Annotated in this window: 98 protein-coding genes and 1 pseudogene (2 of these 99 only partly in view); 42 read left to right on the plus strand and 57 right to left on the minus strand. The window is 57.8% G+C overall.

The window, feature by feature from the left end:
* A protein-coding gene (locus KGD89_RS25330; protein ID WP_025262523.1) for an acyl-CoA dehydrogenase crosses the window boundary here: on the minus strand, window positions 1–623 show its 5' portion. It extends 559 nt beyond the left edge of the window; 623 of the gene's 1182 nt are visible here — the first part of the coding sequence; it begins with the start codon at window positions 621–623; its stop codon lies beyond the left edge, outside the window.
* A 156-nt stretch (window positions 624–779) separates the two neighbouring features.
* Here KGD89_RS25330 and KGD89_RS25335 point away from each other — a divergent pair, with 156 nt between their 5' ends.
* The 10 genes from KGD89_RS25335 (at window position 780) to KGD89_RS25380 (ending at window position 10604) form a co-directional block, all read left to right on the plus strand.
* Window positions 780–1688: a LysR family transcriptional regulator gene (locus tag KGD89_RS25335; RefSeq protein WP_025262524.1), complete on the plus strand. Its 909-nt coding sequence runs from the start codon at window positions 780–782 to the stop codon at window positions 1686–1688.
* Window positions 1689–2121: 433 nt separating this feature from the next.
* The gene (locus tag KGD89_RS25340) at window positions 2122–3243 is read left to right on the plus strand and encodes a Re/Si-specific NAD(P)(+) transhydrogenase subunit alpha (protein ID WP_025262525.1); all 1122 of its coding nucleotides are present in this window, start codon (window positions 2122–2124) and stop codon (window positions 3241–3243) included.
* A gap of 10 nt (window positions 3244–3253) precedes the next feature.
* The gene (locus KGD89_RS25345; protein ID WP_025262526.1) at window positions 3254–3574 is read left to right on the plus strand and encodes an NAD(P) transhydrogenase subunit alpha; all 321 of its coding nucleotides are present in this window, start codon (window positions 3254–3256) and stop codon (window positions 3572–3574) included.
* A complete protein-coding gene (locus KGD89_RS25350; protein WP_025262527.1) occupies window positions 3574–5028 on the plus strand; it encodes an NAD(P)(+) transhydrogenase (Re/Si-specific) subunit beta in 1455 nt (484 codons plus the stop codon). Before KGD89_RS25345 ends, KGD89_RS25350 begins: the two co-directional genes overlap by 1 nt.
* 181 nt (window positions 5029–5209) lie before the next feature.
* Window positions 5210–6703, plus strand: coding sequence for an acetyl-CoA hydrolase/transferase family protein (locus KGD89_RS25355; protein WP_025262528.1), 1494 nt, complete (start codon window positions 5210–5212; stop codon window positions 6701–6703).
* A gap of 320 nt (window positions 6704–7023) precedes the next feature.
* Window positions 7024–7239 carry a DUF1127 domain-containing protein gene (locus tag KGD89_RS25360; RefSeq protein WP_025262529.1) on the plus strand — a complete coding sequence of 72 codons (216 nt, stop codon included), beginning with the start codon at window positions 7024–7026 and terminating at the stop codon, window positions 7237–7239.
* 354 nt (window positions 7240–7593) lie between these two features.
* The gene (locus KGD89_RS25365; protein ID WP_025262530.1) at window positions 7594–7911 is read left to right on the plus strand and encodes a DUF2388 domain-containing protein; all 318 of its coding nucleotides are present in this window, start codon (window positions 7594–7596) and stop codon (window positions 7909–7911) included.
* Between the two features lie 72 nt (window positions 7912–7983).
* Complete coding sequence (locus KGD89_RS25370; protein WP_025262531.1) at window positions 7984–8289, plus strand: DUF2388 domain-containing protein; 306 nt, start codon at window positions 7984–7986, stop codon at window positions 8287–8289.
* 36 nt (window positions 8290–8325) lie between these two features.
* The gene (locus KGD89_RS25375; RefSeq protein WP_025262532.1) at window positions 8326–8646 is read left to right on the plus strand and encodes a DUF2388 domain-containing protein; all 321 of its coding nucleotides are present in this window, start codon (window positions 8326–8328) and stop codon (window positions 8644–8646) included.
* Window positions 8643–10604, plus strand: a complete 1962-nt coding sequence (locus KGD89_RS25380; RefSeq protein WP_025262533.1) for a DUF7844 domain-containing protein — start codon at window positions 8643–8645, stop codon at window positions 10602–10604. The genes KGD89_RS25375 and KGD89_RS25380 overlap by 4 nt, the downstream gene beginning before the upstream one ends.
* Window position 10605: 1 nt before the next feature.
* Here KGD89_RS25380 and KGD89_RS25385 read toward each other — a convergent pair whose 3' ends face one another.
* From KGD89_RS25385 to KGD89_RS25400, 4 genes are all read right to left on the minus strand, one after another.
* Window positions 10606–10983, minus strand: coding sequence for a helicase (locus tag KGD89_RS25385; RefSeq protein ID WP_025262534.1), 378 nt, complete (start codon window positions 10981–10983; stop codon window positions 10606–10608).
* Between the two features lie 216 nt (window positions 10984–11199).
* The gene (locus tag KGD89_RS25390; protein WP_025262535.1) at window positions 11200–11475 is read right to left on the minus strand and encodes an HU family DNA-binding protein; all 276 of its coding nucleotides are present in this window, start codon (window positions 11473–11475) and stop codon (window positions 11200–11202) included.
* 190 nt (window positions 11476–11665) lie between these two features.
* On the minus strand, window positions 11666–12814 hold the full coding sequence (locus KGD89_RS25395; protein WP_025262536.1) for an NAD(P)/FAD-dependent oxidoreductase: 1149 nt from the start codon (window positions 12812–12814) through the stop codon (window positions 11666–11668).
* Window positions 12815–12892: 78 nt separating this feature from the next.
* The gene (locus KGD89_RS25400; RefSeq protein WP_025262537.1) at window positions 12893–13060 is read right to left on the minus strand and encodes a rubredoxin; all 168 of its coding nucleotides are present in this window, start codon (window positions 13058–13060) and stop codon (window positions 12893–12895) included.
* A 213-nt stretch (window positions 13061–13273) separates the two neighbouring features.
* On the opposite strand from KGD89_RS25400, the gene KGD89_RS25405 reads away from it, so the two are divergent.
* From KGD89_RS25405 to KGD89_RS25425, 5 genes are all read left to right on the plus strand, one after another.
* Window positions 13274–13834: a chorismate--pyruvate lyase family protein gene (locus KGD89_RS25405; protein WP_025262538.1), complete on the plus strand. Its 561-nt coding sequence runs from the start codon at window positions 13274–13276 to the stop codon at window positions 13832–13834.
* Complete coding sequence (gene ubiA, locus KGD89_RS25410) at window positions 13834–14724, plus strand: 4-hydroxybenzoate octaprenyltransferase (RefSeq protein ID WP_025262539.1); 891 nt, start codon at window positions 13834–13836, stop codon at window positions 14722–14724. Before KGD89_RS25405 ends, ubiA begins: the two co-directional genes overlap by 1 nt.
* Window positions 14725–14824: 100 nt before the next feature.
* Window positions 14825–15514 (plus strand): phosphate regulon transcriptional regulator PhoB, encoded by a 690-nt coding sequence (phoB, locus tag KGD89_RS25415; protein WP_025262540.1) that lies wholly within the window; start codon window positions 14825–14827, stop codon window positions 15512–15514.
* 99 nt (window positions 15515–15613) lie between these two features.
* On the plus strand, window positions 15614–16900 hold the full coding sequence (gene phoR / locus KGD89_RS25420) for a phosphate regulon sensor histidine kinase PhoR (protein WP_236249438.1): 1287 nt from the start codon (window positions 15614–15616) through the stop codon (window positions 16898–16900).
* 100 nt (window positions 16901–17000) lie between these two features.
* Window positions 17001–18341, plus strand: coding sequence for a hemolysin family protein (locus KGD89_RS25425; protein WP_025262542.1), 1341 nt, complete (start codon window positions 17001–17003; stop codon window positions 18339–18341).
* 39 nt (window positions 18342–18380) lie between these two features.
* Here the strand turns inward: KGD89_RS25425 and KGD89_RS25430 are convergent, their stop codons facing one another.
* The 9 genes from KGD89_RS25430 to KGD89_RS25470 all read right to left on the minus strand — a co-directional run bounded on the left by KGD89_RS25430 (window position 18381) and on the right by KGD89_RS25470 (window position 34238).
* Window positions 18381–19283: a peptidoglycan DD-metalloendopeptidase family protein gene (locus KGD89_RS25430; protein WP_025262543.1), complete on the minus strand. Its 903-nt coding sequence runs from the start codon at window positions 19281–19283 to the stop codon at window positions 18381–18383.
* Window positions 19284–19443: 160 nt separating this feature from the next.
* A complete protein-coding gene (locus KGD89_RS25435) occupies window positions 19444–24663 on the minus strand; it encodes a deaminase domain-containing protein (RefSeq protein ID WP_025262544.1) in 5220 nt (1739 codons plus the stop codon).
* 186 nt (window positions 24664–24849) lie between these two features.
* Window positions 24850–25743 (minus strand): response regulator, encoded by an 894-nt coding sequence (locus KGD89_RS25440; protein ID WP_025262545.1) that lies wholly within the window; start codon window positions 25741–25743, stop codon window positions 24850–24852.
* Window positions 25744–25946: 203 nt separating this feature from the next.
* Complete coding sequence (gene phoU, locus KGD89_RS25445) at window positions 25947–26708, minus strand: phosphate signaling complex protein PhoU (protein ID WP_025262546.1); 762 nt, start codon at window positions 26706–26708, stop codon at window positions 25947–25949.
* Window positions 26709–26778: 70 nt separating this feature from the next.
* Entirely contained in the window at window positions 26779–27612 is an 834-nt protein-coding gene (gene pstB / locus KGD89_RS25450; RefSeq protein WP_025262547.1) for a phosphate ABC transporter ATP-binding protein PstB, read from the minus strand.
* Between the two features lie 67 nt (window positions 27613–27679).
* Window positions 27680–29350, minus strand: a complete 1671-nt coding sequence (gene pstA / locus KGD89_RS25455) for a phosphate ABC transporter permease PstA (protein ID WP_025262548.1) — start codon at window positions 29348–29350, stop codon at window positions 27680–27682.
* A 15-nt stretch (window positions 29351–29365) separates the two neighbouring features.
* Window positions 29366–31399: an ABC transporter permease subunit gene (locus KGD89_RS25460; RefSeq protein ID WP_081741996.1), complete on the minus strand. Its 2034-nt coding sequence runs from the start codon at window positions 31397–31399 to the stop codon at window positions 29366–29368.
* A gap of 390 nt (window positions 31400–31789) precedes the next feature.
* Complete coding sequence (locus KGD89_RS25465; RefSeq protein WP_025262550.1) at window positions 31790–32788, minus strand: phosphate ABC transporter substrate-binding protein PstS family protein; 999 nt, start codon at window positions 32786–32788, stop codon at window positions 31790–31792.
* Between the two features lie 160 nt (window positions 32789–32948).
* The gene (locus KGD89_RS25470; protein WP_025262551.1) at window positions 32949–34238 is read right to left on the minus strand and encodes an MFS transporter; all 1290 of its coding nucleotides are present in this window, start codon (window positions 34236–34238) and stop codon (window positions 32949–32951) included.
* Window positions 34239–34670: 432 nt separating this feature from the next.
* Between KGD89_RS25470 and KGD89_RS25475 the strand changes: the two genes are divergently transcribed.
* Window positions 34671–35072: an acyl-CoA thioesterase gene (locus KGD89_RS25475; RefSeq protein WP_025262552.1), complete on the plus strand. Its 402-nt coding sequence runs from the start codon at window positions 34671–34673 to the stop codon at window positions 35070–35072.
* Window positions 35073–35165: 93 nt separating this feature from the next.
* Window positions 35166–36065: a D-hexose-6-phosphate mutarotase gene (locus KGD89_RS25480; RefSeq protein WP_025262553.1), complete on the plus strand. Its 900-nt coding sequence runs from the start codon at window positions 35166–35168 to the stop codon at window positions 36063–36065.
* A gap of 9 nt (window positions 36066–36074) precedes the next feature.
* Here the strand turns inward: KGD89_RS25480 and KGD89_RS25485 are convergent, their stop codons facing one another.
* From KGD89_RS25485 to purE, 4 genes are all read right to left on the minus strand, one after another.
* The gene (locus KGD89_RS25485) at window positions 36075–36608 is read right to left on the minus strand and encodes a DUF3299 domain-containing protein (protein ID WP_025262554.1); all 534 of its coding nucleotides are present in this window, start codon (window positions 36606–36608) and stop codon (window positions 36075–36077) included.
* A 72-nt stretch (window positions 36609–36680) separates the two neighbouring features.
* Window positions 36681–36929 (minus strand): GlsB/YeaQ/YmgE family stress response membrane protein, encoded by a 249-nt coding sequence (locus tag KGD89_RS25490; protein WP_025262555.1) that lies wholly within the window; start codon window positions 36927–36929, stop codon window positions 36681–36683.
* 128 nt (window positions 36930–37057) lie between these two features.
* The gene (locus KGD89_RS25495) at window positions 37058–38140 is read right to left on the minus strand and encodes a 5-(carboxyamino)imidazole ribonucleotide synthase (RefSeq protein WP_025262556.1); all 1083 of its coding nucleotides are present in this window, start codon (window positions 38138–38140) and stop codon (window positions 37058–37060) included.
* 9 nt (window positions 38141–38149) lie between these two features.
* On the minus strand, window positions 38150–38641 hold the full coding sequence (gene purE, locus KGD89_RS25500) for a 5-(carboxyamino)imidazole ribonucleotide mutase (RefSeq protein WP_025262557.1): 492 nt from the start codon (window positions 38639–38641) through the stop codon (window positions 38150–38152).
* Window positions 38642–39077: 436 nt separating this feature from the next.
* Here purE and KGD89_RS25505 point away from each other — a divergent pair, with 436 nt between their 5' ends.
* Entirely contained in the window at window positions 39078–39719 is a 642-nt protein-coding gene (locus KGD89_RS25505; RefSeq protein WP_038400107.1) for a hypothetical protein, read from the plus strand.
* A 31-nt stretch (window positions 39720–39750) separates the two neighbouring features.
* On the opposite strand, the gene KGD89_RS25510 is transcribed toward KGD89_RS25505, so the two are convergent.
* The gene (locus KGD89_RS25510; RefSeq protein WP_025262559.1) at window positions 39751–40653 is read right to left on the minus strand and encodes a LysR substrate-binding domain-containing protein; all 903 of its coding nucleotides are present in this window, start codon (window positions 40651–40653) and stop codon (window positions 39751–39753) included.
* A gap of 414 nt (window positions 40654–41067) precedes the next feature.
* Between KGD89_RS25510 and aspA the strand changes: the two genes are divergently transcribed.
* The 3 genes from aspA to KGD89_RS25525 all read left to right on the plus strand — a co-directional run bounded on the left by aspA (window position 41068) and on the right by KGD89_RS25525 (window position 45257).
* Complete coding sequence (gene aspA / locus KGD89_RS25515; RefSeq protein WP_025262560.1) at window positions 41068–42492, plus strand: aspartate ammonia-lyase; 1425 nt, start codon at window positions 41068–41070, stop codon at window positions 42490–42492.
* 282 nt (window positions 42493–42774) lie between these two features.
* Complete coding sequence (locus KGD89_RS25520; RefSeq protein WP_025262561.1) at window positions 42775–44226, plus strand: alanine/glycine:cation symporter family protein; 1452 nt, start codon at window positions 42775–42777, stop codon at window positions 44224–44226.
* A gap of 26 nt (window positions 44227–44252) precedes the next feature.
* Window positions 44253–45257, plus strand: a complete 1005-nt coding sequence (locus tag KGD89_RS25525) for an asparaginase (RefSeq protein ID WP_025262562.1) — start codon at window positions 44253–44255, stop codon at window positions 45255–45257.
* Window positions 45258–45293: 36 nt separating this feature from the next.
* On the opposite strand, the gene KGD89_RS25530 is transcribed toward KGD89_RS25525, so the two are convergent.
* On the minus strand, window positions 45294–46898 hold the full coding sequence (locus tag KGD89_RS25530) for a glucan 1,4-alpha-maltotetraohydrolase domain-containing protein (protein WP_025262563.1): 1605 nt from the start codon (window positions 46896–46898) through the stop codon (window positions 45294–45296).
* Between the two features lie 600 nt (window positions 46899–47498).
* Between KGD89_RS25530 and KGD89_RS25535 the strand changes: the two genes are divergently transcribed.
* The 4 genes from KGD89_RS25535 (at window position 47499) to speC (ending at window position 52568) form a co-directional block, all read left to right on the plus strand.
* Window positions 47499–48914, plus strand: coding sequence for a radical SAM protein (locus tag KGD89_RS25535; RefSeq protein ID WP_025262564.1), 1416 nt, complete (start codon window positions 47499–47501; stop codon window positions 48912–48914).
* A gap of 38 nt (window positions 48915–48952) precedes the next feature.
* Window positions 48953–49345: an adenosylmethionine decarboxylase gene (speD, locus tag KGD89_RS25540; RefSeq protein WP_025262565.1), complete on the plus strand. Its 393-nt coding sequence runs from the start codon at window positions 48953–48955 to the stop codon at window positions 49343–49345.
* A gap of 123 nt (window positions 49346–49468) precedes the next feature.
* Window positions 49469–50719: an MFS transporter gene (locus KGD89_RS26110; protein WP_025262566.1), complete on the plus strand. Its 1251-nt coding sequence runs from the start codon at window positions 49469–49471 to the stop codon at window positions 50717–50719.
* Window positions 50670–52568 (plus strand): ornithine decarboxylase, encoded by a 1899-nt coding sequence (gene speC, locus KGD89_RS25545; RefSeq protein WP_275896342.1) that lies wholly within the window; start codon window positions 50670–50672, stop codon window positions 52566–52568. The genes KGD89_RS26110 and speC overlap by 50 nt, the downstream gene beginning before the upstream one ends.
* A gap of 123 nt (window positions 52569–52691) precedes the next feature.
* Here speC and KGD89_RS25550 read toward each other — a convergent pair whose 3' ends face one another.
* The 3 genes from KGD89_RS25550 to pdxR all read right to left on the minus strand — a co-directional run bounded on the left by KGD89_RS25550 (window position 52692) and on the right by pdxR (window position 56569).
* Complete coding sequence (locus tag KGD89_RS25550; RefSeq protein ID WP_038400109.1) at window positions 52692–53570, minus strand: bestrophin family protein; 879 nt, start codon at window positions 53568–53570, stop codon at window positions 52692–52694.
* Window positions 53571–53707: 137 nt separating this feature from the next.
* On the minus strand, window positions 53708–54919 hold the full coding sequence (locus tag KGD89_RS25555) for a YeeE/YedE family protein (protein ID WP_025262569.1): 1212 nt from the start codon (window positions 54917–54919) through the stop codon (window positions 53708–53710).
* A 93-nt stretch (window positions 54920–55012) separates the two neighbouring features.
* Window positions 55013–56569 (minus strand): MocR-like pyridoxine biosynthesis transcription factor PdxR, encoded by a 1557-nt coding sequence (gene pdxR / locus KGD89_RS25560; protein ID WP_025262570.1) that lies wholly within the window; start codon window positions 56567–56569, stop codon window positions 55013–55015.
* Between the two features lie 89 nt (window positions 56570–56658).
* Between pdxR and KGD89_RS25565 the strand changes: the two genes are divergently transcribed.
* The 3 genes from KGD89_RS25565 to KGD89_RS25575 are packed head-to-tail and all read left to right on the plus strand — an operon-like array spanning window position 56659 to window position 58428.
* On the plus strand, window positions 56659–57282 hold the full coding sequence (locus KGD89_RS25565) for an FMN-binding negative transcriptional regulator (RefSeq protein WP_038400110.1): 624 nt from the start codon (window positions 56659–56661) through the stop codon (window positions 57280–57282).
* A gap of 11 nt (window positions 57283–57293) precedes the next feature.
* Window positions 57294–57740, plus strand: a complete 447-nt coding sequence (locus KGD89_RS25570) for a GNAT family N-acetyltransferase (RefSeq protein ID WP_025262571.1) — start codon at window positions 57294–57296, stop codon at window positions 57738–57740.
* 16 nt (window positions 57741–57756) lie between these two features.
* Window positions 57757–58428, plus strand: a complete 672-nt coding sequence (locus tag KGD89_RS25575) for a GNAT family N-acetyltransferase (protein WP_025262572.1) — start codon at window positions 57757–57759, stop codon at window positions 58426–58428.
* 100 nt (window positions 58429–58528) lie between these two features.
* On the opposite strand, the gene oadA is transcribed toward KGD89_RS25575, so the two are convergent.
* Both oadA and KGD89_RS25585 read right to left on the minus strand, forming a co-directional pair.
* On the minus strand, window positions 58529–60334 hold the full coding sequence (gene oadA / locus KGD89_RS25580; RefSeq protein WP_025262573.1) for a sodium-extruding oxaloacetate decarboxylase subunit alpha: 1806 nt from the start codon (window positions 60332–60334) through the stop codon (window positions 58529–58531).
* Between the two features lie 103 nt (window positions 60335–60437).
* Window positions 60438–61853: an acetyl-CoA carboxylase biotin carboxylase subunit gene (locus KGD89_RS25585; RefSeq protein WP_025262574.1), complete on the minus strand. Its 1416-nt coding sequence runs from the start codon at window positions 61851–61853 to the stop codon at window positions 60438–60440.
* Window positions 61854–62076: 223 nt separating this feature from the next.
* On the opposite strand from KGD89_RS25585, the gene KGD89_RS25590 reads away from it, so the two are divergent.
* The gene (locus tag KGD89_RS25590; RefSeq protein WP_025262575.1) at window positions 62077–63030 is read left to right on the plus strand and encodes a LysR family transcriptional regulator; all 954 of its coding nucleotides are present in this window, start codon (window positions 62077–62079) and stop codon (window positions 63028–63030) included.
* On the opposite strand, the gene KGD89_RS25595 is transcribed toward KGD89_RS25590, so the two are convergent.
* The 3 genes from KGD89_RS25595 to KGD89_RS25605 form a co-directional block, all read right to left on the minus strand.
* Window positions 62981–63202, minus strand: coding sequence for a PA3496 family putative envelope integrity protein (locus tag KGD89_RS25595; protein WP_074569067.1), 222 nt, complete (start codon window positions 63200–63202; stop codon window positions 62981–62983). The genes KGD89_RS25590 and KGD89_RS25595 overlap by 50 nt on opposite strands.
* Window positions 63203–63296: 94 nt before the next feature.
* A complete protein-coding gene (gene hexR, locus KGD89_RS25600; RefSeq protein WP_025262576.1) occupies window positions 63297–64163 on the minus strand; it encodes a transcriptional regulator HexR in 867 nt (288 codons plus the stop codon).
* A gap of 167 nt (window positions 64164–64330) precedes the next feature.
* Window positions 64331–66826, minus strand: a complete 2496-nt coding sequence (locus tag KGD89_RS25605) for a putative bifunctional diguanylate cyclase/phosphodiesterase (protein WP_025262577.1) — start codon at window positions 66824–66826, stop codon at window positions 64331–64333.
* A 235-nt stretch (window positions 66827–67061) separates the two neighbouring features.
* On the opposite strand from KGD89_RS25605, the gene uvrD reads away from it, so the two are divergent.
* The 3 genes from uvrD (at window position 67062) to KGD89_RS25620 (ending at window position 70929) form a co-directional block, all read left to right on the plus strand.
* Entirely contained in the window at window positions 67062–69245 is a 2184-nt protein-coding gene (gene uvrD / locus KGD89_RS25610; RefSeq protein ID WP_025262578.1) for a DNA helicase II, read from the plus strand.
* Between the two features lie 206 nt (window positions 69246–69451).
* Window positions 69452–70294 carry a Tim44 domain-containing protein gene (locus tag KGD89_RS25615; protein WP_025262579.1) on the plus strand — a complete coding sequence of 281 codons (843 nt, stop codon included), beginning with the start codon at window positions 69452–69454 and terminating at the stop codon, window positions 70292–70294.
* Window positions 70295–70521: 227 nt separating this feature from the next.
* The gene (locus KGD89_RS25620; protein ID WP_025262580.1) at window positions 70522–70929 is read left to right on the plus strand and encodes an SMI1/KNR4 family protein; all 408 of its coding nucleotides are present in this window, start codon (window positions 70522–70524) and stop codon (window positions 70927–70929) included.
* A gap of 28 nt (window positions 70930–70957) precedes the next feature.
* On the opposite strand, the gene KGD89_RS25625 is transcribed toward KGD89_RS25620, so the two are convergent.
* Complete coding sequence (locus KGD89_RS25625; RefSeq protein ID WP_025262581.1) at window positions 70958–72724, minus strand: cation:proton antiporter; 1767 nt, start codon at window positions 72722–72724, stop codon at window positions 70958–70960.
* A gap of 309 nt (window positions 72725–73033) precedes the next feature.
* Between KGD89_RS25625 and KGD89_RS25630 the strand changes: the two genes are divergently transcribed.
* The gene (locus KGD89_RS25630; RefSeq protein ID WP_025262582.1) at window positions 73034–73519 is read left to right on the plus strand and encodes an acyl-CoA thioesterase; all 486 of its coding nucleotides are present in this window, start codon (window positions 73034–73036) and stop codon (window positions 73517–73519) included.
* A 54-nt stretch (window positions 73520–73573) separates the two neighbouring features.
* Here the strand turns inward: KGD89_RS25630 and pdxY are convergent, their stop codons facing one another.
* On the minus strand, window positions 73574–74440 hold the full coding sequence (pdxY, locus tag KGD89_RS25635) for a pyridoxal kinase PdxY (protein WP_025262583.1): 867 nt from the start codon (window positions 74438–74440) through the stop codon (window positions 73574–73576).
* A gap of 114 nt (window positions 74441–74554) precedes the next feature.
* Here pdxY and KGD89_RS25640 point away from each other — a divergent pair, with 114 nt between their 5' ends.
* Window positions 74555–74947: a DUF3301 domain-containing protein gene (locus tag KGD89_RS25640; protein ID WP_025262584.1), complete on the plus strand. Its 393-nt coding sequence runs from the start codon at window positions 74555–74557 to the stop codon at window positions 74945–74947.
* Here the strand turns inward: KGD89_RS25640 and KGD89_RS25645 are convergent.
* The gene (locus tag KGD89_RS25645; RefSeq protein ID WP_025262585.1) at window positions 74929–75903 is read right to left on the minus strand and encodes a CobW family GTP-binding protein; all 975 of its coding nucleotides are present in this window, start codon (window positions 75901–75903) and stop codon (window positions 74929–74931) included. The two genes, KGD89_RS25640 and KGD89_RS25645, sit on opposite strands and share 19 nt — an antisense overlap.
* Before the next feature lie 54 nt (window positions 75904–75957).
* Between KGD89_RS25645 and KGD89_RS25650 the strand changes: the two genes are divergently transcribed.
* Window positions 75958–76332 (plus strand): hypothetical protein, encoded by a 375-nt coding sequence (locus tag KGD89_RS25650; protein WP_025262586.1) that lies wholly within the window; start codon window positions 75958–75960, stop codon window positions 76330–76332.
* Here KGD89_RS25650 and KGD89_RS25655 read toward each other — a convergent pair.
* Both KGD89_RS25655 and zigA read right to left on the minus strand, forming a co-directional pair.
* A complete protein-coding gene (locus tag KGD89_RS25655; RefSeq protein ID WP_025262587.1) occupies window positions 76329–76979 on the minus strand; it encodes a DUF1826 domain-containing protein in 651 nt (216 codons plus the stop codon). The genes KGD89_RS25650 and KGD89_RS25655 overlap by 4 nt on opposite strands.
* Window positions 76979–78187, minus strand: a complete 1209-nt coding sequence (gene zigA / locus KGD89_RS25660) for a zinc metallochaperone GTPase ZigA (protein WP_025262588.1) — start codon at window positions 78185–78187, stop codon at window positions 76979–76981. The genes KGD89_RS25655 and zigA overlap by 1 nt, the downstream gene beginning before the upstream one ends.
* A gap of 210 nt (window positions 78188–78397) precedes the next feature.
* On the opposite strand from zigA, the gene KGD89_RS25665 reads away from it, so the two are divergent.
* Window positions 78398–78730, plus strand: a complete 333-nt coding sequence (locus tag KGD89_RS25665) for a glutamine synthetase (RefSeq protein ID WP_236249439.1) — start codon at window positions 78398–78400, stop codon at window positions 78728–78730.
* Between the two features lie 6 nt (window positions 78731–78736).
* On the opposite strand, the gene KGD89_RS25670 is transcribed toward KGD89_RS25665, so the two are convergent.
* Both KGD89_RS25670 and KGD89_RS25675 read right to left on the minus strand, forming a co-directional pair.
* The gene (locus KGD89_RS25670) at window positions 78737–79966 is read right to left on the minus strand and encodes an N-acetylmuramoyl-L-alanine amidase (protein WP_025262590.1); all 1230 of its coding nucleotides are present in this window, start codon (window positions 79964–79966) and stop codon (window positions 78737–78739) included.
* Window positions 79967–80152: 186 nt separating this feature from the next.
* Window positions 80153–80674, minus strand: a complete 522-nt coding sequence (locus KGD89_RS25675; protein WP_025262591.1) for a DUF3617 domain-containing protein — start codon at window positions 80672–80674, stop codon at window positions 80153–80155.
* 158 nt (window positions 80675–80832) lie between these two features.
* Here KGD89_RS25675 and cls point away from each other — a divergent pair, with 158 nt between their 5' ends.
* On the plus strand, window positions 80833–82272 hold the full coding sequence (gene cls / locus KGD89_RS25680) for a cardiolipin synthase (protein ID WP_025262592.1): 1440 nt from the start codon (window positions 80833–80835) through the stop codon (window positions 82270–82272).
* 2 nt (window positions 82273–82274) lie between these two features.
* Here the strand turns inward: cls and cfaB are convergent, their stop codons facing one another.
* The 6 genes from cfaB to KGD89_RS25710 form a co-directional block, all read right to left on the minus strand.
* Window positions 82275–83459, minus strand: a complete 1185-nt coding sequence (gene cfaB, locus KGD89_RS25685) for a C17 cyclopropane fatty acid synthase CfaB (protein WP_025262593.1) — start codon at window positions 83457–83459, stop codon at window positions 82275–82277.
* 199 nt (window positions 83460–83658) lie between these two features.
* The gene (locus KGD89_RS25690) at window positions 83659–85572 is read right to left on the minus strand and encodes a cation-translocating P-type ATPase (protein ID WP_025262594.1); all 1914 of its coding nucleotides are present in this window, start codon (window positions 85570–85572) and stop codon (window positions 83659–83661) included.
* Window positions 85569–86606, minus strand: a complete 1038-nt coding sequence (hflK, locus tag KGD89_RS25695; protein ID WP_025262595.1) for a protease modulator HflK — start codon at window positions 86604–86606, stop codon at window positions 85569–85571. The genes KGD89_RS25690 and hflK (KGD89_RS25695) overlap by 4 nt, the downstream gene beginning before the upstream one ends.
* Window positions 86603–87628, minus strand: a complete 1026-nt coding sequence (gene hflC / locus KGD89_RS25700; RefSeq protein WP_025262596.1) for a protease modulator HflC — start codon at window positions 87626–87628, stop codon at window positions 86603–86605. Before hflC ends, hflK (KGD89_RS25695) begins: the two co-directional genes overlap by 4 nt.
* 11 nt (window positions 87629–87639) lie before the next feature.
* On the minus strand, window positions 87640–89589 hold the full coding sequence (gene hflK / locus KGD89_RS25705) for a protease modulator HflK (protein ID WP_025262597.1): 1950 nt from the start codon (window positions 89587–89589) through the stop codon (window positions 87640–87642).
* A 95-nt stretch (window positions 89590–89684) separates the two neighbouring features.
* Entirely contained in the window at window positions 89685–90302 is a 618-nt protein-coding gene (locus KGD89_RS25710) for a TetR/AcrR family transcriptional regulator (RefSeq protein ID WP_038400113.1), read from the minus strand.
* Between the two features lie 267 nt (window positions 90303–90569).
* Here KGD89_RS25710 and KGD89_RS25715 point away from each other — a divergent pair, with 267 nt between their 5' ends.
* From KGD89_RS25715 to KGD89_RS25735, 5 genes are all read left to right on the plus strand, one after another.
* Entirely contained in the window at window positions 90570–91316 is a 747-nt protein-coding gene (locus KGD89_RS25715; RefSeq protein WP_025262599.1) for a YkgJ family cysteine cluster protein, read from the plus strand.
* Window positions 91317–91400: 84 nt separating this feature from the next.
* Complete coding sequence (locus KGD89_RS25720; protein ID WP_143008715.1) at window positions 91401–91649, plus strand: hypothetical protein; 249 nt, start codon at window positions 91401–91403, stop codon at window positions 91647–91649.
* A 77-nt stretch (window positions 91650–91726) separates the two neighbouring features.
* Window positions 91727–93346, plus strand: coding sequence for a glucan biosynthesis protein D (locus tag KGD89_RS25725; protein WP_025262601.1), 1620 nt, complete (start codon window positions 91727–91729; stop codon window positions 93344–93346).
* A 277-nt stretch (window positions 93347–93623) separates the two neighbouring features.
* Window positions 93624–94931: a membrane protein gene (locus KGD89_RS25730; protein ID WP_025262602.1), complete on the plus strand. Its 1308-nt coding sequence runs from the start codon at window positions 93624–93626 to the stop codon at window positions 94929–94931.
* Between the two features lie 9 nt (window positions 94932–94940).
* A complete protein-coding gene (locus KGD89_RS25735) occupies window positions 94941–96227 on the plus strand; it encodes a glycoside hydrolase 5 family protein (RefSeq protein WP_025262603.1) in 1287 nt (428 codons plus the stop codon).
* Here the strand turns inward: KGD89_RS25735 and KGD89_RS25740 are convergent.
* From KGD89_RS25740 to KGD89_RS25810, 16 genes and pseudogenes are all read right to left on the minus strand, one after another.
* On the minus strand, window positions 96221–96874 hold the full coding sequence (locus KGD89_RS25740) for a response regulator transcription factor (RefSeq protein ID WP_025262604.1): 654 nt from the start codon (window positions 96872–96874) through the stop codon (window positions 96221–96223). The genes KGD89_RS25735 and KGD89_RS25740 overlap by 7 nt on opposite strands.
* Complete coding sequence (locus tag KGD89_RS25745; protein ID WP_025262605.1) at window positions 96874–97938, minus strand: sensor histidine kinase; 1065 nt, start codon at window positions 97936–97938, stop codon at window positions 96874–96876. Before KGD89_RS25745 ends, KGD89_RS25740 begins: the two co-directional genes overlap by 1 nt.
* Before the next feature lie 54 nt (window positions 97939–97992).
* Window positions 97993–99294, minus strand: a complete 1302-nt coding sequence (locus KGD89_RS25750; protein ID WP_025262606.1) for an ABC transporter ATP-binding protein — start codon at window positions 99292–99294, stop codon at window positions 97993–97995.
* A gap of 12 nt (window positions 99295–99306) precedes the next feature.
* The gene (locus KGD89_RS25755) at window positions 99307–101061 is read right to left on the minus strand and encodes an ABC transporter permease (RefSeq protein ID WP_025262607.1); all 1755 of its coding nucleotides are present in this window, start codon (window positions 101059–101061) and stop codon (window positions 99307–99309) included.
* 265 nt (window positions 101062–101326) lie between these two features.
* Complete coding sequence (locus KGD89_RS26545; protein WP_404940698.1) at window positions 101327–102190, minus strand: methyl-accepting chemotaxis protein; 864 nt, start codon at window positions 102188–102190, stop codon at window positions 101327–101329.
* A 39-nt stretch (window positions 102191–102229) separates the two neighbouring features.
* Window positions 102230–103249, minus strand: a pseudogene (locus tag KGD89_RS26550) (methyl-accepting chemotaxis protein); the annotation flags it as partial.
* A 277-nt stretch (window positions 103250–103526) separates the two neighbouring features.
* Complete coding sequence (locus KGD89_RS25765) at window positions 103527–105203, minus strand: sensor domain-containing diguanylate cyclase (protein ID WP_025262609.1); 1677 nt, start codon at window positions 105201–105203, stop codon at window positions 103527–103529.
* 589 nt (window positions 105204–105792) lie between these two features.
* Window positions 105793–107628: a glutamine--fructose-6-phosphate transaminase (isomerizing) gene (gene glmS / locus KGD89_RS25770; protein WP_025262610.1), complete on the minus strand. Its 1836-nt coding sequence runs from the start codon at window positions 107626–107628 to the stop codon at window positions 105793–105795.
* A 9-nt stretch (window positions 107629–107637) separates the two neighbouring features.
* The gene (locus KGD89_RS25775) at window positions 107638–108405 is read right to left on the minus strand and encodes a DeoR/GlpR family DNA-binding transcription regulator (protein ID WP_025262611.1); all 768 of its coding nucleotides are present in this window, start codon (window positions 108403–108405) and stop codon (window positions 107638–107640) included.
* Window positions 108406–108538: 133 nt separating this feature from the next.
* Window positions 108539–109906: a bifunctional UDP-N-acetylglucosamine diphosphorylase/glucosamine-1-phosphate N-acetyltransferase GlmU gene (glmU, locus tag KGD89_RS25780; protein WP_025262612.1), complete on the minus strand. Its 1368-nt coding sequence runs from the start codon at window positions 109904–109906 to the stop codon at window positions 108539–108541.
* A 109-nt stretch (window positions 109907–110015) separates the two neighbouring features.
* A complete protein-coding gene (locus KGD89_RS25785; protein WP_025262613.1) occupies window positions 110016–110441 on the minus strand; it encodes a F0F1 ATP synthase subunit epsilon in 426 nt (141 codons plus the stop codon).
* A 44-nt stretch (window positions 110442–110485) separates the two neighbouring features.
* On the minus strand, window positions 110486–111862 hold the full coding sequence (gene atpD, locus KGD89_RS25790) for a F0F1 ATP synthase subunit beta (protein ID WP_025262614.1): 1377 nt from the start codon (window positions 111860–111862) through the stop codon (window positions 110486–110488).
* A gap of 27 nt (window positions 111863–111889) precedes the next feature.
* Entirely contained in the window at window positions 111890–112750 is an 861-nt protein-coding gene (gene atpG, locus KGD89_RS25795; protein ID WP_025262615.1) for a F0F1 ATP synthase subunit gamma, read from the minus strand.
* 50 nt (window positions 112751–112800) lie between these two features.
* Window positions 112801–114345, minus strand: a complete 1545-nt coding sequence (gene atpA / locus KGD89_RS25800) for a F0F1 ATP synthase subunit alpha (RefSeq protein WP_025262616.1) — start codon at window positions 114343–114345, stop codon at window positions 112801–112803.
* Window positions 114346–114366: 21 nt separating this feature from the next.
* Window positions 114367–114903 carry a F0F1 ATP synthase subunit delta gene (locus tag KGD89_RS25805; RefSeq protein ID WP_025262617.1) on the minus strand — a complete coding sequence of 179 codons (537 nt, stop codon included), beginning with the start codon at window positions 114901–114903 and terminating at the stop codon, window positions 114367–114369.
* Window positions 114904–114915: 12 nt separating this feature from the next.
* Window positions 114916–115343, minus strand: partial view of a F0F1 ATP synthase subunit B gene (locus KGD89_RS25810; RefSeq protein WP_025262618.1) — the 3' portion only. It continues 43 nt past the right edge of the window; 428 of the gene's 471 nt are visible here — the last part of the coding sequence; its start codon lies beyond the right edge, outside the window; the stop codon is at window positions 114916–114918.

Here is a 115343-nt window from a genome sequence, read left to right on the forward strand (position 1 = left end):
ATCGCTGGAGCACTCAGCCCGGCCCAGCCTTTCTCCAGGACGAAGCCGCGAATGTCGCCCTCGTCATCCTTGCCCCAGACCACAAACACATCCGCGATAGGGCTATTGGTGATCCACATCTTGCTGCCGCTCAGGCGATACCCACCCTCGACCTTGCGCGCCCGGGTGATCATCGCACCCGGATCGGAACCGTGATCAGGCTCGGTGAGGCCGAAACAGCCGATCCACTCGCCGGACGCCAGTTTTGGCAGGTACTTCTGCTTCTGGGCCAGGGTGCCGAACTCATTGATCGGCACCATCACCAGAGAAGACTGAACACTCATCATTGAGCGATAGCCCGAATCGACGCGCTCCACTTCCCGCGCAATCAGTCCGTAGCTCACGTAATTCAGGCCGCTGCCGCCGAACTCTTCCGCAATGGTCGCACCCAGCAAGCCGACCTCGCCCATTTCACGAAAAATGGCAGGATCGGTCTGCTCATGACGAAAGGCTTCAAGCACCCGGGGAGCGAGCTTGCTTTGGGCGAACTGTTCAGCACTGCGCATCACCATGCGCTCTTCTTCTGTGAGCTGTTGATCCAGCAGCAGCGGATCAATCCAGTTGAAGCTTGCTTTACCACCCATGACTCACTCCTCGCGTCGCTCGCAAATGTTGTGAAGTGATCCTAGACCCGCTTTCACAAGGCGACAAACGACGATTACTCAAGCTCTTGTGCTAATTTCTCACTCCGTGATTCGTATAAACGCCAGATCTATCAACGACGAGTGAGGCCAGCGTACATGCGGCGAAAAATACCCAGCACAGCCGCACTCGTCAGCTTCGAGTCCGCCGCTCGCCACGAGAGCTTTACCAAGGCGGCACACGAACTGTCGCTGACCCAGAGCGCCATCTGCCGGCAGATCGGCAGCCTGGAAGAATTCCTGGGCATCGAACTGTTCCGACGCTCCAGGCGTGGCGTGAAGCTGACCGAAGCCGGCCTTTCCTATAGCCGTCGCGTTGCCGCGCAATTGGATGCGGTGGAGCGCGACACGCTGTCGATCATGGGTCAGCAAGGCGCCAGTGTGATTGAACTGGCGGTCGTGCCCACCTTCGGCACGCAATGGCTGCTGCCACGGCTCAAGGATTTCCAGCAGCGCCACCCTGAAGTCACGGTCAACCTCACCAACCGGACTCGCCCCTTCCTGTTTGCCGATACGGATTTCGACGCCGCAATCTACTTTGGCGATGCCGACTGGCCGGGCACCGAGGCCCATCGCCTCATGAGCGAGAACCCCATGCCGATCTGCAGCCCGGCTCTCATGCAAGGACGGCACAGCCTGGATACCAGGCAAATCGCCGAGATGCCACTGCTGCAACAGACCACGCGGCCTTACGCCTGGCGACAGTGGTTCAACGCGCAGCACCTGAATATCCCTCGCGACATGACAGGCCCTCGGTACGAGCTATTCTCCATGCTTGCCCAGGCAGCCATGCACGAGATGGGAATTGCCCTGATTCCTCCCTTTCTGATTCAACGCGAGTTACAGGAAAAGCGACTGGTCATTGCCAACACCCATGCACTCTCCAGCATCAAGGCCTATCACTTGATGATTCCGGAGCGAAAAGTCGAATCAGCGTCTCTGCGCGCATTCCGGGATTGGCTGATCGATCAGGCAAAAGACTACAGGCTGCCACCAGCAAGGGATTGAGCACCGAAACCAGAAAGTAGTGATGCCTTATAAACACCTACAAATATAAGGTTTTGTCGCTTGAGGACAATCTTTCACCATGACGCAAAAATTGACTGATGCTCTTTATTTACGGGGTCTTTGGCTGTTTTTGAAGCGTTTCGGGCAAATCCCTGAAAAATTCCTCTTTTCCACAATTTTCAGATGGAATCTCCTGATAGGCCTATAAATAAAGGCTTACAGCCATCACTTGCGACAATAGGTCACAGGATGACTTGTAGTTAATTTATAGTCTCGTTACAGAATGTGTTGAAGCGCCCAGACTTCAATTGCAGAATGCTCCGCCCCCAAGGCTTTCAAGGCCTGGGGGCATGCTGATCGGCCACCCCAGATGCACCAGCCGTAGTGCGCTGGCCTATTTATGAAGATAAAAAGATCACGCAGGAGATTTGACGTGCACATTGGTGTTCCTCTTGAAACCCAAACGGGTGAAACACGGGTTGCTGCCACCCCGGAAACCATCAAAAAGCTGATCAGCCAAGGCCATAGAATCACTGTGCAAAGCGGAGCGGGCATCCATGCCAGCGTGCCAGACAGTGCCTATGAAGCGGCGGGCGCCACCATCGGTGGAGCAAGCGAAGCCTTCGCAGGTGAGCTTATCCTCAAGGTCACAGCCCCCAACGACAGCGAACTGGCTCTGATAAAGAGCGGCACGATCGTCATCGGGATGCTTAACCCGTTCAATAACGAAACCATCGCCAGGCTGGCCGAACGCGGCATCACCGCTTTCGCCCTGGAAGCGGCGCCGCGCACCTCCCGTGCGCAAAGCCTCGATGTGCTTTCGTCCCAGGCCAATATCGCCGGCTACAAGTCCGTACTGCTGGCAGCCCATCACTACCCGCGCTTCATGCCGATGCTGATGACTGCTGCAGGCACCGTGAAAGCCGCTCGGGTTCTGGTGCTCGGTGCCGGTGTTGCCGGGTTGCAGGCCATTGCCACGGCCAAGCGACTGGGCGCTGTAGTAGAGGCTTCCGACGTGCGACCTGCTGTCAAAGAGCAGATCGAGTCTCTGGGTGCCAAATTCATCGACGTACCGTACGAAACCGATGAAGAGCGCGAGTGCGCCGAAGGGGTTGGCGGTTACGCACGTCCAATGCCTGCGAGCTGGATGCAGCGTCAGGCCGTCGCCGTGCATGAGCGCGCCAAGCTGTCTGACATTGTGATCACGACCGCACTGATCCCAGGCCGCAAGGCACCGGTGCTGCTCAGTGCCGAAACCGTGGCACAGATGAAGCCCGGCTCGGTAGTCATCGATCTGGCCGCGGCACAAGGCGGCAATTGCCCGCTGACAGTGGCCGATCAGGTGGTGGTGGAGCACGGCGTGACCCTCGTCGGCCATACCAACCTGCCCGCCCTGGTCGCGGCTGACGCCTCGGCGCTGTACGCACGCAACCTGCTGGACTTCATGAAGCTGCTGTTCGACAAGGACGGCCAGTTGCAGATCAATCTCGAAGACGACATCGTCGCCGCGTGCCTGATGTGCCGCGACGGCCAAGTCATTCGCAAGAACGGCTGAGGACAAGACAATGGAAGAGTTGATCTCCCCTGGTATCTATAACCTGATCATTTTTGTACTGGCGATCTATATCGGTTACCACGTGGTCTGGAACGTGACGCCTGCCCTGCATACGCCGCTGATGGCCGTGACCAACGCCATTTCCGCCATCGTGATTGTCGGCGCAATGCTCGCTGCCGCCCTGACGGTCACGCCGCTGGGCAAGATCATGGGCACGCTTGCCGTGGCCCTGGCTGCCGTGAATGTGTTCGGCGGTTTTCTGGTCACCCGGCGCATGCTGGAAATGTTCAAGAAAAAAGCACCCAAGGCAAAAGACGAGGTGCAGAAGTAATGAGCATGAATCTGGTCACCCTGCTGTACCTGGTCGCTTCGATCTGCTTCATTCAGGCGCTTAAAGGACTCTCGCACCCTACAACTTCCCGTCGCGGCAACCTGTTCGGCATGCTGGGCATGGGCCTGGCCGTGATCACCACCGTCGGCCTGGTCTTCAAGCTGGCGGCCCTTTCGACCGTCGAAGGCACCAGCGCGGGCATTGGCTATATCGTGGTCGGCCTGCTGGTCGGTGGCACGGCGGGGTCGATCATGGCCAAGCGTGTCGAGATGACCAAAATGCCGGAGCTGGTCGCCTTCATGCACAGCATGATCGGTCTTGCAGCGGTGTTCATTGCGATTGCCGCCGTCGTGGAGCCACAATCGCTGGGCATCGTGCGCAACCTTGGCGATGCGATACCCACCGGTAACCGCCTGGAGCTGTTCCTCGGCGCCGCCATCGGGGCAATCACCTTTTCCGGATCGGTGATCGCCTTCGGCAAGCTGTCGGGCAAGTACAAATTCCGTCTGTTCCAGGGCACACCGGTACAGTTTGCCGGGCAGCACAAGCTGAACCTGATTCTCGGGCTGGCCACGCTGTTCTTTGGCCTGACGTTCACGTTCACCGGCAACCTGACCGCCTTCGCAATCATGCTGGCCCTGGCCTTCGTGATCGGCGTGCTGCTGATCATCCCGATTGGCGGCGCGGACATGCCCGTGGTGGTGTCGATGCTCAACAGCTATTCGGGCTGGGCAGCGGCAGGTATCGGCTTTTCGCTGAACAACTCGATGCTGATCATTGCCGGCTCGCTGGTGGGCTCTTCGGGTGCGATTCTGTCCTACATCATGTGCAAAGCCATGAACCGCTCATTCTTTAACGTGATCGGTGGCGGCTTCGGCGGCGCAACCGAAGCCGGTGGCCCGGCGAATGCCAAGGAAGCGCGTCCGGTCAAATCCGGTTCGGCCGACGATGCTACTTTCCTGCTGACCAACGCCGACACCGTGATCATCGTCCCGGGCTACGGCCTGGCAGTCGCACGGGCGCAGCATGCACTCAAAGAACTGACTGAGAAGCTGACCCATCACGGCGTCACCGTGAAATACGCCATCCACCCGGTAGCAGGCCGTATGCCTGGGCATATGAACGTGCTGCTGGCCGAGGCCGAAGTGCCTTATGACCAGGTGTTCGAGATGGAAGACATCAACTCCGAGTTCGGTCAGGCCGATGTGGTGCTGGTGCTGGGCGCCAACGACGTGGTCAACCCGGCAGCCCGCAACGACCCCAAATCGCCGATTGCCGGGATGCCGATTCTCGAAGCCTTCAAGGCCAAGACGATCATCGTCAACAAGCGCTCCATGGCCAGCGGTTATGCCGGTCTGGACAACGAACTGTTCTATATGGATAAAACCATGATGGTGTTCGGAGACGCCAAAAAGGTGATCGAGGACATGGTTAAGGCTGTGGAAAACGCTTAGCCTCAATTCGCTTCAGAAAAGCCCCAGTGCGTTCTGCGCCTGGGGCTTTTTTACATTCCGCGTAACAGTGTTTTGCCTTGAAAGGCCCTGATTAGAGGCCTCCAATGCGACCTTGGTCGCGGGACGGAAAATCCCTGAATCTCTAGACTTGACCCTCGCTTCCACCTTCGAGACAGAATCCATGTACCGCGACCGTATCCGCTTGCCTTCTTTGATGAGCAAGGTAATGAGTGCAGCAGATGCCGCTGCCTTGATTGAAGATGGCATGACCGTCGGCATGAGCGGCTTCACCCGCGCCGGTGAAGCCAAGGCCGTTCCCCACGCATTGGCCGAACGCGCCAGAGTGTCGCCACTCAAGATCAGCCTGATGACCGGCGCCAGCCTGGGCAACGATCTGGACAAGCAGTTGACCGAAGCCGGCGTGCTGTCTCGTCGCATGCCCTTCCAGGTCGACAATACGCTGCGCAAAGCCATCAATAACGGTACGGTCATGTTCATAGACCAGCACCTGTCCGATACCGTTGAACAGTTGCGCAACCGCCAGATCAAGGCAGTGGATCTGGCCGTCATCGAATGCGTGGCGATTACCGAAGAAGGCCATCTGGTGCTGAGCACTTCGGTCGGCAACTCGGCCAGCTTCGCGATCCTGGCCAAGCAGGTGATCGTGGAGATCAACCTGTCACAGCCGCTGGAGCTGGAAGGCCTGCACGACATCTATATCCCCAGCTATCGGCCGACCCGCCTGCCGATTCCGGTCCTGGATGCCGACTCACGCATTGGCAGCAGCGCCGTGAAGATCGACCCGGCAAAGATCGTCGGTATTGTCATCAGCGATCAGGGCGACTCACCTTCAACTTTACTGCCGCCGGATGCCGAGACCCAGGCCATCGCCAACCATCTGGTGGAGTTCTTCAAGAAGGAAGTGCGCGAAGACCGGCTGACCAACCAGTTGATGCCGTTGCAGGCCGGGATCGGCACCATCGCCAATGCCGTGATGCACGGCCTGCTGGATTCGCCGTTCCATGACATGACCATGTATTCCGAAGTGCTGCAGGACTCGACTTTCGACCTGTTCGATGCCGGCAAACTGAGCTTCGCATCCGGCAGCTCCATGACCCTGTCCGCCGCCAAGCACGAGCAAGTGTTCTCGGATTTCAATCGCTACAAGTCACGCCTGGTGCTGCGCCCCCAAGAGATCTCCAACCACCCTGAAGTCATTCGCCGCCTGGGCATTATCGGCATCAACACGGCACTGGAATTCGACCTGTACGGCAACGTGAACTCGACCCACGTCTGCGGTACCCGGATGATGAACGGCATCGGCGGCTCCGGCGACTTCTCGCGCAATGCCCACCTGGCCATCTTCGTCACCAAATCCATCGCCAAGGGCGGTTCGATTTCCAGCGTGGTGCCGATGGTGAGCCATGTCGACCACACCGAGCACGATGTAGACATCCTCGTGACCGAGCAGGGCCTGGCCGATCTGCGCGGCCTGGCACCTCGCGAACGCGCACGGATCATCATCGACAATTGTGTGCATCCAGACTATCGCGAGGCTCTGAATCAATACTTTGCGGCCGCCTGCGCCATCGGCGGACACACCCCGCACATCCTGCGCGAAGCACTGAGTTGGCACATCAACCTGGAAGAGACTGGTCGCATGCTGCCGACCTGAGGAACACAGTTGCAAGTGAGCAAGAGGTTTCTTGGCTCACTTTCCAGTGTCACTCAACCTATCTTAAAAAAACTGTACTTCTGTACCGGTCAAAAAACGGCTAAAAACAGCAAAACCCACCACGCCCGACCACAAAATGCACCATATAAGTGCTCACCGGTACAGTTGCCCCATTTATGAACAAAACAGTGCCTATAAACAGTTAACTGAACCATCACAATACAAATGAACTGTGTCTATAGATACTGGCCGACTGAGAGGAAGATAGGCACCAGTCAAGTCATTCTCTAAACCCGCCACAAGCGGAAGGAAGTCACACCATGGAACGTACAGTCAGTTCCGACCTGTTCAACGAAAGCACCGTCAACACCGCTCAAGCTGCATGGCCTCTGCGCGTACTCGCCAACCTGATGCTCTGGCAGCGTCGTCTCTCCAGCCGCCACCAACTGGCTCGCCTGGATGCACGTCTGCTCGCCGACGCAGGTATCAGCGAAGCACAGCGTTACGAAGAGCTGAGCAAGCCGTTCTGGCGCTAACTCAAGCGCCCGCTGGTCCAGACCTCACAGGTCTCTCACCAGCACCCCAAATTGTTTAACACAAGGCCCGTCTCAGACAACCGAGACGGGCCTTGTCGTTTGTGGACTGAAATATCCCGGAACAGGTACAGTTTTACCAACAGGAATAAATACCTGTACAGTTTGGCGCACGGCGGCTGACACCCGGGAAGCCTCATTCGCTACCAGCAGAGATGCAGAGAATGTACGGGGGCTCTTCCCGGATAAATCCGGTTCCACGTAAACCATTCGCCTACCGGCCTGCACCCTGCAATGACAATCTCATGACGGCTGCGATAGGCTAATGCCCACTCCGTCACACTTTGGAATTCCACCATGACTCTGTTCCGTATCCTCGCTGCAGCCGCACTGCTGACAGCGGCTGCCAGTGCAAGCGCCACCAGCTTCATCGTCACTACCGATGCAGTCGTGGGCGCAGTGGCAGCTTCCAGCGAAGCCACTTCCGATGCCTCTTCTTCCTTGAGAGACGACAAGATCGTCCGTGCCGCCCGTGACGAAGCTGCCAGCTTCGTGGCCAGCGAAGGCGACATCCGCGGTGCTCAACTGGAAGGCGCGTTCCAGCACATTCGCCAGCAATACCCGAACCTGAGCGCAACAGATACACAACTGGCCCAGGCCATTCTGGCCATCTAAGCCAGTCCTGGGGTAGCTCCAGGGCTGGCATTGCGCTAGCCTTGGACCTCGTTTTTCCAGCCATTGAAAGCCATGCGTTTATTACCTCTTCTGTTTGCAGCTCCAGTCGCCAGCCTGATCTGGGTCAGCCCGGCTCAGGCCTTTGATACGACGACACAGAGCCTGGTCATTACCGGATACGTCACCACTCAGGTCACCACTGCGCCTTTCGACAGAAAACTGATCCTGGCCGCTCAGGATGATGCAGCGGCGTTCGTTGCCACTGACGGCCAGATCCGCGGTGTCCGACTGGAGTCAGCATTGCGCAACCTGCGAAACACCCAGTCAAAACTTCATGCCAGCGACCTTGAACTGGCAGAAACAATCCTCGTCCAATAGTCACTTTCGACCTCTTTGCGTAACTGGAGACGTTACATGCGTACCCCGCTGATTGCCGCTACCCTTGGCCTGCTAGTAATGGCAGACATTGCCCAGGCCCAGACCGTCGTGGCCACGAGCAATATCATCGTTCGCGCTTTCGGTCGTTCCATCGACTTCACCTCGGACACCACGACCTCCATTCGCGACTCCAAGGTCGTTATCCAGGCCAAAGACGACGCCGCCAGCTATGTCGCCAGCGACGGTGACATCCACGGCGCGCAACTCGATGCCGCTTTCGATACCCTGCGCACCCGCGTGCCTGAAGCACGTGATGCCAGTGACCGGACACTGGCCGAAGCCATTCTCGCTCTGTGAGACGACTTGGCGCCTGGCTGCTTGCCGGCGCATTGTCGCTGGTCGCACCCCATGCTCTTGCCAGCCTGACGCTTGAGCTGCAGACCGACGACCTGACCCCAGCCCAACAACATGCGAGCCAGACACTCCTTGATGAAGCCATGCGCGCCCTGCCGCCAAGCTTCATCAAGGATCTGGACCGGCGTGTTGAAGTGCGCTGGTCCGGCGATATGCCTGAAAACGCCTATGGCCAGGCTGCCGGTCCCTACCAGCTTTATCTCAATACAAAACTGCTGGCGCCGTTGACCGACGGCTCGGCAGCCACCACCCAGACCGGACGCCCTCACGGCACGGTCCGGCGTGAAATGCTCGCCACGGTTCTGCACGAGCTGACCCACGTCTACGATCGCGCCCGCCTGTGGTCTTCAACGCAGCGCGCCCTGATTTTCCGCTGCTCACGCCAGAACAGTTCAGCAGGTAACATTGGCCTGCCTGACAGTTGCCGTGGCGAAACCGAGCGACGCTTCACCCTGAGCGATGATCCGCGCCTGCTGGACCTGGCAGGCTGGCCGCAATATGTCGGCCGACGCGGCGAGCGGGAGGAACACAACGGGCAGGTCGCACGCAGCCCGGACATCTACGAAACCACCAGCCCGCTGGAATTCGTGGCCGTGAACATGGAGTACTTCCTGCTCGACCCGGCCTACGCCTGCCGCCGTCCGGCCCTGTACGCCTACTACAAGGAACATTTCGGCTGGGCTCCGCCGCAGAAAGACGAGTGCCCGTCCTTCTTCCCGTACCTGAATGCGGGGAGCGATTTCGGACGCGAACCTCTGGGCAAGCTTGATCCGGAGCGGGTCTATGAAGTCGACTACCTGCTGGCTGAAGCCAACCAGAACTGGGTAAGCCGCTGGGGCCACAGCATGTTGCGCCTGGTGATCTGCAAGCCGGGACGACCACGCGGGCCTGATTGCCGCCTGGACCTGGATCAACATCTGGTCCTGTCTTACCGTGCATTCGTGGGCGATGTGCAACTGTCCAGCTGGGACGGCCTGATGGGAGCTTATCCGTCGCGACTGTTTGTGCTGCCGCTGGCCCAGGTCATCGACGAATACACCAAGACCGAACTGCGCAGCCTCGCCTCCGTGCCGATCAAACTGTCCCGCCCGGAAATCGAAGGGCTGGTGCAACATGCGGCCGAGATGCACTGGAGTTACGACGGCAACTATTACTTCCTGTCCAACAACTGTGCTGTGGAAAACCTCAAGCTGCTACGCAGCGGCACCCACAACCCCAAACTTGTCGGCCTGGACAGCATCCTGCCCAACGGTTTGCTGGAAGTGCTCAAAGGCCGCGGTCTTGCCGACACCAGCGTGCTGGACGATCCAAAGGAAGCGCTGCGCATGGGTTATCGCTTCGACTCCTATCGCGACCGCTATCAGGCGATGTTCGAGGTCTTGAAGAAGCATCTGCCCATCCCGCAGACCACCGTCGAAGACTGGCTGCTGCTGTCAGCCAAAGAACGCAGCCAGTGGTTCGATAAAGCCGATCTGCGCACCAGTGCCGCCATTCTGCTGCTGGAACAGGCAAGCCTGCGCCGGCAATTGCTGCTGGCCCAGGACGAAGTGAAACAACGCTATCTCGGAGCAAGGGAACAGAAAGACGGCAGCGTCTCCCAGGCGTCAAAGACGCTGCAAGAGATTCTCGCCAGCAGCGGCTTTCTCAGCCGTCCAGCCGAATTGCTGGGCAGCAGCGGTTATGGATTGCCACAGGCGGGCGAGTGGCAGCGACTTGAAGCAGAGAGCAGCCAGCGCCAGAAGCAATTGAAGCGTCTGACCGGCGATCTCGACAAGGAAGTACGTGCCTTGCTTGAGCCGGAACGCGCCACTGAAATCGCGGCCAACGAAGCCAATCTCAAACAGATGGGTGAACATTTGCGCGAGCTTCACAAAGCCGCAGGCGGGTTGCAGCTGCCTTGAATCAGTTGGCCTTCTTTTTCGGTTTCAGGTATTTGGTCAGGCCCTGAAACCACATCACCAGCGAAGTATTGCCCTTGATCTGGATGTCCTTGTCCTGAATCCCCTTCATGAACGCCAGTTGCTTGTTACTGGCCTGCATCGTGGCAAACCCGAAGGCCGCGTCGCGAAAGACAATGGCGAATGCAGGTTCGGCAACCACGCCACCGGCACTGCGGATGCGCTGGCCACTGACGATGAAATGACGAGCGACCTTGCCATCGGCAGTCTGCAACTGAAAGGTCAGCTCCTTGTCGGCAAGCTGCTGCTGAAACGCAGGATTGGTACGGCTGGCCCGAGCCATCAGAAGGCCCAGCATCCAGAGCAGGAAACGAAACTTCATACACATTGCCTCAGCAGAAAGTCAGCCCGGTCAGAGCGATTGGTGAGGCAGTGTAGCGGGTTATTGGCGGCAATCCTGTAGGACAATCGTGTTTTTCGGCGAAGATCGAATCATTTCTTATAAACGCAATCCTGAGCAATAAAAAACGGGCACCCCATCCAATGGGTGTGCCCGTTTCAATGACTGCTCGCCTCCCGCCAAGGCGCGCAGTGAATGTTATGGATTGACGCTGTCTTTCAGAGCCTTGCCAGGCTTGAAGGCAACGGTATTGCTGGCTTTGATTTTCACCGGTTCACCCGTTTGCGGGTTCTTGCCGGTGCGGGCACCGCGATGGCGTTGCAGGAAGGTACCGAAGCCCACCAGGGTCACGCTGTCCTTGCGGTGCAGTGCGCCGGTGATTTCTTCAAGAATGGCGTTGAGAACGCGATTGGACTGTTCTTTGGTGAGATCCGCTTTTTCAGCAATAGCGGCTGCAATATCTGGTTTACGCATGTATGAAGCCTCTTTACGGTTTTTTGTTTTTATGTCCCGTACTGCCTGGGTAAAGCAGCGACAAGGTGCCGCGACGGCTCTACGTAGCGGCAGACGTAACCGAGGATGGCATGCCGTTGAGGCACGCGCCAGTACATGCTTAACGTTTATAGGACGAAAAAAGCGACATATCCGACAAAACGCCCCATATTCAGGGCAATAGAGGGGGTAACGTCTTGTTCAGGGCCAGTTTCTCCGACACTGAGGCTCCCGTCAGGGCGTAGCCCAGCAACTGGCCTTCGGCGTCATGACACACGGCCTTGATGTCCGCGCCCTCGCCTTCGACACTCCAGCTTCCTTCGGTCCCGCGAGGAGGTGGCGAAACCACCAGAGGGCAAACCGGCGTCTTTACGGTGATAGGCATCGGGCCATATTTCACTGCCGTCGGCGTACCGGCGAGTGTCTGCGCCAAGGCACGGGCACAGCTCATCAACGGCATGACGTACAACAGGTTCAGACCATCGACCTCAGCACAATCGCCCAAGGCATAGATGTTGGCGTGCGAGGTCTGCAGGTGCCGATCAACCACGACACCGCGCCCGGTGAGTAAACCGGCAGCAGCAGCCAGATCGACTCGTGGACGCAGGCCGATGGCCGAGACGACCAGATCGCAGGCAATCACCTGCCCGTCGGACAGGTGCGCTTCAAGTGTCTGTTCATTGCGCTGAAGACGGCTAAGGATCGGCCCCAGATGGAAACGGGCGCCAATACCTTCGAGCCCCGCCTGCACCGCAGCCGCAGCAGCGGGAGGCAACAGGGTCGGCATGACCTGCTCGCAGGGCGCGACCAGATCGACCTCATAGCCGCCAAGGATCAGGTCGTTGGCAAACTCACAACCAATCAGGCCTGCGCCCAGGATCAGAACCCGCTTTTTGCCTGCCGCCGCCTCGCGGAAGCGGGCGTAATCTTCAAGATCGTTGATGGGGAAAATGGCGTCCTGCGCATCCCCTTCCACAGGAACCCGAATGGTTTCCGCGCCCCATGCCAGCACCAGATCGCGGTAGTACACCGCCTCTTCGCCGATCCACAGTCGCTTGTGGCCGGGATCGATGCCGCTGATGCGGGTATGGGTGCGAACGTGCGCCTTGAGCTGATCTGCCATGGCGCCGGGTTGTGCCATGCTCAGTTCGTCGGCTTGCTTGTTCTTGCCAAAGCCGGTGGACAGCATGGGCTTGGAGTAGGAGCGGCCATCATCGGCCGTAATGAGCAACAGCGGTGTTTCGCCGTCCAGTTTGCGAAACTCACGGGCGAGGTTGTAGCCCGCAAGGCCGGTACCGATGATGACGACAGGTGCGCTCATTACTTCTCTCATCAAAAAAGTGTGGGAAGCCGCTTGCTGGCGAAAAAGGCCAGTGAAGCCGGCAGATATTCTGCTGGATCAGCCGATTTCAATCATTTCAAAGTCGATCTTGCCGACACCGCAATCCGGGCAAAGCCAGTCTTCGGGTACATCTTCCCAGCGAGTGCCGGGCGCAATACCGTCATCGGGCCAGCCATCGGCTTCGTTGTAGATAAGGCCACAGACAATGCATTGCCACTTTTTCATGGTTCGGGTCCCTCGATGATCAGGCTAAATACTGGCGCAGCGGTCTATTGCCACTGGCTCGTGTTTCTGGAGTCAAATCCCCGCGAGGGTTGTACTGTCCACAGCACTCATATGCAAGCCTGTTTGTGATACCAGGTGCACGACCAATCGTCGGTCAGCCCCGGCAATCATGCTAAGCTCCCACTTCTTGTTGACTGCCGATAATCGCTTACCGTGTCCCAGCAAAACCCCGCATTGCCTGCCCCCGTATGGCTTGAACACGAGCAACTGGCCAATGTGCCGGGGCCCTTGATTCTCGACTGGCTGTTCAATCAGGACTCCCTGACCCGACGCCTGACGCGCCTGTCGTCAGACGGCTTCAGCGTCACGCTGCTGTTTGAAGGCTGGCAGCCGTTGCGCCCCGACGAATGCACCGCTCTTGAGCTACCCGAGGCCAGTCTGGGCTGGGTGCGTGAAGTGTATTTGCGCGGTCGCGGCGAAAAGTGGGTATTCGCCCGCAGCGTCGCGGCCCGCAGTGCCTTGCTCGAAGGCGGCTTGAACATGGATGAACTGGGCACACGCTCGCTGGGCGAGTTACTGTTCAGCGACAAGGCCTTCGAGCGCGGCCCGCTGCAAGTCTGCCGCTACCCTGAGGCCTGGCTGCCCGAAGCGGATGCCACCAGCGATCTGTGGGCTCGCCGTTCGTGCTTCAGCCGTGGCCCGCTGAGCGTGCTGGTTGCCGAGATTTTTCTGCCCAGTTTCTGGAACGCCCTCAAGAACGAGGAACACTCCTGATGTACCTGTCGTTGCTCAAATCCCTCAATCGCCTGAACCCTCGCGCCTGGGACTTCATCCAGCTGACCCGCATCGACAGGCCGATTGGCGTCTACCTGCTGCTATGGCCAACGCTCTGGGCCTTGTGGATTGCCGGTGAGGGCTCACCCTCGCTGGCCAATGTGCTGATTTTCGTGACCGGCGTGTTTCTGATGCGTGCCGCCGGCTGCGTCATCAACGACTTCGCTGACCGCAAGGTGGATGGCCATGTAAAACGCACCGAGCAGCGCCCGCTGGTCAGCGGCAAGGTCAGTTCGCGGGAAGCACTGGCGCTGTTCGCCATTCTGGTGACCCTGAGCTTCCTGCTGGTGCTGCTGACCAATTCGACGACTGTCTGGCTGTCGTTCGGCGGGCTGGCGCTGGCTGCCTGTTATCCGTTCATGAAACGTTATACCTATTACCCGCAAGTGGTACTGGGTGCTGCATTCTCGTGGGGAATGCCCATGGCCTTCACCGCAGAAACAGGCGCATTGCCTGCCGCCGCCTGGCTGCTTTACATCGCCAACCTGTTGTGGACCGTGGCCTACGACACTTACTACGCCATGGTGGACCGCGACGACGATCTGAAAATCGGCGTGAAATCCACTGCCGTGCTGTTCGGGGATGCCGACCGCATCATCATCCTGACGCTGCAAGGCCTGGCACTGGGTTGCCTGATACTCGCTGGCATTCGCTTCGAGCTGGGCGCCTTTTTCTACACAGGCCTGCTGGTGGCCGCCGGCTGTTTTGCCTGGGAGTACTGGAGCACCCGCCTCAAGGACCGGGACGCCTGTTTCAAGGCTTTCCTGCATAACCACTGGGCCGGACTGGCCATCTTCCTGGGGATTGTGGCGGACTACGCACTGCGCTGATTTCGGCCCTCGTGCTAGCCTCATCTCAAGATGTCACACGACTGCAATATTTCCGTTATCTAATGCGCCCCAAGACAGTTAAATGACAAGAGGTTCGAGCATGGCTGGCAGGAGCATCCTGATCGTTGACGACGAAGCCCCCATTCGTGAAATGATCGCCGTCGCACTGGAAATGGCTGGCTATGACTGCATGGAGGCGGAAAACTCCCAGCAGGCCCACGCAATCATCGTCGACCGCAAGCCAGACCTCATCCTGCTGGACTGGATGCTGCCCGGCACATCCGGTATCGAGCTGGCGCGACGCCTCAAGCGCGACGAACTGACCGGTGACATCCCGATCATCATGCTGACGGCCAAGGGCGAAGAGGACAACAAGATCCAGGGCCTGGAAGTCGGCGCCGACGATTACATCACCAAGCCGTTCTCCCCACGGGAGCTGGTTGCCCGCCTGAAAGCCGTGCTGCGCCGTGCAGGCCCGAGCGATGGCGAAGCGCCGATAGAAGTCGGCGGCCTGCTGCTCGACCCGGTCAGCCACCGCGTGACCATCGATGGCAAGCCTGCGGAAATGGGCCCTACCGAATACCGTCTGCTGCAGTTCTTCATGACCCACCAGGAACGTGCCTACACTCGCGGCCAATTGCTGGATCAAGTATGGGGAGGCAACGTGTATGTCGAAGAGCGTACCGTGGACGTCCACATCCGGCGCCTGCGCAAAGCCCTGGGTGATGCTTACGAGAATCTGGTACAAACCGTGCGCGGCACCGGTTATCGCTTTTCCACCAAAAGCTGAGAGCCGTTTGCGTAGAGACACAAGGCAGCGGCCAATGTGTACCCGTCAAGGATGTACCTTTAATTGAATCGAAACTGGCACGGCACGCTGATACGCCACATGTTGCTGCTGGTCACCGCCTGCCTCGTGGTCGGCCTGATCAGTGGCGAGTACGGCTGGAGCCTGGCTATCGGGCTGGGGCTTTACCTGGCCTGGACCCTCAAGCAACTGCTGCGCCTGCATGAATGGCTGAGCAACCACAGCACTGACGAGCCGCCACCTGACGGCTATGGCCTGTGGGGCGAAGTCTTCGACAGCATCTATCACCTGCAACGCCGGGATCAGCGCGTACGGGGTCGCCTGCAGGCGGTCATCGACCGGGTCCAGGAATCCACCGCAGCCTTGCGCGATGCGGTCATCATGCTCGACAGCGAGGGCAACCTGGAATGGTGGAACCGCGCTGCCGAAACGCTTCTGGGCCTCAAGACGCCTCAAGACAGCGGCCAGCCGGTCACCAACCTGGTACGCCATCCACGCTTCAAGGAATACTTCGCGCTGGGCAACTACAGCGAGCCGCTGGAAATCCCCTCGCCAACCAAGGACCACCTGCGCATCCAGTTGCTGATCACCCGCTACGGCAACAACGAGCACCTGATGCTGGTGCGCGATGTCACGCGGATCCATCAACTGGAACAGATGCGCAAAGATTTCGTCGCCAACGTTTCCCACGAGCTGCGCACGCCGCTGACAGTGATCTTCGGCTATCTGGAAACGCTGCTCGACAACGTCGAAGAGGTCAATCCGCGCTGGGTGCGGGCCTTGCAGCAGATGCACCAGCAAGGCGGGCGCATGCAGACGCTGCTCAACGACTTGCTGCTGCTGGCCAAGCTCGAAGCCACTGACTACCCCTCGGACAACCATCCGGTCGCCGTGGTGACACTGCTCAAGACCATCAAGGCCGACGCCAAGGCGTTGTCAGCCAGCAAGAATCACCAGATCACCCTCGATGTGGAAAGCGACATGCAGCTCAAGGGCAGCGAAACCGAGCTGCGCAGCGCATTTTCCAACCTGATCTTCAATGCCGTGAAATACACGCCAGCGGAAGGCAATATCCGTATTCGCTGGTGGACCGATGACCGCGGCGCACACCTGAGCGTGCACGACTCGGGCATCGGCATCGAAACCAAGCACCTGCCGCGTCTGACCGAGCGTTTCTATCGCGTCGACACCAGCCGCGCCTCCAATACCGGCGGTACCGGCCTGGGCCTGGCGATCGTGAAGCATGTGTTGCTGCGCCATCGCGGCACACTTGAAATCAACAGCGTAATGGGCAAAGGCAGCGTATTTACCTGCCATTTCGCCGCCATTCAGTTGGCAAAACCCGGAGATGTGGATCCAGACTACTAGGCAAGCTCGCTGCGAGCCGCTACATTGCCTCGTTCATGGCGCCATTTCCTGTGCCGCACGCCCTTATCTTTGAATACAACGGATTCCGCAAAACCCCACCATGGACCCATCCCCTAGTTTCACGACGGCTTCACTCTTCGCCGATTTCGGCATGATTCTTTTTGCACTGTTCCTGGTCCTGCTCAACGGCTTCTTCGTTGCAGCAGAGTTCGCCATGGTCAAACTGCGCTCGACCCGCGTCGAGGCCATCGCCAAGAAAAACGGCTGGAGCGGCCACATCCTGCGCACGGTTCACGGGCAACTGGATGCCTACCTGTCGGCCTGCCAGTTGGGTATTACCCTCGCGTCTCTCGGCCTGGGCTGGGTCGGTGAACCTGCCTTCGCCCACTTGCTGGAACCGCTGCTCAGTGCGATGGGCGTGGAATCCGCAGAAGTGATCAGAGGCGTGTCGTTCTTCACCGCATTCTTCATCATTTCCTACCTGCATATCGTGATCGGTGAACTGGCGCCCAAATCCTGGGCCATTCGCAAGCCCGAGCTGCTGTCGCTGTGGACCGCCGTGCCGCTGTATCTGTTCTACTGGCTGATGTACCCGGCCATCTACCTGCTCAACGCCAGCGCTAACGCTATCCTGCGCATTGCCGGTCAGGGCGAGCCCGGCCCGCATCATGAACACAGCTACAGCCGCGACGAGCTGAAACTGATCCTGCACTCCAGCCGTGGCCAGGACCCCAGCGATCAGGGCATGCGCGTGCTGGCTTCGGCCGTGGAAATGGGCGAGCTGGAAGTGGTCGACTGGGCCAACTCCCGCGAAGACCTGGTTTCCCTGGATTGCAACGCACCGCTCAAGGAAATCCTGGCCCAGTTCCGTCGTCACAAATTCAGCCGTTATCCGGTCTACGATGCCGAGAACAACGAGTTCGTCGGCCTGCTTCACATCAAGGATCTGCTGCTGGAACTGGCGGCACTGGACCATATTCCGGAATCCTTCAACCTCTCCGAACTGATCCGCCCGCTGGAGCGCGTCTCACGGCACATGCCGCTGTCGCAACTGCTGGAGCAGTTCCGCAAGGGTGGCGCGCATTTCGCGCTGGTGGAAGAAGCTGACGGCAAGATCATCGGCTACCTGACCATGGAAGACGTGCTGGAAGTGCTGGTCGGCGACATCCAGGACGAGCACCGCAAGGTCGAACGCGGCATCCTCGCCTACCAGCCGGGCAAGCTGCTGGTACGGGGCGATACCCCGCTCTTCAAGGTCGAACGCCTGCTGGGCATCGATCTGGACCACATCGAGGCCGAAACCCTGGCCGGCCTGATCTACGAAACCCTGAAACGGGTGCCGGAAGAGGAAGAGCAGATGGAAGTCGAAGGCCTGCGCATCATCATCAAGAAGATGAAAGGTCCGAAGATCGTGCTGGCCAAGGTGCTGAAGATCGACTGATAGCGTTCGCTCCGTGGGAGCGAATTTATTCGCGAAGCCCTAATTCCCGCCCACGGCGAAATTGGGCAGGCTCTGGACCGGCGAGGCGAATTCATAGGGAATGGATTCCAGCGCCTGACCCGTATTGCGCTGGATGACAAAGTGCAAATGCGGGCCGGTGCTGTTGCCGGTATTGCCAGAGCGCGCCAGCGGGCTGCCGACGCGCACTTGCTGGCCTTCCCTGACACTCACCGAGCCACGCATCAGGTGCAGATAGACGCCCATAGTGCCGTCATTGTGCAGGATTCGCACGAAATTGCCTGACGGGTTCGAGCCTCGGCCAGTCTGATTGTTCTCGACCTTCACTACCGTGCCTGCACGCGCCGCGATGATGGGCGTGCCTTCCGGCATGGCGATGTCCATCGCGTAACGCCCCTTCGGGCCGTAATGGCTGTATTTGCCGCCAGGCCCCTGAGTCAGTCGGAACGGCCCGCCCACCCACGGCAAAGGATACTTGTAGGCCTGCGTAGCCCGCTTAGAGTCTCCCAGAGTGGAAGTCAGTATCGAGGCGTAGTTCATGGCCTTGCCCGTCTGTTTGGGGCTCAGCACGATCATGCGTTCGTTACTGCGCGCAGGCACGGTGCGGCGAATGGTTGACGACGATCCCGTCACCCCGAGCACGTTGCTCAGCCCGGAAAGCTTGAGCTCAACCTCGACCGGCGCATACAGATCGTTGCGCACATAAAGGCTGTGGACACCGCCTTCCTTCTTGACGCTCAGATGCACCTGCTTCTCGAAATGCTCGACCATCCGGTCCCTGAACACCACGACAGAAGCACCGGGTGCAGGACGGTCGGAAAACGAAACGACGCCATCTGCATCGACGGTTTTATAAATCGTGACCGCACCCGCCGTTTGTACGGCCAGCGTCAGGGCAGTCAGGATCAGCAGGCGTTCAAGCATCAGAAATGTTCTGGGTCACGGACAAGAGCGGCCAAGCCTAGCAGCGTTGAGCGCAGAAATGGACACCGCGATATCAATCGATAATCGTAGAGGCGTCAAGAAACACACGCCATGGTGCCGCTGTGCGGTGCTCCCGGCACACCGCACAGGTCAGGGTCCGTTACGAAAAGGTGTAATTTTTCAGGTAGGTCACGGAAAACAGGGCGTCAGGAAAATCCAGTTTCAAGCGAGGCAGCACGAATCCGCCACAGGATCGACAGGTATCGAGCACGGTAAAGAATCTGATATGGGTCAAGCGCGTCGTCGCCATATCCTCTTTCAACACGGTTGCGATCAATCGCTCTGCATCGAGGTCGCGGCTGAAATCCCGAATTACCGTGCGGGCAGCATCCCTGACCACCGGCAGGCTGGTAAACCGGGGATCGGGCTCGCGGCTTGCCATTCGGGCACGGGCATCGCGGAATATGACCCCGTCCAGGATCTGCTCGGTCGTTTCGGCAGAATCGATCCGTAATTTAAGGCCCCTGGCTTTCTCCCCCCCCGAAAGCGCGTAATACACGACCCGCTCCCCGGACTCGGTATAAACCTGGGCAAAGGAAAGGTTGGCACCCTTGATCTGGCTCAGAATCGCGTTGGTAGCCTTGGAGGTAATAATGCTCTGCATATTCAGCTCTACCCATTTTCCTTTTGAGCCCGCTACCGGCAAAAGCCTGTTGAGAACTTCCAGGATATGCTGCTTTTCGGGCACGCTTCTCTGAGCAATCTTCTTGAAGTCAGGAATGCACTGCTTGGCAAGCTCCACGAATTTCTTCTGGATTTCTTCACCCGCCAGAATTTCACTGGCAAATCTCAGAAGTGAATTTTCCTCCCCATTGGTAATACACCACCGCGCATAGTCATCATAAGAAGTGATCTGCGGGGTCAAGGAAACTTTCCACGCATCCCGTTCGGCATCATCGAGCATATCAAAGAGCAAACGTGCGATATTTTCCCGATCTGTCTCTATATTCGGACGCTCCCGCACCAATCGGTATTTCTCCGATACCCGAATGAATTCATTGATCTCGTCAACCTCAGTGACGCGAGAAAACTTCAACTCAATGCGATTACTTTCAGGCACTCGGGCCTTATAGAACGCACCCGTGTCAGGCTCGACGAAAATCCAGTCTGTGTTCACAAATTGAAGGCGCATGCCGCGCAGGGTTCGAGTATCACTGACCCCTTGGGCTATGGCCCCGAATTCGATAACCGGGGCAAATTCATAAACGAAAGCGGTATCTTGAGGCGTAAAGTTGGGCGGTACACCCAATTTGCCCTCAGCCGACAAGATCCCATCCAGCTCCGGCAAGTAAACCGGTGTTTCGGGCAACGAAAAAAGCTCCCGTTCTTCCTGTGAAAGAGGCACGACCATTTTCCCTGTCGAGGCCTGTGCCGAAGTCGATGGCGTCACTTCAGTCGATTCGGCCCATTTGCAGAACTTTCCTTCATAGACAAAGACATCGAGACGTTGCGAAGTCTCTCCAGCGCCTGTCGTCAGGGTGGCCAGCGTGAACTCACGGGCATCAATGGCATGACTCGGGTATTTGCCGGTTCGCTTGGGGGAAAGCGATCCAGGCTTCACGGGCTCAGGCGTCGGCGTGACCAGTTTTACACCTGTCGCGCAGGGCACCGACTCCAGGTTGCGACGAAACCTGCACAGGTTCTCGGTTTCCTCCAGCCAGCCAGCCCGGGAAGAAACCTTGCTGGCCGATAGCTTACGCATGGCAGCACCCGGCGTGCCAGCATCCAGATGATAGACCTCGCCATCCACAAGGATATCGAACACACCTTCCTCTCTTTCGATGACCTGCACGACACAGCTGTCGGCGATACGAATTTCAGTAAAGCCCTCCACTTTCGAGACCACCGGTAAAACCACCGGATAGTGACCACGAACAATGCCGTCGGCGGCGGACGACATTGAGAACTCCCGCGGCCTGCTGCCTGAAACAGATGTCAGCTGTTTTCCGAACACTGCATCGGACTCAGGATCAAGCAACCTGAAATCCGGCTCTTGCGCTGTACCGATATTGCGCACGACCACATCGGATCGGCCATCGACAATCACCCGCTTATCCAGCGCTTTAACCTTGGGGCGCCAAGGGTGCTCCACACTGTCGGAGATCCGGTACATGCCCTTGTCGAGGCTGATGCCGCCGTCCAGAAAGACTTGCGAAGCAAAGATTTTTTTCAGCGAAGGCACTTGTTCCAGCAACCGCGACCAGCCAAGCCTGCCAACATTCAGCGCGGACTTTCCTGCGTCACGCACAATAAACAGTGCGCTTTGCTCTGCAAGCCCTGCGATCAGACGAGCCACCGCTTTACCAGTCAGCTTAAATACCGACAGAACGCTCATTTCACCGGCCTTGATGACAATCCGCGCCGTGGAACCGGCAAATTGCCCGGCCGGAATCAACGCAAAGGCCACCTCCATCACACAGCCGATGACGACACCGGCAGAGTGCTCTCCATGGGCCAGATCCGTGATACAGCCATAAAAAGGGATCAGCAAGCATGCGGCGATATCGGCATATTCGCGCTCTTTGGCCCAAAGTTGCTCCCATTGAGTCGCATGCTCATGTTCGGCCCTGCTCCTTTCCAGAAAGCTGGTAAACAAGTGACCCGCCGCAACCTGCACAAAAGCTTCAAGCCTGGCCTGCTCACTGCCGTCAGGCAGGTAAATCAGTTCGGCGCAAGGAATCAACACGCCTTGACGTGGCTGGTGATAGGCCACCGAAGAGCGTGATGCGGTCCCTTTCAGGTACGCATCGCCATCAAATGGCAACAATGGCGTCACCCGGGCCTTGGCGACATTTGCGGCATTGCGCTCTCTCTTCTCGACGGTTTCCAAGATATTTCCGCTAAAACCGGTGTCGGGCTCGACCTGGTAGTGGAAGCGTTGAGCGACTTTTCGGACCACACCGCCAGCAGGAATCAACTCATAGAAAATCTCAGCGGCCGTGTGATCGTGAAAGTCCGCTTGATGATCGCCCGGCTGGCAACGAATGAAGAGCCCGTGAACACCCTCTTCGGCACCGAAAGCCACCCGACTCACTTCGCTGGTCGAGTTCAGCAACGCTGTGCGATCGGCTGCCTGCATCTCGGCCAGCAACCGGGTCATGACCCTGGCTTCAGCGCGGATCAACGCTTGCTGGAATGCGTCGAACGCGCTGGCGTAGGCTTCGGGAATCGTCGGTTTTCCCGGTATGTACGCCTCTCCCATCATCACCAGTTCCAGCACACTGGCTTGCGGACGTCCGACAGCCAGCAGACGATCAATGGAGTAGGAGTCTGCGATGGTGAAGCCGTGCTCCTGCAGGATTGGCCAGCCGTGAAGCTTGATGGAGAGTTCCCAGATCCGGCGATCAACATGGGCATCGGTCAGCATTTGCTCGGCAAGACGCTTGCGATCCGGCGGCTTGATGCTCAGTAAATCATTCAGCTCTGAGGCATGAAGCGCCTGTTGTTGCTGGAGGTAACTCAAGGCCTGACTGATTTGCGCGGCGCTTGCCTGATCAATGTTGTCAGAGCCAGACCATTCAATACCGCCATGGGCAATGGCATAGCGCAAAGCCGGAATGGCCAGCGTCCTTGCCCACAAGGCATGGACATTGGCATCACTTGATTGGGTCAGTTCGGAGCTGATCCCGATCAGGTCATCAAACTGAGGGGCCTGGGAATGGCCCGGCCGCATGCTTTCAACCAGAGCAACGCCATGCAACAAGGCCACGCTTTGCAGCGATCGCCCATATTGCAGGTGATCGGGGACACCTTCCACCAGCAGTTCAGGCATGGCTTCACGCGCAAACAGGTAATAAAGCATGTCGAGCGTCGATGACGATACCGTGGGCTGACGCGCCTTGATATCCGCCCGCACCCTGGCGCAAAGCTGCACATGGCTGTACTCACAGACCCACGTGCAGCGAAGCGTCTTTTCCAGTGGCTCGGCAAAAGTCCGGGTTGCGCCAAGGAAGTAATCGACAATGGCGCGCCCCGCCAACGCCTGAGTGATAACCGGCGAAGCCTGTTCGTGTGCCAGTGCTCCGTACCACTGCATGCTGTTGAGCAACGGGGCAAACATGGATCTGAAGCGTGCAGTCTGGATCAGCGCATGCCAGGTTTGCGAAGGCCTCCAACGCAAGACACTCGCATCGCCATCAGCCCGGCACAGCAAACCGATGCCCAATTGCTGGAACAGAACATCGGCATCACGCACGGGGCTCCAGGAGTCCAGCGGCGGGACATGGACATTCAACCCAAGGCCGGTTGGCAGCGAATGGCTCAACTCGGGGCTCGATTGCAGCTGCGACGTCAGCAACAGAGTGGCCAACGCAATAGCTGAATCGAACACCAGGCCTGAATGCGTGAAACGCAGCTCAGTCCCCAGCGAGAGCGCACGCATGCCGGGAGCACCCTTTGCATTGGCGATGGCCAGGGGCAACCAGGATTCGTCATCGGGGTTCACGGCATACGCTGCTACCTTGCGATAAAACTCGGTCCGGCTGACGACAGGTATCGGCGTCAGGAAATCGATCTGCAAGCCCTCGCAAGGCGAGGCTATCTGCGAACCCGCTTTCAGATAGAACTCGAACAGCCACCAGGTCGCAATTGCTGCCAGCTTCTGATCGAGGGCATCCGATAAGGATTTGTCGCGATACTCGCCGGGCGGCAACATTTCGGCAATGGCATCACACAACACACTCAACGGGCGTCGGGCTTGCTCGTCTCTGGATGCAGCGATGCCGTTATAAAGCGAACGCCCTGAGCTGCGCGCGATCCATTCACCGATTGGCATCAAGCGGGCACCACGTTTGAATTGCACCATCCACAGGCGCAGGTCTTGCGGGACAGCCATCAATAACCCGCGCAGTTCGGGATAGTCCTTGGGGTCCAGCACAACATCCGCTCCCCGATAAGGGCGAAGCCCGTACAGGTAAGCGCTTAGCTGCGCTCTGGCCGTTTCAGTGGTGACAGCCGATTCATCGAGCCAGGCAAGTCGTGCGAAAAACTGATGCACCATCCAGGGTGTCACCTCTGCCAGAGGTGTTTCCATTGCATCGGCGTACAGCTTCCAGGCTTTTTCGCTTTGGTAAATCAGGAACAGCTTCTGGCCCTGAAGCGACTTCGGGTGTACAGGGTTCGTGTTCGAGAAGCTCGTATCCTCGCCAAGCAAGTGCTGGAGAACGAGCCTGGCCACTCGAAAATGCTCTTCAGGCAAAGCCTGAGCATCGACCATATAGTGTTCGGCAGGATCGACGCCCAGGGCGTGATGGATATTGAAAAACAATCGACAGGAGCTGATGGTTTGAATATTCAGCGGTTGAATTGCGGTAGGCGTCATTTGAGTAGTCTCGTATGCATATGTCATGCGGCGAGACAAACTGAATAGGCAAGAACCAGCCTCCGAAACCGGAAAACCAGCATTTATTGCGCAGGAAAGTTCTGAAACGGGAAATGCCTAAGACATCGTTCGCGGATAAATCCGCTCCTACGACAGGAGCGAATTCATTCGAGAAGAGGTCAGCAATCAGGCGCCAGGAACGAAGTGCTTCTGGGCAGTGCCGCGGGCGATCAGGCGCGACAGGTAGTCCATCTTCTGGGCATCCTGGTCGACGAAGCGGAAGGACACTTGCAACCATTCGCTGTCAGGTTTCTGCTCAAAGGCTGCGACGGAATGCAGGTAGCCGTTCAAACGCGCGACTTCATTGCTCTCGCCCTGCTCAAGATCCAGGACGGCACTGTCGAGAACCTGCGGCAGCGCATCGCTGCGACGTACGAGCAGCGATGCTTCCTTCAGGCTCAAGGCCTTGATCACGCACGGCTGAATACCATTAGGCAGGCGCAACTGTCCTTGCCCGCGACCTGCAGGCTCCGCCGCCTTGGCAACCACAGGCGGCGCCTTGGCAATACCGGCCGATGCCTGGGCAGGCGCGGCACTGCGGACCACTTCGGCCTTGCCACCGGTCAATGCACTCAGGGAGTCATTGAGCGGAGAGTTCATGCGCGCCGGAGCACTGGACATCACCAGATCAAGCTTGCCCACCTTGGCCAGGGCTTTCTTGACCTTGGTCAGCAACTGTTCGTTGGTGAACGGCTTGCCGACGAAATCGGTTACGCCAGCCTGAATGGCCTGAACAACGTTTTCCTTGTCGCCACGGCTGGTCACCATGATGAATGGCACGGTCTTGAGGTAACTGTCTTGCTCACGGCACCAGGCCAACAGCTCCAGGCCCGACATTTCGGGCATTTCCCAGTCGCAGAGAATCAGATCGAAGGTCTCGCGAACCAGCAACGCCTGAGCCTTGCGACCGTTGACCGCATCCTCGGTATGAATACCGGGGAAATAATTGCGCAGCCCTTTTTTTACCAAGTCGCGGATGAAAGTCGCGTCATCCACCACCAATACACTGACTTTACTCATCGACGCTCCTGCGGGCGTGTTCACCTTGAAGGTGAACTGCGGTATGCCAACACGCCCTTTGTTTCGGCAAGCATAGCGTTGGAGGGTAGCCAACTGCCATATTGAATGACTGCGCCAGCACGGAAGTTCGCGGGCGGTTACAAATCTTAATCCCCTGAACGAAAAACGCCCAGCAAGTGCCGGGCGTTTTTTCGCAGGCAATCTTAATTATCGTCAGTCTTACCCGGAACATTAGAGGTTTCGCTCAGGATACCCTGTACTTCTTCTTTCATGCGCTTGAGACCCATGTGGCGCACGTCCGTACCACGTACCAGATAGATCACCAGCTCGGAAATATTACGGGCGTGGTCACCGATACGCTCCAGCGAGCGCAGGACCCAGATCACGTTCAGTACACGGGAGATCGAGCGCGGATCTTCCATCATGTAGGTCGCCAGCTCACGCAGCGCCGTCTTGTATTCGCGGTCGATGATCTTGTCGTACTGGGCGACGGACAGGGCCAGTTCGGCGTCGAAGCGTGCGAACGAGTCCAGCGCATCGCGGACCATGTTGCGGACCTGGTCGCCGATATGACGCACTTCCACATAACCACGCGGCGACTCACCCTCTTCGCACAGCTGGATGGCACGACGGGCGATCTTGGTGGCTTCATCACCGATGCGCTCCAGGTCGATAACCGACTTGGAGATGCTGATGATCAGGCGCAGGTCGGAAGCCGCAGGCTGGCGACGGGCAAGAATGCGCAGGCATTCTTCATCGATGTTGCGCTCCATCTGGTTGATCCGGTCGTCGACTTCCCGGACCCGCTGGGCAAGGCCCGAGTCGGCTTCGATCAGGGCCGTGACGGCATCGTTGACCTGCTTCTCGACCAGGCCACCCATTTCGAGCAAGTGGCTGCGAACTTCTTCGAGTTCGGCGTTGAACTGTTGCGAGATGTGATGTGTATGGCTGTCTTTGTGGATCATGCTGGGTGTCCTTGGAACGTCCGGTTAATTGCGAAAACGCAGCGGTGGTTCAGGGCTGACGGAGCACGTCCTAGCCGTAACGACCGGTGATGTAGTCTTCTGTCTGCTTTTTGGTCGGGTTGGTGAACAAGGTATCCGTATCACCGAACTCGACGAGTTTGCCCATGTGCATAAAAGCGGTGTAATCAGAAACCCGTGCCGCCTGCTGCATGTTGTGGGTAACGATCACAATGGTGTATTTGGATTTCAGTTCGTAGATCAGCTCTTCAACTTTCAGCGTCGAAATCGGATCGAGCGCCGAACAGGGCTCGTCGAGCAGCAGGACTTCCGGCTCCACGGCGATAGTGCGGGCAATCACCAGACGCTGCTGCTGACCGCCGGACAGGCCAAGCGCCGACTCATGCAGCCGGTCCTTGACCTCATCCCACAAGGCCGCACCTTTGAGTGCCCACTCGACAGCTTCATCGAGTACGCGCTTCTTGTTGATCCCTTGAAGACGCAGGCCGTAGACCACGTTCTCGTAGATCGTTTTGGGGAACGGGTTCGGCTTCTGGAACACCATGCCGACGCGACGGCGCAGCTCGGCGACTTCCTCGCCCTTGCTGTAGATGTTGTGGCCGTAGAGGTTGATGGCGCCTTCCACACGACAGCCATCGACCAGATCGTTCATGCGATTGAAGGTGCGCAGCAGCGTCGACTTGCCGCAACCGGACGGGCCAATGAACGACGTCACCTTCTGCTTGGGAATATTCAGGCTGACATCGAACAGCGCCTGCTTTTCACCGTAGAACAGATTCAGGCCCGGCACTTCGATTGCCACGATTTCATCGGCCAGATGCAAACCTGACTTGTTGCGCCCCAGGGCCGACAGATTGACGCCGTGGTTTGAGCCTTCGTGTTGCATGGATTGCTCCTGTGCGAACTTTTCGCATCATCGAACCGCCCTGCCAGTGCGGGGCGGGACTTTCGGATCAGTTGTCGAGCGCCTTGTACTTCTCGCGCAAATGGTTACGAATGGCGACCGCCGACAGGTTGAGCAAGGCGATCACCAGCACCAGCAGCAAGGCCGTGGCATACACCAGCGGACGTGCGGCCTCGACATTGGGGCTCTGGAAGCCCACGTCATAAATATGGAAACCCAGGTGCATGATCTTCTGATCCAGATGCAGGTAGGGGTAGTTGCCATCCAGCGGCAGAGACGGTGCCAGCTTGACCACACCCACCAGCATCAAGGGCGCAACCTCGCCTGCAGCACGGGCCACCGCCAGGATCAGACCGGTCATCATTGCCGGGCTGGCCATGGGCAGGACGATTTTCCACAGGGTCTCGGCCTTGGTTGCACCCAGCGCCAGCGAACCTTCACGCAGGCTCAACGGGATACGCGCCAGACCTTCCTCGGTGGCCACGATCACCACCGGAACCGCCAGCAACGCCAGGGTCAGCGATGCCCACAACAGACCGGGCGTGCCGAAAGTCGGCGCAGGCAGCGCTTCGGGGAAGAACAGGTGGTCCAGAGAACCGCCCAGCACATAGACAAAAAAGCCCAGGCCAAACACGCCATAGACAATGGCCGGCACACCGGCCAGGTTGTTCACGGCAATGCGGATCAGTCGCGTGACCGTGCCCTGGCGTGCGTACTCACGCAGATAGACCGCTGCGAGCACGCCAAACGGGGTGACAATCACAGCCATGATCAGCGTCATCATCACCGTGCCGAAAATGGCCGGGAAAATGCCACCTTCGGTGTTGGCTTCCCGTGGGTCTTCGCTCAGGAATTCCCAGAGTTTCTTGAAGTAGAAACCGATCTTGGTGAAGAACCCCATGGCATTGGGCTGATAGGCATGCACCACTTTGCCCAGACTGATCTCCACCTCTTTACCGTTGGCCTCGCGGACGGTCAGGCTGTCCCGGTCGAACGCCTGATGCAGGCCGCCAAGCCGCTCTTCGATCACTTTATAGCGGGCATCCAGTTCAGCCCGTTCGGCAGCCATGTCCGCCTGGGCCGTCGCATCGAGCCGGCCTTCCAGCTCCAGCTTGCGGGCCTGCAGGCGCAGACGCTCGATACCGTGGTTGATGGCGCCAATGTCTTTCTTTTCCAGGCTGTAAAGCTCGTCGGCCAGCTTCTCGACCCGCTTGATACGCTCTTGCAGGGTCGGCCAGGCCGCTTCGCCTTCAGCCACTACCGTACCGTTTTCCTTGACGTTGACCAGATAGCCGTAGAAGTTGCCCCACTCACGACGCTCAAGGGTCATCAGTTCGGCAGGCAGGCTCTGTTCGGTCAGCCATTCACCGACCACCCAGGTGAAATCGCTGGGGTTCAGGTCGCGGTTGCCGACCTTGAACAGCTCGCGGGTCATGAATTCGGGGCCGCTGTCCGGCACTGGCAAGCCAGCACCCTTGAGGCGCGCAAGCGGAACCTGCTCCTGCTCGACCAGCTCGCCCACCAGCACATGCGGCGGCTGACCGGGCACATCGTATTGCGCATGCACCAGATCCGCTGGCCAGAAATGCCCCAGGCCACGCACGGCAATCACCGCCAGCAGCCCGATGGTCATGATCACCGCGATGGAAACAGCGCCCGCACTCAGCCAGACGCCGGGGGCGCCGCTTTTGAACCAGCTCTTGAGAGAGTCCCGTTTCACTAAGTTCTGCCTTCCTTAAAGCGACGAGTATTTCTTGCGCAGGCGCTGACGAATCAGCTCTGCCAGGGTGTTCATGACAAAAGTGAACACCAGCAGCACCAGCGCCGCCAGGAACAGCACGCGATAGTGACTGCCTCCCACTTCCGACTCGGGCATTTCTACAGCAACGTTGGCCGCCAGGGTGCGCATGCCCTCGAACAGGTTCATGTCCATGATCGGCGTGTTACCGGTGGCCATCAGCACGATCATGGTTTCACCCACGGCACGGCCCATGCCGATCATCAGCGCCGAGAAGATGCCGGGGCTTGCGGTCAGGATCACCACGCGGGTGAGGGTTTGCCAGGGCGTCGCGCCCAGGGCCAGCGAGCCCAGGGTCAGGCTGCGCGGCACGCTGAAGACGGCATCTTCGGCAATCGAGTAGATATTGGGGATGACCGCAAACCCCATGGCGATGCCGACGACCAGTGCATTGCGCTGATCGTAGGTGATGCCCAGGTCATTGCTGATCCACATGCGCATGTCGCCACCGAAGAACCAGTTTTCCAGATGCGGGCTCATACTCAATGAGAACCAGCCCACCAGCACCACCACTGGCAGCAGAATCGCGCTCTCCCAACCGTCAGGCACACGCAGACGAATCGACTCGGGCAGACGGGTCCACAGGAAGCCCGCCAACAGGATGCCGATGGGCGTCAACAGCAGCAGGCTGAAGATGCCGGGCAAATGGCCTTCCAGATACGGCGCCAGGAACAATCCGGCAAAGAAGCCGAGGATCACCGTCGGCATCGCTTCCATCAGCTCGATGACCGGCTTGACCTTGCGGCGCATGCCCGGCGCCATGAAGTAAGCGGTATAGATCGCGGCAGCAATGGCCAGCGGCGCAGCCAGGATCATGGCGTAGAACGCGGCTTTCAACGTGCCATAGGTCAGCGGCGCGAGGCTCAGCTTGGGCTCGAAATCGCTGTTGGACGCCGTGGACTGCCAGACATACTGAGGCGAATCGTAGTTTTCATACCAGACCTTGCCCCACAGCGAACTCCAGGACACTTCCGGGTGCGGGTTATCCAGCGTCATGGGGAGCAGCAGGCCTGAACTCTCGACCAGAATCTGGTTGGCCCGTGGCGACAACGCCAGAATGCCCGAGCCTTCCACCACCTGATCGACCAGCAAGGTGCGATGGGCCGTGCTGTGAAATACGCCCAGCTTGCCCGAAGCATCGAGCGCGATGAAACCCTTGCGACGCTGCTCGGCCCTGATCTGCACGATCGGTGCGTGGCTCATCTTGAAGTCGCGAACGCGCATGAAGCGTTGTTCGCCATCGGTGTCACGGGCCATGAACCACTGGCTCATGCTGCCCTTGGAGTTACCGATGATCAGTGAAATGCCGCCCACCAGTTGAGCGCTGGCGGTGATTTCCGCGTTACCGTCTTCCAGTAGCTTGTAACGACCATTGAGGGTGCGATCCCGCAGGCTGAACACGTCGGCCTGGGCACGACCGTTGATCACATACAGCCATTGCTGGCGAGGATCGATATAGATGGCTTTGACGGCAGCGGACATCTGCGGCAGATCGATACGGCTCTGCTCGCGGGTCATCTCGCCCGTCATCATGTTCTCGGTCTGCTCCAGGGCCAGAACGTGCAACTGGGTGCCGGTTGAACCTGCAACCTTGAGATTGTCGCCACTGGCGCTGACGGTAACGTACTCCACCGGCCGGCCCTGATCGTCCAGCACCAGCGGCGTCTCGCCGTAAGGCCAGGCAATGCTCGGCGTGATGGTTTTCTTGTTGTCCGGATATGTCGTCTGGTAAGCATGCTTGAAGATCAGCACCTGACCATTGGACAGACCCAGAGCAATCAGCGGCGCGCCGGGCTGGTCCTTGCCGATGGACGCAACGCTCACACCGGCTGGCAGCGGCAGGCTGATGCGCTGCAGTTCGCTGCCTTCCCTGATATCAAAGAAGATCACTTCGCCCTTGTCGGAAACCCGCATGCCGATCTGGTTCTGCTCTTCGATGCTAATCATCAGCGGCTTGCCCGCGTCCTGCATCCAGGTAGCGTTCAGCGGCGTCTTGACGCTCAGGCTGGCCCCCTTGAACAACGGCGCGACGACATAGGCGAGGTAGAAAAAGATCAGCGTGATAGCGGCCAGCACGGCAAGACCACCCACGGCGACATACCAGCGGGTCAGGCGGTCCTTGAAAGCACGAACGCGGCGCTTGCGCAGCATCTCGGGCGTATTGAAATCAATGCGCGCTGGAGGTGAACTCTGATTCATTCTCGATTTAGCCAGATCATTCATGCGCGCACACCGTAACGGCCTTATATGACAAAAACATTACAGTAAGGTGACGCAAAAAAGCCCGCCGCCCAGGAAAACCGGCAGCGGACTGTTCAATTGCTTGCGAGGCCAATCCTTCAGCCTCCCCTCATGTTGCTGTTATTTCGAAGCGACACCCGAGGTACCTTGCAGGCCCAGATCGGCCAATGCCTTTTCCACCACGCGGGACGGCAACGGAATGTAGCCGTCCTTCATCACCACTTCCTGGCCCTGTCTGGACAGCACCAGTTTCAGAAATTCGGCTTCCAGCGGCGCCAGAGGCTTGTTTGGCGCCTTGTTCACATACACGTAGAGGAAACGCGACAACGGATAAGTACCGTTCAAGGCGTTGGCTTCATTGTCCTCGACGAACGCTGAGCCTTCCTTCTTGGCCAGCGGTACAGTCTTGACGCTGGAAGTCTTGTAGCCGATACCCGAGTAACCGATGCCGTTCAGCGAACTGCTGATGGCGCTGACCACCGAAGCGGACCCCGGCTGCTCGTTGACGTTGGCCTTGAAGTCACCTTTGCACAGCGCCTCTTCCTTGAAGTAGCCATAGGTGCCGGACACCGAGTTACGGCCAAACAACTGGATCGGCTTGCTCGCCAGGTCGCCGGTCACGCCGACCTCGCCCCAGGTCTTCGCATCGGCCTTGGCACCGCACAGGCGGGTCACGGAAAAAATCGCGTCCACTTGCTGCATGGTCAGGCCCTTGATCGGGTTGTCCTTATGAACGAACACGGCCAAGGCATCCACGGCGACCGGGATGGCGGTCGGTTTGTAGCCGTGCTTCAACTCGAACGCCGACAGCTCGCCGTCCTTCATCTTGCGGCTCATCGGCCCGAGGTTGGCAGTGCCTTCCGTCAGGGCTGGCGGCGCAGTGGACGAGCCGGCGGCCTGAATCTGGATGTTCACGCTTGGGTATTCTTTCTTGTAGGCCTCGGCCCACAGGGTCATCAGGTTTGCCAAGGTATCGGAACCCACACTGGAGAGGTTTCCGGATACACCCGTGGTTTTTGCGTAAGGCTTGATCGCAGGGTCAACAGCAGCGAAGGAATTGGCTGTCGCAACTGCGGCGGCAGCAAATGTCAGTGCGGTCATCCAGCTCTTGAATGTCATGCCTTGCGCTCCTGCAGGGTATGTAGAGGATCTGCGACCTGCCTTCATTGGAGGGTCGTATGAATACTCTATGAATTGATTGTGACAATAAGATGAAAAGGCCGTCCCCCTTTCGGGATGACGGCCTTTATCCAAGACAAAATGCTTCAGCGAGAGGCTATCAGCGCTTCTTGGAGAGCAGATACAGACCCAGCGCCATACCCAGGCCACTCAACGCCGCCACGTACCAGGCCGGAGCCATCGGGCTGGTCTTGAGCATGAGGGTCACGACCATCGGGGTCAGGCCGCCGAAGATGGCATACGCCACGTTGTAGGAGAACGAAAGCCCCGAGAAACGCACCACAGGCGGGAACGCCTTGACCATCACGTACGGCACGGCGCCGATGGTGCCGACGAACAGACCGGTCACGGCATACAGCGGGAACAGCCAGTCCGGATGCGCGGCCAGCACATGGTAGAAAGTCCAGGAGCTGATCAACAGACCCGCGCTGCCCAGCAGCAATACCAGGCCCGCGCCGATACGATCCGCCAGCGCACCCGCACCGATGCAACCCAGACTCAGGAGAACGATTGCCAGGCTGTTGGCCTTCAAGGCAGTGGCTGCCGGGAATTCATACTTGGTCTGCAGCAGGGTCGGTGTCATCAGAATAACGACGATAATCCCGGCCGACAGCAGCCAGGTCAGCAGCATCGACAGCACCACGGCACCGCGATGATCACGCAGTACGCCTTTGAGCGGCAGTTCTTCGGCCAGCGCCTTGCGCTGTTGCAGTTCGGCAAACACTGGGGTTTCGTGCAGTAGACGACGCAGGTAGACCGACATCAGGCCGAACACACCGCCCAGCAGGAAAGGGATGCGCCATGCGTAGTCGGAAACCTCGACCGGCGTATAGATGCTGTTGATCACGGTAGCGACCAGCGAACCGATCAGGATCCCCGCCGTCAGACCGGCCGTCAGCGTGCCACAGGCATAACCGACATAACGGGCCGGAACGTGCTCGGACACGAATACCCAGGCGCCCGGCACTTCACCGCCGATGGCTGCGCCCTGAATGACGCGCATCAACAGCAGCAGGATCGGCGCCCACATGCCGATCTGGGCGTAGGTTGGCAGCAGACCCATGATCAGGGTCGGCACGGCCATCATGAAAATGCTCAGGGTGAACATTTTCTTGCGGCCCAGCAGGTCACCGAAGTGCGCCATGATGATGCCGCCCAGCGGTCTTGCCAGATAACCGGCAGCAAAAATGCCGAAGGTCTGCATCATGCGCAGCCAGTCGGGCATGTCCGCCGGGAAGAACAGCTTCCCGACCACCGCCGCGAAGAAGACGAAAATGATGAAGTCGTAAAACTCCAGCGCCCCACCCAGGGCTGAAAGCGACAGGGTTTTGTAATCGCTGCGGGTCAAAGGCCGCGCGGACTTCGCGGAATCTAAAGGTACGGATGACATGACAAGGCTTCTCTTTGGGCTTTTCTTTGAATGAGCGAACGACAGCTACGCTGGCTGCGACGGGGTGGCGTGCAGAAGCGATTGTCCGGGGCAATTGTGCAGATAGGCACCAAAATTGCGTGTACAGGCAGTCTTGTCACCTGTAGAGGTCAGGCAAGATAGCAAATTGTTTCAAAAAACACCTAGCAGAAGCGGCGCTCGGTAAAAAGAAAGCCCAATGGTCGTGCTGTGACGCAACGCCCGATATACTCGCAGACCGTCACGCGCATCGGGAAACTGCGCAAAAACCTCTTTAGCCAGCGGCTTTCGCAGAGTTTCCCTTTTGGAGCCATAGGTCGGCTGAACGCACAATGTTCATCGACGTAGTTTTGAATGGCACCTGTCAACCGCGGTAGAAAACAATGAGAGTCATGGGTCAGAGGCACCCTAGGCATGATTGAGCTCGAACAAGAAGATCCAACCCCACAAGGCGACCTGGCCTTGCAAATTACGGCCCTGCCCCGTGAGACCAATGGTTTCGGCGATATCTTTGGCGGTTGGCTGGTGTCACAGATGGACCTGGCAGGCACCGCAATGGCCAGCAAGATCGCGGGCGGACGTGTCGCGACCGTTGCGATCGACCGCATGGCATTCCTGGTTCCGGTGGCCGTTGGCGAACAGCTTTCCTTCTATACACGGACCCTGGAAGTCGGCCGTACCTCGATCAAGATGATGGTCGAAGTCTGGAGCGACGACCCGTTGAGCAGCGAATGGCGCAAGGTCACCGAAGCCGTGTTCGTCTTCGTGGCCATCGACAGCAGTGGCCGGACACGTTCGGTCCCGGCACGGCGGTAAATAGTCGTTCGGGCAGAGACTGGCCGGTTAAGGCTAAACTCCTCGACCTTGAAAGCGTCTATTCATGTCACGGTCCTTGAGTGAGAACTTCGCATGCCAACACCGCAGGTTGAATCCGTAAAATACGACGAGCTGAATTGCTGGCGTATCCGTCATGGCGATGCAGAGCTGCTGGTTGCCCAGCAAGGCGCGCATATCCTCAGTTATCAGGTCGCAGGCCAGGAGCCTCTGATCTGGCTGAACGACGGTGCGCTGTTCAAGCAAGGCAAGCCGATTCGTGCCGGCATCCCGGTTTGCTGGCCATGGTTCGGCAGCCTGGAGCGCAACCCGCAAAGCGTGCAGGCGATGCGCCAGAGCAGCGAACCCGCCAAAGCCCACGGGGAAGTCCGCACGCTGGACTGGGAACTGCTGGGGATTGGTGAAGATGGCGATGCGCTGCTGGTGGAGTTCGTCCTGCCGCAGGCTGAAGGCCATCTACCCGGCTGGCCACACAACGTTGCCCTGAAACTCAGCATCCGCCTGGACCATGCACTCAATGTCAGCCTGGTCAGCTACAACAACGGAAGCGAAACCGTAAGCTTCAGCCAGGCGCTGCACACTTACTTCGCAATCAGCGATATTCACCAGATCCACATCGAAGGCCTCGATGGCCTGCGCTATATCGAAACCCTGGAAAACTGGGAAGAACGCCAGCAAAGCGGCGACCTGACGTTCGTCGGCGAAACCGACCGTATCTACAAAGATACGCCGCCATTGCTCAGCATCGTCGATCCAGAGTGGAAGCGCCGGGTTCACATCCAGACCAGCGGCTCGAAATCCGCTGTCCTGTGGAACCCGTGGATCGAAAAAACCAGCAAGCTCGCCGACATGAAGCCCGAGGGCTGGCAGCGCATGGTCTGCGTCGAAACCGCCAACGTGCTGGACGATGTCGTGACCCTGGCCCCGCAGGACATGCATGTCCTGGGGATCAGTATCTGGAGTGAAGCGCTCTAAACCCGGCTATCAAAGGTCCGAGTCGACCACGACGCGGACCTTTGAAGCATCCATCGCATAGGCCGCATCGGCCAGATCGTTACTGACCTTCTCAACTTTCAGCGTACCCACTACCCACAAAGGTGTGTAGATATCATCCAGTTTCAGGCCTTTGGGGTAACGAACCAGCACCAGTTGGTTTGGAGGCGGTGGCGGCACGTGAATGCAAGCGCCCGGATAAGGGACGAGAAAGAATAAAGTGCTATGGCCCTTGGCATCGGTTTCCAGCGGCACCGGATAACCGCCGAGGCGGATCGTCTTGCCATTCATGTCGGCCACAGTCTTGGTCGAATACATGACGGCGGGCAGCCCTTTGCTCTGCTTCAAACCACCCTTGCTGTCGAAGGTCCCCATGGCTTCCGGGGAGTTGTGGTCGATCTCGGGCATGGCTTCGAGGGCTTTCTGGTCCGACTTGGGCATGAGTTCAAGCCAGTCGGTCTCGGGAATCTCGGCATGCACAAGCCCGGATACCAGTAGCAGGGTCATCAATAGAAAACGACGCATCATAAAGCTCGGCAAAGTGGAAAATACTGCCGCGCATTCTAGCCCTCTGCGCACAGAGGGCCAGATGAAAAATCAGCTCTTCTTTTTAATCATGCCGAAGATAAACAACAGGATGATTGCACCGACCAGCGCGCCCAGGAAACCTGCGCCCTCACCCGCCTGATAGATGCCCAGCGCCTGACCGCCATAGGTCGCAGCCAGAGAACCGCCAATGCCCAGCAGAATGGTCATGATCCAGCCCATGCTGTCATCGCCTGGCTTGAGAAAGCGTGCCAGCAGGCCAACGATCAAGCCGATAAAGATGGTTCCGATAATGCCCATGTATTTCCCCTGTCTGTGTTGAACACGCCAAGGCCTGATGGCAGCGTTGGCTTACTGCTATCTGAGAACACGGAGAGAGGATTGGTTCCAGGCCCTTTGAAAACAAAGGACCTGGAATCAGCAGGCAATCAGTTTTGAATCAGTGCCTCGACCTGCTTGACCTGACGGTCCAGGGTCGCACGATCAGCGCTGCGCACGGTGGCATGGCCAACCTTGCGACCGGCCTTGAAGGCTTTGCCGTAGTGATGCAGATGGCAGTCATCGATGGCGATGACCTTGTCCACGGCTGGCACTTCACCGATGAAGTTCAGCATGGCGCTCTCACCGACCTTGGCCGTGGAGCCCAGTGGCAGACCGGCAACCGCCCGCAGGTGGTTCTCGAACTGGCTGCACTCGGCACCTTCGGTGGTCCAGTGTCCGGAGTTGTGGACACGCGGCGCGATTTCGTTGGCTTTCAGGCCGCCATCGACTTCAAAGAATTCGAAGGCCAGCACACCCACGTAATCCAGTTGCTTCAGAACCCGACCGACGTAATCTTCGGCCAGCGCCTGCAACGGGTGATCGGTACTGGCGATGGAAATGCGCAGGATGCCGTTCTCGTGAGTGTTGTGTACCAGCGGATAGAAGCGTGTTTCACCATCGCGGGCACGCACGGCAATCAACGAAACCTCACCGGTGAAAGGTACGAAACCTTCCAGCAGGCAAGGCACGCTGCCCAGCTCGGCAAAGGTATTGACCACATCGGCAGCCGTGCGCAGGACTTTCTGGCCCTTGCCGTCGTAACCCAGGGTGCGGGTTTTCAGCACGGCAGGCAGGCCGATGCTGGCGACAGCAGCGTCCAGGTCCGACTGCGACTGGATATCCGCGAACGCAGGCGTCGGGATGCCCAAGTCCTTGAACATGCTTTTCTCGAACCAGCGATCGCGAGCGATGCGCAAGGCGTCGGCGCTCGGATAGACCGGCACGAACTGTGACAGGAACGCCACGGTTTCGGCTGGCACGCTTTCAAACTCGAACGTCACCAGATCGACTTCATCGGCCAACTGACGCAGGTGATCCAGATCGCCGTAATCGGCACGCAGATGCTCACCCAGCGCAGCAGCGCAAGCATCCGGTGCGGGGTCGAGAAAGGCGAAGTTCATACCCAGCGGCGTACCTGCCAAAGCCAACATGCGGCCTAGCTGGCCGCCACCGATTACACCGATCTTCATGGAAAAACCTCAGGCGTGGCGCGGGTCTGGATTGTCCAGCACGCTGTCTGTCTGCTCAGTGCGGAATTTCTTCAGCACTGCATGGAATTGAGGATGCTTGGCGCCCAGGATACTGGCGGACAACAGGGCGGCGTTGATCGCGCCTGCCTTGCCGATGGCCAGGGTCGCCACAGGAATGCCTGCAGGCATCTGCACGATGGACAGCAGGGAATCGACGCCCGACAGCATCGATGACTGAACCGGAACGCCCAGCACCGGCAAGTGTGTCTTGGCAGCACACATGCCCGGTAAGTGAGCAGCACCGCCAGCACCGGCGATGATCACTTCGATACCACGGCCTTCGGCTTCTTCAGCGTACTGAAAAAGCAGATCCGGCGTCCGGTGGGCAGACACCACTTTGACTTCATACGGGATGCCGAGCTTTTCCAGCATATCGGCGGTGTGGCTAAGGGTGGACCAATCGGACTTGGAGCCCATGATCACGCCAACCAGTGCGCTCATCGTCGTGCCTCTCATCGGGCGCCCGCAGGCGCGTCAAAAAACAACAAGCCACGCGGGAGGACCGGCGTGGCTTGTTGTACGAATAATGGCCGATTCAACCGGCCAAAGGCCGCGCAGTATACCTCAAAGCGCAAGGATGACAGCCCCCCTGACGACCATCTGCACAAGGACCTTGCCGACAGCCCGTAAAGCAGCCCCGTGAATGACAAATCCGCAGCAGAACAGACCATGTGAAAACGCAGCATGACCGAGCGCAGCAGTTTTCACACAGCCTGAGAAATTCCTACAGGCTGCGTCCACCCTCCACTACTTCTCACGAAGTAAAGGCCAACTGACAACCTCTCAAAATTTCCTGTTACCTCTTGATCTCACCCACCCGATGAACGGCATGAGTCGTTCAAATAAACACTGCAACTCTGTTAATGGATTAACTTATATGAAAATGAATTTCAAAAGACTCGCGGTCCTGCTCGGTGCAGTGCTGCTGTTGAACTTCCCGCCGGCCTACGCCAACGAGGTAAAGGAAAAACGCCCGCTGTTCCTGTATGTATTTCTGCATGACGACATACCTGCTTTTGAACGGACCGACCTGAAGCGTGATTACTTTTCATGGATGATCAAGGACCTCGAAAGCTTTACAGGTCGCAGGGTCTATCTCGATATCATCGAGAAAAAGTCAACGCTGAGCGGCTTCGCCTACAAGACCACTGACCTGAAAAGAGGCAAACAGGAATGGGATCATCTCGTGGACCAGTATATTCAGGAGAACAATCTTCCCCGAAACGGAACAACCAAATACCTGCTGTTGACTCGCCACCCCGTCAACAAAAAAATCCTGGGTTATACCCGCGAGAAGCATTATACGGCGATAGCCTCCATGCAGACGTATGCCGCGGCAGCCCATGAAATAGGTCATATGCTGGGCGGCACTCATGAGCACTCGGAAGTGTTATTCCGAGGTGGCTGGTGGTGTGAAACCAACATAACGCCCACTCGGGAAAAGATAAGATCCAATTGTTATGTCTACAGCGACAAGAACAAAAAGATCATCGCCGAACATTTGAATCAATTCCCGTAAACCCGTCTGCAAACTCAACAGGCGCTACGCGTTATTGTGCAGCGCCGCCCTCCAGCTTGCGCCACAGCAACCGGACATTGGCCTTGCGCACCAGGGCGCAGCGATACAGGCGGATTTCCAGCGGGACGTGCCAGTGCGGCCCGCCACAGACGACCAGTTCGCCACGCTCAAGCTCGGCCCGCACGCTCAAATGCGGCACCCAGGCAATCCCCAACCCTTCAAGCGCCATGCCTTTGAGGCTGTCGGCCATTGCCGTTTCATAAACCGTGGTGAAACGCAGGTTGCGCTGACGCAGCAACAGATTCACCGAACGCCCGAGAAAAGCACCGGCGCTGTAGGCCAGCAGCGGCACACTCTGTTCATTCTCCAGATCGAACAGTGGCTGGCCATTGGCATCGGCAGCACAGACCGGCAGCATTTCGGTGTGGCCCAGATGCAGCGAAGGGAATATCTCCGCGTCCATCTGCAAGGCAGCATCCGGATCATAGAACGCAAGCATCAGGTCGCAGCCGCCTTCGCGCAATGCATGCACCGCGTCGCCCACGTTGGTCGCCACCAGCCGGGTCGCGATGTTCAAGCCATCGTTACGCAACTGGGCGATCCAGCGGGGAAAAAAACCGAGCGCCAGGGAGTGCGCAGCCGCTACCTGAATAACCTCACCTTGCCCGCCTTCCAGATGATGCAGGTGACGCACCACTTCACCCAACTGCTCGACGACCGTGCGCGCCGTCACCAGAAACAACTGTCCGGCAGCCGTCAGTTCAATGGGGGTCCGAGAGCGGTTGACCAGCGTCAGCCCAAGGGCCGACTCCAGACTGCGGATGCGGCGGCTGAAGGCTGGCTGCGTCACGAAACGACGCTCGGCCGCCTGGGAAAAACTGCGGGTGGCAGCCAGGGCACTGAAATCTTCCAGCCATTTGCTTTCCAGGTTCATCACGTCCTCCCGGACATTCGGGGCATGAATGAAAGACATTCGGTAGGAGCGAATTTATTCGCGAGAGGCCCGCCTACACGAAGAAGATGCTCGCCTTCAATGACGTCTCGCGGATAAATCCGCTCCCACTGCGCAACGTCCAGACAGGACATGCCCCCTTTAACCGGGACATTCACTTTGCACACGCCCATTCATTCTGCCGCGCAATTTGCCAGATAACGTCGCCTCTGCGACAAAAACAAATACAAGTGCGACATTTTGTCCTGTTTACGAACAAAGAGAAACCCACGTCACATGTGCATTATGCCGTTATTGCATAGGGCAGCGTTTAACAGCATTGGTCAACTTCCAGCTCAAACCCCAACATTCGCGGCGTTCCGGCATTGTTGTGCCTTATTTGAGATAATCTCTATCATGTCCTCGCCTGCATCACTGCGCATCGAAAAAGACCTGCTTGGTGTTCTCGAAGTACCTGCTCACGCTTACTACGGTATCCAGACCCTGCGAGCAGTGAATAACTTCCACCTCTCCGGTGTACCACTTTCGCATTACCCGAAACTGGTCGTTGGACTGGCGATGGTCAAGCAGGCGGCAGCTGATGCAAACCATGCTCTGGGCCACCTCAACGATGCCAAGTACGCAGCCATCAGCGAAGCTTGCGCACGTTTGATCCGCGGCGACTTCCACGACCAGTTCGTGGTCGACATGATTCAGGGCGGCGCTGGCACTTCAACCAACATGAATGCCAACGAAGTCATCGCCAACATCGCGCTTGAAGCCATGGGCTTCGAGAAAGGCGAATACAAGCATCTGCACCCGAACAACGACGTAAACATGGCTCAGTCGACCAACGACGCCTACCCGACGGCAATCCGTCTGGGCCTGCTGTTGGGTCATGACGCCATGCTCGCAAGCCTCGAAAGCCTGATCCAGTCTTTCGCAGCCAAGGGCGAAGAATTCAACCACGTTCTGAAAATGGGCCGTACCCAGTTGCAGGACGCGGTTCCAATGACCCTGGGTCAGGAATTCCGCGCCTTCGCCACCACCTTGACCGAAGACCTGAACCGCCTGCGCACTCTGGCTCCAGAGCTGCTGACCGAAGTGAACCTGGGCGGTACTGCAATCGGTACGGGCATCAACGCCGACCCGGGCTATCAGAAGCTGGCAGTAGAGCGTCTGGCAATCATCAGCGGCCATCCGCTGGTTCCAGCCGCCGACCTGATCGAAGCGACGTCCGACATGGGCGCTTTCGTGCTGTTCTCCGGCATGCTCAAGCGTACCGCCGTCAAACTCTCGAAGATCTGCAACGACCTGCGCCTGCTGTCCAGCGGTCCACGCACCGGCATCAACGAAATCAACCTGCCAGCGCGTCAGCCAGGCAGCTCGATCATGCCAGGCAAGGTCAACCCGGTCATTCCGGAAGCCGTCAACCAGGTAGCCTTTGAAATCATCGGCAACGACCTGGCCCTGACCATGGCAGCCGAAGGCGGCCAGTTGCAGCTCAACGTGATGGAGCCGCTGATCGCCTACAAGATTTTCGATTCGATCCGCCTGCTGCAACGCGCCATGGACATGCTGCGCGAACACTGCATCGTCGGCATCACTGCAAACGAACAGCGCTGCCGTGAACTGGTCGAGCACTCGATCGGTCTGGTCACCGCCCTGAACCCTTACATCGGTTACGAAAACTCGACCCGTATCGCCCGCATTGCCCTGGAAAGTGGCCGCGGTGTACTGGAACTGGTCCGCGAAGAAGGCTTGCTCGACGACGCGATGCTCGATGACATCCTGCGTCCGGAGAACATGATCGCTCCGCGCCTCGCTCCCCTGAAGGCCTGACCGAAAATGCTTTTCGCAACATGCTCACCAGGTTGAGGGCCTAGACACCCCTCACCTTTTGGGGGTCTGGGAGTGATTCTCCAGACCCTTTTTTTTGCCTGCTTGCTGACGACCCAAAGGAGGGCATCAAGCACCTGAAAAGCCCGTTTTTGCTGACGTCCTGGCAAAAACATTCGTTTCGCACCGCAAATGAAGATTCAGTTACACAACAAAGCGGCTACAGACGTAAAAACTTTGCACCGGTATAGTGCGCCCCCTCAAAAGTAGCGAGGAATAACAAAAATGTTGGAAATGATTAACGACTTCCTCTCGGGAAAGGTCCTCATCGTCCTTATCGTAGGCCTTGGTGGTTACTTCACGATCCGCTCGCGTTTCGTTCAGTTTCGTCACTTCTTTCACATGTTCGCGGTTTTTCGCGACAGCTTGCGTAGCAGCTCGGGGCAACTGAGTTCGTTCCAGGCACTGATGCTCAGCCTTGCAGGTCGCGTCGGAGCAGGCAACATCGCAGGTGTCGGCCTTGCCGTGACACTGGGCGGCCCAGGTGCCGTATTCTGGATGTGGGTGACCGCACTGGTCGGCATGTCCAGCAGCTTCATCGAGTGTTCTCTCGCTCAGCTCTACAAACGCAAGGACTCCGAAGGCCAGTTCCGCGGCGGTCCATCGTTCTACATCCAGCACGGCCTGGGCAAGCGCTGGCTGGGCATGGTCATGGCAGTATTACTGATCATGACCTTCGGTCTTTCCTTCAACGGCCTGCAATCCCATGCCGTGACCGACTCGCTCAATAGCGCTTTCGGCGTCGACCACACGACCACCGGTATCTGTCTGGTCGTCCTGCTGGGCCTGGCGTTCATCGGTGGCATCAAGCGTATCGCGGCCATTTCCGACCTGCTGGTACCGGTCAAGACCCTGGCCTACATCGCGGTCACCATCTATGTCATCGCCATTCAGATCGAACACGTTCCAGGCATGCTGCTGACCATCGTCAAAAGCGCCTTCGGTCTTGACCCGGTGTTTGGCGGCCTGATCGGCAGCGCAATCGTGATGGGCGTGAAACGTGGCGTTTTCGCCAACGAAGCCGGTCTGGGTAGCGCCCCGAACGTTGCAGCCGTCGCTCAGGTCGACCACCCGGTTTCCCAAGGCGTGGTTCAGGCGTTCAGCGTATTCCTCGACACCTTCCTGATCTGCACCTGCACCGCCTTGCTGATCCTGCTGTCCGGTATCTATGACGTAGGCTACAGCGGCAACGGTATCGTTCTGGCGCAGAACTCTCTGGCAGCCGTAGTGGGCGACTGGGGCCGGATCTTCATCAGCGTTGCGCTGGCACTGTTCGTATTCACCTCGATCCTCTACAACTACTACCTGGGCGAAAACAGCCTGCGCTTCCTGGTAGGCGAGAAGATCCAGGCCATCGTCGGCTTCCGCATCGTAGTTCTGGCTCTGATCTTCTGGGGCGCAGTGGTTGACCTCAAGACGGTGTTTGCCTTCGCCGACATCGCCATGACCCTGCTGGCCTTCGTCAACCTGATCGCCCTGGCCCTGCTGTTCAAGGTCGCCATGCGCATCCTGCGTGACTACGATGAGCAGCGTAAGGCAGGCATCAAGACGCCGGTCTTCGACTCCAGCAAGTTCCCGGATCTGGATCTGGACCGCAACGCATGGCCAGCCAACCCGACTCAACAGCCTCAGACTGGTGCTGAAGCGGCAGGCAAACCTGCTTCACAAGCTCACTAACCACCGAAATGCCGCAGGAGAGAACCATGGCTCATGATGCACCCCGACCCGCTCAGCGAGTGATGGTTCTTTACACCGGCGGCACCATCGGCATGCAAGCCAGCGCCAATGGCCTGGCTCCAGCGTCCGGTTTCGAGGCAAGGATGGCCGGGCAACTGGCCGACCTTCCTGGACTGGTCGTGCCGCAGTGGCGTTTTCGCGAGATGTCACCTCTGATCGACAGCGCCAACATGACGCCCGATTACTGGTTACGCCTGCGCGAAGCGGTGATCGAAGCCGTGGATGTGGATGGCTGTGACTCAGTGCTGGTGCTGCATGGCACCGACACACTGGCCTACAGCGCTGCCGCAACGAGCTTCCAGTTGCTGGGACTCAATGCGCCAGTGGTGTTCACCGGCTCCATGCTGCCAGCCGGTGTGCCGGACAGCGATGCCTGGGAAAACGTCAACGGTGCCTTGCTTGCCTTGGGCTCTGGTCTGGCATCGGGTGTTCACCTGTACTTCCACGGCGAACTGCTGGCACCGACCCGCTGCGCGAAAATCCGCAGCTTCGGTCGTCATCCGTTCGCACCGCTGCAACGCTCGCGTGGCGGCCAGGCTGCCTCGTCATTGCCTGAGGCGCTGGATTATCGCCAGCCCAAGACGCTGGCAAATGTCGCGGCATTGCCACTGTTTCCCGGTATCGGGGCAGCGCAGATCGATGGCCTGATCGACAGCGGCATCAAAGGTCTGGTGCTTGAATGCTACGGCAGCGGCACCGGCCCGAGCGATAATCCGGCGTTCCTTGCCAGCCTGGAGCGAGCACAACAACAGGGCATTTGCGTGGTTGCGATCACTCAATGCCATGAAGGCGGTGTCGAACTGGACGTCTACGAAGCAGGCAGCCGCCTGCGCGGCGTGGGCGTTCTTTCCGGTGGCGGCATGACCCGCGAAGCAGCGCTTGGCAAACTGCATGCGCTGCTGGGTGCTGGTTTGAAGATTGAAGAAGTCCGGCGTCTGGTGGAGCTGGATCTGTGTGGAGAGCTGCGTTAAGCAGCTCGTCACCACAACAGAACCTAGTAGCAGCATCTAAAAGGTAGCAGCACTGCTACCTTTTTCATTTGCAACAAACACTGTATTCCCTCCTTCCTGCCACTTGATGACCTTGTTCGGGTCAGCCTCGCTGCGCACGATGCATTTCCATTCATAGCGGGTATTGTCGGCAAGCCGGATCTGCCCTTTCCAGACGGGATACTGGCTCACATCACTCAGGCGCACCGCCCGTGCCGGGTTCCACTCACCCAGCTCGAAGCCCGCCCCCACGACATAAACGCCCTCGCCCACCTGGGTTTCGCCCTTGTCGCAACGAAACTGCACATCGACCCCTTTGGCCCGCCAGATTCGTATGGCACCGTTGTCGCCCGCCACCAATGCCTGGCTGAAACTGCCCGGCACACTCTCGCTCTTGAAGTTGGAGCCCAGCGCTACCAGCAGCATCTGGTGCGAGCCTGTCACTTCGGCCACCAACCCTGAATAGTTGTCCATAAAGCTGATCGCGGAATCGGCCTTGATACCCGCAGTGCGGCGTATCTCTATCAACTGGCGCAGCAGTTGGCCACGCGGCCAGTCATACATGTCCGGCCAATACACCGTTGGCGTTCCGGGGCTGCTGAGAATATAGGCGTAGGCCTGGTCGCGAAGATTTTCAGGTAATGACCAGTGATGCTGGCCGCCGTTGGCTCCCGGCGAATAACCGGTGTCGTGGTTATCCACAAAGGTCATGGCAGCGGCACGCCATGCAGGATCGGGATTACCGTTGAGGCCATATCGCCATTCGGCGAGCCCGGCATTCTGCATACGCTCTTTGAGCGCGAAGTCGAATACCGTGCAATGCGACTGATCGGACCAGACTTTCAGACCATCCTGCCAAGTGGCGTTATGTCGCCAGTCGTTGGCGGGATACTCGTTCGGCGCTTTCCAGAGTTCGCCGACACAGAAATGCTGATCGCCGAAGGCCTTCATCCAGTTATCCACCGTCGTCGCACTGTAGCCTTTTACAAAATCGAAACGCAGGCCGTCGGCGGAATAGTGATCGCGCAGGTTCAGGAACTCGTTCTTGAAGAGGTTGAACACTTCAGGCTTTTGCGTATTGAGATCGGCATCACCGCCCATGAACGGATCGCCATCGTCACACTGGTCGCAGCCATCACGCCAATCCGTCTTGTCACTCAGGGATTCCTTGAGCGCAGGCCCGACATGCTGGCGGTCCATATGATTGGGCACCACGTCATAGATCACTTTGACAGTGGCGGCGCTCAAGGCATCGACCGCTTGCCGGAGTTCGGCATCGCTGCCATAAGCACTGTTCTTGTCGAAGTCCTGCCAGAAATACCCCTCGCCACCCCCTGAAGCACCGGTCCCCGGATCGCTCCAGCGCGAAGTATCACGCCAGGGCACCGGCATCCAGACCGAGGTAAAGCCATCGGCGCGGATCTGCGCAGCCATGGTCTTGAGCGTGCTGTACCAACTCCCGGGGCTTGAGCGGCTGGAATTCCAGTGAAACCCCTGCAGCACGATTTCATCATTGCCATCGCTACGAGTGCCCTCGGGGGTATTGCCGCGAAGATCTTCTGCACTGGAGACCTGAGCCACCAGCAGAAGGATTGAAATCGCACCGAGCTTGAAAAGGTTCATGGCGATACTCCTCAGGAAGAAGGAAGTTATCGCCAGAGTAGGCACCGTCTGTGGGCGTGTAACCTGATAGAACTGACAGGGAGTCCTTTCAATTGGTTACGAAAAAGCTATTTCTTATTCCAATAATAGAATTTCTTATCTATGCCTTACCTCTAACGAGTATTTCCTGGACATAACCAACATCCCTTCCACAAAAGTAAATGTAACGTGTCATTTCTAAAAAATAGAATACTTAATCCTACAAAGTCCTACATGAAGATCGTGAAATGACTGCGCAAGTTCAAAAATCACAATAAATCGATGCCCGAACTTTCCTACACTGAGAATTAAAAATAACCAAATTTTGGTCAGTAATCCCACGCGCCCACGAATTCTGGGGGTTGACTGATCAAACGATATTAAGCAAATTCAAGACGGCCTCGGAAAAGAGGACAAACCCAATAAGGAGAAATGCAATGAAAAGCGCTAAATATTTGTTCGTAAAGAACCAAGACTTTGACAAGCCTAAAGAGTTCAGGTCGCAAGCCTGGTGATCGCTAATCACTGATAATCGTGCACTGTCGATTAAGTAATCGTGCAGTGCACGAGCTAGGATCAAACATGAAGATTATTGGGCGAGACTTGCTACCCTTTGACATACAGTACCCGGTCTATAATTTTTTCTACCCGAACTCAGGCATTGCCGTTGAAAAAGCATCGATAGCTAATATCATTGAAAACTCTTCAAAAAACGCTAAATATAGAGCGATTTATATACACATACCTTTCTGTGACACGCTGTGCTCTTTTTGTCCTTTTACTCGAGGAAGAGTAACAGACAGCAATATCATAGAGCTCTATGTTCAAGCACTCATCAATGAGATTCAATGGAAAGCTCAGGAATATAATTTAAGTCAACCACCTATCAATGCAATATTTTTCGGTGGCGGAACGCCCTCTATGATGTCCGCAGAACAAATTGAACGCGTGGGTCATGTGCTGCACAAAAACTTTAATCTTACCCACGTAAAGGAATTTTCTTTTGAAATAGAAGTAAAAAGCCTTACACAGGAAAAAGCTCAAGCCATGCGACAGATTGGTGTAACACACCCAAGGTTCGGCCTACAAAGCTTTTCAAAGAAATGGAGAGATATCTTTACGTTAACTGCAACCTTAGAGCAGATTTATAATAGCTTAAATATTCTGAGCAAGAAATTCGACAACATTTCAGTGGACATACTGTATGGCATGTCGGGACATACAGAAGAAGAATTGATATCCGACTTAAAACACGCTAGTGACACAGGTGTCAGCAATATAGATATTTACCCTATTGATAATATAATGACTCAACCAGCATTGCATAGAACGCTGAAAAAGCTGAACCACCTACCGACATCAGCAACAAGAAAGCTGTCAATGAATGTGCTGGCGGACACTTATCTACGGTCAAGAGGATACATGCCACACAACGGCCATGGCTACCGCAATGTTGGAATTGAAGAGGTTAAAAATGACATTGTAATAGATACCTATAGGTTTGAATATCATGAACACGTATACGGCTATCAAGACCATGACTTGCTTGGATTTGGAGTCAGTGCAATCAGTAGTCTTAATGGTGCCAAACTTATCAACACCAATCAAAGAAGCAAATATATCTCTCAATTCACACAAAATAATAATCCAGAAAACACATTTCATGTCACTCAGCATAGTTCAGAGCTGGACCTATTGAGGCCTCTCGCCCTGCGGCTTCCATATTTTGGCTCGGTCGATAAATCCAGAATGCGCTATGACTCAATACCTGCTGAATCAAAACTTAAAATTGAACAACTAAAAAATGCTGGGCTCATCATCGAAAATAGCCACCAGCTTAACCTGACAAAAACAGGATGGCATAACTATGTCAACCTCATGTATTACCTGCTTCCTGATATCGAACAGCACGCACTGGATAACTTTATTGCAGAACAATTAACAGGATCGGCACGAGATATCACTAAAAATGAAATTCTATTTTCTACCGGGGCATAAACAAGACGTATCCCCCTTATTTAGAGGTTCAACACCTTATGGACACTTCTCATCCAGCATTTTCTGGCACACATATTTTTGGACAGCTCTCGGGATTAGATTTCGAGCTTTTAAATGATCTTCGCTTTTTAGAAGGCAGTTTGCTTGATTCAATATCCATCGGTGGGGCGACTGTATGCGGCTATATTTCCAAAAAATTTGAACCACAAGGTGCCACCACATTAATTCTACTTTCAGAGTCGCATGCCTCAATCCATACATACCCAGAAATAGGCTGCCTGTTTTTCGATATATTTACATGCGGTGACTGTAGCCCTGACTTAATGGTCGACTCGCTGATACTGAAACTAAAACCAACCACAATAAGCAAGTCCTCTATCGTACGTCACTTATGCCCTGACAGCAGCGGCTTACCGCCTGAGCATATCTAAGCGACTATTATAATAGCTTTGCACATCCTGCACATACTTTTGAACCCGCCTACTTTTTTTGAATTCGGCCAGCGCTTCTATTACGAAAACCTATCTATAAAGGTGGGACCATCGAGGTATTAAATGCTAACGATTATTCTTAATAAAAAGCTACTCCCGCTATCCTTATCAAGCCTTATATCAAAAACAGGAGATTATGCATATGAAATAGCTTTTGCGCTGATTGCTTTAGACCTGCTCTCCTTCAATTATCTACACATCGGGCTCGTCTATTTTTTCAGATTTTTGCCTTATCTTTTCACTGGCCCGATAGGGGGATGGTTGGCCGATGGACGGCCTTATAAAACGAACATGATTTTTAGTGATCTATTACGATGTGCCGTCGCTGCCGTTCTATATACCTTATACTACTTTGGATTACTCGAAATTTTCACACTGGTTATTTGCTCAATGATAATGACCATAGGGCGAAGTTTATTTCAACCCAGCTTTCGGTCTTACCTACCAACTATTCTCGATGAAAAAGACTTACCCGCGGGTAATAGTCTAATGCAAATAATAGAGGATATATCCTCTATCCTAGGCCCTGTAATATTTTCACTAATAATAACATTTGGGGACAAAAGCCATATCATTCTCATGTACACGATAGGTTATTTTTTTTCGATAATAGCTTTATCACGACTGCATCTAAACGTCCCCGAATCCAAAAGTGATTTTACATTTTCGACGGTATTGAATGACACCTGTAACGCTCTCACGAAAATGTACGACCACAATCATAACCTACTGATGGTCATTGGCGGAACTTCTGTCTGTGTTTTGTTTACCGCATCGTTGCTACGGTTTGTTCTTCCTGCATCAATTATTGAAATCTATCACGACGAGGTATTAGTAGGTTATTTATTTTCACTTATGTCTGCGGGCACAGTAGTGGGTGGCCTGAGCTATACGGCACTTATAAAAAACACCACACCAACACAATTAATGAATGCCTGGATGATTTATGGCTTGCTCTTCATGCTGGTATCCATAGCTCTAAAATTCAGTTTTATATTTGCTGCCACTCTCATTATATTCTTGGGCTTTTCAGGCGCAATTGTGGATATTTCCATCATCACTAACATTCAATCACTTTCAACTAAAGATGAGTTAGGGAAGAATTATGGAATTCACTCAACTGTTGCCAACGCCTGTGAGGCAGCATCAGGGCTTATATCCGGTGCCTTCACATTATTCATTGGCGGAGCATCATTTCCGATTATTGCATTACTCATTGCAGCTGCAGCCAAATATACAAACTTTAAAATCAAAAGGTCTAACCATGAAAAAAACAAAACCGCAAAACACAGGGTCTTTGAAAGCGCAGACTAATAGTCATCCTTTACCCCCCTTCTTCAACGCTCTTACTCGGTATGTTTCCAAAAACAATGTCACCTTTGCATGCCCAGGCCATCAGGGTATAGACTTTTTCTCGAAGCATCCGGCAGGAAAGACATTCTTGGATTTTTTCGGAGAGAATTTATTCAGAGCGGATGTGCCTCACGCTGACCCTGTACTTGGAGAACTACTAAGCCATGGAGGCCCGCCAGGGAAGGCCGAAGAATATGCAGCCACAGTTTTTAACGCCGATAAAACCTATTTTGTTCTTAACGGAACATCCGCATCTAATAAAGTCGTTGCGAATGCACTACTGACGCCGGGTGACATTGTGCTGTTTGATAGAAACAATCATAAATCCTGCTATCACGGCGCGTTGATTCTGGCAGGAGCGACTCCTGTCTATTTAGAAACCTCCCGCAATGATTTTGGGCTTATTGGCGGAATACCAGAGCATTGTTTTGAAGAGTCCTATCTTCGAGAAAAACTGAAGCTTGTTGCTCCTGAGCAAGCCTTGAAGCCTCGACCATTTAGACTCGCTATTCTCCAACTAGGAACATGGGATGGTACGGTTTACAACGCTAAAGAAGTCATAGCAAAAATAGGACATCTCTGCGAGTACGTGCTTTTTGATTCTGCATGGCTAGGTTACGAGCAGTTTATACCGGTGATGCGTGATTGCTCCCCTCTCCTGCTGAACCTTACTGGCTCCGACCCCGGCGTCATTGTCACCCAATCAGTTCACAAACAGTTAGCAGGCTTTTCACAAGCTTCACAAATCCATAAAAAGGACAATCATATTAAGCAAGCGCCACACTACTGCAACCATGATCGCTTCAATAATTCTTTTATGTTACATGCCTCCACAAGCCCTTTTTACCCTCTATTCGCGTCGCTGGATATCAATGCAAAGATCCACTCAGAAGGCAGCGGGAAGCGCCTCTGGGAAGAATGCGTTCGGTTGGGAGTAGAAGCACGAAAAGCCATATTTTCCTCATGTAAAATGATAAAACCCTTCATCCCCTCTCACATTGAAAATAAATCCTGGCAAAGCTTTGACACTCACACCATTGTGAATGACTTGCGCTTCTTCACATTCGGCAAAGATGAAGCCTGGCACAATTTTTCAGGCTATGGCAACTCTCAATATCTTTTAGATCCTTGCAAGCTTCTGTTAACCACGCCCGGAGTCAATGCAACAACGGGAAACTATGAGGAATTTGGAGTTCCTGCTACCATTCTAGCGCATTATTTGCGTGAAAACGGTATTGTTCCCGAAAAAAGCGACCTTAATTCCATCGTTTTTTTATTAACACCCGCCTTGTCACGCTCAAAAATTGACATCCTCGTTTCCAAACTACGCCAGTTTGAGCTTCACTTGGATAAAAACTCACCTTTAAAAAAGGTTATTCCAAGTACTTATAGAAAACATAAAAATCGATATGCAAACTACACGATATTAGACATTTGCCAAGAAATGCACTCCCTGTATTCCTTATACAATTTTAAAAAACTACAACGCGACATGTTCAGCGAGTCATATTTTCCACATGTGGATATGCATCCTTATAAGGCTAATCTCAAATTAATTCGAGGCGAGGTAGAATTAATTCCTTTGAGATTGGCGGAGGGTAGAGTAGCTGCCGAAGGCGCTGTACCTTATCCACCAGGTATTATCTGCATTGCTCCAGGGGAGCGTTGGGGAGGACCCGTTTTCGATTATATTCTTTCCATTGAACACATCATGAATAGCTTTCCCGCTTTTGGCCCAGATGTCCAAGGTGTACACATACAGATCGGAAACAATAAAAAACAGGAGTTTTATGTCTATGTTGTTAAATAGTCATGTCTCTCCGTGACGAGCGGGCGTTATCGCTACATTAATGGTAACGCCTTTTAAGATCGCGATTCATTCGCGAAGAAGAGTATGCGTTTTAATCTTAAATCCTCTTCGCGAATACAATCATCACTCGGCCCATACGATACTTTCCTTCCGCGCATCCCTGAGCATCGAATCCAGATTACGCTCGATGTTCTCGCACAGCGCGGTCATCTGGATTTCGTGTTCGCTGGCACGAAACGGGCTTTGCAGGTCTGTACCGATCTTTTCGATGGCCAGCAGCATGAAGCCCACGACCGTCGACGCCAGCGGCGTGAACCAGCCGAGGGTTTCCACCAGACCGATAGGCACGATCAGGCAGAACAGGGTGATGAACAACCTGGGGAATGCGACGTAGGGATACGGCAGCGGGGTGTTGGCAATCCGCTCCATGCCGCCCTGGCAGTTGGAGAGATCCACCATCGTCGATTCGAGGCGCGCCAGGCGAATGCTGTCCAGTCGCCCGGCCTTGTATTCGTTGGCAATCAGTGCAGCGCTGGCATTGAGCAGGTCGTTGGGGAAGTTATTGGTGTCCAGACGGCGCTCGAACTCTTCGCGGGGAATCAGGGCCTGTATATCGGCCTTGGTGATGTCACCCTTCAAATGCGCCGCCAGGGCTTTCACGTAAGCCACATGGCGACGCAGTAACAACGCCTTGATCGGATTGATGCCGTCCTCATCATCGATCAGCGTCAATGCCTGACGGGAGAAGCTGCGGGAGCTGTTGACCAGTGCGCCCCACAAGGTTCGGGCTTCCCACCAGCGGTTGTAGGCGCTGGAGTTACGAAAGCTGATCAACACCACCAGGGACGAACCCAGCAGCGTCAACGGCATCGATGGCAGGGTGATCTTGCGCTCCAGGTACAACATGAAGTCGACCGTCACAATCACGTCCCAGATCAGCAGCCAGAAAAGCGACCACCCCACATAACCGATTGTCTTGTTCAGAAACCGGCACTTCTCCATGATCGCCTGACGCAAAGAATCACCTCGTCGATAAAAGTGCGGGACTGCAAATACCCGACCTACTACCGAGGGTTTGAATGCCTTTAGCGCAGATGGTTCGCCATCGACCGCTTTTTATGCCAGACAATCGGACGCACTCAGCAGCCGCTCAAGGCCACTTGAGGGCGTTCCGAAGCGAAAAAGAATGGCCGGAAACGGACACCGACAACGTTGCCGGCATAAGCCGCCATCAGCCACAGCCAGCCATGCAGACTGCCCGAGGCAATACCGCTGAAGTACGCGCCAATGTTGCAGCCATAAGCCAGACGAGAACCGTAACCCAGCAGCAGACCGCCCACCACGGCAGCGATCAGCGAGCGCGCCGGGATATTCAGATTCGGTGCAAAACGCCCCGCCAGCCCGGCAGCCAGCAAGGCCCCGATCATGATGCCGACGTCCATCACGCTGGTAATGTCTTCCCAGACCGGAGCCGCCAGCGCCTTGGCATTAGCAGGCATCTGCCAGAATGCCCAGCTGCCGACATCCACGCCAAGGCTGCCTGCCACTTTGGCACCCCACAGGGCGAAAGCCGACGTGATACCCCAAGGCCGTCCGGCCAGCGCCAGAGTCGCATAGTTCAGCAACGCCAGGGCCACCGCACCCCAGACCAGAATCCAGGGACCGCGCACGAAGCGCTGCAGGCCACGGTGCTCACTGGTGACAGGCGCTTCAAGCTCGCCATGACGGCGTTTTTCCAGGCGTACCGTCAGCCACGCAATGAACGCGAATACCGCCAGGCTCAGGCCAAGAGCGGGTATCACGCCAAAGCTTTTGACGATGGACGTGGCCGGGAAGGATGGCAGCGAGAACCACCAGTCGACATGGTGAGTCGCAATCAGGGAGCCGAGAATGAAGAACAGCAGAGTCACCAGCATCCGCGCATTGCCGCCACCGGCAGTGAACAGTGTTCCCGAGGCACACCCGCCGCCCAGTTGCATCCCGATACCAAAGATGAACGCTCCGAACACCACCGAAACACCTGCCGGTGCGACCAGCCCGTTTACCGGCTGACCAAACAGCGTGCCCGCGCCCAATGCCGGGAAGAACAGCACAACCGCCAACGCCAGCATGACCATCTGGGCACGCAAGCCTGCGCCACGTCGCTCCTTGATGAAGACCCGCCACGCAGATGTGAAACCGAATGCAGCGTGATAAAGCGTAAGGCCCAGTGCAGCACCCACGATCAGCAACAGCACCTGACGCACATTGGTGCTACTGAGCAAAAAAAGCGCAGCGAACAACAGCAGTAGAACAGCGACCAACGTCGCACCGGGCTTGCGCGAAGGCGCAGCCGAAAGGGAAGTACTCATTGGGAAAATCTCAGCAGGGAAAACAGTCCCGCGCAGTATATCCCCTCGTTGTACGCCACTGGGGCTCTGGTCCGATAACCACGGCCCTGTCGATCACCAGACCCGACGCAACCTGGCCAATGCATCGGCAATGGCAGCTTCCGGTACGCCTGCAAATCCGAGGACCAGCCCGGCGCGGTTATCCACAGGATCGGCGGAGTCCGGCAGCCAGTAATCGCTCAAGGCATTGATTTCGACATCGACACTCTCGGCCTTTTCGATCAGTTCGCGCTCACGGGCCAGGCTGTCCACGCGGACCATGACGTGCAAGCCGGCCACGACCCTGGGCATCGCGCCACAGCCCGGAAGATTATCCGGCCAGCCTTCCAGCAGTGCATTGCGACGGCTCAAGGCCGCACGGCGCATACGCCGAATATGACGCTGGAAGTGACCGGTCGCGATAAATTGCGCCATCACCGCCTGGGTGCTGACCTCGGAATGGCGCATGTCCACGCCCCGACGCTGGCTGAACGGCTTGACCAAACCCTGAGGCAAGACCAGATACCCGAGACGCAACGCCGGAAAAACCACTTTGCCGAACGTCCCGACATACAGAACCCGCCCTGCCCCATCCAGCGCCGCCAAGGGTGCCAGCGGCGCGCCGCTGTAGCGGTACTCGCCGTCGTAGTCATCCTCGACGATCCAGCCCTGGTTGTTTTTTGCCCAGGCCAGCAGTTCCAGCCGGCGAGCCAGGCTCATGACCACACCGGTCGGGTATTGATGGGAGGGCGTGACGTAAGCCAGTTTGCAGTCGATCTGTTGCAGATCCGCACAGCGCATGCCGTCTTCATCCACAGCAATACCCTGCAACCTCGCCCCCGCAACAGCAAAGGCATGACCCGCCGCACGATAGCCAGGGTTTTCCACAGCAACCCCGTCGCCAGCCTCCAGCAGCAACTGTGCACAAAGGCTTATGGCCTGTTGTGCGCCATTGGTGATCACTATTTGTTCAGCCGAGCAATGCAACCCGCGAGACGAGCGCAGGTACAAGGCAATCAGCTCTCTAAGTCGCCACTCTCCGGCAGCCTCGCCATAGCCCAGCAGTTGAAGGTCCGGCTTGCGCCAGAAAGCTGCATTCAGCTTGCCCCATATGGCAAAAGGGAAGAGATCGAACGCCGGCACACCCACCCGGAATGCACGTGGCGCGCTCTTGATCGGGGTACTCAAATGATGCTTTTGCAGAAGCTCCATCGCTGGGCTGTGGATAACTTGATCCGGCGCATTTTGAAGATTTTCGGAGGGAAATGTGGATAAACATGTGTATAACCTTGTTGATAAGCCTGTGGATAGTTCAGTGGATAATTTTTTCGCAGGTGAACTTTCAACAACCACTGTTTTATCAGGCAACTGAGCGACATAGGTCCCGTCACCAATACGCCCTTCAATGAAGCCTTCAGCGTAAAGCTGGTCGTAGGCACGCATCACGCTGTTGCGAGAAATCGACAACGACTCGGCCAGGTCACGGCTGGCCGGCAGGCGCGTGCCACTGCCAAGGCCGCCATCGAGAATCCGCTGACGCAAGACCTGATAAAGCTGGCGACTCAAGCCCCTGCGCCTGTCCAGTTCGATACCGGCGAGGTTCAAGGGAAACGCGGGAGAGCCTGAAAGCATGGAATTGGTCCTATGAAATCTATCGTTAATGGCTCTTACAAGGAACCAATAGCTTGCCTAGGATTTAGCCATTAACCAAGGACATTGCCATGTACACGCCCAAAGCCTTCAGTGAGAACGACACGCTGCAGTTGCAGGACTTGATGGAGCAGACACGTCTGGCGATTCTCGTCACTCAGGACGAAGACGGCTTGCAGGCGACGCACCTGCCACTGTTACTGAGCCGCGAACAAGGCCCCAACGGCACGCTCTACGGGCACCTGGCCAAAGCCAATCCTCAATGGCGAGCACTCGAAAAACCGACTGAGGTCATGGTGATATTCCCCGGTGGCGATGCCTATGTGAGCCCGTCCTTTTACCCGAGCAAGGCGGAGCACGAAAAAGTCGTACCGACCTGGAATTACCTGGCCGTTCACGCTTATGGCCAGGCCGAGGTCTTCACTGATCCCGAGCGCCTGCACCAACTGGTCGGCCGTCTCACCGACAAGCATGAATCCCGTCGTGCCCAGCCCTGGTCCATCAATGATGCACCGGCCGAGTACATCGAAAAGATGCTGGGCGCGATTGTCGGCTTTGCCTTGCCCATCGAACGCTTGCAGGGCAAACGCAAACTCAGCCAGAACCGCAGCGCCCCGGATATTAAGGGGGTACGCGATGGCCTGGCTGCCAGCCATGATCCAAAAGACCAGGAAATCGCTCGCTTGATGAGCTGAAGGAGATTGTCATGACCGCAGTTCAAATCCGCCCCGTAACAGCCGACGATCACGGCGCATGGCTGCCGTTGTGGCAGGCCTATCTGCGCTTCTACAAGACCGAACTGGCCGATGGCGTCAGTGATGTCACCTGGCAGCGCATCCTGGACCCCGCCGAAACCACCCACTCGGCATTGGCCTGGCTGGATGGCAAAGCAGTGGGCATGGTGAACTTCATCTACCATCGCTCCAACTGGAGCATCAAGAATGCCTGTTATCTACAGGACTTGATCGTGGCCCCCGAACAACGCGGTACCGGCATCGGCAGGCGGTTGATCGAACATGTCTACGCTACAGCCAAGGCCAACGATTGCGACAAGGTTCACTGGCTGACCCACGAAACCAACACCACGGCCATTCAGCTTTACGAACGCATCGCAGAACGCGGCGGCTACATTCAATTTCGCAAGGCCCTTTAAGGCAGGAAGTCTGCTCATGTCCGATATCCCGCTCCACTGGCAACCCGCAACACTTCCCGGCGGCACGATGCTGGAAGGCCGTTTCATTCGCCTGGAAAAACTCGACCCGCTACGCCATGGCGACGATCTGTGGCTTGCGCTCAATGGTCCGAACTCCGATCCAAAGCTCTGGGATTACCTGCCTTACGGCCCGTTCAACGAACGCGAGGCTTTCGATGCCTGGCTGGAGCGACATGCCAAGGACACTGACCCGTGGTTCTACAGCGTGGTCGATCAGGCCACAGGCATGACCGAAGGTGTGATCAGCCTGATGTCCATCGTCGCCGCCCATGGCCGTATTGAAATAGGCCACGTGACCTTTGGTGCCAGCATGCAACGCACCCCCAAAGGCACAGAAGCCATCTACTTGCTGGCCCGGGAAGCCTTTGCTCTGGGCAACCGCCGACTGGAGTGGAAATGCAACGCCAATAACGCCCGCTCCCGGCGTGCGGCAGATCGCTTCGGCTTCAGCTACGAAGGGCTCTTTCGCCAGCATATGGTGACTAAAGACGTGAACCGCGATACCGCCTGGTATTCGATCATCGACAGCGAATGGCCCGAACTGCAAAAGGCTTTCGAGGCCTGGCTGGCTGTGGATAACTTCAAGGATGGGCAGCAGATTAAGGGACTGGAAGCGTTTCGCGGATGACCGGGAAATAAAAAAGGGGAGCCACATGTGCTCCCCCGAGGAAAATCGTTGATTCGCGAAATGGCCTTTCGCGAATGAATTCGCTCCTACAGCGTTGCTGTCATTCGATCTCGACCAGGATCTCGCCAGGGTTGACCCGGTCGCCTTTGGCAACATGAATGGCAACCACCTTGCCGGCGATGGAGGCCTGGACTTCGGTTTCCATTTTCATCGCTTCAGTGATCAGCACGGCCTGACCGGCCTTGACGGTGTCGCCTTCCTTGACCAGCACGTCGACGATGTTGCCGGGCATGGTGGTGCTGACATGACCCGGTGCATGAGCTTGTTTGCGCTTGCTGGCACCGCCGCCGACGAATTCGTTGAGCGGCTCGAACACCACTTCTTCCGGCATGCCGTCGATGGACAGGTAGAAGTGACGCTTGCCCTCGGCCTTGACACCTACGCCGGTGATATCCACACGGTAGGTTTCGCCGTGAACGTCGATCACGAACTCGGTCGGCACACCTTCGCCGCCCACCTTTGCGACGCTGCCCGCTTCCGGAATCGGCAACAGTTCTTCAGGTTTCAGGGTGCCCGCAGCGCGCTCTTCGAGGAACTTGCGGCCGATGTCCGGGAACATGGCGTAAGTCAGCACGTCTTCTTCGGATTGCGCGAGGTCACCGACTTCGCCACGCAGCTTGGTCATTTCCGGCTTGAGCAGATCGGCCGGGCGCACATCGATCAGGTCTTCGTTGCCGATGGCCTGACGACGCAGCTTGGCGTCCACTTCACCCGGCGCCTTGCCGTAACCGCCTTGCAGGTACAGCTTCACTTCGTTGGTGATGGTTTTGTAACGCTCGCCCGCCAGCACGTTGAAAAACGCCTGGGTGCCAACGATCTGGGAAGTCGGTGTCACCAGCGGCGGATAGCCCAGATCCTTGCGGACACGCGGGATCTCGGCCAGCACTTCGCCCATACGGCTGAGAGCGCCCTGCTCCTTGAGCTGGTTGGCCAGGTTGGAAATCATGCCGCCCGGCACCTGATTGACCTGTACGCGGGTGTCGACTGCGGTGAACTCGCTCTCGAACTGGTGGTACTTCTTGCGCACGGCGTAGAAGCACAAGCCGATTTCCTGCAACAGTTCCAGATCGAGCCCGGTGTCGAACTCGCTGCCCTTGAGAGCCGCGACCATGGATTCGGTGCCTGGATGGCTGGTGCCCCAGGCGAAGCTGGAGATGGCCGTATCGATATGGTCGGCTCCGTTTTCGACAGCCTTGAGCTGACACATGGCCGCCAGACCTGCGGTGTCATGGGAGTGGATAAAGACCGGAAGCGATTGCTCGGCCTTCAATGCCTTGACCAGTTCGCCCGTGGCGTAAGGGGTCAGCAGACCGGCCATGTCCTTGATCGCCACCGAGTCGCAACCCATGGCCTCCATTTGCCTGGCCTGTTCCACGAAGGCGCTGATGGTATGCACCGGGCTGGTGGTGTAAGCGATGGTGCCCTGGGCATGTTTACCCGCCGCTTTCACGGCCTCAATGGCGACTTTCAGGTTACGCACATCGTTCATGGCGTCGAAGATACGGAACACATCGATACCGTTTTCCGCCGCCTTGGCGACAAACGCCTTCACCACGTCATCGCTGTAGTGGCGGTAGCCCAGCAGGTTCTGGCCGCGCAGCAGCATTTGCAGACGGGTGTTGGGCAAGGCCACACGCAACTGGCGCAGGCGCTCCCACGGGTCTTCTTTCAGAAACCGCACACAGGCATCAAAGGTCGCACCGCCCCACACTTCCAGCGACCAGTAGCCGACCTTGTCGAGCTTGTCGCAGATCGGCAGCATGTCTTCGGTACGCATGCGGGTCGCCAGCAACGATTGGTGAGCGTCGCGCAGGATAGTGTCGGTGACAAAGATTTTCTTGGACATGTTCGGAGCTCCTTATGGCGGCAAGCTTCAAGCTATAAGTGGCAAGCAAGAACCCATCGGCTTTTACTTGCAGCTTGTTGCTTAAAGCTTGCCGCTCACACATTCATAGACCTGCATGGGCGGCGATGGCGGCGGCGATGGCCAGGGCCAGCTCTTCGGGTTTGCGCTTGATCGAGTAGTTGGTCAGTTCAGGGTGGCTTTCAACGAAGCTGGTGTTGAACTGGCCGCTGCGGAATTCCGGATTGCGCAGGATTTCCTGGTAATAGGCTGCAGTGGTCTTCACGCCCTGCAGGCGCATGTCGTCCAGCGCACGCAGACCGCGGTCCATCGCCTCTTCCCAGGTCAGCGCCCAGACAATCAGTTTCAGGCACATGGAGTCGTAGAACGGCGGAATCGTGTACCCGGTGTAGATCGCCGTATCGGTCCGCACGCCAGGCCCGCCGGGCGCGTAATAGCGGGTGATCTTGCCGAAGCTGGGCAGGAAGTTGTTCTTCGGGTCTTCGGCATTGATCCGGAATTGCAGGGCAAAACCGCGATGAATGATGTCTTCCTGCTTGATCGACAGCGGCTGGCCGGACGCAATGCGAATCTGCTCGCGCACGATGTCGATGCCGGTGATCTCTTCGGTGATCGTGTGCTCAACCTGAACCCGGGTGTTCATCTCCATGAAATACACCTCGCCATCGGCGAGCAGGAATTCCACGGTCCCGGCATTCTCGTAACCCACCGCCTTGGCGGCACGCACCGACAGGTCGCCGATATAGGCGCGCTGTTCAGGTGTCAGTTGCGGGCTGGGGGCGATTTCGATCAGCTTCTGGTTGCGACGCTGGATGGAGCAATCACGCTCGAACAGATGCACCACATTGCCGAAGCTGTCACCGAGGATCTGCGCCTCGATGTGCTTGGGATTGACGATGCACTTTTCCAGGAAAACTTCCGCCGAGCCGAAAGCCTTGGTGGCTTCGGAAATCACCCGTGGGAAAGCCTGCTCCAGTTCGTCGCGGCTGTTGCAGCGGCGAATGCCACGGCCACCACCACCGGAAGTCGCCTTGAGCATCACCGGATAACCGATACGATCGCCTTCAAGCAAGGCTTCCTGGATATCCGCAACGTTGCCTTCCGTGCCCGGCGTGACTGGCACGCCAGCCTTTATCATGCTGCGGCGCGCTTCGGTCTTGTCGCCCATGCGGCGAATGACTTCTGCGGACGGGCCGATGAACTTCACGCCGCGCTCTGCGCAGATTTCCGCCAGTTCGGCGTTTTCCGAGAGGAAGCCGTAACCGGGATGCAGCGCATCGCATCCAGTTTCCACTGCCAGGTTCACCAGCTTGCGCGGGTTCAGGTAACCGGCGAGAGGTTCAGCGCCAATGCTATAGGCTTCGTCGGCACGTTTGACATGCAAGGCATGCCGGTCGGCGTCCGAAAAGATCGCAACCGAGCGAATGCCCATTTCGGCGCATGCACGCACGATCCGGACAGCAATCTCTCCACGGTTGGCGATCAGGATTTTTGTTATCACTGGCATTTCCTCGACCATAAGGACTATCGAACCGGCAGAGCCGGTCGGCGCAGGGGCCGCATGACGCAGTGTAGTTACTGACTTTTTGTAACTGCGTATGTGACTGAATGACGCAGGGCCACCCTATTCCTGATCATCGATTAATAAAAATGAGTAAAAATTGGGATAGGCATAAGCAAAAGCTTATAGTCAGCACTTCAGCCATTGGCAGGAGTTGTTGAGCATGCGTAAGTCATTGATGCGTATGACATTGCGTCAGTTGCGAATTTTCAATGAAGTGTGCGACCTGCGCTCCTACAGTCGCGCCGCAGAGGAAATGTCCCTCACTCAGCCGGCTGTCAGCCTGCAGATCCGACAGCTTGAAGAGCTGATCGGACAGCCGCTGTTCGAGTATGTCGGCAAAAAACTCTACCTGACCGAAGCCGCCGAAGCGCTGCAACTGGCCAGCCGTGACATCTTCGGCCGCCTGGAAAGCCTGGATATGCAGCTTTCCGACATGCAGGGCTCATTGCAGGGCCAGTTGAAACTGGCCATCGAGTCGAGCTGCAAATATTTCATCCCGCACGTGTTCGCAGCCTTCAAGCGCCAGCACCCGGAAGTCATCCTCAACCTGACCGTGGTCAACCGCGCCATGGTCATCCGGCGCCTGTCGGACAACCGCGACGATCTGGTGGTGATGTCCATGGTGCCTCAGGACATGGGCCTGGAGTTCCTGCCTTTTCTCAACAACCCGATTGTCGCCGTCGCACCGGCGAACCATCCGCTGTGTGATCGGGAACAACTGAGCCTGAAAGACCTGGAGCCCTGGCCGCTGCTGATTCGCGAATCAGGGTCAGGGACACGAAGAGCCTGTGAGGAGTACGTCAAGGAAAAGCGCGTGCATTTCACCCAGACACAGGAAGTGTCATCCAGCGAAGCACAACGCGAATGCGTGGTCGCCGGGCTCGGGCTGGCGCTGCTGACCCGTCACGCCGTCAGCATGGAACTCGCCACCGGCGCCCTCAAGGAACTGCCAGTGGCCGAGTTACCGCTTTACCGAAGCTGGTGCGTGGTACAAGCCAGGGATAAACGCCTGTCTCCCGTCGCTCACGCCTTCCTTGCGTTCATCCGCACCGAACGTGCGCAGATCAGCCAGCTTGTCGAACGCTTCGACGGGCGTCCTCGGACGGCTGGTTAGCCTGCCAGTGGTTGCCGGTCATGCTGTCCATGTAATCGCAGAGGTCCTGATTGAGCTGCCGCGCTTCGCAGTAGCTTTCAATCGCGCGACGAAACTCCATTCGGCGCTGGTCTTCCTGTTGACGACGAGTCTTGACGGTGCTGTTGGGTAAGTCATCGTAATGCCGAGCCATGTCCTGTCTCCCAATACGTTGCGGGAGTACAGAGTGGCGCGAGGGCATGACGATCAGGCGGCGAATGCGTGACAAGTTGATGAAGGTTCGACCCTCAATCCTCGTGGGCCTTCACCGACTTGGGCGAGAGTCGCAGGCTGCGCAGACTGCGTTTGACGCTCTTGAGGTGGTTGACCAGGCTCGGACCGCGAGCCATGGCGACGCCCATTGCCAGCACATCGATCACCACCAGATGCGCGATGCGCGAAGTCAGCGGGGTGTAGATTTCGGTGTCTTCGTGTACATCGATGGCCAGATTGACCGACGACAGCTCGGCCAGAGGTGTCTGGCTCGGGCATAGCGTGATGAGTGTGGCGCCGCTTTCGCGAACCAGGTTCGCCGAAATCAGCAGATCCTTGGAGCGACCGGACTGGGAAATGCACACCGCGACGTCGGTTGGCTTCAAAGTCACTGCCGACATTGCCTGCATGTGCGGGTCCGAGTAGGCCGCAGCGCTCAGCAACAGGCGAAAGAACTTGTGCTGGGCATCGGCCGCCACCGCACCCGACGCACCGAAACCATAGAACTCCACACGATTGGCGCCCGCCATGGCGGTCACGGCCAGTTGCAAGGCATGGGGATCGAGGTTTTCACGCACTTCCATCAAGGTGTGCAGCGTGGTGTCGAAAATCTTCAGGCTGTAATCGGCAACCGAATCGTCTTCGTGAATCGCGAACTGGCCGAAACTCGCTCCGGCGGCAAGGCTCTGCGCCAGCTTGAGCTTGAGGTCCTGAAAGCCCGTGCAACCGATGGCGCGACAGAAGCGCACGATGGTCGGCTCACTGATCCCGACGCTATGGGCCAGGTCAGCCATGGAACTGTGCATCACGGCCGCAGGGTCAAGCAGCACATGGTCGGCTACCTTGAGCTCCGACTTGCGCAGCAGATTACGTGACTGGGCGATGTGTTGCAGCAGATTCAAGAGGCAGACTCGCTAATGATGCGGTGGGCGGGTTGTAGCTTTCTTGTAGTTATACTACATGACCTGCGAGCCGCCCAGTTAAACGAGCCCTGAACGTCATACACAAGCCATTGAATGATAAATCTTCCTTTTTTGTGGGAATAATCCTACATTTTGGAACGCTGCCACTATTGCCGGGCCAGGCTCAACATGCCCTCCATCATTGACGCTTCGAGCGGTCGACTGATCAGATAGCCCTGAACTTCATCGCAACCCTGCGCCTTCAGAAACTCCAGTTGTTTCTCGTTTTCCACACCCTCGGCCACGACCTTGAGCCCCAGGCTGTGAGCCATGGCGATGATCGCCTGGGTGATTGCCGCATCTTCCGTGCCGTCATCGAGGCCACGAATAAACGCCTGATCAATCTTTACGTAGTCCACCGGGAAGCGTTTGAGATAACTCAATGAAGAGTAGCCGGTGCCAAAGTCGTCGATGGCCAGTTTGACGCCCAGCTCACGCAACTGCTGAAAGGTCGCGATGATGTGTTCGACACTGTCGAGCAACTGGCTTTCGGTCAGCTCCAACTCCAGCAAATGCGGCGCCAGCCCCGTCTCGTCCAGGACCTGCCGCACCAGACTGACCAGCTTGCCCTGCCGCAACTGGTGCACTGACAGATTGACCGAAACCCGGATCGGCTCAAAGCCCTGACGCTGCCACTCACAAGCCTGCCAGCAGGCCTGGCGCAGCACGAACTCGCCGATATCGGCAATCAGGCCGGTTTCTTCGGCCAGACCAATGAACTCGCCCGGCGGCACCATGCCCCGTGTCGGATGACGCCAGCGCACCAGTGCTTCGGCCGCATCCAGACGACCATTTTCCAACAGCATCTTGGGTTGATAGAACACTTGTAGCTGGTGATCTTCAATGGCTTTGCGCAGCTGGATTTCCAGTTGCAGGCGCTCCAGGGTGCTGGCCCGCAGGCTTTCGGTGAAGAACTGGAAATTGTTGCCGCCCAGATGCTTGGCATGCCGCATCGCCATATTGGCCTGACTCACCAGTGCCGAGACTTCACGGGCAGAGTCCGGCAGCAGGCTGATACCCACCGAAGCACTGATCACCAGTTCGTTACCCGCCACCGACAGAGGCGTACGCAGCTTGCTCAGCAAGCGGCTGGTGACACGCGCCAGACTGGAAAGGTTGGCATAGGCATCGAACAGCACGGCAAATTCATCGCCGGACAGACGCGCAATGGTGTCCGCCTCCGGCATGGCGCTGATCAGGCGGCGGGCAACATGCTTGAGCAACTGATCGGCGACTTCATGGCCCAGGCTCTCGTTGAGCAGCTTGAAACGATCCAGATTGATATGCAGCAGCGCCAGGCTTCTTCCGCCCTGACGCACCCGCTGATTCGCTTCGCGCAGGCGCTCCTTGAATTGCGAGCGATTGGCCAGACCGGTCAACTCATCGAAATGCGTGAGGTAGCGCATACGCTCTTCAGATTCGCGGTTGGCCGAAAGATCCGTAAAGAAGCCGACAATATGGCTGACATTGCCGGCAATATCGCGCACGACAGTCATTTGCAGCCATTGCGGATACAACTCGCCGTTCTTGCGCGCCTCAACCAGCTCGCCCTGCCAGCTTCCGGTCTGCTCCAGGGCATGGTGAATGGCCTGGAAGTGACGGCGTGCATCGCGACTGCTGGCGATATCCATGACCTGACGCCCCACTACATCCTCAGGCGTGTAACCCGTGAGCCGGGAAAAAGCCTGATTGATGGTGAGAATCCGGTACTGCGGGTCGAAAATCATGATGCTTTCGCTGACCGCATCGAAAACCTTCTCGGCCAGACGCGGCGGGCTTTTGCTCAAGGCCAGATTGGCGGCCTCAAGCTCCAGGGTACGCTGCGCAACACGCTCCTCAAGACCGGCCTGAGCCTCGCGCAGACTGTGCTCGGCCTGACGACGCTGCTCGACCTCCCGGCCCAGAATTTCATTGAGTTCATCGCCCTTGGCCCGGGCCTGCTGCAAATGCTCGATCAGGGCCTGGTTCTGAAAACGCTGCAACAGGCTGCGCAGTATCAGGCGATTGATCTGCCAGGCCACCACAATCAGGGCAAACAACAGAATCAGACCCAGCCAGCCCCAGCCACGCAAAGGCACGTCGCCCCCCATAAACAGATAGACGATGGGAGGTAACAGACACGACAGGCTGAAGGTGAGAAACGCCGTGAGGCTGACGGCATAGGCCACGCTGGCGCACAGCGTTGCGCCGCCAATCATGCCGAACACCCAGGCCTGCTGCTCGAAACTGGTCACGGGCACCAGGGCCATGGCCGCACAGGCCAGAGTCAGACCGCTGACCACCGCGCCGAGCAGAAACATTCGCCGCCAGACCGGTTGCGCCTGACGTTCGGGAGATGCCGCCCGGAACGCTGCAACCTGAATGACACGCAAGCCCACAAGCACCGCCAGCCAGACCAGCCAGATACTGACCAGCACGTAGCGTTCAGGACTCCAGAGCAGCCATGCGCAGACCAGACCACTGATGAACATGAACAGGGTCGGCAGCAATGAACCCTGATAAAGCATGCGCGTGCGCTCAACCCTCAACCGGGTCGCGAACTTCTTGCGAATGGCCCGCCGGCTGGTGTCAGAAGCATCGTGGGCACTGAAGCTGAAAGGCATGGCGGGGTTCTTGTATTTGATAAGACCTTGGCATGTGCCGAGCATACACAAGCGCTGGGCTAGACCAAACTGCCGCCATCATAAAACGGTGACTTTCAGCGCTGTTCTGCACAACTTCGACACAGGGGACGCCATTCGCCGTCGCACATGACCGATCGTCAGCATCGACGACTTTTTTATTACCCATGACAAAGCATGGTTTGCCCGCCATGGCGCAGCACCCTAGAATGCGGCGATGCGCGATGATCTCTCTCTCCTTTTGAATTCCCTCAACGATGCCCAGCGTCAGGCCGTAGCTGCCTCTCTGGGTCGTCAGTTGGTCCTGGCCGGCGCTGGTTCCGGTAAAACCCGTGTGCTGGTGCATCGCATCGCATGGCTGATGCAGGTCGAGCAAGCCTCCCCGCATTCGGTCCTGTCGGTGACGTTCACCAACAAGGCCGCCGCCGAGATGCGTCATCGCATCGAGCAACTGATGGGCATCAGCCCGGCAGGCATGTGGGTCGGCACCTTCCACGGGCTGGCGCATCGCCTGCTGCGTGCACACTGGCAGGAAGCGGGGCTGGTACAGACGTTCCAGATTCTGGACAGCGACGACCAGCAACGTCTGGTCAAGCGCGTGATCCGCGAACTGGGGCTGGACGAACAGCGCTGGCCTGCACGTCAGGCCCAGTGGTTCATCAACGGCCAGAAAGACGAAGGCCTGCGCCCCAAACATATCCAGGCCGGCGGCGATCTGTTCCTGGCCACCATGAAGTCGATCTACGAAGCCTATGAAATCGCCTGCCAGCGCGCCGGCGTCATCGACTTCTCCGAACTGCTGCTGCGTGCGCTGGACCTGTGGCGCGATCATCCCGGCCTGCTGGCGCACTACCAGCGGCGCTTCCGCCATGTGCTGGTGGACGAATTCCAGGACACCAACGCCGTGCAGTACGCCTGGTTGCGACTGCTGGCCCAGGGCGGCGACAGCCTGATGGTGGTGGGCGATGACGACCAGTCCATTTATGGCTGGCGTGGCGCGAAGATCGAGAACATTCATCAGTACTCGTCGGACTTCCCGGATACCGAAGTCATCCGTCTGGAGCAGAACTACCGCTCGACGGCAAGCATTCTCAAGGCTGCCAACGGCCTGATCGTCAATAACAGCGGTCGCCTGGGCAAAGAGCTGTGGACCGACGTGGGCGATGGCGATCTGATCAACCTGTATGCCGCCTTCAACGAACACGACGAAGCGCGCTACGTGGTCGAAACCATCGAAAGCGCCTTGAAGACCGGCCTGTCGCGTAACGACATTGCCATTCTGTATCGCTCCAACGCCCAGTCGCGGGTGCTGGAAGAAGCCTTGCTGCGCGAGCGCATTCCTTACCGCATCTACGGCGGCCAGCGATTCTTCGAGCGCGCCGAGATCAAGAACGCCATGGCGTATCTGCGCCTGCTGGAAGGCCGTGGCAACGATGCCGCGCTGGAGCGGGTCATCAACGTTCCCGCACGGGGCATTGGCGAGAAGACGGTCGAGGCGATTCGCGAGCATGCCCGCCATACCGACATCTCCATGTGGGAAGCGATGCGTCAGTTGGTGGCCAACAAGGGCCTGACCGGCCGCGCTGCCGGTGCCTTGAACGTGTTCATGGAACTTATCGAAAACCTCTCGGCCAAGGTCATGGAAATGCCCTTGCACCTGATGACCCAGACCGTCATCGAGCAATCGGGGCTGATCACTTATCACCAGCAGGAAAAAGGTGAAAAAGGTCAGGCACGGGTGGAAAACCTTGAGGAACTGGTCAGCGCTGCGCGCAACTTCGAGAACAATGAAGACGATGAAGAACTGACCCCGCTGGCAGCTTTCCTCGGCCATGCGTCGCTGGAAGCTGGCGACACGCAGGCTCAGGAGCACGAAGACAGCATTCAGCTCATGACCCTGCACAGCGCCAAGGGCCTGGAATTCCCTTACGTGTTTCTGGTGGGCATGGAAGAAGGGCTGTTCCCGCACAAGATGAGCCTGGAAGAGCCCGGCCGTCTGGAAGAAGAACGCCGTCTGGCTTACGTCGGTATCACCCGCGCCATGCAGCAACTGGTGATGACTTACGCCGAAACCCGTCGCCTGTATGGCAGCGAAACCTACAACAAGGTGTCGCGCTTCGTTCGCGAGATTCCGCCGACGCTGATCCAGGAAGTGCGCCTGTCCAATAGCGTCAGTCGTCCTTTCGGTGGCACCCAGAAAGTCAGCAACAGCAGCCTGTTCACGGGCACCGGCATCCCCGAAACCCAGTTCACGCTGGGCCAGCACGTACAGCACGCCGTATTCGGTGAAGGCGTGATCCTGAATTTCGAGGGCTCCGGCGCCCAGGCCAGGGTGCAGGTCAACTTCTCCGAAGGCAGCAAGTGGCTGATGATGGGCTATGCGAAGCTGGTCCCGATCTGATCCCACCCAGTAGCGAATTCATTCGCGAATGAATTCGCTACTGGGGCGTGGAAGAAAATTCCTACAGCACTTTATTTCACCGCCTACCGCCCAAATAGACAGGTCTTACGGACCTCATGCAAAAGTCCGAAACATTAACGCACTAGCCATCGACTGCCCTCCTGTGCAACATGGCGCGCATGCATTCATACAACGGGAATACCCTTATGCAACGTTTTCTAAGCATGGCTCTGGCGCTGTGCATCGGGCTCACCATGAGTCTGGATGTGAACGCCGCACGTTTTGGTGGTGGCAAGAGCATGGGCTCGGCACCGTCGCACCAGGCACGCCAGGCCGCTCCAGCCACTCCGGCTGCTGCTCCTAACGCTGCCGGTCGTCCGGCTGCCGCTGCCAGTGGCGCTTCACGCTGGTTGGGCCCATTGGCCGGTATCGCTGCCGGTGGCCTGCTGGCTGCAATGTTCATGGGTGACGGCTTCAACGGCCTGCAGATCTTCGACATCCTGATCATGGGCCTTATCGCCTTCCTGATCTTCCGCTTCATTGCGCGTCGTCGTCAGCAGCAACAGCCGAAAATGGCCGGTGCCGGTGCTCCTTACCAGCGTGAAACCAGCCAGCCCGCGCAAAACTCGATCTTCGGTGGCGCGTCGTCAGCTCCTGCGGCTCCGGTCATCAACGCTCCGGCCTGGTTCAACGAAGAGCGCTTCCTGGAAGCCGCCCGCAGCCACTTCCAGTCGCTGCAGCAGCACTGGGATGCGAACGAAATGGACAAGATCGCCGAGTTCGTGACGCCACAGATGCTGCAATTCCTGAAAAAGGAACGTGCCGATCTGGGCGACGGTTTCCAGTCGACCTACATCGACAACCTGAGCGTCCAGCTGGAAGGTGTGGATGATCGCGCTGACAAAACCATCGCGACCCTGACCTTCTCCGGCGTCTCCAAGACTTCGCGCTTTGACCAGGGCGAAGTGTTCAGCGAAAGCTGGAACATGGAACGCGCCCAGGGCGACAGCCAACCCTGGCTGGTTGCCGGTATTCGCCAGAACGGCTGATCCCCAGGCACATCCAGCAGCACATAACCCCGGACTTGTTCCGGGGTTTTTTATTTTTGTTCGCCTGCAGCTAACAAATGCAAGTCTGAAAGGTCCGACGCTTGATGCGAATTGAAAGCAGGCAGACCAGGATTTTTCGTACAGAGCCTATCCGATCGGGTAGTTATTTTGAGAAAAGCTTTAGGCTACTGTATAACCCGCGCCATCAAGCTTAGAGGACCCATGTCGTGGAAGAAGTCATCGAACAATTGCGTGAACAAAACGAGCCGGTTCCGGTTCCCCTCGAACTGCCTGACGAGGACCAACTCGTCGAGATCGAGGAACAGCTGTTTATCAATATCCCTTACGTCTTCAAAGAATTTCTTCTGACCGTCAGCGACGTCGTGTATGGCAGCCTTGAGCCAGTCACCGTTACCGATCCTCAGTCACACACCTATCTGCCGGATGTCGCCGCAACTGCGTGGGACTTGGGTGTGCCTCGTGAACTGATCCCTATCTGTCAGGACGGCGATGACTATTACTGCGTCGAAGAAGATGGCACCGTCGTGCTGTGGTCCGGCGAAGAAGAGTTGGTGACCGAAGAGAACTGGGAATCTGTCTGGCACTGGGCACGGGACGTCTGGCTGGAAAGCTGAGACACCCCACACACAGGTATCGCCGGGCTCAATGCCCGGACGACTCCTGATTGTTGTTGCCCAGGGTTTCCAGCAGGGCAATCTGCATCCGCGTATGCACGCGGATGAACCAGCGCCACAGCAATGCTGCAACCACCGCCGCAATCAGCACGATCACCAGTAACAACTCGCTTGTCGGCAGAATGCTCGCCGAGAGAGCTGCCAGCAGAATGAAGATCACCACCAGCGACAGCAGCGGAATCACCTCAGCCACCACCTTGCGGACCCGCACGGTATGCCTCCCGGCCATTTCAGGCTTCACACCCATCTCCGCCAACAGCATCGACAGCGCCTTGAGCTTGCGGTACGCCGCAATCAGGAAAGGTAGCGACAGCAGTAATGCTGCCCCGCAGATCCAGGCCTTCTGCTGACCCACATCGCTGACCCACTCACTCATGTAAGCGCCGATACGCCCGGCGAAATAGCCACCGCTGAAGAAGATCGCTATCACCAGCGCCAGGTTGACCCCGACTTGCAGCAGTATCCGCCGGATCATCGACGCCAGCACAGCGCCCTGCCCTTGAGGCTGGATGCTGCGCAGCCATTCGCCGTACATGTTGAACACCCGCGCCACGCGACGGGGCACGATGGACGCCAGTTGCAGCGACAGCGGGTCGGCAGCGCGAATCAGGTAGGGAGTCAGCAGCGTAGTAATGGCCGAAACCGCCACCGCCACGGGGTAGAGAAAATCGCTGGTGACCTGCAAGGTCATGCCCAGCGCCGCGATGATGAAGGAAAACTCGCCAATCTGTGAAAGCCCCATGCCGACGCGCAGCGAGGTACGCCCATCGTTACCGGCAATGAATGCCCCGAGCCCGCAGGACAGCATCTTGCCCAGTACAACGGCGACGGTAATCAGCGCGATGGGCCAGGCATATTCCAGAAGGACTTTCGGGTCGATCATCAAGCCAATGGCAACGAAGAAGATGGCGCTGAACATGTCACGAATGGGCTCGATAAGCCGCTCAATCTTCACCAACTGGCGAGATTCGGCCATGATCGCGCCAATCAGGAACGCACCCAGCACCATGCTGTATTCCAGCTTCACCACCAGCAGGCAGAAACCGAAACACAGGCCCAGCACAGTCACCAGCAGCATTTCGTTGCTTTCAAACTTCGCGACGTAAGACAGCAGTCGCGGCACCAGCAGAATGCCGATTACCAGAGCCACGATCATGAACAAGGACAGTTTACCGACCGTGGAAAAGACCTCACCGGAACTCACCGAGCCACTGACCGCGATCCCCGACAGTAGGGCTATGATGCCGATACCCAGAATGTCTTCGACGATCAGCACCCCGAAAATCAGCTGGGCAAAGTGCTGGTTCTTCATCTTCAGGTCATTGAGCGCCTTGACGATGATGGTGGTCGAGGAAATCGCCAGGATTGCGCCCAGGAACAGCGAGTCCATGGTTTTCCAGCCAAAGAACTGGCCGATTTCGTAGCCGATCCAGATCATCAGGGCAATTTCGAGAAAGGCCGCGATGAACGCCGTGGCTCCGACCTTGAACAGCTTGCGCAGGCTGAACTCCAGCCCCAGGCAGAACATCAGGAAGATCACCCCAAGCTCTGCGAGGGTCTTGATGGTGTCTTCGTCATGGATCAGCCCGACTGGCGGCGTATGCGGACCAATGATGAAGCCTGCAACGATATAGCCCAGCACCACCGGCTGCTTGAGGCGATGGAAGAGAATGGTCACCACACCCGCCACCAGCATGATCACTGCCAAATCCTGGATAAAATTGACGGCATGCATGGGTGTGGCTCCTTATTGATAAATGATGCCTGAAGCTCCCGAATAGCCAGCGAAGCTGAAAAGTCGGAAGTTGCATCAATAAAACGCTACTAAAAGCGTAAGAAAAAACCCGATCCACGGGTTTTGGGAGAGTAACACTGCACCCGTCGAGAGAAAGCCGGTGCAATATATGGAAACAGATAGACCTCAAGCGTGACGGCATTCACTCCGCCAGCGTCCCGATAACTGTCTGTTGCAGGTAGTTGAACCACCCTCGTGAGCGCCAGCATAAGGCGCCACTCATGATGACCTTGACCGTGTGAGTACGCTATGGAACCCGGAAACGCCCAGCTGTCGATGACTGTATTGATGACCCCGGACATGGCCAACTTCTCTGGCAATGTGCATGGCGGTACGTTGCTCAAGTACCTGGATGAAGTCGCTTACGCCTGCGCCAGCCGGTATGCCGGTCGCTATGTGGTGACGCTGTCCGTGGACCAGGTGATTTTCCGCGAGCCGGTTCACGTCGGTGAGCTGGTGACCTTCCTGGCCTCGGTGAACTACACCGGCAATACTTCGATGGAGGTCGGGATCAAGGTCGTGACCGAGAACATCCGCGAGCGCTCGGTGCGCCACAGCAACAGTTGCTTCTTCACCATGGTCGCGGTGGACGACAACCGCAAGCCAGCCAGCGTCCCGCCGCTGGAGCCTGAAACGGCTGAAGGCAAACGCCGCTTCATCCAGGCCCAGCAACGCCGCCAGATTCGCCAGGAGCTGGAAAAGCGTTATCAGGAAATCAAGGAAGAATCCCTGTAATACGTTGTTCGCGAATGAATTCGATCGGTAGGAGCGAATTCATTCGCGAAAACATTACAACCGTACCGCCTCAAACCGCACCCGCGGATGGGCAATCCGGTCCTGCGCCCGTACCAGCTCCAGCTCATAGCTGCCACAGGCCTGGGTTTCCAGCAGCACTTCATGCACCGCCGCAGCCGTGAACTCGAAAGCAGCGACCAGATCGTCCCCCAACAATACACGCGCCAGGAACAACCCGGACGTCAGATCACCCACGCCCACCGGCTGACGCGGAAAGGCCAGCAGCGGACGGCGCAAGTGCCAACTGGCATCGGCGGTCACCAGCAGCATTTCAAAACCGTCGGCCGCCTTGCCGGGGTAATCCAGGTGTTTGACCACCACAGCCTTGGGACCTCGTGCCAGCAACGCTCGGGCCATGGCCAGGCAATCGAGCAGGGATTCAGGCTTGCGACCGGAAAAGCTGTCCAGTTCCAGCTGGTTCGGGCACATGAAGTCCGCCACTGCCGCCGCTTCTTCCAGCAGGAAATCGCTGACCTCAGCCGGGACGATGCAACCTTTCTCGGGATGCCCCATCACCGGGTCGCACAAGTACAGCGCCTTGGGGTTGGCCGACTTGATACGCGCCACACCCGTCAGAATCGCCCGCCCCTGCGCCGCGCTGCCCAAGTAACCGGAAAGCACGGCATCGCAGTTACCCAACTCACCAATCGCCGCAATACCTTCGATCAGTGCCGGGATCTGCTGCGGAGCCAGCACTTCGCCGGCCCATTGCTTGTATTGGGTGTGGTTGGAGAACTGGACCGTGTTGAGCGGCCAGACATTGACCCCGATACGCTGCATGGGGAACACCGCTGCGCCATTGCCTGCGTGGCCGAATACCACGTGAGACTGAATGGCGAGCAAGTGGGGTGTACGTTTCATGGGAAGATCCTGAACACGATGCAAATGCAGTAATAAGAAATTTAAGTCGCGCAGTATGGCTGTAAATCACTTTGGGCAGTTAAGCTGAAGACTCCTGCGTAGGAGCACTCTGCCATGCTGACCCTGGGAAACATTTTCGTGCTGATGCTGTTCGCAAGTGCGGCAGCCTGGTTGTGGCATGCCCACGGTCTGCGCGAGCGGGCGCTGGAGCGCGTCAAACAGCATTGCGCCCGACTCGATCTGGAACTGCTGGACGGCAATGTCGCCCTGCGCCGCCTGGCCTTTGTCCGCGATGCGCAAGGCCACAGGCGTCTGGCACGCATCTATGGCTTCGAGTTCACGGTTACCGGCGAACAGCGTCATCCGGGCACTATCACCATGTTCGGTGCCCATTCGGCGCAGATCGAACTCGCACCCTACCCGTTTGAAATTAAAACGCCACCACCTAGCGCCGAAATCATCGAAATGAACAAGTGGCGCGAGACTCATCAGCAACGCAAGCAGTGAGCCAATTGCGCCTTTAGCGTTGCGCTGTCCTGTGGTGTCTGGAAGATCAGTTCCAGACGCGAATCCTGACGCCACTCGCTGCCTTGCCATTCAAGGCGCGAGCCCTCCAGCCCATTGGCTGAAAACCAGCCTTCGGGGCTGTGGATAACCATCTTCGCACGCCGCCAGGCGAGGCTTTCCAGCCACTGGGTCAGCTTCTCCAGGTCAAATTGCCGGGAAGGATGCCAGCGCCAACCGATACTCCAGCCCTCCGCACTCTCCTGACTCAGGCAGATCGGCTCCTTCGGATCAGTCCACACGGCAGGCAGTGGCCCGAGACTTCGGGGCAGAACGAGGTTATCCACAGCGCGGTTATCCACAGCACTTCGCTGCGCAAAGCCCGGCAAGTGCGCCAACTCAAGCTGCCCTTGCTCGACCCAGACCAGCGAATGTGCCGGCAATGCCTCAGCCAGCCGCTGACGTGATGCTTCGTCGATGTTCTGTGACTTGTTCATCACCACCAGCCCCGCCTCCGCCAGCGCTTGCTGCTGGGTGGCCGGTAGCGGCTGGCCTGCCGCCATGTTCATGGCGTCCAGCACCATCACGCCAGGCTGAACACTGAGCACGCCCAGCCAGGGCGCCTGGCGCAACTGAGCCATGAGTTGCAGCGGATGACCAAGGCCTGAAGGTTCGATGAACAACCGGTCGGGCCGCGCCTTGCGAAGCAGACGCCCAAGGCCGATCTGAAACGGCACGCCGTTGACGCAACACAGGCAGCCGCCAGCCACTTCGCCAAGTGCGATACCATCGACGTCCACGCTCAGGAGCGCAGCATCCAGACCGATCTGGCCGAACTCGTTGATCAGCACCGCCCAGCGCTCATCGGCCGGTTTCTGGCTCAGCAGGTGCTTGATCAGGCTGGTCTTGCCGGCGCCCAGCGGGCCACCGATCACATGGGTCGGGATGTTCTGCAGCATCTGGAGTCGCTTCTGAGAGTGTCGTTTGCAAACAATGATGAAGGAAAGCTGACAATGAGAGCCCTGAGGCTGCCCGTTCGATTGGCATTGATGCTGCTGGCAATGACATCCGGCAAGGTAGGGGCCCAAGCGTGTCTGGTGCACAGTCAGGCAGAGAGGTTAGACGTCAAAGTCTGTCAGGAAAACCTGAATATCCCGAAAGACCTGTTTCGAGACGGCTTCTGCAAACCGCAACTGGCAGGTCAGAAAACAGAAGTGACCTTCTCGGAAAGCTGCCCGGCCGGCGCCTTTGGCATCTGCAGCAACGCACAGGTCGCCAATATGCCCTATCACGAGAATATCCACTATTACGGCATTGCCAGTGACGCGCTTTACCTCAAGCCGTTTTGTGAGGGGCAAAGCAAGGGCAAGTGGCTGACGCCCAATTAAGCCAGCCAGTCCAGAGTCAGGATCAGACGCCGTTCGTTGCGCTCCAGTTGCGGCGAACGATGCACCAGCCCCAAACCTTCGTTGCCGCTCCAGCGCTCGCCCTTGAGCAAGGCCACTGCACCGCAATCGATCTGCTGGATTCGATCCGGGTCCTGCGGTTCGGCTTCAGGACTGCCAAGCTGCTTGCGGTCGATGGCGTGTTCCTTGAGCCACTGGCTGCCGATCCCGGCATAGGTGGTGACCAGCCGCACCGGCACGTGATCCACATGAAAGCGCGGGCACATGGCCTTGTCCAGCGCACGCAGGCGCAGACCGACGCACTCGGCGCCCAGCAGGCACGCATAGGCGCTGACCAGCCACGACACGTCTGCGATAAACCCGTCATACCCCTGCAGGTCGGCATAGCCCGAGGCCAGGCCTTGCAGGTTGGGTTCGACATCGCCGCCCTGCACGTCCAGGGTCATGGACTCCGCCAAAGGCTCGTTCAAGGACAACAGCAAGGCGCCGAAGTCCTCGATATGCGCAGGCAACTGGCGCTGCCAGACCGACAGATTGACGCCGTCCTCCAGCACCTGTCCCAGCACTTCAGGGGTATTGCCCTGCACCTGACGGGCGCGGGGCTGGAACTTCAAGACCGGAGCGAGCATCAGGCAGCCTCCTCGGCGTGCCAGTCGCCAAACGGGTCGGGCAGCAAGCGCCAGGTTTCCACGCCCATGGCCAGTTCGTCATCGGTGAGCAGGCAAGTATCCAGCTCGGCGGTGAGCTGGGCGAAGTCGATGTTTTGCCCGATGAACACCAGTTCCTGGCGGCAATCACCGGTTTCAGGCGACCAGTTGTCCATGATCGACGTAATGTTCTCCTGATCCTGAGGCCAGTGTGCGCGACTCACGAAGCGCCACCAGCGGCCCGCAAAGCCGTGGCGCATCAGGCCGCCAGCCTGGGACCAGCTACCGGCGTCCTTGTATTTGCTCGCCAGCCAGAAGAAGCCCTTGGAGCGCAGCAGTTTGCCGTTGGTCCATGGCCGGTCGATAAAGCTGAAAAAGCGCTCCGGATGGAAAGGCCGACGCGCCCGGTAAGCCGTGGAAGCGATGCCGTACTCTTCGGTTTCCGGCACGTGCTCGCCGCGCATTTCCTTGAGCCAGCCCGGTGCCTGGGAAGCACGCTCGAAGTCGAAACGGCCGGTGTTGAGGATGGTCGACAGCGGCACCTGCCCCATGACCATCGGCACGATCTCGGCATGGGCATTGAGGCGCTTAAGGATGGCCATCAGTTCTTCGCGTTCGCTGGAGCTGATCAGGTCGATCTTGCTGAGCAGGATCACATCCGCAAACTCGATCTGCTCGATCAGCAGGTCGGTAATCGAGCGGTCATCGTCTTCGCCCAGGGTTTCACCACGGGTGGCCAGGCTTTCGGAAGCCTGATAGTCGAGCATGAAGTTGACGCCATCGACCACGGTCACCATGGTGTCCAGACGCGCCATGTCCGCCAGACTGTTACCCGCTTCATCGCGAAAGGTAAAGGTTTCGGCCACCGGCAGGGGTTCTGAAATACCCGTGGATTCGATCAGCAGGTAATCGAAGCGCCCGTCCTGAGCCAGACGGCTGACCTCTTCGAGCAGGTCTTCGCGCAAGGTGCAGCAGATGCAGCCGTTGCTCATCTCGATCAACTTCTCTTCAGCACGGTTCAGGCTGACATCGCGCTGAACTTCGCCGCCATCGATGTTGATCTCGCTCATATCGTTGACGATAACGGCGACTCGAAGATTTTCGCGATTGCGCAGCACGTAATTGAGGAGAGTGCTTTTCCCGGCTCCAAGAAAACCGGACAGAACGGTAACAGGCAGACGATTCGACATCAGGATTCTCGGGCCAGGTTGCAAGGCTTGCACCTTGTTGATGTAGGCTGCACCGGGTCTGTTATCGACACCTTGGCAGCCAGCTCTAATCACCCGCCAATGTTATAGTATAACGATGCAAAATTGCCAACCCGTTCGACAAAGGGCGTCTGCGTGAAACACATTTCAAAAGGCTTGTTCACGTTACTGCTATTGATCAGCACTCAAATAATGGCCGCAGGCCCGCGGCCCAGCGTGGATATGGCGACCTGCACTCGCAGCGCGACCCTGCTGGCGTGCAGCGATGCGCAAGGCAATGGCTACAGCGTCGCCACAGCGGGTTCGACCACATATTTGCGGGGCTATGAAGTGATTGGTAAAAAACGCTGGGCGCAGACCAACAGCCGGTTCGATCAGTTGACCTTCTTCACCGGCCTGGCCTCGAATGGCGATGCCTGGATAGGCACCATCCAGCGTATCGGCTGGACCACCATCACACGGGTTTCCAGCTCCGATGGCACACGCAGCAAGATCACTTGTAGCCGCCTGAATGGCTGCCACTGAGCCTCATCAGGCCTGGGCCTGTTTCTTCTGTTCCTGAACCCAGGCCATGTGGGAATCCAGCGGCGGGTTGCGCTGGAAGTAACGCTGCAACCCCTCGAACAGACCATCGGCAACGGCCTGCTGATGGCGCGCCGTCACCAGCCGCTGACTGTCGCGACTGTTAGAGATAAAACCGGTTTCCACCAGGATCGACGGCACATCCGGTGACTTGAGCACCGCGAACCCGGCCTGTTCCACGCGTTTCTGATGCAGCGTGGTAATGCCTTCAAGACTGCCGAGTACGGTATGGCCCAGTTGCAGGCTGGCGGCGATGGTGGCGTTCATCGACATGTCGAGAATCACGCCAGCCAGCATCGGGTCCTTGTCCTTGAGATTGAGCAACGAGGTGGCGCCCAGCAGGTCGGCACCGTTTTCACGCTGAGCCATGAAACGCGCCGTCGCGGATGTCGCGCCGCCTTCGGACAGAGCGAACACCGAAGCGCCGGAAGCCGTCAGGCGCGGCGCAGCATCGGCATGCACCGAGATAAACATGTCGGCCTTGGACTTGTGGGCAAATTCCACGCGCTTGCGCAGAGGCACAAAGAAGTCATCGTTGCGCACCAGCCGCACATCGAAGCCTTTTTCACGCTTCAAGCGCTTGGCCAGCAGTTGAGCGATGGACAGTACAACGTCCTTTTCCCGCTCGCCTCGGGAACCGACAGCGCCAGGGTCCTTGCCGCCATGCCCGGCATCGACCACCACCATGATGTCCCGCTTCGGATGAGCCTTATCAGTGGCCTGCGCCTGAACCGGAGGCGGCGGCGCGACAGCGGCCATCTGCACCGGCGCACTGGCGGTGGAACTCAGGTCCAGCACCAGGCGATGGCCCTGCCCGCCTTCCGGCCCGAGCAGAAAGCTGTTGAGCTGCACAGGAGCAGTGAGGTCCAGCACGATGCGCGTGTCGTCGCAATGGCCGTAATGTCCGGAACGGATCGACTTGATCACCGTACGATCCAGCGCCAGTTGACTGAAATCACCGGTCAGCCGAGAGCCACTGACATCGATGATCAAACGGTCAGGCGCAACCAGGGTGAATGTCTTGTATTGCACTGGCCCGCTCAGGTCGAGCACCAGCCTCAGCTTGTCATCGCTACGCCATAGCCGTGCATTGCGGATCTGCGTGGCACTGGCCCCAAAAGGCAAGGCCAGCGCAGCGCTGGCCAGAAGCATGTTGAGCAGGATTTGACGTCGGTGCATGGCAGGTCTCACGAAACAAGGCGAGCATCCCGGCTCATGAAGTATCACCGCAACAATAGTAATAACATAACACCATGTTACAAGTGAAACTTGAAGCCTTACATGAAGATTGGCACCGACGAGAATCCTCTAATTACGGGCAGTAAGTACATGACCGAAAAGAAAAATGTTCCACGTGGAACGTCATCAGCTCCGTGGAGCGACTGCACCGCACTGCGGCCCTAGCCAGACGGCACGAGTATCCATGCTGCCGTTCTGTTGCTGGCCGGTAGCATTGAAGGTGCCGACCACCTTGGTGGTGAACTCGCGATTACTGAGAAACTGTGCCTGCCCGGTGCCTTGAGCCTTGGGACAACTGAACTGGAAGTTCCAGGTCTGGCCGTTGCGAGCAGTGATCTTCTGCGAACAGCCGGATTTAGGATCGGTCAGGGGAATATCGTCCGACTTGACCTGTGCTTCGGTCAGGCAGAACCGTACGCCTTGCCCACCCAGCGTGACGCCTTGCTTCTGCATCATCTGTTCCATCATGGCGCGCTGCTCAGGCGGCAGGTTCTTCAATTGGCCCAGCATCAGTTGCAGATCCGGCAGCGCCTGACCATCGACTTGCATGTTGCTGGAGGTCAGCTCCCACAAGCCCGGTTGCAGCATCTGTGCATGAGCCACGGGGGCTGCCAGACAAAACATCAACGCCAACGCGCGTTTGTTCATTTAAAAATCCTCGTAAGAACATTGCCCAGACAAGCCTGAGCGGGCCGACGCATCTTAGACGACAGAAGCGTTGACCAGTTGCACCGCGATTAAAATAGCGACAATCCCGAGCGGCTGTGGTCTGTTATAGGCGCAAAAGTGAGGAGCATTGTTTACGTATGGATTTCCATAGCCCGTACTTCTTCGGCTACATCCTGGCGTTCATTCATCTGGTGGGCGCAGTTGCCGCCATCCATGCATTGCTGACCGTGCGCACCGCGCAAGGCGCGATTGCCTGGGCGATGCCGCTGTTCTTCATTCCTTACTTCACCCTGATCCCTTATCTGGTCTTCGGACGCAGTTCGTTCGATGCCTATATCAAGGCCCGCCGTGACGCCAACAGCGAAATGCGCAACGCTATCACCAACCTGAATTGGCGGCCCTGGATCGAGGAGGCCGTGGCCGCACGGCGTTCGGACGCTTATGCCTCGCTGCGCGCTATGCCCAAACTTGGGCGCATGCCGGCTCTGGCCAATAACGAAGTCAAATTGCTGATCAATGGCCAGGCCAGTTTCGATGCCATGTTCGCCGCCATCGAGCAGGCCCGGCAGACGATCCTCGTACAGTTTTTCATCATTCATGACGACGAACTCGGCCGCCGTCTGCAAACCCTGCTGCTGAAAAAGGCCGCCGAGGGTGTGGCGATTTTCGTGCTCTATGATCGGATAGGCAGCCATGCCCTGCCCGCTTCCTACAGCGAAAAGCTGCGCGCAGGCAGTGTGCAGATCAAGGCCTTTGCCACCCATGGCGGCTGGCTCAATCGCTTCCAGATCAACTTCCGCAACCACCGCAAGATAGTCGTGGTCGATGGGCTGAAAGGCTATCTGGGCGGGCACAACGTCGGTGATGAATACCTGGGCCTCAAGCCGCCACTCTCACCCTGGCGCGATACTCATGTGCAGGTGATCGGCCCGGTGGTGGCCTGCCTGCAAGAGTCATTCGCCGAAGACTGGTTCTGGGCCACCCGTGAATTACCCCCCATGAACCTCCCTGAATCCTTTCCCGAACAGGGCGTGCTGTGCCAATTGCTGGCCAGCGGCCCGGCTGATGCGCAGGAAACCTGTTCGCTGTTCTTTGTCGAAGCCATCCACGCGGCAACCGAGCGTGTATGGATCACCAGCCCTTATTTCATCCCCGACGAAGCCGTGACGGCAGCCTTGCATCTGGCGGTGTTGCGCGGTGTCGATGTCAGGCTGCTGCTGCCGTCGCGTCCCGATCATTACGTGGTGTACGCCGCCTCCACCCTCTTCGCCTTCGATGCCGTGCGGGCTGGCGTGCGGGTGTTCCGCTACAAGCCGGGCTTCCTGCATCAGAAAGTGGTGTTGGTGGATAACGAAATCACCGCCATCGGCAGCGCCAACCTCGACAACCGTTCGTTCCGGCTGAATTTCGAGCTGATGCTGCTGACGGTCGATACGAATTTCGCTCGTGAGGTTGAAGCCATGCTGACGGACGACTTCAACCTGAGCCACGAGATCTCCCTTGAGGAAAGCCGCGAAACACGCCACCTGCACCAGTTGGGCATGCGCGTGGCCAGGTTGATCTCGCCAATCCTTTAGCCTCAGCGATAAATGTCTTCACGGGTCAGCGGCAAGCTATGCCCCCCATGGGCAAAGGGTTTGACCGCCAGAATCTGGTGCAGATTGATCCATCCTCTGGCGAAGGCATAGGAACAACCAGCCAGATACAGCCGCCAGATACGCAAGGTGTGTTCGGGCACCAGCGCAGCGGCTTCGCTCAGGCGCGCCTCAAGGCGAGCGCTCCAGTGCTCCAGGGTGCGGGCGTAATGCAGGCGCAGGCTTTCGACATCGACGATTTCCAGCCCCGCGTCACTGATATGCGCGCTGATCATCGCCAAATGAGGCAGCTCGCCATTGGGGAACACGTAACGGTCGATGAACTCCCCGGCACCACGCCCCACCGGACGGCCATCGGTATGCAGGGCGGTAATACCGTGGTTCATCACCAGCCCGCCCTCCTTCACTGCACCCGAAAGACACTGGGTATAGAGCGGCAGGTTGCCGTGACCCACATGCTCGAACATGCCCACACTGACCACCTTGTCGAAGCGCTGGTCCTGAGGCAGATCGCGGTAATCGAGTAATTGCAGCTCGACCCTGTCCTGCAGACCCTCGGCGTTGACTCGCTCACGGGAGAGCGCCAACTGTTCCTGGCTCAAGGTGATACCGAACACCTTGACCCCATACTCCCGGGCCGCAAAACGCGACAGACCGCCCCAACCACAGCCCACATCCAGCAGGTACTCGCCGGGCTTGAGACGCAGCTTGCGGCACAGATGCTGGAATTTGTCCTGCTGCGCCTGCTCCAGCGTCTCCCTGCCGGTCTTGAAGTAGGCGCAGGAATAGACCATCTCCTGATCGAGCCAGAGCTGGTAAAAGCTGTTGGACAGGTCATAGTGATAGGCAATCGATGCCGCATCGGTGGCCTTGTCGTGCCGGGTTCGCACGGGAGAGCTGGCGTCTTCATTTTCCAGCAAGGCGCGGGTCAGCTCGTCGCAGACCCTGATGACTTCACTGATGGAGCCTTCCAGCTCCAGCCGCCCCTCTACAAAGGCGCTGCCCAGCAGGCCGAGACTTGGGTGGCTGAAATCGGACACCAGTTGCGGGTCCTTGACGACAATCGTGACACTGGGCGCAGGCCCCAGATCCAGCTCATGGCCGTCCCAGAGCTTGAGGCGCAATGGCAGGTGGAGATTCTGCAAGGCCGATGGAAGTTGCACGTTCATATCAATTGCCCCCCTATCCAGAAGCTGGAAAAGGGCAGTCCAGGCGGTTCAACCGCAACCGAGGCTATTGGCAGGGAAAAAATTACAGGGAACGGCCTTGTGCCCAATGATTCGAGCCAAACGTGCAGCCTTTCATGGATCACCCTAGTCTTGAATGACCATCAATTTGTAACGGAGTTCTTCAAGCTTGAGCGCCGTCTTACAATTTTAGTAAGGGCTCCTGAAAACGCAGCAACCGCCCGGCATTGCCCAGTACCAGCAAGGTGCTGAGGTTATGCAGCACCGCGGCCAGCATGGCGCCCGCTACACCCAGCAAACCGAAGGCTGCCAGTGCAACGATAGCCAATGTCCAGCCCAGGCCAATGACCACGTTCACTTGCAAGGTCTGACGACATAGACGGCTCAGGCGCACGCAAGTGCCAAGGCGACGCAAGTCGCTGCCGATCAGCACGATATCCGCCGAAGCCAGGGCGATATCGGCGCCACCTGCGCCCATGGCGACGCCGACGACACCGGCCTTCAAGGCCAGCGAATCGTTGATTCCGTCACCCACCACCATGGGCCTGAAGCCCTGGGCAATTTCACCTTTGACCCGGTTGAGCTTGTCTTCTGGCAGGGCCTGAGCCTGGACATCGACGATCCCCACTTCCCGCGCCAGCGTGTCAGCCACGGTCTGGCGATCACCAGTCAGCAACAATTGCCGTCCCAGGCCCAGCTCACGCAATTCGCCCAGCGCTTTATTTGCCTCGGGCTTGAGCGTGTCGGACAACAGCAACCAGGCCTGAAAGACGCCGTCCAGCGCCAGCCCGGCCAGCGGGCCGTCATGCTCGGGCACCGCTGGCGTGGCAATGCCCAGTTGCTCGAACAACTCGGGACGCCCCAATGCCGCTTCGCCATGGGCAGTCGAAGCCACCACTCCCAGCCCCTGGCGCTCGCGAATATCGCTGAGCGGCAGCAGTTGATCTTTATCCACAAGCCCGGCCAGTGCGCGACTGACCGGATGGCTGCTGGCCGACCCGAGGCTCGCGGCCAGTGGCAACAGGTCTGCATGCCCTGCGCTGTCCTGTATCGATTGCAGGCGCAAGGTGCCAAACGTCAGGGTGCCGGTTTTATCCACAACCAGAGAAGTCAGGTCCGCCAGCTCTTCGAGAAATGCCGAACTGCGGATCAGAATCCCGTGACGGGCAGCCACGGCAATCCCGGCAATCGCCGTGGCCGGAGCCGAAAGCACCAGCGCACACGGACAGGCAGCGACCAGCACGGCCAGCATCGCCTGTGCATCCTGAGTGATGAACCAGGTCAGCGCAGCAATCAACAGAACCAGCACCATGTAACTGCCGGCATAGCGCTCCAGCAGACGAGTGATGGGCGGCTTGGAACGCTCGGCGTTCTGCATCAACGCGATGACCTTACCCAGCGTGGACTGGTCGCCGGTGCGCGTCACTTCAATGCGCAGCAGGCCATCCAGGTTGATCGCCCCGCCGTAGACTTCCATGCCCGCCTGAGCCTCCAGCGGTACGGACTCACCGGTAATGGAGGAAGTATCGAGGCTGGCCTGACCGGAAAGCACCCGGCCATCGGCTGGAACCCGATCACCAGCCCGTACCTCGACCTGATCGCCCGCCTGCAGCGTCGAGTTATCCACTTCATGCACGCAGCCATCGGCCTTGATCAGTCGCGCGTGGCTGCGGGTCAACTGGCCAAGCGCCTGAATGGCTTCCTGGGAACCGATGACGCTACGCTCTTCCAGCACATGCCCGAAAATCATGATGATCGGCAGCAACGCCGCCGTCATGAGGTCGCCTGTAGCCCATGCGCCCAGCATCGCCAGAGCAATCAACTGGTCGGTAATCCCGTGCAGGCTCGGGTGCCGCAAACTGTGCCAGCCAGCACTGATCACCGGGATCGCCACCAGCAGCGAGGCCGCACCCAGCAGCAACTGGCTGACGCCGGTCTGCTCAGGCGCAATCAAACGCCAGATCAGGCCCAGCCCCAATAAGCCCAAAGCCAGCATGGCCAGGGTCAACTGACGGGCCGCGCTACGTTGCTCCGCCCCGCTCAGCAGGCTGGTCGCTTCGGGTCTGGCGTGGGTGTGAACGGCTTCGCCACTCATTGTTCGGCTCCCTGAATGATCAGGCGGGAATCGTCTTTGGGATTGACCGTCGTGACCGATCCGGCCTGTCCGAGAATTTTCGGCACGCGCTCGCGATAAAGGCGCTGCAACAGACCCGGATCATTACGATTCTGGACTGACTGCGAGAGGCTGGCCACGGTCGCGGTATCTGTCTGGGCCTTGGCCAGTCGCTCCGACGCCTGGGCGTGGGCGACCTGCAAGGTTCGGTCGGACTGCTGATTGGCAGCCTGGGTGAGTTTTTCTGCCTCGTTACGGGCATTGGCCACGGCCTGATCCGCCTGCTGGCTGGCGGTCAGCACAGCGTTGAACGCATTGACGGCGGCCTTGGGCAGACTGGACTGTACATCCACCCGCGCCACTTCTATGCCCACGCCCGAACCTGTCGCAGCCAGTTCGGCCAGACGCTGGTTGATACCGCGCACCAGATCGCCACGCAGACGCTCGCGCCGCTCAGCTGCCTGGCTGTCGACCCCGATCAGTTCGGGACGGGCAACCAGAATGGTGTCCAGGTCACGCCCCGCCGTCAGCGTCACGGCACTGCGATTGACCAGCCGGTCCAGGGCAGGCAGCACATGTTCGCCCTGCAGGACGAAGGCGTACGGGTCGATCACCTTGTAGAACACCGTCACGTCCAGTTGCACGACACCCGCATCGCCGGTCAGCAGAAAGCCCGAGCCCGCCAGGGCATCACTCATGGGCACAGCAAAGGTGGCAACCTCATCGGCCTTCTGGGCCTGAGGCGAACGCAGCAGGGTTTCCACCCGGCGCTCGATCACCCGATCCGCCGAAGGCAGCAGAACCACACGCTCCAGCGGCTGCGGCCAGGCAATCAGCAAACCGGCGTTTTGTATCCGTTCCAGTTCACCGAAACGCATGACCACGGCGCGGTTCTGGGGATCGATCTGCCGCACGTTGGAGGTCACCCAGCCCAATGCCGCCAGCAGCGTCACCCCATACAACCCCAGAAACGCCAGGCGGCTGGCCTGCAACCATGGGCTTGAAGGCTCGCTCATGGTTGCGATCCGCTCTTGGCGTCCAGCGTGGGCGGCCCGTCCACCAAGACCCGGAACGGCGCAGCGTCAGTGCGCAGGATCAGCCTGGAGCCCGGCGTCACCACCGTGCCCAGGGTGTCGAGGGAACGCAGCAGGTTGTAGAGCTGCGGCGAACCCGCATAGGCGCGGCCATAGATCTCGGCGGCTTCGACCCGCGACTGTGCTTCGATATCCGCGGCCTTGACCGTGGCATCGGCTTCGACAATCCGCGCATCACGCTCGGCGGCCGAACGGATCTGTGCGGCTTCGCGCTTGCCGGCAGCCGTGCGTTCGGTGGCGATGGTTTCACGCTCGGCGCGCATCCGGTCGACCGTGGCATTGAGCGTCACCGATGGCAAGGTCAGACGCTCGACACCTACCTGCAGGACTTTCACGCCATAGGTGGAAAGCAACTGCTGCTCGATCTGCTGGCGCAACTGGTTCTCGAAGCCGGTGATGTTCACCTTGCTGGCATCGGTATTGACCAGACTCGACAGGTCGAAACTGCTGGCCGTGGTTTCCAGCGCAGAACCCACGAAAGTACGGATCTGCCGGGCGGCCTCATCGGGCTGGTTCTGTACGGCGCGCATGAAACGCTGCACGTTGTCCCCGTCGCCCTGCACCTGCCACGCCACATAGGCCTGAACGATGATCCGCAGGCCATCACGAGTCCCCACGTCCTGCAAACCGCTGGAGGTGGTACGCAAGCGAAGGTCCACAGGAATCGTCGTCTCGAACGGCGCAGGCCAGCGCCAGCTCAGGCCCGGCTCCAGCAAGACGCGGGACGGATTGCCGAAACGGGTAATCACCGTCGCCTCACCGGAGCGAACCTGCACCAGACTCGCCGCCGCCAGAGCAAAGACGATCAGCAGACCCGCCAGGCCCATGCGCAGCCAGGCGCGCTTCCCCGGCACCGCAGCTTCGTCGTGGTGATGGTGATGATGCCCGGCATGGGCATGGTCGCTGTGGTCGTGATGATCATGGTGATGATGGAACAGACTCAAGGGACGACTCCTTACTGAACGGCTTTACGCGGCGCCGTTGGGTCTGCCGGTGGGGTGAAGGTGCGAAGGTCGATGGTCGGCGCACTGTTGCCGCCCAGACGGTGATCGAGAACCAGCAATCTGGCGTTGCTCAGGCCATGGCTGAGCTGGGTCAGGTATTGCTCCAGCAGAAAAGCTTGCCCGGCCTTGGCGTAAGCCTGGCGCTCGGCACTGAAACGCAGGTCTGCGCCTTGGGCAGTGGCCAGCACTTCCCGGGCATTGGCGCTGGCCTGGTCATGGGCGACGCTGGCATTGAGTTGCGCCTGACTGGCTTGCGCACTGGCTGCGCCGCGCTCTCGGGCGATCAAGGCTTGGGCGCCGATCTGCGCAGCCTGCACGGCATGATAGGCATTGGCGGCACCGGCTGGCGGATGGATGGCCTCCACCACCGTGGCGAGAATTTCCACGCCGCTGTCCAGGCGCTGCAGATCCGCCTGCACCGCCTTGCCAATGTCTTCGGCCAGCCCTGTGCGTTGCTCACCGAGCAATTCATCCAGCGTGCGGGAAGCAAAATCATGAACCAGCACACGGCTGGCGGTGCTGCGAATCAGGGTCGGTACATCGGCGCTGTTGTAGGTCGCGGCCAGCGCGGCGGCATCGCTCAGGCCGATGCGATAGACAAAGCGCACATCCATGTTCACCACCTGGAAGCTCTGCTTGTCCCCTGCACTGCTGGCGATGACCTGAGATTTTTCATTGATGTGGCTGGCGTCCCACAGGCGATTGGCGCTGACAGGCGGTGGACCTTCGGCAGGGTCCAGAAGCTGCTCCACGGCACTGGCTTCGGAAACGCTGGTGGCCATCTCGTGAACCACTCCGTTTTCCACCGACAGCACCTTGCCGAACGGCCAGGGCAACCCGACATGCAGGCCCGGCCCGAACACCTCGCCAGGCTTGCCGAAACGCTCATAGATCCCGCGGCCCTGCATGGGGATTTCATGCACGCCGGTCAGCGCCCAGCCCAAGGCTGCAACCACCGCCAGTACCGGCAGAAAAGCGCGTCGTATGTAGCTCAGCGCCCAGATCTGACGCAGGTCGATACCGAAGCGGTTGTGCAATTCATGATGCAACACCAGCAACGGGCGCGGCGGCCAGCGCAGCAGGTCTGCCATGAGACTGCTGGCCATCAGGCGAGGCTCAAGACGCTCATTGCGTGGGGTGAAGAACGACAGCGCAGCGCGCAACAGGAATTCGATGGCCACCAAGGTCGGCAGAATGCCGATCAGTACCGCCAGCCGTGGCGGCCAGATACGATCGACACTGGCGAAGAACAGACACAGCGCACCCAGCAGCAAGACCCCGATCACCATGCGGGTCAGTTGCGCCAGTTGCCCGGCTTCGGGCCATTGGGCACGTTGTTCGTGACTGAACTGCCGCTCCAGCACCAGCAAACCGAAAGCCATCAGCAGCATGAGGCTGCCTGCCAGATTGGCGACAGAAGACAGTTCGGTGCCGGGCAAGCTCAGGTTCCAGACCAGACGAATGCAGATCAGCGCCAGCAGCGACCAGCCCGCGAGCCACAAGGCCGACGCGCCCAGTTGGGCAAGCAAGGATTGGCCTGCATCGCTGAAGCGGGTCAGCAGGCGCTCATACCAGCCGCTTTCGTCGATCTGCGGCAACGTCTGGCTCTGTTCCAGCGGCGCGACTGTGCCCATGACGCCAGCACGCCAGCGGGCCACCGACAGAGCCGATTGCAGACCCGCCGCCAGCAGCAAAAAGGCCGCCGCGCTGTTGACCAGCACCGCCATCCACAAGGAGCTTGGGGAAAAAAGATCGATGAACAGCGCCAGCACCAGCCCGGTAATGCCCGCACCGACAACCAGATACCTGAGCCGACTCAGGCGCCGGGCCTGCTGTGCAGCCAGTTGAAAGCGCGGCAGCCCTTCGAGGTCAGCGTGCCCTACATCCAGATCAACCCGCATCGCTACCCCGGAATCTGACTAATGCCGTGAATGATAGCGTTACGATATAACGCTTATCGTGAAACTTTCGTCAGGTGATTCCGCGTCTCTGGCCGCTATCTCTCTGAAGGAGATGGCCAGACAGACATGGCCACATCCACGATCTCAAACAGCCTCTGCCGATCCGCTCCGTCGCGTGCCAGTGCCGCCAATCCCTGAAGGGTTGCCATGAAAAACCCGGCCAGAACCGAAGCGTCAGTGCCAGGAGGAAGTTCACCTTTCTGGATACCGTCCCTGATCGTTGAGACGAGGTCATCTTCCATGCCACGGCGAATTGCAGCCAGATGTTCGCGAACATCAGCAGCCGACTCCGAACAACTGACCGCAGCCGTGGCGAGCAGGCACCCGGAAGAGTCGGCATTGGTCGTAAACATCTCTATCGCATGCCGCAATGAACTCAGCACGCTTTCACGCACGGTTGCGTTCGCAGCCAGCGCCTTCCTGGAAGCCATTCCCTTTTTTAGATACAGATCCACAGCCTCCAGGAAAAGCTGTTTCTTGTCTCCGAAGGCGGCATAGATGCTTGGAGCCGTAACCCCCATTGCTTTCGTCAGCGTGGCCATGGACGTGGACTCATAGCCATGTTCCCAGAAAGCAAACATCGCCTTTTCAAGTACGACATCGCGGTCAAAAGAAAGCGGACGTCCCGATTTTTTAGATTCGACTGTTTTCATAATGATCGCTACGAAATGTTTGACAGCGTCTGCGCGGCCGGGATAAAAGCTTTTCGTAATGAACGTTACGAAATATAGGCTTGAAAAAGTATGTCACATAAATGGTTACAAGTTGGCCCGTAAACAGGCAACCCGTCCTGACGTCGAGCGTGGAATCCGATCAGGTCTATAGCTCACACCCCAAAACAAAATGACGGTCTGGCTCAAGCTTCCAGCCTGAGCACAGGCTCGTCCGTGCCAATGCATCTGTAGCTCCAGGTATGGAACATGCAAAGCAATGTAATCCGATATAACTGCGTGGGTTGCGGGATCTGCTGTAAAGGTCGTCTTGTGCCCTTGACGCTGAACGAAGCCGAGCAATGGCTGGCTCGCGGACACGATGTAGCGGTGATACTGGAGGCTTTCAACGAGCTGACCTGGCCAGCCGACTCAAGACAATACGCCCACAGCGCTGGCCGGTCGGTCGCGGTCAACGATGCCCAGAGCAGCATTCGCGTTATTGCTGTGTTCGCTGGCAATGCCCTTGAGCAATGCCCGAATCTGCGGGCGGACAACCTGTGCGGCATCTATGAAGAACGCCCGCTGGTCTGCCGGATTTACCCGATGGAAATCAATCCATTCATCGAGGTCAGCAAGGACAACAAGATCTGTCCGCCCGAGTCTTGGGAAAGCGGCGACATTCTGTGCACCGATGGCGTAGCCAATCCCGAACTTCAGGCGCTGGTCAACCGGTCCAGACAGGCCGACATCGTTGATGCAGCAACCAAGATAGCCGTCTGCGCGCAACTGGGCATCAAGGTGGCCAGTTGGAAGGAGGATGCATTCGCCGTCTATTTCCCGGAGCGTTTGCAACTGATGGATGCGATACGCAGCAGCAAGGAGGCCGCCGTGGAGGACTGGAGCGAAAACTGGAAAGTACGGGCCGACGATCCGCAACTGCGTGAGCGCCTGCTTGCACACCATGTCCCGCTGGCCGCCCCCGATGATTGTGACTATATCTTTCACAAACTGTAGCAGGGCAACGACAAAAGCATCTGGCATTCAAGCCTGTGAACACCCCCCGATTAACGGGTTGGAGTGCCCGACAGGCATGGCAAAATGATTGCTGAATATTGCATGGCAAATGGCTTCCCGACGTCCCGCACACTCACCTTCCTGAACGCTCATCCGCACCCGACTCGTCTGAAAGCCTTGTGCCAAGCGGTCACCAGCCATCCCGGTGTTGCCGCAGCGTCCCTGAAATCCCTCGCCACTCGCCCCTCTCAGTCCCTGTTCATTGACGATGAGCGGCATTTTTTTGCACCTATTTTGGAACAGCATCTCGTCTTTGTTATCTGTTGTGGGTAGTTTGCGTTCGGCAAGGAGTCGTTGGCGCGCCATTTTCTTGTGCAGGACGCACAGAATTACTCAGAGGCTTCACTTTTATGAATCGCAGGAATCTCCTTAAAGCTTCCATGGCGTTGGCCGCCTACAGCAGCTTGCCGGCCTCGGGGCTTTTTGCTGCGCGAGCACTTGCCGCTGCTGCGGACGGCGAGATAGAGCATTTCGATTTCCCGACATTGCAGGCTCACGCCAAACAACTGGCCGGCAAGGCCTATGTCAGCACCAAGCAGGTGCTGCCGCCGGTACTGGCGGACATGACGCCGTTGCAGTTCAACGCCATCCGCTACGACGCCGCGCACTCCTTGTGGAACGACGTCAAAGGCCAACTGGACGTGCAGTTCTTCCACGTCGGCATGGGCTTCAAGACCCCCGTGCGTATGTACAGCCTCGACGCCAAGACCAAACAGGCGCGGGAAGTGCATTTCCGTCACGAGCTGTTCAACTACGAGAACAGCGGCATCGACAAGAACCTGGTCAAGGGTGACCTGGGCTTTGCCGGGTTCAAACTGTTCAAGGCCCCGCAAATTGCCGTCAACGATATCGTGTCGTTCCTGGGTGCCAGCTACTTCCGCGCAGTGGACGGCAACAATCAGTACGGCCTGTCGGCACGCGGTCTGGCCATCGACACCTACGCCAAGCGTCAGGAAGAGTTTCCAGACTTCACCAAGTTCTGGTTCGAGACGCCGGACAAGAACGCTACCCGTTTCGTGGTCTACGCCCTGCTGGACTCGCCGAGCGCCACCGGTGCGTATCGCTTCGACATCGATTGCCAATCCGGTCAGGTGGTGATGGAAGTCGACGCACACATCAATGCGCGGGCCGACATCGAGCAACTGGGCATCACGCCGATGACCAGCATGTTCAGTTGTGGCACCCACGAGCGCCGCATGTGCGACTCGATTCACCCACAACTGCACGACTCCGACCGGCTGGCCATGTGGCGCGGTAACGGCGAGTGGATCTGCCGTCCGCTGAACAACCCGGCCAAACTGCAGTTCAACGCCTTCTCTGATAAAGATCCGAAGGGCTTCGGCCTTGTGCAGTACGACCACAACTTTGCCAGCTATCAGGACACCGTGGTCTGGTACCACCGTCGCCCGAGCCTGTGGGTCGAGCCGACCACGGCATGGGGTGAGGGCGAAATCAGTCTGCTGGAGATCCCGACCACCGGCGAAACGATGGATAACATCGTGGTGTTCTGGACCCCCAAGGCCAAGGTCAAGGCGGGCGAGTCACTCAACTACGGTTACAAGCTGTTCTGGAGCCCTCTGCCACCGGTCAGCACTCCGCTGGCTCAGGTCAATGCGACCCGTTCGGGCATGGGCGGCTTCACCGAAGGCTGGGCTCCCGGCGAGCACTACCCGAAATACTGGGCACGCCGTTTTGCTGTGGACTTCCACGGCGGCGGTCTGGACCGCCTGCCAGAAGGCACAGGCATCGAGCCGGTGCTGAAGGTTTCCCACGGCAAGGTTCAGGACTTCAACATCCTGGTACTGCCTGACATCAAGGGTTACCGCATCACCTTCGACTGGCTGCCTGACAGCGACTCGGTAGAGCCGGTGGAAATGCGCATGTTCATCCGCACCGGGGATCGCACCCTGAGCGAGACCTGGCTGTACCAGTACTTCCCGCCTGCTCCGGACAGACGCAAGTACCCATAACCCTGCAGGACCGGATTCATCCGCAAACGTGATTGCTGATGGTAAAGAGGCTGTGAATGTAACGGCCTCCTCCTGGATAAATCCGGTCCTGCAACACCTTTAAAGTTGACAGCTCCGTGAACTGCGTCTGATATATCCCTTGTCACGCCGTTGCGAGCATTCGCTCCAGACCTGCTCTTCCCTCCTTCAGTTCTTCCCTTATCGACCCGCCTGTCGCGGTCGAGGGCGGTAGCTTTGCCCATCCGAAATTCCTGACGCTCTTCAGAAGGCCGACATCATGGAGTTGAACCCTGCGGACAAGACGGCCGAGAAGCCGTCGATCCTGTCATTCGATAAATCGACCGTCGTCGTGTGGGTGGTCATCGGCCTGATCCTGGTCGAAACCTTTTCCGGCGTGCTGCGCTTCTACTTCGACAAGGCAGGCATCAGCCCGCTGCTCTATGTGCCCAAGATGGCATGCGTCCTGTTGTTTGCCCTGGAGTTGCGCACTTTCAGGGCCGGAAGGCTGTTCTGGGCGTGCATGTTGCTGTGGGTGTTTTTCGCGATGCTGGCGATGCTGCATGGCGCCAGCCTGTTCAATATTGCCTTCAGCCTGTTCGCCTTGAGCCCGCTGTTTTTCGGGCTGGTGTGCAGCGAATACCTGTTCCGGCGCAGAAAACTGCTCGCCTGGGCCATCGGCTTTTGCCTGCTGGCGTCACTGGCGGGCCTGGCACTGGACAAGTACACCTTCGTGCCCTGGAAAGGCTACACCTACAGCGTGGGCGAAACGCAGCTCAGCGCCAATATGTCATGGAGTGCGGACGATGAAGACCGGATTGCCGGTTTCGCCCGGATGTCGAGCCTGCTGTCGATCCTCATCGCCCTCTACAGCCTGTACCTGCTGATGTTTATCCGTTCGCGGCCACTCATCCTGCTGCTGAGCACAGTGGCGCTCTACGGAATCGTGCTGACTACCAGCAAGGCGCCCGCCGTCGCCTTCGTGCTGACCCTCGGTTTACTGCTGATCCAGCGGATGACCTGGCCCTGTCGACTGGCCTGCATCCTGGCGGTCATGGCCGGCTTGCTGCTGCCGACGCTTGGGCTTTTGCATGACTTCGATGCCCGGACAGTCAGCAGCGGCGGCAGCTCGCTGGCGTCGCTGTATGACCGACTGAACAACACCTGGCCCAACATCGTCGACGCCATGACTCTGGCCGGCTGGGGCATGACCGGAGCGGGGTTCGGAATGGTCGGCAGTACGCTGACGATGTTTCCGGTTCCGGGCGCCGACATCTTCATGACCATCGACAGCAGCGTCGTCTACCTGTGGGTGATGCTGGGGATTAGCGGGCTGTTGCTGTATGCGCTGCAGATTCCCCTGTTCTTCGCTCTGATCAACGAACAAAACCCGTTGAGCCGCATGTTGCTGGCGATCGGTTTCTGTTGCTGCCTGATCAGCTGGACCACGGATATCTTCGAGGTGACGGTGGCCAACCTGTTCATCGGTCTGGCCGTGGGGCATGTGCTGTTCGCCCGGCGTGAAGAGGATGTGCAGGCGAACGGCCCAGCGCACATGCAGATCAACGCCCTACCCGCTCCGCACTGAGGCCACGACATGAGAACCCTTGCATGGCTGCTGCTTGGCTGCCTGGCCGGTCACGCATCGGCCCAGGAAGAGCCGGTCTTTCTGACGGGGATCGGCACCCATCTGATGAATTTCGATCACCAACTGAGGCAACCGCTGAATCTCGCCGGGCAGGCAGGCTTCAATGCGGTCAGGGACGATATCTTCTGGTCCACCGCCGAGCCCAGCCCCAATCAGTGGCGCATCATCCCTCAATGGCGAAACTACCTGAACATGGCCAGTGACCTGAACCTCAGCAGAACGGCCATTCTGGGTTACAGCACCTCGTTTCATGGCAACGCCAAGCCCCGCACGCCCGAGGTGACAGCGGCGTTCTTGAAGTATGTCGACTACGTCAGCCGGCAACTGGGCAACAAGGTGAGTTTCTACGAGGTCTGGAACGAGTGGGATCTGGACGGGCCGAAAGACCGCAAGCTCAGCCTGGACTATGCCGATCTGGTCACCAGCACCGTGCCAGTGATTCGCAAGAATACCCGCGACGTCAATGGCACCCAGGCGAAGATCCTGGCGGGTGCAATTACCCGCGATGGCATGAACGGCGGCTTCGCGGACGGCCTGATCGAAAGTGGCGTGCTGGATCTGGTGGACGGTCTTTCCCTGCATCCTTACGCCCATTGCTCTGCCACCAACGGCAATACACCGGAAGCCTGGGTGCGCTGGATGACTCGCTACGAGCAGGACATCCGCACCCGCGTGGGCCGTGCCGTGCCGCTCTACCTCACGGAAATGGGCTGGCCCAGCCATCAGGGACCCTGCGGCAAGAGCGAGGTCACCCAGGCCGTCTACATGGCGCGGATCTTTTTCCTGGCGCGCACGATCCCCAATGTCAAAGGCCTGTGGTGGTACGACCTGTTCAATGACGGGCCGAACCGCTACGACCAGGAACATAACTTCGGGGTGCTCAATGAAGACCTGTCGCCCAAGCCTGCCTACGCCATGATGCAAGCCATCGCGCCGATCATCAGCAGTTACACCTACGACGCCCAGGCCAGCACCCTGAGCGACAGCACTTACCTGTTGTACTTCGACAAGGACGATGAGCGGGTCCTGGTGGCCTGGGCCATCGGCCAGCCAACGGATGAGCAGATCGTCAGCGAACGGCCCATGAGCGGACCGGTGAGGCTGACCGATACCATCAACCCCGAACAGGGCCGCATCGACAGCAAGCAATCATGGCAGTGCCAGGCCAGCCGCTGCTCGACCTCGGTCAGGCTGACCAACTTCCCCAAGATCATCAGCCTGAGCCGCAATCACTGATCCAGCGGCGCGCCTGATGACTGAAGACGCTCGGCAAACTTGACCAGATCCGCCAGAGAGTCAGCCTGCATCTTGCGCATGACCGAGCCACGTCGGACCTTGACCGTTATTTCGCTCACGTTGAGCCGATCCGCAATCTGCTTGTTCAACAGGCCGCTGACCACAAGCTCCATCACCTGCTGCTCCCCCGCATTCAGGCTTGCATGACGCCGCTGCAACTCGGTTTCCACGGCACGGACCTGACGTCTTGCCCGATCCCGCACCAGACCCTGCTGGATCGCATCCAGCAAATCCTGCTCACGAAAAGGTTTGGTCAGAAACTCCAGAGCACCCGCCTTCATCGCCCGCACCGACATCGGGATATCGCCATGCCCGGTGATGAAAATCACCGGCAGCCCGAGCCCCCACTTCACCATCTCGCTCTGAAAATCCAGGCCGCTCATGCCCGGCATCCGCACGTCCAGAATCAGGCAACCGGGCGCATCGGGTCGCGGGCTGTCGAGGAACTCCCGGGTTGAACCGAACAGCATGGCGCGCAGCCCGACCGAGGCCAGCAAATCCTCCAGAGAGGAACGCACCGACTGATCGTCGTCGACCACGTAAATGATCGGTTCTTCGTCCTGCGGCGCCGGAACGATTGTTTTCATCAGCTCTCCATCTTTGCGGTAGGCAGGGTGAAATGAAACGTCGCGCCGCCCTGCTCGCCGGGCGTCACCCAGATGCGGCCGCCATGGGCCTCGATAATGGAGCGGCTGATTGCCAGACCAATCCCCATCCCCTGTTCCTTGGTCGTGTAGAAGGCATCAAAAATCCGCTCGAGATGTTCCGCCGGGACGCCGATGCCATTATCGGATACAGAAAACCGGACATCCGAGCCTGCGCGCCAGTCCACCACCACCTGCAATTGGGCCTGACCCGACTCAAGACCGCTCATGGCGTCCATCGCGTTGAGCATCATGTTCAGCAGCACCTGCTGGATCTGCACACGATCGGCCAGCAGCGGCGGCAAGCCGTCGGGAATTTCCACCGTCAGGGTAACGCCCTGCTGGTTCATTTCACTATGGGCGAGGGAAACGATTTCGGCGACGGCATCGGCCACGCTTACCCATTCCTTGTGAGTCGAGGCCGGTTTTGCCAGCGCCCGTACATGCACGATCACATCGCTGGCCCGATTAGCATCGCCGATCATGCGCTCGATGGCCTGCCGGGCCTTGGGCAGGTTCGCCGGCTCGTTGGCCAGCCAGCGCAAACCGGCGTTGCCACTGGTGACAATCGCCGCCAGCGGCTGGTTGACCTCATGGGCGATGGACGCCGTCAGTTCGCCCAACATGTTGACCCGCGCAATCTGCGCCAACTGGGTACGCGCCTCGTGAGCCGTGCGGATCGCCGCTGCCAGGCGCAACGCCAGATAGGTGGTCATGGCGATGGCCAGAAGGCTGATGCCGCAATTGATCAACCCCGACTCACTGGAGCGGGAGGTGGTCAATTCGTAGCTGATGACGGTCAACCCCATACACCCCAGCGCGACGGCGATCACGCCACCTGCCGGCATGAAGCGCGCCGCCAGGAGCACCACGGCGATCTGGAAAACCCCTACCGCAATTTCCAGATCCATCAGCGTATCGGCAATCGCAATGGCCACCGCCAGCGCGAGCAATGCGGCCAGTCGAACGGCCATTGCTGCCTTGCCAAAGGTTTTCGACTCACGCATTGCCCGTGTCTCGCTGGTGGATGAACGCTGAATATGCCAGTTTTCGTGCGGCGCTTATGAGGGATTGTCGAGGCTGAACTGATCCAGCACCTCATCATAGGCAAAAAGCTCGGCATAGCGGCCCCACTGGGTGACGCTGCGCAAGGTCTGCATTGCATCGCTTTCGGACATGAAGTCTTCAAGCTGGTCCCGGAAACGTCGCGCCGGAGCCGTGTGGGTGGCACGATCATCCAGCACGCGACGGATATGCGCCACCAGCGGTACGAAACTCAGCAGATGGTGGGCGAACAGCTGTTTGCGCTCATCTATGTCGGCCAGGGCATAGCGACGCGCAGACGGCAGCAGGCGGATGTCGCCCCCCTTGAGTTCGGCAAAACGCAGCAATTGCAGGACTTCGGCAATCGGGAACAGCTCGTCGGCGTTGTAGTGCAATGCGCTGGCCAGCTCCGGCAAGTCCGCCGTGGCGCCATAAGGCGGCGCATGAATCGCCTCGATCAACCCGGTCAGCGCGTTGATGGAAACCTGCGGCAGCACCATGCCCAGTCCGGTCCCCGGAAAGACGCCCTGACGCAGTTCGCCAGCGTCACTGTCCTGAGTCATGAGCACGTAGATCTCTTCCACCAGAGCCCTGAACAGTGGGTCCTGACGGTTGCGCGGCTGCGGCAGATCGACCTTGATCTCGCTGACCACCCGACCGGGGTTGGAGGAGAACAGCAGGATGCGATCACACATCAGCACCGCTTCGGCGATGTTGTGGGTCACCATCAGGATCGACTTGATGGGCATCCGGCCTTCGGACCACATGTCCAGCAGATCGGTGCGCAGGGTTTCGGCGGTCAGCACGTCGAGGGCAGAAAACGGCTCGTCCATCAACAGCACGTCAGGGTCGATCACCAGGGCGCGAGCCATGCCCACACGCTGGCGCATGCCGCCCGACAACTCCTTGGGATAAGCACTCTCGAAACCGTCCAGGCCAATCAGGTCAATGGCCGCCAGAGCGCGCTTGCGGCGCAGCTCTGCAGGCACTCGCTGCGCTTCCAGGCCGACTTCCACATTCTCCAGCACCGTCAGCCACGGGAACAGCGCAAAGCTCTGGAAAACCATGCTCACGGTGGGTGCCCGCCCTTGCGGCCCGGCGGGGAAACTCACTTCGCCAGCGGTGGGCACCACCAGGCCAGCAATGGAGCGCAGCAGCGTGGACTTGCCCGAACCCGAGCGGCCCAGCAGGCCGATGATCTCGTTTTCGTTGAGCTTGAGCGTCACGTTATCCAGCACCAGCCTTTCTTTGCTGGCTTTGCCGTAGACATGCCGAACATCGCGGACATCCACCAGGCAGCGCTTTTCGATAGTCATCATGCTTTCCACTCCTCAGACCAGACTCAAACGGCGCTCGGCAAACCCGTAAAGCGGGCGCCAGAGCAGACGGTTGAAGGCAATTACGAACACCGACATCACGACGATGCCCAAGGCAACCCGGGCGAAATCACCCGCCTGAGTGGCACTGGCGATATACGAGCCCAGCCCGGTTGCCTGCAGGGACTTGTCACCCCAGGACACCGCCTCGGCCACGATGCTGGCGTTCCACGAACCGCCTGAAGCGGTGAGCGCGCCGGTAATGTAGTAAGGGAAAATCCCCGGCAAAGCCACGCGCCGCCACCATTGCCAGCCGCGTATGTTGAAGATCCCGGCCACTTCCCGCAGGTCGGTCGGCAAGGCGCTGGCCCCGGCGATCACGTTGAACAGGATGTACCACTGGGTCCCCAGCACCATCAGCGGCGAGAGCCAGATATCCGGGTTCAGCTTCAGCCCGACAATGGCGATGACCGCGAACGGGAACAGCACGTTGGCCGGAAACGCCGCGAGAAACTGCGCAACCGGTTGCAGCCGTTCAGCCCACACAGGACGCAAGCCGATCCACACACCGATCGGCACCCAGATCAGGCTGGCAATGACGATCAGCAGAATCACACGCAACATGGTCACCAACCCGAGGCCAAAAGCGTTCGCCACATCGTCCAGCCCCAGTGTCTGGCTGATGAAATGCATCAGCCAGACACTCGCGGCCACACAACCGGCCAGCACCAGGACCAGCCAGAGGCTGTCAGCCAGGCGGTTCACTCTGGGCGTGACCGCGGTCTTGCGCGAACGCCCCAAAACCGACCAGTTCACGGCCATCAATACACGCCAGGGCGCTGTAAACGCTGCACAGACAGCAGGCACCAGGCGCGAACGCCCCAACAGGCTGTACATCCATGAGCGCGGACGTTTTTGCGAGGCGGTCTGCTCGAAACGAAACTTGTCGGCCCAGGCTACCACCGGCCGAAACAGCAACTGGTCGTAGCACAGGATCACCAACGCCATGGCCCCCACCGCCCAGGCCACAGCAGCGGGGTCCTTATGGGCAATAGCCAGTGCCAGCCAGGAACCGATGCCTGGCAGGTTGATCTGGGTATCCCCCACAGAAATCGCTTCGCAGGCCACCACGAAAAACCAGCCGCCAGACATCGACATCATCATGTTCCACACCAGCCCCGGCATGGCGAATGGCAACTCCAGCCGGAAAAACCTGAGCAACGGCGAAAAACCGAACTGGCGACTGACTTCATTCAAATCGCTCGGCACCGTGCGCAGCGACTGATAGAAACTGAACGCCATGTTCCAGGCCTGACTGGTAAAAATGGCAAAGATGGCCGCAAACTCTGCACCCAATTGCCGACCGGGAAACATGCCCATGAAGAAGGTCACGGTAAATGCCATAAACCCCAGAACCGGAACGGACTGTAATATGTCCAGCGCCGGAATAATGATCATCTCGGCCTTGCGACTCTTGGCCGCCAGAGTGGCCACGACAAACGTGAAGATCAACGAAGCCGCCAGCGCCGCAAACATGCGCAGTGTGGTGCGCAAGGCATACTCCGGCAACTGCGCCGTATCGAGCACCATGGGCGAACTGTCCAGTACCATCAGGGGTTGCGCCATCTGATGGACGCCGTGAAACACCAGCATTGCGATCACTGCCAGAAGCAGCACACAGATAAAGTCGGCCAGACCGGACACATGATTGCGCGTCGATCCGTACTTGAGAGGTGGCCGTTTTTTACCGGATTCAAAGACAGAGTTCATGGCTCACCTCGAACAATTGCGTACAAACAAGGGCGGCAAAGTTCAAAGAACTGGCCGTGAGCATTGAGCGGAGAGTTATAAGTTAAACCACCGTGCTCTCTTGATGAGCAAGGTTATAGAAGTGCGGGAAATACGTGAAACCTGCAAAAGTAGCCAATTAACAGACTTATATATAAGTTGCGTATACCAACGTATATGAGAGGGGGTTCTTCGCGAATACATTCGCTCCTACCGTAGGAGCGAATGTATTCGCGAAGGGTTTAAATTAAACGCGGAAATGGCTCACCATCATCTGCAACTGGTTGCCCAGTCGCGCCAGTTCGACGCTGGAGGCAGCAGTTTCTTCGCTGGCTTCGGCCGTCTGTTCGGACACATCGCGAACGTTCAGGATGCTGCGGCTGATTTCGTCGGCCACCGAACTCTGTTGTTCGGCTGCGGCGGCGATCTGCTGGTTCATGGCCTGGATGTTGGAAACCGTACGCGTGATGCTTTCCAGAGAAGTACCCGCCTTGCGGGTCAGGGCGACACTGCTGTCGGTCAGGCTGCGGCTGCCGAGCATGATATCGGAGACCTGACGAGTACCGTTCTGCAATGCGGCAACCAGGCTTTCGATTTCCTCGGTCGATTGCTGGGTACGCTGGGCCAGCCCCCGCACTTCATCGGCCACCACCGCAAAGCCACGCCCAGCCTCACCGGCACGAGCCGCTTCGATTGCGGCGTTGAGCGCCAGCAGGTTGGTCTGTTCGGCCACGGCCTTGATCACGTCCATGACCTTGCCGATCTTGTTGCTTTCCTGCTCCAGTACCGTCATGGCATCGCTGGAACGCAAGACTTCGTTGGCCAGCTTTTCGATCTGGTGAATGGCTTCGCCCACCACCTTGTCGCCTTCGCGAGCTTCCTTGTCCGCTGTGGAAGCTGCCACCGAAGCCTGCTCGGCATTGCGCGCCACTTCATGCACAGTGGCAGACATCTCATGCATGGCAGTGGCCACCTGATCGGTCTCGACTTTCTGGCTGTTGACCCCGGCACTGGTCTGTTCGGTCACCGCTGAAAGCTCTTCGGCAGCGCTGGCAATCTGGGTAACGCCATCACGAATCCCGGTAATCAGCTCACGCAACGTGGCGCCCATGCGCTGGATACCTTGTTGCAGCACGCCCAGCTCGTCGCGACGTGTGATCACCACGGTGTGGCTCAGATCACCCGAAGCAATACGGTTCACGACTTCCAGGGTTTCCTGCAATGGGCGGGTGATCTGGCGAGTGATGATGATGGCCGCAAACACGCCCAGCAGCAGAGCAATCAGCGTACCGATGAGCTGGAGGTTACGCGCCTGGGAAGTATCCTGTTCAGCCAGGGTTTTCTGCAGGGCAGTGAGTTCAGAGCCCACCTTGAAGATCGCATCCCCAAGACCCGTCATTTCCTTGCGCGTGGCATTGATGGAACTGTCCGCATCCTTGAAGCCCTGTACAGAGGCCTTGTAAGCACGCAGAGCCGTTTCCAACTGGACAATCTTGTCGGCCTGGGTCGTATTGAATGCGGCCTTGAGCCTGTCGAGGCCCTGGATGGAGGCGTCTATTTGCTGGAGTGCCGTCTGCTCGGTCTTTTCCGTAGTATTGCCGGTATAGCCACGCACTTCGTAACGCGCCAGTTGCACGTCCATGCGGGCACTGGCAATCAGTTGCAACTGATCGGAACGCGCGGGATCGGAAGAGTCCAGCTTCATGACCGACTCATTGATCGCCGAAAGAAGCTCATTCGCCCGCGTAGCATTGGCGCCCATTTCAGCACGCACAGTGACACTGTTGCGATAGGCCGTGCGCATCTGGGTCAGCAGCTTTTCGTATGCATTGAGCTGATCGCCCAAGCGTTCCAGAAGCTGTGCATTCGCCGGAGAATCGAAGTTATTGCGTATGGATTGTCGGGTGCTCTTGAAGCTTTCCAACTGAGTCTGGACATTCTGGGCAGCAGTATCGTCGCCATCGGCAAGCATGTACTGCAACCGTGCCACACGCAGTACTGTCAGCTTGTTACCCAGTTCAGTGATATCGCCGATTCTGTCGGTGCGGTAAATCAGTCTGTCCAGACTGTTCCAGCCGACAAGGGCCAGTAACGCGGTAAAAACCAGAACCAGGCCAAATCCCAGGGCCAGTTTCATGTTGACGCTGATATTCGCAAAACTGCTGTTCATAAACTCTCCGTGATGTTCTTCGATGCGGCCATGCAAAAGCTGAAGATTTTATTTTTTTAGGCAGCAGACTCGCGCACACGCATATCGGCCCAACGGGCCTGAAACTTGATCAAAAAGTCAAAATCAGGACTAAAAATTTTCTGGAATGCAGACGTGGCAAGGCCTGCTTCAGGAAAGCCGAGGATTTCAGGAGGTAAAAAAATGGCTAGCGCCTAGGCGCTGAGGATAAAGTTATCCACAGCGCTCGGTCGGATGATCAACACATTGCGTGCCGACGTCATGTGGATAACTGCAGATCACTCATGCTGACATTGCAGACAACCCGGTTCCTGCCCGACAGCTTCGCCTGATAGAGCTGCTGATCGGCACGTTTGATAAGCGCTGTCGAATTGGCATCGCTTGACTCGGCCAGACCGATGCCGATGCTGACGGTCACCTGCCCGACCAGAGAAAAGTCGGCATCGGCAATGGTGGCGCGGATCTTCTCGGCCACGATTTCCGGGCTGCGCAGGTTGTCGAACTCCGGCAACAACACTGCGAATTCCTCACCGCCGTAACGGGCAACGAAATCGGTGGAACGAGTGTTCTGCTCGATGAGTTGAGCCAGTTGGTAGAGCACCTCATCGCCAATGGCATGACCATAGGTGTCATTGATGCGCTTGAAGTGGTCGGCATCGATGAACAGCAAGGCGAACGGGCGTCCGGTGCGTTCAAAGCGCTGACTGCATTCGATCAGTTTTTCATCGAACATGCGCCGGTTATACACACCCGTCAGCGCATCGTGAGTGGCCAGCTTCAACAGTTCGGCATTGGCCTCGGTGAGTGCCGCTGTTCGTTGTGCAACCGTGACTTCCAGTGAGCTGTTGGCATCATGCAGTTCGCGTTCCTTGCCCAGCAGCGATTGCGTCATGTTCTGTATCGACTGGCCGAGCTGAGCGATTTCCAATACAGGGTGGCTCAGCGGGAAGCTCACGCCGGGCTGCTGGTCCTGCACCAGCCTGGCGGACTTGGCCAATTGCTCGATTGGACGGCTGAGGTACAACGCCAGATAGTAGGCCGCCAGACCAAATGCGAGGGCGGCAATGACGCCCAGCCCCAGCAAACGGTAAAAAAGGCTATGCGCAGGTTGCAGCGCCTGATCAAGTGGCTGGCGAACCGCGACGTACCAGGCCAGCCCTGAAATCGTAGGGGTCGGCACTTTCACAACGCTGCTCAGAAAACCATCACCCACGAACCATCCCGGCGGTGGTGACTGAAGCAACTCTGGATGTTTTTCACCCACACGTTGCTGTGGATAAAGAACATCGCCCGCCTGATCGACGATCAGCACTTCGGTATTGGCCAGCATGCCTTCGCGCAGAACGGCCGCTTCAACAATCCTGGCCATCCAGCTCCAGTGAGCATGCGCACTCAGCACGCCAATGACAGTGCCCTCGGCATTGCGGATGGGCGTTGCGAAATCAATGAAGCGCACAGGTTCGCCACTGGGATTGGGCAACAACTTGGCTAGCAGGACAGCCTCATGAGGATCGCCGGTGTAGGAGCCTTGCAAACCCGCCTTGAACCACGGACGTTCCTTGACCGACTGATTGACCAGCACACCATTCACCGCCTGCCGCACACGTCCGTCCGTATCGGCAACCCCCATCCAGGCATATTCGGAATGGGACTGGCTGCGCAGCTCCATCGACCGAAGGATGGCCGGATCGTCCAGATTGCCGCTCATCACATGGCTTTCCTGACTGAGCAGGTGCATTTCCAGTTGCCGCTCATAGAGCTGCGCACCCAGCAATGCGGCGGCCGACTTGGCGGTACTTAATGACGTATTGGCACTCGCCTGCTTCATCTGTTCGGTAGCAATATGCCCAACATAGAAGCCGACACTCAAGAGCGTAAACAACGACAAGCCCGCACACCATAAGGTCAGGTGGCTACGGAGACTGGCTTTGATCATGAGTGGGCATCTGATTGTGAGGGTAGTGGCACTTTATGCCGAATATGACGGGCCAAGAGCAAGGAAAAAATGCGGTCTGAGGGATGGATGCAACTATGACCCAGGGGCTTGTAGGGGAGGATAAGGCACAACCATGAAATCATTGACGACGTCAGCGACCTGACGGGCAGCCAGGCCAACACTACGAGGAAAGATGATCAGTCGATGCGTCGACCTTGCCCGGGCTTCAGCAGGCAGGTTCCTGACAACGAGCAGCGGCACTGGTAGTTGAACCGCACTGCCAGTACGCTTTCACCATGCCCTCTATTGGTGGGTCAATTTCGTTCATGAATCTACGTACATATACTCATGGGATGATGCGCAAATACGCCAAAAACAAAAAAGGTAACAGTACCGGCTGAGGTTGCGGAGATTGCACCATTAACAACGGCTGCGGAAAACTCAGAACTTGCTTCGAGGAAAATCGGTTGGTGGGACCGTATTGCGAGTTTTTTCAAAAGAAGTAGCAGGAGCCGGGAGTGACTGACCCCACCGGCTCCGGGACATTTTTAATTCTCTAAAAACACCACCAAACTCCCCTGTGGATAACTCACTCCACAGTAACGGATTTGGCCAGATTCCGAGGCTGATCCACGTCCGTACCCTTCAACACCGCCACGTAGTAAGAGAGCAACTGCAACGGGATGGTGTAGAGAATCGGGGCCAGGGCGTCGATGATGTGTGGCATGGCGATGACGTGGGTACCTTCGCCGTTTTTCATGCCGGCTTGTTCATCAGCGAATACCACCAGTTCACCGCCGCGTGCGCGGACTTCCTGGAGGTTGGATTTGAGTTTTTCCAGCAGTTCGTTGTTGGGTGCAACGGTGACCACCGGCATGTCGTTATCCACAAGCGCCAGCGGGCCGTGCTTGAGTTCGCCGGCCGGGTAGGCTTCGGCGTGGATGTACGAGATTTCCTTGAGCTTGAGTGCTCCCTCCATCGCTACCGGGAATTGCGCGCCACGGCCCAGGAACAGGGTGTGGTGTTTCTCGGCGAACAGCTCGGCGACTTTCTCGACGGTGCTGTCCATGGCCAGCGCTTCACCCAGACGGGTCGGCAGACGGCGCAGTTCTTCGACCAGTTCGGCTTCGACACCTTCATCCAGTGTGCCTTTGACCTGCCCAAGGGACAGGGTCAGCAACAGCAGGGCAACCAGTTGGGTGGTGAAGGCCTTGGTGGACGCAACACCGATTTCAGGACCGGCCTGGGTCAGCAGGGTCAGGTCCGACTCGCGCACCAGGGAGCTGATGCCGACGTTGCAGATGGCCAGGCTTGCCAGGAAGCCAAGTTCCTTGGCATTGCGCAGTGCAGCCAGGGTGTCGGCGGTTTCGCCGGACTGGGAGATGGAGACGAACAGGGTGTCCGGCTGGACCACGACCTTGCGATAGCGGAACTCACTGGCCACTTCGACCTGGCAAGGGATACCGGCCAGACCTTCGAGCCAGTAACGCGCAACCATGCCAGCGTGATAGCTGGTGCCACAGGCTACGATCTGCACATTGCGAACCTTGGCGAAGAGTTCAGCAGCTTGCGGGCCAAAAGCGTGGACCAGCACTTGTTGCTGACCCAGGCGACCTTCAAGCGTGCGCTGCACAACCTTGGGTTGCTCGTGGATTTCCTTGAGCATGAAGTGACGGTATTCGCCTTTGTCGGCTGCTTCGGCACCTTCGTGGTATTGCACGGTTTCGCGAACCACCGGCAGACCATCCACAGACCAGATCTGCACGCTGTCGCGACGGATCTCTGCGATATCGCCTTCTTCCAGGTACACGAAGCGGTCGGTCACCTGACGCAGTGCCAACTGGTCCGATGCCAGGAAGTTTTCACCAAGACCCAGGCCAATCACCAACGGGCTGCCACTGCGTGCGGCCAGCAGGCGATCCGGTTGTTTGGCGCTGATGACTGCCAGGCCGTAGGCACCGTGCAATTCCTTGACCGCTGCTTTCAGGGCATTGGCCAGATCCGGAGTGTCCTTGAGTTTGTGGTGCAGCAGGTGGACGATGACTTCGGTGTCGGTATCGGAAGCGAATACGTAACCCAGGCCTTTGAGACGCTCGCGCAGGGCTTCGTGGTTTTCGATGATGCCGTTGTGGACAACTGCCAGTTCATCAGCCGAAAAGTGCGGATGTGCATTGCGCTCGCATGGTGCGCCGTGGGTGGCCCAACGGGTGTGAGCGATACCCAGACGACCGGCCAGAGGCTCGCCTGCCAACGCCTGCTCCAGTTCGCTGACCTTGCCCGAACGACGACGACGCTCAAGGCTGCCTTCATTGCTGAAAACCGCTACACCGGCGCTGTCATAGCCACGGTATTCAAGACGTTTGAGCCCTTCCAGCAGAATGGCTGTGATACTACGTTCAGCAACGGCGCCGACAATTCCACACATGGTTCTCTCCTAGCTGACAGCGGCACAAATCAGGGTAATGCCGCGGGCTTTTATCTGTTCGCGTGCCTCATCGGGCAGGCGCTCATCTGTGATAAGGGTATGGATACTGCTCCAGGGCAGTTCCAGGTTGGGAATCTTGCGACCGACTTTGTCGGCTTCGACCATGACCACCACTTCCCGGGCGACTTCAGCCATGACCCGGCTCAGTCCCAGCAACTCATTGAAGGTGGTGGTACCGCGAATCAGATCGATGCCGTCGGCACCAATGAACAATTGATCGAAGTCGTAGGAGCGCAGAACCTGCTCGGCTACCTGTCCCTGGAAGGATTCGGAGTGCGGGTCCCAGGTTCCACCGGTCATCAACAGCACCGGCTCATGCTCAAGCTCGGCCAGGGCGCGAGCTACATGCAGGGAGTTGGTCATCACCACCAGGCCCGGTTGGGCACCGAGTTCGGGGATCAGCGCAGCGGTGGTGCTGCCACTGTCCACAATGATGCGGGCATGTTCGCGAATTCGCGTCACTGCCGCCCGGGCAATGGCCTGCTTGTATCGAGAAACAGGCTGGCTGCTTTCGGCAATCAATTCATGGGGCAAGGTGACTGCACCACCGTAACGGCGTAGCAGCAAGCCATTGCTTTCGAGAGCGGCCAGATCCTTTCGAATCGTAACTTCCGAAGTTTCAAAGCGCTGGGCCAGATCATCGACACTGACTTCGCCCTGCTCATTGAGCAAGGCGAGAATATTATGGCGACGTTTAGGCGTATTACGTTTCGACATTTTGGCTTTAAGTTTCGATTCAAAAGATAACGAAAGCAATAAAACCTTATTATCGGAACCGGGTCAAGCCGTAGGAGCGAATTCATTCGCGAATGAAGAGGTTTCGCGAGTAAATGCGCTCCTGTGGATAACCTTATGGCTTCTTGACCTTCACCGGGCGCTTCCAGCCTTCGATGTTGCGCTGGCGTGCACGAGCAACGCCCAACTGTTCGGCAGGAATGTTCTGATTGATGGTGGAACCCGCTGCAGTGGTGGCTCCTGAAGAGATATCCACAGGTGCAACCAGCGAGTTGTTGGAGCCGATGAAGACGTCCTCACCCAGGATGGTCTTGTGCTTGTTGGCACCATCGTAGTTGCAGGTGATGGTCCCGGCACCGATGTTGGTACGCGCACCGATTTCGGCATCGCCCAGATAAGTCAGGTGGCCGGCTTTTGCGCCATCGCCAAGGTGAGCATTCTTGAGTTCGACAAAGTTACCCACATGGGCCTTGGCCCCCAGAACACTGCCAGGACGCAGGCGAGCGAATGGACCCGCGTCACTGCCCTCGCCCAGAATCGCGCCTTCGATGTGGCTGTTGGCCTTGAGCACGACACCTTTGCGCAGGGTGCTGTCCTTGATGACGCAGTTCGGGCCAATAACCACGTCATCTTCAATAATTACGCGACCTTCAAGAATCACGTTGATATCGATCAGCACATCGCGGCCAACCGTCACCTCGCCACGCACGTCGAAACGTGCCGGGTCACGCAGGGTCACACCGGCAGCCATCACACGACGGGCTTCACGCAACTGATAGTGACGCTCCAGTTCCGCCAATTGCTTGCGGTCATTGGCGCCCTGCACTTCCATTGCGTCGTGAGGCTGTTCGGTGGCAACCACCAGGCCGTCACTGACTGCCATGGCGATGACGTCCGTCAGGTAATACTCGCCCTGGGCGTTGTTATTGGACAGACGCCCGAGCCAGTCGGCCAGACGCTTGCCAGGCACTGCAAGAATGCCGGTATTGCCTTCGTTGATCGCCTTCTGGGCTTCGCTGGCATCCTTGTGCTCGACAATGGCACAGACCCGGTTCTCGGCGTCGCGAACGATGCGGCCATAGCCTGTCGGATCGTCCAGCGTCACAGTCAGCAGGCCCAACTGCTGCGGGGTGACCAGTGCCAGCAGACGCTGCAGGGTCTGAACCTCGATCAGCGGTACATCACCGTAAAGAATCAGCACGGTATCAGCGCTCAGGTGCGGTACTGCCTGGGCAACTGCGTGGCCTGTCCCCAGTTGCTTGTCCTGCATGACGAAATTCAAGTCATCCGCTGCCAGGCGTTCGCGTACGGCATCGGCGCCATGACCGATCACCACATGAATGCCATTTGGGGATAACTGTCGTGCGCTGTGGATAACATGACCAAGCATGGAGTTACCTGCAACAGGGTGCAGGACTTTAGGCAAGGCCGAACGCATCCGGGTACCTTGGCCAGCGGCAAGAATAACGATATCGAGAGACATGAGGACTACCAACTGAGCGGCAACCAGCCCGGAACGGACTGATTCGGAAAAAAGAAAAAGGGTAGCCGAGGCTACCCTTTTACTCAATCGCGCATTAAAGCCAGCAGGGTTAGCCGCCGAACTTCTTGCGAATTTGCTGAACGGTGCGCAGCTGAGCTGCAGCCTCGGCCAGACGAGCAGTTGCAGATCCGTAATCGAAGTCCGCGCCTTTTTCGTTCAGGGCCTTCTCGGCAGCCTTGACGGCGGCCTGAGCAGAAGCTTCGTCCAGGTCGGCAGCACGTTGCACAGTATCGGCAAGCACCTTGACCATGTTCGGCTGAACCTCGAGGAAACCACCAGAGATGTAGAACACCTCGGCTTCCCCACCCTGCTTGATCAAGCGGATCGGGCCCGGGACCAGATTGGTGATCAGAGGCGCGTGGCCTGGAGCGATACCGAGATCACCCAGGTTACCGTGCGCAATCACCATCTCGACCAGACCGGAGAAGATTTCCCCTTCCGCGCTGACGATGTCGCAATGGACTGTCATAGCCATTTGCTTGCCTCAACCTGATTAGCGCCCGTTGCCGGGCGCCGGGATTACAGTTTCTTGGCTTTCTCGATCGCTTCTTCGATGCCGCCGACCATGTAGAACGCTTGTTCTGGCAGGTGGTCGTAGTCACCGTTGAGGATGCCTTTGAAGCCAGCAATGGTGTCTTTCAGGGAAACGTATTTACCCGATGCACCCGTGAAGACTTCAGCCACGAAGAACGGCTGCGACAGGAAGCGCTGGATCTTACGAGCACGGTTTACCAACTGCTTGTCGGTTTCCGACAGCTCGTCCATACCCAGGATCGCGATGATGTCTTTCAGCTCTTTGTAACGCTGCAACACGTACTGAACGCCGCGAGCGGTGTCGTAGTGTTCCTGGCCGATGACGTTCGGGTCCAGCTGGCGCGAAGTCGAATCCAGTGGATCTACCGCTGGGTAGATACCCAGGGAGGCGATGTCACGGGACAGTACGACCGTTGCGTCCAAGTGGGCGAACGTGGTCGCTGGCGACGGGTCGGTCAAGTCGTCCGCTGGTACGTATACCGCCTGGATCGAGGTGATCGAACCGTTTTTGGTGGAAGTGATGCGCTCTTGCAGAGTACCCATCTCTTCAGCCAGGGTCGGTTGGTAACCTACTGCGGAAGGCATACGGCCCAGCAGTGCGGATACTTCGGTACCGGCCAGGGTGTAACGATAGATGTTGTCGACGAACAGCAGAACGTCGTTACCTTCGTCACGGAACTTCTCGGCCATGGTCAGGCCGGTCAGAGCAACGCGCAGACGGTTTCCCGGTGGCTCGTTCATCTGACCGTAAACCAGTGCCACTTTGTCCAGAACGTTGGAGTCCTTCATCTCGTGGTAGAAGTCGTTACCCTCACGAGTACGCTCACCCACACCGGCGAACACGGAATAACCGCTGTGCTCGATGGCGATGTTACGGATCAGTTCCATCATGTTTACGGTTTTGCCTACACCGGCACCACCGAACAGACCGACTTTACCGCCCTTGGCGAACGGGCAAACCAGGTCGATAACCTTGATGCCTGTTTCCAGCAGATCGTTGCCACCCGCCTGTTCAGCGAAGGACGGCGCAGGACGGTGAATGCCCCAACGCTCTTCTTCACCGATAGGACCGGCTTCGTCGATCGGGTTGCCCAGGACGTCCATGATCCGGCCCAGAGTCGCTTTACCGACCGGTACGGAAATGGCTGCGCCGCTGTCATTGACGTTCAGACCGCGCTTCAAGCCTTCGGTCGAACCCATTGCAATGGTACGAACCACGCCGTCGCCCAGCTGCTGCTGAACTTCAAGAGTGGTTTCCGCGCCTTGTACACTCAGCGCGTTGTAGATACTCGGTACGCTATCGCGTGGGAATTCCACGTCGATCACGGCGCCGATGATTTGAACGATACGTCCGCTACTCATTAGCTGGTTCCTCTAATATTTGAACCGTTAAACCGCGGCAGCGCCGCCGACGATTTCCGAGATCTCTTGGGTGATCGCTGCCTGACGCGCCTTGTTGTAGATCAGCTGCAAATCGCTGATCAAATCACCGGCGTTGTCTGTGGCGTTCTTCATCGCGATCATCCGCGCAGCTTGTTCAGCAGCGTTGTTCTCGACCACCGCCTGGTACACCTGCGACTCAACGTAGCGAACCATCAAGCCGTCAAGCAGCTCTTTGGCATCGGGTTCGTAGAGATAGTCCCAGTGGTGCTTGAGTTTCTGATCCGGGGTTGCCACCAGCGGAATCAATTGCTCCACCGTTGGCTGCTGGGTCATGGTGTTGATGAACTTGTTGGATACCACGGACAGGCGATCAATTCGACCATCCAGGTAGGCATCCAGCATCACCTTGACGCTGCCGATCAGGTCATTGATCGACGGCTCTTCGCCCAGGTGGCTGATCGCAGCGACGACGTTACCGCCGAAGTTGCGGAAAAATGCCGCACCTTTGCTGCCGACCACGCACAGATCGATCTCTACGCCGTTTTCACGGTTTACCGCCATGTCCTTGACCAAAGCCTTGAACAGGTTGGTGTTCAGGCCACCGCACAAACCACGGTCACTGCTCACTACGACATAACCGACACGCTTTACTTCGCGCTCGATCATGAACGGGTGGCGATACTCCGGGTTGGCGTTGGCAAGATGACCAATCACCTGACGGATGCGCTCCGCGTAAGGACGGCTAGCAGCCATGCGCGACTGAGCCTTGCGCATTTTGCTGACCGCCACTTTTTCCATGGCGCTGGTGATCTTTTGCGTGCTTTTGATGCTCGCAATCTTGCTGCGAATCTCTTTTGCGCCTGCCATGTAACACCTATCAGGTTAGCAAGCGGGAACCTCTCGGCTCCCGCTGCGGCTTACCAGGTTTGGGTGGCCTTGAACTTCTCGATACCGGCTTTGAGGCCAGAGTCGATTTCGTCATTGAAGTCACCCTTCACGTTGATCTTCGCCATCAAGTCGGCGTGATCGCGGTTGAAGTAAGCAATCAGAGCCTGCTCGAAGCTGCCGATTTTTGGAATCTCGATGTCCACCAGGAAGCCACGTTCAGCGGCATACAGGGACAACGACATATCAGCGATGGACATCGGCGCGTATTGCTTCTGCTTCATCAGCTCGGTAACGCGCTGACCATGCTCAAGCTGCTTGCGGGTCGCTTCGTCCAGGTCAGAAGCGAACTGGGCGAATGCCGCCAGTTCACGGTACTGAGCCAGAGCGGTACGGATACCACCGGAAAGCTTCTTGATGATCTTGGTCTGTGCGGCACCACCTACACGGGATACCGAAACACCGGCGTTCACTGCCGGACGGATGCCGGAGTTGAACATGGCCGATTCCAGGAAGATCTGACCGTCGGTGATGGAAATCACGTTGGTCGGAACGAACGCGGAAACGTCGCCAGCCTGGGTTTCGATGATCGGCAGTGCAGTCAGGGAACCGGTTTTGCCGGTCACTGCGCCGTTGGTGAACTTCTCTACGTACTCTTCGGAAACACGCGATGCGCGCTCCAGCAGACGGGAGTGGAGATAGAACACGTCACCTGGGTAGGCTTCACGGCCTGGTGGACGGCGCAGCAGCAGGGAAATCTGGCGGTAAGCCACTGCTTGCTTGGACAGATCGTCATAAACGATCAGCGCGTCTTCACCGCGGTCACGGAAGTACTCGCCCATGGTGCAACCCGAGTACGGTGCAAGGAATTGCAGCGCAGCGGATTCGGAAGCACTTGCAGCAACGATGATGGTGTTAGCCAGTGCACCGTTTTCTTCGAGCTTGCGAACAACGTTGGCGATGGTCGATTGCTTCTGACCAACTGCAACGTAGACGCAGAAGATGCCGCTGTTTTTCTGGTTGATGATCGCGTCGATTGCCATGGCGGTTTTACCGATCTGGCGGTCACCGATGATCAGCTCACGCTGGCCACGGCCGACTGGAATCATTGCGTCGACGGCCTTGTAGCCAGTTTGCACTGGCTGGTCGACCGACTTACGCCAGATCACGCCTGGAGCAACTTTCTCGACCGCATCGGTCTCGGTGTTGTTCAGCGGACCTTTACCGTCAACAGGGTTGCCCAGTGCGTCGACAACGCGACCCAGCAGTTCCTTACCAACCGGAACTTCGAGGATGCGGCCGGTGCACTTGGCGCTCATGCCTTCAGCCAGAGTCGTGTAGGCGCCCAGTACAACGGCACCGACAGAGTCTTGCTCAAGGTTCAGCGCCATACCGAAGACGCCGCCCGGAAACTCGATCATTTCGCCGTACATTACGTCGGCAAGACCGTGAATCCGCACGATACCGTCAGACACGCTGACGACGGTGCCTTCGTTGCGGGCTTGGGAGGTTACATCGAGCTTCTCGATGCGACCCTTGATGATTTCACTTATTTCGGAAGGATTGAGTTGCTGCATTGCTCTGCTGCCCCTTCAAACTCAAGATTTCAATGCTTCGGCTAGTTGCGCGATCTTGCCGCGAACTGAGCCATCGATAACCAGGTCGCCGGCGCGGATAACGACACCACCGATAAGGGTGGCATCCTCCGCAGCATGCAGGCGCACTTCCCGGCCGAGCCGTGCACTGAGAACCTTGGCGAGTTTGTCTTGCTGTTCTTGGTTCAATGCAAAAGCACTGGTGACATCCACATCGACCGATTTTTCCTGCTCGGCCTTGTACAGGTCGAACAGTTCGGCGATCTCCGGCAGAAGCGGGAGACGGTCGTTTTCAGCAACGACGTGGATGAAATTCTGTGCCTTGGCATCGAACTTGTCGCCACACACTTCAATAAAAGTGGTGGCCTTTTGTGCGCTCGTCAGTCGCGGGGCCTTGAGCAGGCTCTGCATGGTGTCGTCTTGCGACACCGCAGCAGCCAGGCCGAGCATGGCTGACCAATTGGCCAGTTGCTGGTGGGCCTGCGCGTGCTCGAAGGCCGCCTTAGCGTAAGGTCGGGCCAACGTGGTCAGTTCTGCCATGATCGCCCTCGCTTAAATTTCAGCTGCCAGTTTGTTAACCAGCTCCGCGTGCGCGTTTTGATCGATTGTGGCACCCAGGATCTTCTCGGCGCCATTGACTGCCAGGCTACCCAACTGGGCGCGCAGAGCGTCTTTGACACTGTTCAGTTCCTGCTCGATCTCGGCCTGAGCCTGAGCCTTCACACGGTCAGCTTCAACGCGAGCCTGTTCACGGGCTTCGTCGACAATCTGTGTACCGCGTTTCTTGGCTTGCTCAATGATCTCGGCTGCTTGAGCTTTAGCTTCGCGCAGTTGTTGACCCACTTTGTCTTGGGCCAGCTCCAGGTCGCGAGCTGCTCGTGTAGCAGCGTCCAGTCCATCCGCGATCTTCTTCTGACGTTCGTGCAAAGCCGCGATGACCGGAGGCCACACGAACTTCATGCAGAACAGCACAAAGATGA

This window comes from Pseudomonas cichorii (assembly GCF_018343775.1).
Taxonomy (GTDB): domain Bacteria; phylum Pseudomonadota; class Gammaproteobacteria; order Pseudomonadales; family Pseudomonadaceae; genus Aquipseudomonas; species Aquipseudomonas cichorii.

Bases quoted from the DNA above. Each gene is read 5' to 3' on its own strand.
- KGD89_RS25570 (WP_025262571.1), top strand. From the start codon at position 57,294: ATGACCGCAGTTCAAATCCGCCCCGTAACAGCCGACGATCACGGCGCA.
- KGD89_RS25550 (WP_038400109.1), bottom strand. From the start codon at position 53,570: ATGGAGAAGTGCCGGTTTCTGAACAAGACAATCGGTTATGTGGGGTGG.
- KGD89_RS25355 (WP_025262528.1), top strand. From the start codon at position 5,210: ATGTACCGCGACCGTATCCGCTTGCCTTCTTTGATGAGCAAGGTAATG.
- zigA (WP_025262588.1), bottom strand. From the start codon at position 78,187: ATGTCGAATCGTCTGCCTGTTACCGTTCTGTCCGGTTTTCTTGGAGCC.
- KGD89_RS26110 (WP_025262566.1), top strand. From the start codon at position 49,469: ATGCTAACGATTATTCTTAATAAAAAGCTACTCCCGCTATCCTTATCA.
- KGD89_RS25350 (WP_025262527.1), top strand. From the start codon at position 3,574: ATGAGCATGAATCTGGTCACCCTGCTGTACCTGGTCGCTTCGATCTGC.
- KGD89_RS25400 (WP_025262537.1), bottom strand. From the start codon at position 13,060: ATGAAAAAGTGGCAATGCATTGTCTGTGGCCTTATCTACAACGAAGCC.
- KGD89_RS25535 (WP_025262564.1), top strand. From the start codon at position 47,499: ATGAAGATTATTGGGCGAGACTTGCTACCCTTTGACATACAGTACCCG.
- glmU (WP_025262612.1), bottom strand. From the start codon at position 109,906: ATGTCTCTCGATATCGTTATTCTTGCCGCTGGCCAAGGTACCCGGATG.
- atpA (WP_025262616.1), bottom strand. From the start codon at position 114,345: ATGCAGCAACTCAATCCTTCCGAAATAAGTGAAATCATCAAGGGTCGC.
- KGD89_RS25725 (WP_025262601.1), top strand. From the start codon at position 91,727: ATGAATCGCAGGAATCTCCTTAAAGCTTCCATGGCGTTGGCCGCCTAC.
- KGD89_RS25375 (WP_025262532.1), top strand. From the start codon at position 8,326: ATGCGTACCCCGCTGATTGCCGCTACCCTTGGCCTGCTAGTAATGGCA.
- phoR (WP_236249438.1), top strand. From the start codon at position 15,614: ATGTTGCTGCTGGTCACCGCCTGCCTCGTGGTCGGCCTGATCAGTGGC.
- KGD89_RS25530 (WP_025262563.1), bottom strand. From the start codon at position 46,898: ATGAACCTTTTCAAGCTCGGTGCGATTTCAATCCTTCTGCTGGTGGCT.
- KGD89_RS25460 (WP_081741996.1), bottom strand. From the start codon at position 31,399: ATGCAGGACGCGGGCAAGCCGCTGATGATTAGCATCGAAGAGCAGAAC.
- hflK (WP_025262597.1), bottom strand. From the start codon at position 89,589: ATGCGGGTTGATCTGGATGTAGGGCACGCTGACCTCGAAGGGCTGCCG.
- KGD89_RS25575 (WP_025262572.1), top strand. From the start codon at position 57,757: ATGTCCGATATCCCGCTCCACTGGCAACCCGCAACACTTCCCGGCGGC.
- cfaB (WP_025262593.1), bottom strand. From the start codon at position 83,459: ATGAACGTGCAACTTCCATCGGCCTTGCAGAATCTCCACCTGCCATTG.
- KGD89_RS25690 (WP_025262594.1), bottom strand. From the start codon at position 85,572: ATGAGTGGCGAAGCCGTTCACACCCACGCCAGACCCGAAGCGACCAGC.
- KGD89_RS25360 (WP_025262529.1), top strand. From the start codon at position 7,024: ATGGAACGTACAGTCAGTTCCGACCTGTTCAACGAAAGCACCGTCAAC.
- KGD89_RS25730 (WP_025262602.1), top strand. From the start codon at position 93,624: ATGGAGTTGAACCCTGCGGACAAGACGGCCGAGAAGCCGTCGATCCTG.
- phoB (WP_025262540.1), top strand. From the start codon at position 14,825: ATGGCTGGCAGGAGCATCCTGATCGTTGACGACGAAGCCCCCATTCGT.
- pstB (WP_025262547.1), bottom strand. From the start codon at position 27,612: ATGCAACACGAAGGCTCAAACCACGGCGTCAATCTGTCGGCCCTGGGG.
- KGD89_RS25645 (WP_025262585.1), bottom strand. From the start codon at position 75,903: ATGCTGCAGAACATCCCGACCCATGTGATCGGTGGCCCGCTGGGCGCC.
- KGD89_RS25715 (WP_025262599.1), top strand. From the start codon at position 90,570: ATGCAAAGCAATGTAATCCGATATAACTGCGTGGGTTGCGGGATCTGC.
- KGD89_RS25805 (WP_025262617.1), bottom strand. From the start codon at position 114,903: ATGGCAGAACTGACCACGTTGGCCCGACCTTACGCTAAGGCGGCCTTC.
- KGD89_RS25495 (WP_025262556.1), bottom strand. From the start codon at position 38,140: ATGAAGATCGGTGTAATCGGTGGCGGCCAGCTAGGCCGCATGTTGGCT.
- KGD89_RS25475 (WP_025262552.1), top strand. From the start codon at position 34,671: ATGATTGAGCTCGAACAAGAAGATCCAACCCCACAAGGCGACCTGGCC.
- KGD89_RS25595 (WP_074569067.1), bottom strand. From the start codon at position 63,202: ATGGCTCGGCATTACGATGACTTACCCAACAGCACCGTCAAGACTCGT.
- KGD89_RS25630 (WP_025262582.1), top strand. From the start codon at position 73,034: ATGGAACCCGGAAACGCCCAGCTGTCGATGACTGTATTGATGACCCCG.
- KGD89_RS26545 (WP_404940698.1), bottom strand. From the start codon at position 102,190: ATGGGCGCCACGTTGCGTGAGCTGATTACCGGGATTCGTGATGGCGTT.
- KGD89_RS25425 (WP_025262542.1), top strand. From the start codon at position 17,001: ATGGACCCATCCCCTAGTTTCACGACGGCTTCACTCTTCGCCGATTTC.
- pdxY (WP_025262583.1), bottom strand. From the start codon at position 74,440: ATGAAACGTACACCCCACTTGCTCGCCATTCAGTCTCACGTGGTATTC.
- KGD89_RS25430 (WP_025262543.1), bottom strand. From the start codon at position 19,283: ATGCTTGAACGCCTGCTGATCCTGACTGCCCTGACGCTGGCCGTACAA.
- KGD89_RS25470 (WP_025262551.1), bottom strand. From the start codon at position 34,238: ATGTCATCCGTACCTTTAGATTCCGCGAAGTCCGCGCGGCCTTTGACC.
- cls (WP_025262592.1), top strand. From the start codon at position 80,833: ATGGATTTCCATAGCCCGTACTTCTTCGGCTACATCCTGGCGTTCATT.
- KGD89_RS25650 (WP_025262586.1), top strand. From the start codon at position 75,958: ATGAGAGCCCTGAGGCTGCCCGTTCGATTGGCATTGATGCTGCTGGCA.
- KGD89_RS25735 (WP_025262603.1), top strand. From the start codon at position 94,941: ATGAGAACCCTTGCATGGCTGCTGCTTGGCTGCCTGGCCGGTCACGCA.
- KGD89_RS25370 (WP_025262531.1), top strand. From the start codon at position 7,984: ATGCGTTTATTACCTCTTCTGTTTGCAGCTCCAGTCGCCAGCCTGATC.
- KGD89_RS25555 (WP_025262569.1), bottom strand. From the start codon at position 54,919: ATGAGTACTTCCCTTTCGGCTGCGCCTTCGCGCAAGCCCGGTGCGACG.
- KGD89_RS25520 (WP_025262561.1), top strand. From the start codon at position 42,775: ATGTTGGAAATGATTAACGACTTCCTCTCGGGAAAGGTCCTCATCGTC.
- speD (WP_025262565.1), top strand. From the start codon at position 48,953: ATGGACACTTCTCATCCAGCATTTTCTGGCACACATATTTTTGGACAG.
- KGD89_RS25665 (WP_236249439.1), top strand. From the start codon at position 78,398: ATGGCCGCAGGCCCGCGGCCCAGCGTGGATATGGCGACCTGCACTCGC.
- KGD89_RS25740 (WP_025262604.1), bottom strand. From the start codon at position 96,874: ATGAAAACAATCGTTCCGGCGCCGCAGGACGAAGAACCGATCATTTAC.
- phoU (WP_025262546.1), bottom strand. From the start codon at position 26,708: ATGATCCACAAAGACAGCCATACACATCACATCTCGCAACAGTTCAAC.
- KGD89_RS25465 (WP_025262550.1), bottom strand. From the start codon at position 32,788: ATGACATTCAAGAGCTGGATGACCGCACTGACATTTGCTGCCGCCGCA.
- uvrD (WP_025262578.1), top strand. From the start codon at position 67,062: ATGCGCGATGATCTCTCTCTCCTTTTGAATTCCCTCAACGATGCCCAG.
- KGD89_RS25615 (WP_025262579.1), top strand. From the start codon at position 69,452: ATGCAACGTTTTCTAAGCATGGCTCTGGCGCTGTGCATCGGGCTCACC.
- glmS (WP_025262610.1), bottom strand. From the start codon at position 107,628: ATGTGTGGAATTGTCGGCGCCGTTGCTGAACGTAGTATCACAGCCATT.
- KGD89_RS25675 (WP_025262591.1), bottom strand. From the start codon at position 80,674: ATGAACAAACGCGCGTTGGCGTTGATGTTTTGTCTGGCAGCCCCCGTG.
- KGD89_RS25490 (WP_025262555.1), bottom strand. From the start codon at position 36,929: ATGGGCATTATCGGAACCATCTTTATCGGCTTGATCGTTGGCCTGCTG.
- KGD89_RS25750 (WP_025262606.1), bottom strand. From the start codon at position 99,294: ATGATGACTATCGAAAAGCGCTGCCTGGTGGATGTCCGCGATGTTCGG.
- oadA (WP_025262573.1), bottom strand. From the start codon at position 60,334: ATGTCCAAGAAAATCTTTGTCACCGACACTATCCTGCGCGACGCTCAC.
- KGD89_RS25365 (WP_025262530.1), top strand. From the start codon at position 7,594: ATGACTCTGTTCCGTATCCTCGCTGCAGCCGCACTGCTGACAGCGGCT.
- KGD89_RS25505 (WP_038400107.1), top strand. From the start codon at position 39,078: ATGAAAATGAATTTCAAAAGACTCGCGGTCCTGCTCGGTGCAGTGCTG.
- KGD89_RS25765 (WP_025262609.1), bottom strand. From the start codon at position 105,203: ATGATCAAAGCCAGTCTCCGTAGCCACCTGACCTTATGGTGTGCGGGC.
- KGD89_RS25390 (WP_025262535.1), bottom strand. From the start codon at position 11,475: ATGCGTAAACCAGATATTGCAGCCGCTATTGCTGAAAAAGCGGATCTC.
- KGD89_RS25720 (WP_143008715.1), top strand. From the start codon at position 91,401: ATGATTGCTGAATATTGCATGGCAAATGGCTTCCCGACGTCCCGCACA.
- atpG (WP_025262615.1), bottom strand. From the start codon at position 112,750: ATGGCAGGCGCAAAAGAGATTCGCAGCAAGATTGCGAGCATCAAAAGC.
- KGD89_RS25745 (WP_025262605.1), bottom strand. From the start codon at position 97,938: ATGCGTGAGTCGAAAACCTTTGGCAAGGCAGCAATGGCCGTTCGACTG.
- KGD89_RS25480 (WP_025262553.1), top strand. From the start codon at position 35,166: ATGCCAACACCGCAGGTTGAATCCGTAAAATACGACGAGCTGAATTGC.
- atpD (WP_025262614.1), bottom strand. From the start codon at position 111,862: ATGAGTAGCGGACGTATCGTTCAAATCATCGGCGCCGTGATCGACGTG.
- KGD89_RS25655 (WP_025262587.1), bottom strand. From the start codon at position 76,979: ATGCTCGCTCCGGTCTTGAAGTTCCAGCCCCGCGCCCGTCAGGTGCAG.
- purE (WP_025262557.1), bottom strand. From the start codon at position 38,641: ATGAGCGCACTGGTTGGCGTGATCATGGGCTCCAAGTCCGATTGGTCC.
- KGD89_RS25565 (WP_038400110.1), top strand. From the start codon at position 56,659: ATGTACACGCCCAAAGCCTTCAGTGAGAACGACACGCTGCAGTTGCAG.
- speC (WP_275896342.1), top strand. From the start codon at position 50,670: ATGAAAAAAACAAAACCGCAAAACACAGGGTCTTTGAAAGCGCAGACT.
- KGD89_RS25525 (WP_025262562.1), top strand. From the start codon at position 44,253: ATGGCTCATGATGCACCCCGACCCGCTCAGCGAGTGATGGTTCTTTAC.
- KGD89_RS25710 (WP_038400113.1), bottom strand. From the start codon at position 90,302: ATGAAAACAGTCGAATCTAAAAAATCGGGACGTCCGCTTTCTTTTGAC.
- KGD89_RS25385 (WP_025262534.1), bottom strand. From the start codon at position 10,983: ATGAAGTTTCGTTTCCTGCTCTGGATGCTGGGCCTTCTGATGGCTCGG.
- KGD89_RS25670 (WP_025262590.1), bottom strand. From the start codon at position 79,966: ATGCACCGACGTCAAATCCTGCTCAACATGCTTCTGGCCAGCGCTGCG.
- KGD89_RS25755 (WP_025262607.1), bottom strand. From the start codon at position 101,061: ATGAACTCTGTCTTTGAATCCGGTAAAAAACGGCCACCTCTCAAGTAC.
- hflK (WP_025262595.1), bottom strand. From the start codon at position 86,606: ATGAGCGAGCCTTCAAGCCCATGGTTGCAGGCCAGCCGCCTGGCGTTT.
- KGD89_RS25435 (WP_025262544.1), bottom strand. From the start codon at position 24,663: ATGACGCCTACCGCAATTCAACCGCTGAATATTCAAACCATCAGCTCC.
- KGD89_RS25395 (WP_025262536.1), bottom strand. From the start codon at position 12,814: ATGAGCGCACCTGTCGTCATCATCGGTACCGGCCTTGCGGGCTACAAC.
- KGD89_RS25605 (WP_025262577.1), bottom strand. From the start codon at position 66,826: ATGCCTTTCAGCTTCAGTGCCCACGATGCTTCTGACACCAGCCGGCGG.
- KGD89_RS25625 (WP_025262581.1), bottom strand. From the start codon at position 72,724: ATGCATGCCGTCAATTTTATCCAGGATTTGGCAGTGATCATGCTGGTG.
- KGD89_RS25785 (WP_025262613.1), bottom strand. From the start codon at position 110,441: ATGGCTATGACAGTCCATTGCGACATCGTCAGCGCGGAAGGGGAAATC.
- KGD89_RS25775 (WP_025262611.1), bottom strand. From the start codon at position 108,405: ATGTCGAAACGTAATACGCCTAAACGTCGCCATAATATTCTCGCCTTG.
- ubiA (WP_025262539.1), top strand. From the start codon at position 13,834: ATGTACCTGTCGTTGCTCAAATCCCTCAATCGCCTGAACCCTCGCGCC.
- KGD89_RS25590 (WP_025262575.1), top strand. From the start codon at position 62,077: ATGCGTAAGTCATTGATGCGTATGACATTGCGTCAGTTGCGAATTTTC.
- KGD89_RS25485 (WP_025262554.1), bottom strand. From the start codon at position 36,608: ATGCGTCGTTTTCTATTGATGACCCTGCTACTGGTATCCGGGCTTGTG.
- KGD89_RS25640 (WP_025262584.1), top strand. From the start codon at position 74,555: ATGCTGACCCTGGGAAACATTTTCGTGCTGATGCTGTTCGCAAGTGCG.
- KGD89_RS25440 (WP_025262545.1), bottom strand. From the start codon at position 25,743: ATGAGTAAAGTCAGTGTATTGGTGGTGGATGACGCGACTTTCATCCGC.
- KGD89_RS25345 (WP_025262526.1), top strand. From the start codon at position 3,254: ATGGAAGAGTTGATCTCCCCTGGTATCTATAACCTGATCATTTTTGTA.
- KGD89_RS25335 (WP_025262524.1), top strand. From the start codon at position 780: ATGCGGCGAAAAATACCCAGCACAGCCGCACTCGTCAGCTTCGAGTCC.
- pdxR (WP_025262570.1), bottom strand. From the start codon at position 56,569: ATGCTTTCAGGCTCTCCCGCGTTTCCCTTGAACCTCGCCGGTATCGAA.
- aspA (WP_025262560.1), top strand. From the start codon at position 41,068: ATGTCCTCGCCTGCATCACTGCGCATCGAAAAAGACCTGCTTGGTGTT.
- KGD89_RS25510 (WP_025262559.1), bottom strand. From the start codon at position 40,653: ATGAACCTGGAAAGCAAATGGCTGGAAGATTTCAGTGCCCTGGCTGCC.